Genomic DNA, 115,343 nt, shown 5'->3' on the forward strand with positions numbered 1-115,343 from the left:
CCAGGTGGGCGGTCAGGTGGACAGCACCTACTGGTGGCGGTCCGGGATGGAGACGAGCACCGAGTGGTCGGTGCAGTTCAAGACCGCACCGGATCGGCTCACCGCGTTGCTGGACCAGATCCGGGTCAGCCACCCGTACGAGGTGCCGGAGATCCTGGTGTCCAGGGTGGAGAGCGGCAACCCCGACTACGCGACCTGGGTGTACGAGCACACCCGATCCTGAGTACGCGCACTCTGGGTGGTGCCCGGGCCGGTTGTCGATGATGACCGGGTGGACGACACCCGTTACCCCTGCCCCGCCTGCGGTGCGCCGGCCGACCTGAGCGCCGGTTGCTCCGGCTGCCGGCGCGCGCCCGACCCGATCGCCGCCGAGGTGGTTCGGCTGAGCCGGGAGGCCGCCGAGCTTGAGCCGAAGGTGGAGCAGGCGCGCCGCGCGTACACCGAGCTGGCCGGACGTCTGTCGACCGTGTCGCGGCGGCGGGCCGAACTGGCGGCGGTCGTCCGGGCCGGGTTGGCCGCCTCGGTCGTGGCGCGCCCGGCGGCTCTCGTCGGCCCGGCGCCGTCCATCGGCCCGGGTCCCGGGGTGGCGGCGGATTCGCGACCGGGTGCGGCGGAGACCTCGACCCGGACGGTCCAAGGTCTGCTCTTCGTCCTCGGTGGACTCCTGCTGGGCACCGCGGCGGTGGTGTTCACCGCTGTCGCCTGGGCGGCGGTGGGGGTCGCCGGGCGGGCGTTGATCCTGGTGGCGTTCACCGCGCTCGCCCTGGGCGTGCCGCTGCTGGCGGTCCGCCGAGGTTTGCGGGGTACGGCGGAGACGTTCGCCGCGGTGGGGTTGCTGCTGGTGGTGCTGGACGGTTACGCGGCCTGGTCGGTGGACCTGGCCGGCGTGACCGGCTGGCCGGGCAGCCGGTACGCCGCGCTGGTCGGGGGGGCCAGCGCGGCGGTCGCCGTGGCGTACGGCCGGTGGAGCGGGTTGACAGGCCCCTGGTTCGCCGCCCTGGTGGCCGCCCAGCCGGCGTTGCCGCTGCTCGCCGCCGAGGCCGGGCTGGGTGCGGCCGGGTGGGCGTTGGTACTGCTCGGGGTGGCGGCGCTGAACCTGGCCGTGCTGTCCGCGCTGCGGGGCCGGGAAGGGGCGGCGCAGCTCGTCGGCCGGGTGCTGGCCGGCGTCGGTCACGTCGCCGCGCTGGTGGGTGCCGCGGCCTGCGCGATGGTGCCGCTGGTCAGTGGGCGGGCGGGGGGCTCGCCACTGCTGGCCGGGGTGCCGTTGGTGCTGGTCGCGCTGACCGGGTTCGGCGCGGCCCGGCTCGTCGGGGGGCGGGCGCTGCGGGCCGTGGCGGCAGGGCTGCTGGTGCCGGTGCTCGCAGCCGCCCTGCTGCGTCCGGTGGCGGAGCTGCGGCCGTCCCTGCTGCTGCTCGCGGCGGCGATGGTGGCGCTCGGGCTGGCTGTCGCCGTGCGGTTCGTGCCGGCGGGGGCGGCGGACGGTGGCGGCGGTTGGCGGACCGGCCCGCGGGCCGGTGCGCTGTTCGTCGCGGCGGGGACGGCGCAGGTGACAGTGCTGATCACCGTCGGGCTGGCGGTCGCCACCGTCGGCCGGTCGCTGCCGCCCTGGGGCGGGGCTGGGACGGGGCTGGACCTGCGCTGGGGCTGGCAGCTGGCACCGGCGGTGGCACTGGCGATCGGCGCCACGGTGCTGCTGCTGCCCCGGAGCGCGCGGGCGGTGCTCGCCACGGCCGGGGCGGTGGCGGTGCTGTTCGCCGTACCCGCCGGCTGGACGGCCTCCTGGTCGCAGGTGGTGGCCATCGACCTGGTCGGCGGGGTCGCGTTGCTGCTCGCCGTGCTGGCCCGCCCGACCACCCCGCCGGTCGCCCTGCGCACCCGTGCGCTTGGCGGTGCTGTGCTGCTCGGGCACGGGCTGCTGGTCGCCCTGGCCGCCCCGGCCGGTGCCCTGGTGGCGCTCGGCGTGCTCGCCGTGGTCGGGCTGGCCCTCGCCGTCCGACGGGGGGCTGGCGCGTACCGGGAGGTGGCCGGCGCGGGTCTGCTGGTCGGGCAGCTCGCGCTGCCCGGGATCGCGGCGGTGGCGATGTTCGCCGCGGGCGGGTCGCCGTGGTGGCAGGCCCGGCTCGCGCTGGCCGCCGCCGGGCTGTCGCTGGCCGCGGCGCTCGCGGCCCGTCGCCACCGGGTGGAGCTGATCGGGTACGCGCTGACCGGCGCCGTCGTCGCGGTGACCGTGCCGGGCCTCGCGCCACTGGTCGGGGCGGGTGACGAACCGCTCGCGCTGTACGCCGCGCTGGCGGCCCTGGGTGTCGCGTCCGTCGCCTACCTGCTGCCGTCGGCGAGCGCCTCCGGCCCGGCGGCCCTCGGGGACCGGCCGGCGGCCGACGGGCGCGAGCCGGGCCGGTCGGCGCTGTTGCTGGCGGCGGGCGGAACGTTGGCGGCCGTCGCCGTCCTGGCGGTCCTGCCGACGGTGCTGACAGCGCTCGTGTCGCCCTACGACGGTCGGGACAGGGTGTGGTCGGGGGTGCCCACTGTCGTCGCCGACCCGACGGTGCTCCCGGCCGGGTTCGCGCTGGTCGTGCTGGCAATAGCCGGCGCGCTGACCGGTCGACGGGTCGGCCTGCCGGTGCCGCCCGCTCTGCCGTTCGTCGCGGCGGCGCTGCCGGTGCTGCTCATCGCGATCGGCGCGCCGTGGCCGGTGCTGCCGGCCGCCGTTCTGCTCGCCGGCCTGGCCGCGCTGCTGTTCACCGCTTTGGCGGCGGCCCGCCTGGCGCTCGCACCGGTCGCCGTGCCGGTGGGCGTGGTGTTGGTGGCCTCCGGTGTGCTCGGTCTGCTGGCCACCCGGGCCGGGACGCTCGCAGCCGAGGGGGCGTTGCTGGTGGCGGCGGTGGCGGTCGCCGCCGGGGCGCGCCGGTTCGAGGTACGGGTCGCCGGTTGTCTCGCCGCCGTGGGCGCGGCGTCCGCGTTGGCGGTGACCGCCCCACTCGCCGGTGGGCTGCCGTTGCGGGCTGCCGCGTACCCACTGCTGGTGGTGGCCGCGTTGGTGCTGGCCGCCGCTGTGGTCACCCCGGCGGGGGCCCGGCTGGGACGGGTGCTGGACGCTGCCGCGCAGGCCGTCGCGCTGGTGGCGGCGGTGCTCGCCGTCGAGGTGGCGCGGCACCTCGCCACCGTCTGCGTGCTCTGGGGTGTCGCCGTCGCGCTGCGGCTGCTGCGCCGGGGTGAACCGGCCGGTCGACGGTGGGCGTTCGCCGGGATCGCCGCCGGCAGCGAACTGCTCGGGGCCTGGGTACTGCTGGCCGCCGGTGGGGTGACAGTGCTGGAGGCGTACACCCTGCCGGCCGCGGCGCTCGCCGTCGGCGCGGGTCTGCTGGCGCTGCGCACCCGGCCGGGGCTGACCAGTTGGCCGGCCCTCGGCCCGGGGCTGGTAGCGGCGTTGCTGCCCAGCCTCGTGTCGGTGCTGGCCGGGCCGGACCCGCAGCCGTGGCGGCGACTGCTCCTCGGCGCGGCGGCCACCGGCGCGGTGCTGGCCGGCGCGACCCGCCGGTGGCAGGCGCCGGTGCTGCTCGGCGGCGGGGTGCTGACGCTGTTGGCGCTGCACGAGGTGGCCCGGGGATGGGACCTGCTGCCCCGGTGGATCTACCTGGGCGTCGGCGGGCTGGCGCTGGTCGGGCTCGCCGCCACCTACGAGCGGCGTCGACGTGACCTGGCTCGACTGCGCGCCGCGGTGGGCCGACTGAGCTGAGTCGAACCAGTGGGGGTAGGGCCTGCCCTACCCCCCATTCGGGGGTTGTCGGGTTTACTCACCGCTACCGCGATCGGGAGACTTGACATTAAGCCCGAACCACCCTGGTACGGGCGCAAGCGGAACGGGAGCAGCGATGGCGCTCGGAGCGGTGGCGGAACCGCCGGTACGACGGCGAGGTAGTGACTACGCACAGTTGTCCCGACGGATCAGCCAGGCGGGCCTGCTGGAGCGGCGCCCCGGCTGGTATGTCACCCGCATCGTGTTCACCCTCGGCGCTTTCGTGGCCGGCTGGGTGGCCGTGTTCCTGCTCGGCGACTCCTGGTGGCAGCTTCCGCTCGCGGCCCTGATGGCGGTGGCCACCACCCAGGTCGCGTTCCTCGGTCACGACGCCGGGCACCGGCAGATGTTCCGTCGGCGTGGCCCCAGCGAGTTGGTGGGGCTGCTCGCCGGCAACGTGGCGGTGGGGATCAGCTACGGCTGGTGGGTCGACAAGCACAACCGGCACCACGCCAACCCGAACCACGAGGACGAGGACCCGGACGTCGGCGCGGGCGCACTGGTGTGGACGCCCGAGCAGGCGATGGAGACCCGGGGGTTCGGCCGTTGGATGGCTCAGCGGCAGGCGTACTTCTTCTTCCCGATGCTGCTGCTCGAGGGCCTGAGCCTGCACGTGGCGAGCATCCGGGCGATCGTCGGCCGGGAGGACGGCAAGTACACCGTCCCGATGCGGCGCCGGGCGGTCGAGGCGGCGTTGCTCGTCGTGCACACCGCCGCCTACGTGGCGCTGCTGTTGGCGGTCATGTCCCCGGTCAAGGCGCTGCTCTTCGCCGTCGTGCACCAGGCGCTGTGGGGCCTCTACATGGGCTGCGCGTTCGCGCCGAACCACAAGGGCATGCCGATGCCGACCGCCGAGGACGAGCTGGACTTCCTGCGTAAGCAGGTGCTGACCTCCCGCAACGTACGCGGCAGCCGACTGGTGGACACCACGCTCGGTGGCCTCAACTACCAGATCGAGCACCACCTCTTCCCGAACATGCCCCGCGCCAACCTGCGCCGGGCCCAGCCGATCGTGCACGCCTACTGCGTCGAGCAGGGCATCCCGTACGCCGAGACCGGTCTGGTCGAGTCGTACCGGCAGGCACTCGGTCACCTGCACGAGGTGGGGCGGCCGCTGCGCGGCTGAACACACCAGGGGGAAGGCGGGGGCGGTGCCAGACGGCACCGTCCCCGCCTGCGCGTATCGGACCGATCGACACCCCGCTACCGCTGGCCCATGCCGGCCGTCGTCCCCGGTAGGGTCGGCCCATGGCAGACCTGCTCACCGCGGAAGCGGTGCGAGAAGAGCTGGGCGGGCTGACGGGCTGGTCCCTGGCCCGGCGGATTGACGACATCGTCCGGAGTGCGGCATGAGATTCGAGATCAGCAAGGTTCTGGATGCCATCGAGGGTCGGGTCTGCACCGACCCGTCACTGGCCCGAGCCGTGGTCGACCTGGCCGAGGTGATCCGCTACCAGGACATCGACGGTGGTCGTCCGGCCAGCCTGCTCCGCCTCGGCATGGTCATCGACGCGCTCTCCCGCGAGCTGGAGGAAGACAGCGTCCAGGTCTACGCGGTGGTGCACCGGGCGTTGCTCTCCGACGCCGACCTCACCTCGAACGAGCGGATGGTCGTCCGCCGCTGGGCCGACGACGGGCTCGTCGAGGTGCTCGACAACCCGGGTGACCGGATGTTGGAGGTCGCCGACCTGCTCGGTCTGCCGGTGCTCAGCCGGGTCCGCTTCGACGGGCTGCGGGGTCGCTTCCCGTGGCTGGTCGAACAGCCCGGTCGGGTGGTCGCCCCGGTGCCCGGCGCCGGCGGGCCGGTGTTCATCGCACACGTCGGCGGTGGCCACTCGCCGGTGGCCGGCAAGCGGTCGCCGACCGGCGCCAAGCTGCTGGCCCGCCAGTGGCGCTGCCCGGAGTCGGGCTGCGCGCTGTTCGGCGGCGGTGGTGGGGGTGGCGCGTTCGCCGACCTGGCCGGGGGTGCCGACCGCAGCCCCGCAGCGCAGCCGCCGCCCGCGCTGCGCAACGGCGTGCCGACCTGCCCCCGACACGGCGTACGGCTCGGTGACGGCGGCCCGCGTCCGCGTACCGAGGTGCTCGCGGTGCGCGTCGGCGGCCTGGTGCGGCGGCGGTTCGTGCTCAGCGAGGAGCAGCCGATCGTGGCCGGTCGGGCTCCCGAGCAGGACGGCGGGATCATGCTCGGGCAGTGGCTCAACGACGAGGCCCGGCGCTGGATCAGCCGTGGTCACGTCCGCTTCGAGCTGCGGGTCGGCGAGGTCATCGTGACCGACGTCAGCACCAACGGCTCCGGTATCCGCCCGGCCGGTTCGATGACGGAGTCCGACCGGATCCCGCTGGCCCCCCAGCAGTCCCGGGTGCTGGGCGAGAACGACATGGTGGAGCTGTACCCGGGGGTCCAGATCGGTCGGGCCGAGGAGTTGCCCACCGGTGCCCCGTTCACCCCCACCTCGGTGATGGCCGAGGCCCCGACCATGGCCATGCGCCTGCCCCGGCCCTGACGCGAAAGGCGGGCGCCGGAACCCCGACGCCCGCCTTTCACCACGTTCCTGGATCAGCCGGCCAGCACCTCGGCCAGCTGGGCCACCGCCAGGTCGATCTCTTCCTCGGTGATCACCAGCGGCGGGGCGAGCCGGATGGTGGAGCCGTGGGTGTCCTTGGCGAGCACGCCGCGCGCGGCGAGCCGCTCACACGCCTCCCGACCGCTCATCAGCGCCGGGTCGATGTCCAGACCGGCCCACAGGCCACGGACGCGTACCCCGACGAGGCCCTTGCCGACCAACCCTTCCAGGCCGGCCCGCAGCCGCTCACCCAGCTCGGCCGAGCGGCGCTGGAACTCGCCGGTGGCCAGCAGCCGGACCACCTCGATCGCCACCGCGCAGGCGAGCGGGTTGCCGCCGAAGGTGGAGCCGTGCTGGCCGGGCTTGAGCACCCCGAGCACGTCGGCGTTCGCGGCCACCGCGGAGACCGGCACGATGCCGCCGCCGAGCGCCTTGCCGAGCAGGTACATGTCCGGCACGACGCCCTCGTGGTCACAGGCGAAGGTCGCGCCGGTACGCCCCAGACCCGACTGGATCTCGTCGGCGATGAACAGCACGTTGCGCTCGGTGCACACCTGGCGTACGCCCGGCAGGTAACCCTCCGGCGGCACCACCACACCCTGCTCGCCCTGGATCGGCTCCAGCAGCACGGCCACGGTGTTCTCGTCGATCGCGGCGGTCAGCGCGTCCAGGTCGCCGTACGGCACGACAGTGAACCCCGGGGTGTACGGCCCGAAGTCGGCGCGAGCGTCCTCGTCGGTGGAGAAGCTCACGATGGTGGTGGTCCGACCGTGGAAGTTGCCCTCGGCGACCACGATGTTGGCCTGCCCGGCGGCCACGCCCTTGACCTGGTAGCCCCACTTGCGGGCCACCTTGATCCCGGTCTCCACCGCCTCGGCGCCGGTGTTCATCGGCAGCACGAGGTCCTTGCCGCACAGCTCGGCCAGCTCACGGCAGAAGTCGGCGAACTGGTCGTGGATGAACGCCCGGCTGGTCAGCGTCAACCGGTCCAGTTGGGCGTGCGCGGCGGCGATCAACTGCGGGTGCCGGTGACCGAAGTTCAGCGCGGAGTAGCCGGCCAGGCAGTCCAGGTAGCGGCGCCCGTCCACGTCGGTGAGCCAGGCGCCCTCGGCGGACGAGATCACCACCGGCAGCGGGTGGTAGTTGTGCGCAGTCCAACGCTCGGCGTCCCGGACCGCTCCCGGCGTACGCAGCTTGTCATCCACTATCACTTGCTTGCCTTTCCCTGACGGAGTCGCAGCGTGCAGCACTTCGGTCCGCCGCCGGCCTTACGTAGCTCGGACAGGTCGACCCCGATGGTTTCGTAGCCCCGGTCGCGCAGCTTGGCGGCCAGGTCGGTGGCCTGCGCGGGCAGCACCACGTGCCGCCCGTCGCTGACCGCGTTCAGCCCCAGCACCTCGGCGTCGGCCATGGTGGCGTGCACCGCGTCGGGGAAGAGCCGGCGCAGCACGGCCCGGCTGCCCGGGGAGAACGCCTGCGGCAGGTAGGCCACGGTCCGCTCGTCGAGCACTGTCAACGCGGTGTCCAGGTGGTAGAAGCGCGGGTCGACCAGTTGCATGGTGATCACCGGGTAGCCGAAGACCTCCTGCAACTGGGCGTGTGCGGCGTGCGCCGTGCGGAAGCCGGTGCCGGCCAGCAGGTGGTCACCGGCCAGCAGGACGTCGCCCTCTCCCTCGTTGACGTGCTTCGGGTCGTACATCTCGAAGCCGGCGGCCTCGAACCAGGCCCGGTACGCCGGCGCCTCGTCGGCGCGCTGCGGGTCCCGGAACTGCACGGCCATCGCCTTGCCGTCGATCACGGTGCCGCCGTTGGCGGCGAAGACCATGTCGGGCAGGCCGGGCACCGGAGTGATCTCCTCGACGGTGTGGCCCAGGTCAAGGTACGTCTGGCGCAGCTGCTCCCACTGCCGGACGGCCAGCGCGGCGTCGACCGGCGCGCTCGGGTCCATCCATGGGTTGATCGCGTAATCGACGGCGAAGTACGTCGGCCGGCACATCAACAGGCGCTGGCTGGTGGCGTCCATCGTCATTGTCCTGCTCCCAGGGGTCGGGCGCGCCCGGCCACCGTGGCCCACGGGCTGGCGCCGTTGCTCAACGGTATGCGGCGTCAGCGGCAGGATCCACCACCGAGAGTTGCACAGACCGAAGATTCGTTGCGTCTGGGAGCTGTGCGAATGCGAATCGTTGCGTCGGAGGCTTCGTGGGCCGGGATTCGTGTTCCGGGCCACCTGCCGCAGGCGTCTCGCGTGGCCTTTGCTCTGCTTCATCGGACGCAACAGCCAACGCCCGGATACCGGACGTGAGATGTTGCGTCTAGTGAAGCAGAGCAAAGGGGGCGTGCCGGGCGAAGCCGGGCCGTCGCTGGCGCAGGGGTCTCGTTTCCGGGCCGGAGCCCATCCCACCGGGAAGCTGCCAGGCCCTGGAAACACTTCAGGGGCGGCGAACCGCCGCCCCTGAAAGGGTGTCGCCCGGCCGGTGAACCACCGGACTGATCGGGCTGCCGGCGAACCGCCGGCTGTTCGCCGGTGCATCACCGGCGAGCGGAACAGTGCCCGCTAGAAACGATCCACAAACTGTGAGTCAAGCCACTCCCGGAAGCGCTGCACCCAGTCGCCGTCAGTGGTCGGCCAGTCGAACTGGCCGGTCATCGCGAGCACCCCGATCACGACCGCGGCCAGCCCGATCATCACGCCGAAGAGCGCGTCGGTCTTGCCGGCGACGTGCCGACGGCGGGTGGCCATCAGGCCGAGCACCGCGAGCACCGCACCGAACGCGCCGAGCCCGATGCCGTACCCGGCCAGGGTCCCGGTCAGCACGAACATGGCGCCGACGACCGAGACGATCAGGCCGAGGGTGGCGAGCAGGCTGGCGCGCGGCTTCGGGCCACGTGTCACCGGCGGCTCGGGCGTGGTCACGTCCGGAGTCGGGTCGACCGGGCGGTCGGTGCTGACACGGTCGGTGGTGTCGGGCCGACGGGTGGTGCTGTCGAGGTCGGCGTCCCGCTCGGCGGTCCGTGCCGTCGTCGGGGCGACGGTGGGCCGGGACCCGGTCACCAGAGTGTTGGCGGTGCGGGGCTCGGGTGTGACCGGGCTGGTCGTACCGTTCACCGGCTCGGGTGCGACGGGGCGGGTCGTGCCGTTCAGAGGCTCGGGTGCGACAGGGCGGGCGGTGCCCCGCGGCTCGGTCTCCGCCGGTCGCGCGGTGGCGGCTCGGGCCACCGCCGCCCGCTCGTTGGCCCGCCGCTCGGCCTCGCTGGTCTGGTCGCCGGTCGCGCCGGCGCTGCGGTACGTCGTCTGGTCCTCGTCCCGGTCGGTGACCACCGGTCGGCCGACGCTGTCGTCGGACTGGCCGGTGTCGGTGACCGGGGTGTCACGGCCGTCCACGCGGCCGTCGAGGTTCTCGTCCCGCGTCGGTGCCGGCTCGGACCGGCGGGACAGCGAAGGAATCCTGACCACTACACACCTCCTGATGAATGCGTGGTGGCCGACGGAAAGGGTGGCACCCACGCGGTGTCGCCCCCCAAATACCCACCTGGGCGTTTCTTGACACCAATCCTGGGTACGGCCGCCAAGACCGGCCTCGACCGGAGTCGATCAGCGCGCGGTCCGGTCGGGTGGGGCTGGCTATCCTTGGCACCTGTGCCAGAGGGACACACGATCCACCGCCTGGCGGCCCGGCACGCCGAGCTGTTCGCCGGGGACAAGCTGCACGCCACGAGCCCGCAGGGCCGTTTCGCCGAGGGTGCCGCCCGGCTCACCGGGACCGTGCTGGAGGGCACCGAGGCGTACGGCAAGCACCTGCTGCACCACTACGCCGGCGAGCTGACTCTGCACGTACACCTCGGGTTGTACGGCAAGTTCACCGACGGGCCGGGGGAGCCGCCGGAGCCCGTGGGTCAGGTGCGGCTGCGGCTGGCCAGCGACCGGCACTGGCTCGACCTGCGCGGGCCCACGGCCTGTGAGCTGCTCACCCCACCCGAGGTGGCCGCGCTGCGGGACCGCCTCGGGCCGGATCCGTTGCGCGCCGACGCCGACCCGGAGCGGGCGTACATCCGGATCACCCGCAGCCCCACACCTCTCGCCGCGCTGCTGCTGGACCAGTCGGTGGTGGCCGGCACCGGCCTGATCTTCGTGACCGAGGCGCTGTTCCGGGCGGGGCTGCCTCCCACGATGCCGGGACGGCAATTGACCAGGACCGGCTGGGACGCGCTCTGGGTCGACCTGGTCGGGTTGATGCGGCTCGCGGTCGAGCACGGCCGGATCGACACGGTCCGCGACGCGCACCTGCCGGAGGCGATGGACCGACCGGCGCGGGTGGACCGGCACGGTGGCGAGGTGTACGTCTACCGCCGCCCGGGAGCACCCTGCCACGTCTGCGGCACCGAGGTCAGCCGGGGCGAGTTGGCCGGCCGCAACCTGTACTGGTGCCGTACCTGCCAGGCCGGCTGACCCGCCAGGTGCCGGACCTCAGGCGCCGTCGAGCAACCAACGGACCACCTCGATCTTCTCGGGGAAGATGCCGTCGTCGGCGACGCTCCAGGACAGCGTGTGGCCGATCGTCCAACCCCGGACCCGTTCCCGGTCCAGCCCCAGGTCGGTGCTGAGTCGGTCCAGCCGGTGCCGGACGACGGCCGGCGAGTGCCCCAACTCAGGGCCGCGCACCATCGGCACGACTGAGAATTCCCGTTCCCCGGTCAGCGGCTTCGGGTCGATCGCCAGCCACGGCCCTCGGTCGACGGGGAGCGCGCCGGCGGCGAGCACGTTGCCGGCGTGCAGGTCCTGGTTGACGAGTACCTGTTCGCCCTGGCTGGATGCCAGGCCGCCGAGCAGGTCGAGCGCCCCGTCGAGCAGCCGCCGCTCGTACGGCCGGCCGGCCTGTTCCCAGGCCCTGGGCATCCGGTCGATCCAACGGGCGGTCTCCTGCGCCAGCGGGGTGAACGGCGCGCCGGCCGGTCGCCAGAGCCGGGGGAGCAGCGCGATCACCGCGTCCAGCGCCCGGTCCAGCGGGAGGTCGTGCAGGGGAGTGCCGGGCTGGCAGCGTTCGAGCAGCAGGGCACGCCGCTCGGGGTCGTGGGCGAGCAGACGGATCGCCGCGTCACCGCCCCAGTGGGCCAACGCGTCGGCTTCGTGCCGGCTTTCCTCGTCGGGGTACTGAAGCTTCAGCACCACCGCAGTGCCGTCGGGCATCTCGGCGGGGAGCGCCAGTGAGGCGTACGCCTGTCGAAAGGGCGGCCCGACCCGCAGCGACCAGCGCTCGGCGCACTCGGCCAGCCACGTGGGAAGTGCGGCCAGCCAGGCGCGACCGGCCGGTGACCCGCGTACCCAGTCGAGTCCCTCGGGCAGGTCCATCTGGCCCTCCTGAGTCGTACGTCGGTTCGTGCCGGCTGCCTAGTGGTTCAGGCGGGCCACGGCGTTCCCACAACGGTCCACAGTGGCTAGCGTGGACGGGTGCAGATTGGTGTGAACGTACCGAACTTCGCCCCGGGAACCGACCCCGACGTGCTGCGTCGGTGGGCGCAGACGGTCGAGGGTCTCGGCTTCGACCTGTTGATGGTCTCCGACCACATCGTGGTGACCCCGGACGTGGCCGAGCAGTATCCGGCGCCGTTCTACGAGCCGTTCACCACGCTGTCCTGGCTGGCCGGGGTGACCAGCCGGGTCCGGCTGGGCACCACTGTGCTCATCGTTCCGTACCGGCATCCGCTGCTCACCGCCCGGATGGCGGCGAATCTCAACCGGCTCAGCGGCGGTCGGCTCGTCCTCGGCGTCGGTGTTGGCTGGGCCCGGCAGGAGTTCGAGGCGCTTGGCGTGCCGTTCCGGCAGCGCGGCGCGCTGACCGACGAGTACCTGCACACCATGCGGGCGGCCTGGCAGGACACCGAGGACTACGACACGGCGGCCATCCCGATCTGGGTCGGCGGCAACAGCGAAGCCGGCATGCGCCGCGCGGTGTTGCTCGGTGACGCCTGGCATCCGCTGCGGGTCACGCCGGGACGGCTGGCCGAGGCGGTCGGACGGCTGAAGGCCATCGCCGACGAACTGGGTCGCCCGGTGCCCGCGTTGGTGCCACGGATCGCCCTTCAAGAGACCAGTGCACCGATTAGCGACCCGGACCGGCTCACCGGTGTCGGCACCATCGATCAGATCGTCGCCGACCTCGACCAGCTTCGCGCGCTCGGCGCGGAGACGGTGGTGCTGGACCCGTTCAACGACGATCTGACCGAGATCCGCCAGCCCGAACGCGCCTGGCGGACCCTTGCGGCGGTGGCCGCACACCACAAGACCCAGGAGGATCGATGACCCCCGACGACGAGAAGTTTCTCCGCCACGCCGTGGAAATCGCCAGGCGGGCGGGGGCTTCCGGCGAACGGCCGTTCGGCTCGTTGCTTGTCGACGCGGCAGGAGTCGTCCTGATCGAGGACCACAACACAGTGGTCTCCGACGCGGACATCAGCGCACACCCCGAGTTGAAGCTGGCCTGCTGGGCGGCTCGGGAACTCTCTCCCGAGGTGGCCGCCGGCACCACCATGTTCACCAGTTGCCAGCCCTGCCCGATGTGCGCGACGGCGATCGACCGGTCCGGCCTCGGGCGGGTGGTGTACGCCCTGTCGACCGAGCAGTTCGAGGAGGTCAAGCCGGCCACCCCGCCGTTGCCCCCGGTCCGGTACGAGGGGCCGGCGCTGTTCGACGAGGCACGCCAGCCGATCGACGACTACTACTGACCGGAGCCCGTCGGAGCTGCTTGGCTCGGCTGAGCCGACGCCGAGGGCCGTCCCGCGTGCTCAGGCGGTGTGGCGGACCCGCGCGCGCCACAGGTCGTCCTGGGTGCCTGTCTTGTGCCAGAGGTGGGCGATGCCGTCCGGGCCGAGGTCGTCGAGGGGTACGAGGAAGTCAGTGGACAGCGTTCTGGCGAATTCGTCGACGTCGGCGATCGTGTGGGGGGTGCTGGCGTCGGCGCCAAGCCGGCGCAGCGTCCGGGACAGCAGGACCAGGGTGTGGTCGGCGCTCGGCCGAGCGGCCATGAGCGTGGTGACATACGCCGAGGCGGGGGACGTGGACATTTCCCGGGAGTGGGCGGCAAAGTCGCCGATCTCCCGTGGCCGCAAGCGAAAGTCGTAGGAGGCGATGGTGCCACCGGGGTGGTGGTGGAAGCGCCAGGTGTCCGGATCGAGCCGCTCAAGCCGGTAGGTCAGGCTTCCCTGAATGTGGGGCCCCTCCCGCATCGGCAGCGGCTGGACGAATCCATCACCGATACCGGCGTCCGCCAGCCAGCGTCGATCGTCGAGGTCGACCAGGAGCGCGTTGTGGTTGCCCCACATCGACTCGCCGCGGGTAGCACGCATGACTGCGGCCTCCACAATGGTCACCTGGAGGCCGGCCAGACGCAGCAGCATGGCCAGGCCGGCGTTCTGTTCGTAGCAGTAACCGCCGCGCCGCCGCCGTACGAGCTTGTCGAAGATCGCCTCCGCATCGAGGGCGATCGGCCGGCCGAGCTGGATGTCGAGGTTCTCGTACGGCACGGCGTGCCGCCAGGCCTGATGCAGTGCGAACAGCGTCTCCACGTCGGCTGCGACGCGCCCGTGGTGCCCAATTCTGTGCAACATCTGAGCCATCGCCACTTTTGTGCCCATCATCAGCCTCCCAAGTGAGGGAATGCCCTCCACTTGTAAAGTCTAAGTGAAAGACTTCCATCCGTATACTGGTCAGGTGAAGAACGAGAGCCCCAGGCTCCGGGCGGACGCCAGGCACAACCGCGAACAGATCATCGAGGCGGCCCGCGCACTCATCGCCGAACGCGGTGTCGAAGTGCCGATGGAGGAGGTGGCCCGCCGCGCCGGTGTCGGGGCCGCCACCCTCTATCGCCGGTTCCCCGACCGTGAGGCTCTGGTGCGCGGGGTTGCGCTGGACGGCTTCGACCGCGTAGTCGCCATCGCTCGCGATGCCGAAGACGAGGAGCCGGACGCGTGGCGTGCGCTCGCGCGCTTCGTCCGCCGGGCGGCCGCCGAGCTGAGGTTGGCCACCTGGCTGTCGATCTGGTTCACCAGCACCTGGGAGCAGCTGCACGCCGAGCCCGAGGAGCAGCGGCTCCGTCAAGCCCTGCTGAAGATCCTCGACCGGCTCGTCCGCCGCGCCCAGGCCGACGGCGACCTGCGTCCCGACGTGGACGCCGGCGACCTGACCCTCATGATGGCGCTGCTGCTGCGGCCGTTGCCCGGCCTGCGCGCCGAACTCACCCAGCGCAGCGTGGACCGCTACCTGAGCCTCATGCTCGAGGGCCTGCGTGCCGGCCCGGACATCCAGGACCTTCCCCCCGCCGAGGTCGGCCTGGTCGACCTCGGGGGCGCCTGATGGATGTCGGGGCGCGGACATCGCTACGGCCGGGCGACCGTCCCCGTTGCGGTGTGACGCAGCCGGAATTGACAGTCGGCCGGCTGTCGGAGCAGGGTTGAGCGGTGACAACGATGTCAACGGGCAAATGGGGGCAAAAGCCCCGGCTGCGGGTTGACCCTGGCCAGTCGATTCGTGGCGTACCGTTGGCGGTTTTGCGGCGCGGACCCGGTCCGTCCGCCGATCCTGGCCGTATGTCCCATTCCTACCCGACGGTGACCAGCTGAAATGACCGACGTGCCCCGATCCGACGCCGCAACGACACCCGCCCCGGCAGGGTCGCCAGACCTGCCCGATCTGGACGAGTTCCTCGCCGACCAGACCCGGACGCTGCTCGACACCGCCCGCCGCTCGGTCCGGCCCGAGGGCGGCTTCTGGTGGCTCACCGACGACCGCACCCCGGACCGCGGCGAACCGATCCACACCTGGATCACCTGCCGGATGACCCACGTGGCCGCCCTTGCCCACCGCAACGGCGACCCGGACGCCGCCGCCCTGGTCGACCACGGGATCGCCGCGCTCAGCACACTGCTGCGCGACGACCGGTACGGCGGCTGGTTCGGAGCGGTGGACCAGCAGGGGGTGCCCGTCAACGACCGCAAGGCCGGCTACGACCACGCGTTCGTCCTGCTCGCCGCCTCCAGCGCCGCACGCGCCGGCCGGCCCGGCGCGGACACGTTGCTCGCCGACGTGCTGACCGTCGTGCGGGACCGATTCTGGGACGACGACGCCGGCGCGGTCCGCGAGTCGTGGAACCGGGACTGGACGGTCACCGAGGACTACCGGGGCGCCAACAGCAGCATGCACATGGTCGAGGCGTACCTCGCCGCTGCCGCCGCCACCGGCGACGCGAGCTGGGCCGACCGGGCCCTGCGGATCGCCACCCACCTCGTGCACGGTGAGGCGGCCCGGCACGACTGGCGACTGCCCGAGCACTTCACCACCGACTGGACGCCGCTGCCCGACTACAACCGGGACCAGCCCGCCGACCCGTTCCGGCCGTACGGCTCCACCATCGGGCACTGGCTGGAGTGGGCCCGGCTGCTGCTGGAGTTGGAGGCGGTCCTGCCGCAGCCGCCCCGCTGGCTGCTCACCGACGCCCGTGCCCTGTTCGCCGCGGCCGTTCGTCGCGGTTGGGCGGTCGACGGCGCGGACGGCTTCATCTACACGATCGACTGGGACGACCGGCCGGTGGTGCGCTCCCGGATGCACTGGGTTCTCGCCGAGGCCATCGGGGCGGCGATCACAGTGCACCGCCGCACCGGGGACGCGGTCTACCTCGACTGGTACCGGGTCTTCTGGGCGTACGCCCGCCGCAGTCTCATCGACCAGACCGGATGGCGGCACGAGTTGGACGCGCAGAACCTGCCCGCCGACACGGTCTGGCACGGCCGACCAGACGTCTACCACGCGTACCAGGCGGTACTGCTGTCCCGCGCGGCCGACGGGCTCGGTGGCCCCGGCCCGCTCGCACCGGGGGAGGTGACCGCGTGATCGTCGTCGCGGGTGAGGCTCTGATCGACCTGGTCGTCACCGCCGAGGGGCAGCGGGCCGTGCCCGGCGGCTCCCCGGCGAACGTCGCTGTCACAGTGGCCCGGCTCGACCAGCCGGTACGGCTGCTGGCTCGGCTCGCCAGCGACGACTACGGTCGGCAACTCGTCGAGTATCTGAGCGCCAACCGGGTGGACCTGGAGTGGGCGGTGCACGCCGAGGAGCCCACGTCGGTGGCGGTGGCCACCCTGAACGCCGCCGGGCAGGCCAGCTACGAGTTCCGACTGGCCGGTGCCGCGGACTGGCAGTGGACTCCGCAGGAGCTGCCCGAGTTGGCCGGCTCACCCGCGATCGCGCTGCACACCGGCTCCCTGGCACTCGCGTTGGCGCCCGGCGCCGAGGCGTTGGAGGGCCTGCTCGCCCGAGAACGCCAGCGGGACGGGCTCACCATCTCCATCGACCTCAACCTGCGGCCGAGCATCGTCACCGACCGGGCGGCGGAGCAGGAGCGGGTACGCCGGCAGGTCCGTCTTGCGCACCTGGTCAAGGCCAGCGACGAGGACCTGGCCTGGCTCTACCCGGACCGTTCGGTGGCCGACGTGATGACCGAATGGCGTACGGCCGGCGTGTCCTGTGCCGTGGTGACCCGGGGCGGGGACGGCGTCTGGCTGCTCGCGCCCGACGGCTCGCTGCACGAGGAGCCGGCGGTCCGCACCACGGTGGTCGACACCGTTGGCGCCGGCGACTCGTTCACGGGTGGCCTGCTGGCCGCACTGGCCGACCTCGATGCGCTCGGCGACCGCCCAGCCGACCGGCTCGCTGCCGTCACTCCGCAGCAGTGGGGCACAGTGCTGCGCCAGGCCGCGACCGTGGCCGCACTGACCTGCGGCCGTCGGGGTGCCGACCCGCCCCGCCGCTCGGAGGTAGCGGCCCGCCTCACCCCCGCAAACTGACCCCTTTGCTCTGCACCCGCGGATGCGACGGCTACGAGCCGTGCCCGGTCGTGCCCGGTGCCCGGTCGTGACCGGTGCGCATCAGGGTGCAGAGCAAAGGAGGGGGCAGGGGTTGTCTGCCTTGCTCCTCCGGGGCGAGCACGTCCTGCTCAACGCTCGCGGTTCCGCCACCGGACGGGGTGGGCGGGGGTCAGGTCAGGCCGCGGGGTCGGAGCCGCGTGGGGAGCACTGTGGTTGTCGGTGGGGAGTCGTCGCCGGCTATGCGCTCGAACAGCCGTTCTGTGGCGACCCTCGCCAGCTCCCGGGTGTCGTAGGCGACGACGGTCAGCGGTCGGGGCATCAGGTGGGCCAGCTCGAAGTCGTCGAAGCCGACCAGCGCGGCGTCGCTGCCCCGCCGGTGCAGCTCCTGGAGCGCACCGACGGTGAGCCGGTTGTTGGCGCAGAAGAACGCGGTCGGCGGCTCCGGGAGGTCGAGCAGCGCGGCGACAGCCCGACCGGCCTCCTCGGGAGCGATGAGCCGTTCACGGATCAGTGACTCGTCCGGTTCGACAGCAGCGGCGTCCAGCGCCGCCCGTGCCCCGGCCAGCCGCTCACGCATGGTGGGCACGCTCGGCGCGCCGAGCAGCAGCCCCACCCGGCGGTGGCCCTCGTCGAGCAGCGCACTCACCCCGGCGTGGCTGCCACCCCGGTTGTCCAACAGCACCGCGTCGGCTTGCAGCCCCTGCGGCGGCCGGTCCAGGAACACCACAGGCATGCCCAACTCGACCTCGCGCCGCAGGAACGAATGGTCCAGGCCCGCCGGCACCACCAGCAGGCCGTCGACCCGGCGCTGGGTGAAGTCCTGGAGCAGGGCGCGTTCCCGCTCCGGGTCCTCCTCCGACGACGCGGTGATCAGCATGGTGCCGTGGGCGGCGGCGATCTCGGCGGCGACGCTGGCGATCGTCGCGTAGAACGGGTTGGCGATTTCCTCGATCAGCAGGCCGACGGTGGCGTTGAGCTGCCGGGAACGCAGGTTGCGAGCGATGTCGTTACGCCGGAAGCCCAGCTCGGCGATGGCGGCCAGCACCCGGCCGACCAACTCCTGCCCCACCGGCTCGTCGTTCACGACCCGGGAGACCGTCTTCAGGCTGACGTCGGCGCGCCGGGCCACGTCGACCATCGTGGGACGCCGACGTACGGTCGGCCGGGTCGGGGTCTGGGTCACGGGGTGTTCCTCCACGGCGGGCGCGGGTCAACGGTCGAGGGCGGCGAGCGCGTCGACAGCTTTACGGGCGGCGATGAGCACCGGATCCCACACCGGCGCGTACGGCGGAGCGTAGCCCAGGTCCAGCTGCGTCATATCGTCCACCGTCATGCCGTTCCACAGCGCCACGGCCAGCGAGTCGATCCGTTTGGCCGCCTCGGACCAACCGACGATCTGCGCGCCGAGCAACCGGCCGCTGGGGCGCTCGGCGATCAGCTTGACAGTCATCGGCCGGGCGCCCGGGTAGTAGCCGGCCCGGTTGGTCGACTCGGCGATCACCGAGACGAACTCGAAGCCGGCGGCCGTGGCGTCGCGCTCGCGCAGACCCGTCCGGCCCACCTCCAGGTCGCACACCTTCGTCACCGCCGTGCCGATCACGCCGGTGAAGGTGGCGTACCCGCCGCCGATGTTGATGCCGGCGACCCGTCCCTGCTTGTTGGCGTGCGTGCCGAGCGGCACGTGCACCGGCAGCCCGCTGACCCGGTGCAGGGTCTCCACGCAGTCGCCGGCCGCCCAGACCCGCGGGTGCCCGGGCACCCGCATCCGCCGGTCCACCCGGATCGCGCCGGTCGGCCCGAGGGGCAGCCCGGCCGCCTCCGCGAGCGCGGTGTTGGGGCGTACGCCGAGACCCATGACCACGACGTCGGTCGGGATCGGCCCCTCGGCGGTGACGACGGCGGACACCCGGCCGTCCCGTTCCTCAAGGCCGGTAACCGGCAGGCTGCCGCGGATCGTGATGCCGAGGCCGCGCATCGCGTCGGCGACCAGCTCGCCCATGTCGCTGTCCACCGTCGACATGGGCTGCTCGCCCGCTTCCACCAGGGTCACCGAGAGGCCGCGTTGGATCAGGGCCTCGGCGATCTCGACGCCGATGTAACCGCCGCCGACCACCACGGCCCGGCGCGGCTGCGGGTCGGCGTCCAGCCAGTCGCGCAGCGCCGCACCGTCGTCGAGGGTCTGCATGCCGAACACGCCGCCCGCGTCGGTGACCGCCCACGACGGCTTCACCGGCACCGCGCCGGTGGCGTACATCAGGTCGTCGAAGCGCTCGCGGACCTCGCCGCCGCCCACCAGGTTCCGGGCCACCACCTCGCGGCGTTCCAGGTCGATGGCAGTGACCTCGTGGCGCATCCGCACGTCCATCGCGTACTCGGTGCGGAACGTCTCCGGGGCCCGGGCGATCAACGCCTCGGGGCCGGGCACCAGGCCGCTGATCCAGTATGGGATGCCGCACGCCGAGTAGGAGGTGAAGTGGCCCCGCTCGAAGACCACGATCTCCAGGTCGCCACTGTCACGACGGCGTCGGGCCTGGGACGCCGCCGACATTCCGGCGGCGTCCCCGCCGATGACGATCAGCCGTTGCGCCACGGGTCCATCCTGTCACGCGGTGATCAGCCGCGGGTCTGCCGCGCGACGTCCTGCACCACGTCGGTGAGTTTGCCGGTGCGCTCGAACACCGCGCGTTGGCGTGCCGCGCCGCTGCCGTGCCGACGCAGGCCGCCCAGGAGGTCGGTCACCTCGGCCCAGTCGCCGTGCTGCTCCAGCGCCGGACGCATCCGCTCCACGAACCGGTCCAACAGCTCCCAGGTTGGGCGTAGTTCACCGTTCGTGACGTCGACGGCCTCGCCTTCCAGGCCGTCATGGGCGGCTCGCCAGTGCGCCCCGACCAGCAGGTGGTGGTCGGTCTGCAACGCTGGCCGGTCGGACTCCACATCCGCCATGGCGGTGGCCACCAGCGCCCGGACCAGCGCGGCGACCAGCACCGCGTCGTCCACCGACGGGCAGACGTCGCCGATCCGCAGCTCAACGGTCGGGTACTTCGCCGACAGCCGGGCGTACCAGTAGAGCATTCCCTCGTCGAGCATCACCCCGCTGGAGATCAACTGCCGGATCAGCCGCTGGTAGTGCTCGTGCGACTCCAGAAACGGCGTCGGCGCCACAGACGGCCAACGCTCCCACTCCACCGAGCGCCAACTCGCGTAGCCGGTGTCCTCGCCCCGGGAGAACGGCGAGTTGGTGGTGACGGCGTGCAGCATCGGCAGCCACGGCCGTACGTGGTTGAGCACCTGCACGCCGGTGTCCGGGTCGGGCACCCCCACGTGCACGTGCATGCCGTTGTTGCCGGGGCCGGGAACGAGCAGCCGGAACCGCTCGATCATCCGGTCGAAGCGGGGCTTGTCCACCACCGGTGGCACCGGGCCGTCCACCGGGCCGGTGCCGATGGCGAGCAGGCGTACGCCGGCCCGCTCGGCGGCGTCGGAGAGCGCCCGACGCAGGACGCCGAGGGAGTGCCGGATCGACGAGAGTTCCAGGCCGGGCGGGCTGCCGATCTCGATCTGACTGGTCTGGAACTCCCGCTCCACCTGTCCGCGAAGTTCGGCCGGCACCTGCTCCATGACCAGGTCCACGGCCGGAACCGCAGCCCCGGTGTGCGGGTCGACGAGCAGGAACTCCTCCTCGACACCCACGGTGAGCAACCCGGTCGCCGCAGCCATGTCGCTGGGCGCCTCTGCCACCTGACCCGTCATCACATCACCCGTCCGTTTCCACCGTTCGCGGTCCGTCCGCGTCGGTCCGCCGTTGGTTACCCAACGTGGCGATGCCGGGAAACGTGGCGGCGACACGTCGTACTCGGAGCGGGCCGCAGGATTCGGCTGGGCGACGTGACAGCGGGTCCTATGCTGAGCCCGTGCCGGTGCTGCTGGGCTTTTTCGGGGTCGCGTGGATGTCCGCGTTCGCCCAGCTCACAGTGCTCGCGGGCCGACCGGTCGACCTGCTCGCCGGCGCCGCGTTGACCGCCCTGGTGCTGCTCGCCGTGGTGCTGGCGGCCCGGGTGCATGACCGGGCGGGCCCACCCGGTGCCGGGCCCCGGTGGGCCGGCCTGCGGGCCCGCTCCCGAAGTCGCCGAATGCCCCGCCAGATCGACCCCGATGCCGCCGGTCGGCCTCGTCCCCGCGCTCCGGGACACCCCTCGGCCGCGTAGCGTCTCGCCGCCGCGCGGCCGATCCCGCCGTCACCGGCCCCCCTTGCTGAGCGGATGCCGCCCAGGGGAGGGCCTCACCGGAATCGGACCGAGGGGTTTCCCATGCTTGCCTTCGCACCACTGCACGACGCTGTCGCCGCTGCCGGCAGCGCGCTGTCCTGGCTCACCGAGCTGCTCGAACCACTGGCCGGCGGTGCGGCGACCGCCGCCGCGATCGTGCTCTTCACCATCGCCGTCCGCCTGCTGATCTCGCCGCTGACGGTCGCGCAGGTCCGCGGCGAGCGGCGCCGCGCGGCGCTCGCCCCACAGGTGCGTGACCTTCAGCAGCGGTACGCCGACGACCCGGCGACGCTTCAGCGCGAGGTGTTCACGTTGTACCGCGAGGCCGGCGCGAACCCGATCGCCGGCTGTCTGCCGTTGCTCATCCAGGCGCCGTTCCTGCTGGTGCTGTACCGGTTGTTCAGCACCAGTGAGGGCGGCACCGGGTTGCTGGACGAGCGGTTGGCCGGCGTGCCACTGGGTCACCATCTCACCGAGGGGCTGGCCGGTGCGGCCGGACCGCTGTTCGGCGTACTGCTGGTGGTGTTGTTGGCGGTGGCCTGGTGGTCGTCGCGGCGGGCCCGTCGGGCGTCGGCGGCGGTGGGCACGGTGGCCGGTACGCCGACCGAGGGGCCGGGGGCGGCCACGCTCGGCCGGCTGCTGCCCCTGCTGCCGTTCACGACAGTGCTGGTGGCGCTGGTGCTGCCGCTCGCCGCGGTGATCTACCTGGTGACCACTAGCGTGTGGTCGGCCCTCGAACAGGCGGTACTCCGGCGACCCCAGGCGGTTCCGTCGCCGGCTGACCGGTAACGCGATCAGCGACCGGCGGTCACCGACCGCCGGTCGTCGCGGTTCCGACGCTTACGAACCTTACGGATCACCCAGCTGGCGACCATCACGGCGAAGACCGCGACGATCGCGTAGTTGAACCAGTCGCTGTAGCGCTCGACGTCCTGCCAACGGCTCCCGAGCCCGTAGCCGGCTCCCACGATGAGACCGTTCCACACCCCGCTGCCGATGGTGGTGAGCAGGATGAACTCACCCAGCGGCATCCGGTTGGCTCCGGCCGGCACGGAGACCAGGCTGCGGACCACCGGCACCACCCGACCGATCAGCACCGCCCACCGACCGTGCCGCTCGAACCACTTGTCGGCCTTCTCCAGGTCGTCGCGGTCCACCAACGGGATGTGGTCCAACCAGCGCTTGAGCCGTTCCTCGCCCAGCGCCGCGCCCAGCCAGTAGAGCACCAACGCGCCGACCAGCGAGCCGACAGTCGCGGCCAGCACCACGAGGAAGACGTTGAACTTGCCCTCGTGCGCCAGGAAGCCTGCGAGCGCCAGCACGATCTCGCTGGGGATCGGCGGAACGATGCTCTCCAGCGCCACCAGCAGCGCCACGCCGACCGGGCCCATCACCTCGATCACCGAGGCCACCCAGCCGGTCAACCCGGTGAACCCGGACGGGTCGCCAGCCTGGGCGTACGCCATGGTCGTCCTTCCGGTCGGCTCTCGGGGATCGGATGGTCATACCCAGCCGGGCCCGAGCTACACCTGCGCTCAGTGCTCCGGGTGCAGCGCGGTGTCCGCCGGCCCCTGCCTCCAGCCGGTGAACACCACTGTCAGACCGGCGCGGGACGGCGCGCAGCAGAACGGGCCGGCCATGGCCTCGGCCGTCGGGTCCAGCGGGGCGAGGCGGACCAGTCGCCACGGCTCGTCGTCGACCCGGGCGCGGACGGTCAGCGCGTCGCCGGCCCGGCTGACCCGGACGGTCACCTCCCGGCCCGCCCACTCCGGCACCGGCCCCACCGACCAGTCGGAGAACTCCCGGGTCACCACCGCGCCGAGCTGCACCTCGCCGTCGCTGATCTCCACACCGGCCTTGGTCCAGGTCCGTTCGTCGACCCGGACGAACGCACCGGCCTGGTCGAACTGCGCCGAGAAGTCGAGCCGGAAGCTCACCTCCATGGCGGTGCCCACCGGCAGCGGTGCCAGCAGGGCCGGGCCGTTGTCGTGCACGAAGCCGTAGCTGGTCCGCCGCCAGAAGTCGCTGTCGGCGGCCGGCTCGACGACCAGCTCGCCGGCCGGGCCCTCCTCGACGCGTACCGGCGGGTGCAGCCAGCTACCCCGGGACCAGTCCAACAGTTCGCTCGGCGGTACGAGGTCGTTCTCCATGACCGGCACGGTAACCAACGCCGCCCGCCGCCCGCCCGCCCGCCGGACGGGTTTGCCGCGGCGGTCGATCGGAGATGTTCCTCCGGCATGGGTGACCGTTGGTATTCCGAAGCCGTCGTCTACTGCCTCGACATCGACACGTACGCCGACTCCGACGGCGACGGGGTCGGTGACATCCGTGGGTTGATCGGGAGGCTGGACTACCTGGCCCGACTCGGGGTGACCTGCCTGTGGCTGCACCCCATCCACCCGTCGCCCAACCGTGACGACGGCTACGACGCCACCGACTTCTACAACGTGGACCCGCGCTTCGGCACCCTGGGCGACTTCGCCGAGCTGCTGCACCAGGCGCAGAACCGGGGCATCCGCGTGATCATCGACCTGGTGGTCAACCACACCTCCGACGAACACCCGTGGTTCCAGTCCGCCCGCTCGTCGCCGGACTCGCCGTACCGGGACTGGTACGTCTGGTCCGACAGCGAGCCGGACGACCGGCACCAGGGCATGGTCTTCCCCGGCGAGCAGGACGAGACCTGGAGTTACGACCGGACCGCCAAGGCGTGGTTCTATCACCGGTTCTACAAGTTCCAGCCGGACCTCAACTTCGCCAATCCGCAGGTCCGCGACGAGATCAAGAAGATCATGTCGTTCTGGCTCCAGCTCGGCGTCTCCGGCTTCCGGATGGACGCGGTGCCGTTCATCATCGAGCTGACCGAGCCGGGCAACCCGAACTCCCCGAAGGACTTCGAGTTCCTCACCGAGATGCGCCAGCACGTCCAGTGGCGCCGCGGTGACGCCGTCCTGCTGGCCGAGGCGAACGTCGAGCCGGACCAGCTACCGACGTTCTTCGGCGACGCCAGCGGTTCCGGCAACCGCATCCACATGCTCTTCGACTTCATGCTCAACGGTCGACTCATGCTGTCCCTGGCCCGGCAGGACCCGGAATCGTTGATCGACGCGCTGCACGACACCCCGAAGCTGCCGGTCGGCGGGCAGTGGGCCACCTTCCTGCGCAACCACGACGAGATCGACCTGTCCCGGCTGACCACCGAACAGCGCAACCAGGTGTACGCGGAGTTCGGCCCGGACGAGAACATGCGCATCTACGACCGGGGCATCCGTCGCCGGCTCGCCCCGATGCTCGGCAACGACCGGCGGCGCATCGAGCTGGCGTACGCCCTCCAGTTCTCGATGCGCGGCACGCCGGTGCTGCGCTACGGCGAGGAGATCGGGATGGGCGAGGACCTGTCGCTGCGGGGTCGGGACGCGATCCGTACCCCGATGCAGTGGTCGTACCAGCCCAATGCCGGCTTCTCCACGGCGGACCCGGAGAAGCTGGTCCGCCCGGTGATCGAGAAGGGCGAGTTCGGCTACCAGAACGTCAACGTCACCGCCCAGCGGGGCGACCCGAAGTCCCTGCTCGCCTGGTTCGAGCGCATGATCCGTACGCTGCGGGAGGCACCGGAGATCGGCTCCGGCTCGACCAGCCACATCGACGTGCCGGTGCCGCCGGGCGTGCTGACGCACCGGGCGGACGGGCCGACCGGGACGATGGTCTTCGTGCACAACCTGGGCACCGACGACGTCGAGGTGGACCTGAGCAGCCTCGAACCGGAGGCCGACCTGCCGATCGACGTGCTCGCCGACCGCGGCTACGGAGAGCTGGGCAAGCTCGGCGCGGTGAAGGTCTCCGGCTACGGATACCGGTGGATTCGCCTATGCCGAGGGTCGGCCTGTTGACGTTAAGCTCCTCCGATCGACCCCACGTTACCGGGAGGTAATCATGTCGGAGGAGTCCCGCGTCGCCATCGTCACCGGAGCCGCACGCGGCATCGGCGCGGCCACCGCCCGACGGTTGGCCGCCGACGGAATGGCCGTCGCCGTGGTCGACATCGAGGAGGCGGCCACCAAGGAGACGGTGGACGCCATCGCCGCCGAGGGCGGCCGGGCGCTCGGGGTGGGCGCCGACGTGTCCGACCGGGACCAGGTCGAGGCGGCGGTGAGCCGGATCGCCGCCGAGCTGGGCGCGCCCACCGTGCTGGTCAACAATGCCGGTGTGCTCCGCGACAACCTGCTGTTCAAGATGACCAACGCCGACTGGGACACGGTGATGGGGGTGCACCTGCGCGGCGCGTTCCTGTTCAGCCAGGCGGCCCAGAAGCACATGGTGGACCGGAAGTGGGGGCGGATCGTCAACCTCTCCAGCACCTCCGCGCTGGGCAACCGGGGCCAGGCGAACTACGCCGCCGCCAAGGCCGGCCTACAGGGCTTCACCAAGACGCTCGCCATCGAGCTGGGGCCGTTCGGGGTGACAGTGAACGCCGTCGCACCCGGCTTCATCGTCACCGACATGACCGCGGCCACCGCCGCCCGGATGAAGGTCGACTTCGACGACTTCCAGAAGCACGCCGCCGCCGAGATCCCGGTCCGTCGCCCGGGCCGGCCGGAGGACGTCGCGCACACCATCTCGTTCCTGGCGAGCGAGGGCGCGGGCTTCGTCTCCGGTCAGGTCATCTACGTCGCGGGCGGCCCACGGGACTGACCCGTACTCCCGACGAGGGCGCTCCGGCAGGTAGGCCGGCGCCCTCGTCGCCGGGCGGGTCAGGCGGGCGCGCGGTGGTCAGGCCGGTGCGCGGCGGGTGCGCCAGAGCCAGATCAGGCCGAGCACCGGCAGCACCAGCGGGATGTAGCCGTACCCGCTGCCGAACTGCGACCAGACCGTCTCGTCCGGGAAGAGCTCCCTGTCGACCAGGCTCAGGATGCCGACCGCGACCACCCCGACCAGCTCCACGGAGCAGCACGCCAGCGCGACCCGTCGGCCGGTGTGCCCGGCGCGGGCCAGCCCCACCGCCGCCACGATGTAGATGAGCGCGGCCACCCCGGAGAGCAGATACGCCACCGGTGCCTCGTCGAACTTGGTGGCGAGTTGCAGACCCGCCCGACTCGTCGCCGCGATGGCGAAGAGCAGGTAGACCGCGATCAGCAGCCGACCCGGGCCGGAGTTCGTACGCCGGGGGGCCGGTCCTGTCTCAACCACCGAGCACCTCCCAGGTCTGCTGCAACCGGACCACCACCACCGGGGCCACCAGGCAGACCGCGCACACGATCGCCGAGCCCCAGCGGGTCGGTTCCATCCGGGCCAGCACCCAGGCCAGTGGTGGCAGGCACACCAGCGTGACCAGGTAGCCGAAGAAGGCGCCGGGCTCGCCGGGCCGATCCCCGCCGCCGACCGCGACGAGCGCCAGCACGCTCAACACCAGCAACGCCACTTCGAGTACGGCCAGACCGACGAACTGCACCCGGTCCGGCGGCCGGTGGCGTACCGCCGCCACCAGCGCCCACACCGCCACGAGCAGTGACAGCACGATCGGCACTGTCGCGACGATCCCATCCACCGGCGAGTCGGCGCCCACGCTGGTCACCGGAACCACCCGGTCGTTGCCTCGGTCACCGGCACAGCCTACTAACCGTCGTAGTAAAGGGATGCCCTGCCTCTCCGCGTGTGACGCGCGCCTGTCGCTGTGGCCGCAGCCCCCGGTCCCAACGCCGTTCGGGTGGGCGTCAGTCGTGCCCTTGCAGCCAGTAGACGGAGACGGCAAGGAGCGGATCCGGTCCGTCGTTCCGGATCTGGTGCGGCACAGTGCTGTCGAACGCCACGACGTCTCCGGCCCGCAGGACGCTGGCCTGGTCGGCGAAGGTCACGGTTCCGGTTCCGGCCACGATGATCCACACCTCACGAGACCGGTGGACGTCGAGATCGTTGGACGTGTTCGGGGCCACCGACCAGCGCGCAACCTCGAACGGAGCGGGCGCCGTTGACGGAAACGGCAGCAGCGCGCGGTGCACGGGGCCACCCTCGGTGAAGTCGTACCAGTGGTCGAAGGTCACGACACCGCTGGTCGTCGCTGGATTCGTGCTCGGCATGTCCTCGAGACTGCCTCGCCGTACCTGGGGTGTCTGGCGGCATTCGGACCTGACGTCACCGAGAGCGGAAACGGCGGTGGGCTGCTTCGATTGGTCGAACCCGCCGCCGTCATGACCGCCGGGGAGACTAGCGTGGATCACGTCCGTGGCGTTGCCATGGTGCGGGGAAAACAGCGGAGGTACACGTGCTGCGGTTCGGCTTGTTCGGCACCGGTCACTGGGCGATCGAGACGCACGGGAAGGCGCTGCACGCACATCCCGACGCCGAGTTGGTCGGGGTGTGGGGGCGCAACCCGGAGCGAGCGTCAGCGCTTGCCGAGCGGTACGGGGTGCCTGCCTACGCCGACGTCGACGCGCTGATCGAGCAGTGCGAGGCGATCGCCGTCGCCCTGCCGCCGGACATCCAGGCCGACATCGCGGTCCGGGCCGCCCGCGCCGGCCGGCACCTGCTGCTGGACAAGCCGCTGGCGCTCAGCGTGGCCGACGCCGACCGCGTCGTGGCCGCCGCCGACGAGTCCGGGGTCGCCTCGGTCGTCTTCTTCACCCAGCGGTTCCAGCCGAACGTGACAGCGTTCCTCGCCGCCACCGCCGCCGCCGGGGGCTGGCAGCACGGCCGGACCACCGCGTTCGCGTCGATCTTTCATGAGGGCAGCCCGTACGGCGGCTCGTTGTGGCGTCGCGAGCACGGGGCACTCTGGGACATCGCCCCGCACGCCCTCTCGATCCTCCTGCCGGTGCTGGGCCGGGTGACGCAGGTGGCGGCGATGGACGGCCCGAACGGGATGGTGCACCTGCTGCTCACCCACGAGGGGGGTGCCACGAGCAGCGCCTCACTCTCCCTGGATGCCCCGACCGAGTCGATGGCCCGGGAGTTCGTGTTCTACGGCGAAAACGGCGTCGAGAACGTCCCGTTCGGCGAGAACGACGCCGCCACCGCGTTCGGCGTCGCCATCGACCAGCTCGTCGAGCAGGTGCGGGCCGGCAGCCGGGACCACCGCTGCGACGTCCGCTTCGGCCGTGAGGTCGTCACCATCCTCGCCGCCGCCGAAACCGCCCGAACAGAAGCCCGCACAATCCCCCTCCCGTAACCCCACCCCCGGTGATCATGAAGTTAGCGGCGCGACACGCCGTGCGGGACGGCGATAACCTCATGATCACCGAGGTCAGGTGGGGGTGGTCAGGGCGGCGTTCAACTCGTCGGGGGAGTTGAACTGCTCGGGTGGTAGGGCCTGCAGCATCTGCAGCATCGCTGTGCTGGCCCCGTTCTCCTGACCCCAGCGGACCAGGTCCTCCCGGGAGACCGGGTAGTCGAGCCCGGCCAGGTACTCCTGCAACTGAACCCCGGTGACGGTCATGTCGGCCGGCTACCCGCTCGCGGTGGCCGTACACCGGTCGGGTTGGCACCCACGACGGCCCGGCGGCCGGCGTGTCGGCCCGCGACGCGCCCACGGTTTGCCGCAGCGGCGGCCGGGTAGCCGCTGGCATGCTGGTTCAGCGGCTCGGCGCGCCGAGCGATTTCGACCCGTTGCTGGAGCGCGTTCGGAACGCCCGGGTGGTGATGATCGGTGAGTCCACCCACGGCAGTTACGACTACTACCGGCTGCGGGAGCAGCTCACCCGCCGGCTGATCGCGGAGTGCGGCTTCTCCTTCGTCGCCGTGGAGGGTGACTGGCCCGACTGCGATCGGGTGCACCGCTCCGTGACGGCGGCACCGGGTGGCGCGCTCCAACCCCAGCTCGCGCTCGACCAGTTTGAGCGGTGGCCGACCTGGATGTGGGCCAATGCCGAGGTGGCCCGGTTCGCCAGCTGGCTGCGGGCCTGGAACGTGGAGCGGCCGGAGGAGCAACGGGCCGGGTTCCACGGTCTCGACGTGTACAGCCTCTGGGAGTCGATGCAGGCGATCTTCGACTACCTGGGGGAGGAGGACCCGAAGTCGCTGGAGGCGGCGCAGGACGCCTACCGGTGTTTCGAGCCGTACGGCAAGAGGGCCGAGGAGTACGGCGCGGCCAGCCGGTTCGTCTCCGCCCGCTGCGAGGAGGAGGTCGTCCGGTTGCTCGCCCGGACCCGCGAACACGCCCTCTCGGACGGCCCGGATCGCTTCTCCGCCTGGCAGAACGCGGAGGTGGTGGCCGGCGCTGAGCGGTACTACCGGGCGATGGTGGCCGGCGGGCCGGACTCGTGGAACATCCGCGACACCCACATGCAGGACACCCTGGACCGGCTGCTGGACCGCTACGGCCCGGAGGCCCGGGGCATCGTCTGGGCGCACAACACGCACGTCGGGGACGCGCGGGCCACCGACATGGCCGCCGACGGGATGGTCAACATCGGTCAGTTGGCCCGGGAGCGGCACGGCGAGGACGCGGTGGCCCTGGTCGGCTTCGGCAGCTACCGGGGCACGGTGATCGCCGCACCCCGCTGGGGTTCGCCGCCGGAGGCGATGGTGGTGCCGCCGGCTCGGGAGGGGTCGATCGAGCGGCGCCTGCACGAGCTGATGCCGGAGCGGGCGGTGCTGATCTTCGGCGGCGACGACCAGCCGGGCTGGGTCACCGACACCGTGGACCACCGGGCGATCGGGGTCGTCTACGACCCGTCGTTCGAGTCCTGGGGCAACTACGTGCCGACGCGGCTCGGCGACCGGTACGACGCCTTCATCTGGTGCGACGACACGACCGCTCTGCACCCGCTACCGGTGCCGGCCGCCTCCGGCGAGATGGAAACGTACCCGGCCGGGGTCTGACCCGGACCCGGTCGCGCCGATCATGGAGTTGTGGTGCCGGACCAACGCCCCGAAGTGGGGCACGGCAGACACCACAACTCCTTGATCGACCGGGTGGGCGTCAGACCCTCGTGGGGGTCCGCTCCTCCAGGTGTTCGCGCAGGCCCTCGCCCTCGATGTCCACGTTGGGCAGGGCGCGGTCGAGCCAGCGGGGGAGCCACCAGGCACGGTCGCCGAGCAGCGACATCACCGCCGGGACGATGGTCATCCGGACCACGAACGCGTCGATGGCCACGCCGATGGCGAGCGCGAAGCCCATCGACTTGATGATCGGGTCGTTGAGGAACACGAAGCCACCGAAGACGGACATCATGATCAGCGCGGCGGCGGTGACCACCCGGGCACCGTGGCCCATGCCGCTGATCGTGGCCTCACGCGCGGTGTCGCCGTGCACGAAGTCCTCCCGCATCCGTGAGACCAGGAACACCTCGTAGTCCATGGCCAGCCCGAACAGGATGCCGATCAGCAGGATGGGCAGGAAGCTGACCAGCGGGGCCGGGCTGTCCAGGCCGACCAGGTCGGCGAGGTGGCCCTGCTGGAAGATCGCCACCGTGATGCCGAACGTGGCGGCCACGGTGAGCAGGAAGCCCAGCGCCGCCTTGAGCGGCACCAGCAGCGAGCGGAACACCAGCATCAGCAGCAGCACCGAGAGCCCGACGACCAGCAGCAGGTAGATCGGCAGTGCGTCGGAGAGCTTCTCCGAGACGTCGATTCCGATCGCCGTGGCGCCGGTGAGCAGCACCTCGGCGCCCTTGACCCCACCGACCGCGTCGCGGACGTCGTGCACCAGGGTCTCGGTGGCCTCGTCGGTCGGGCCGGTCTTCGGCACCACGCCGAGCAGCGCGGTCCGACCGTCCGGACTCAGCTGCGGTGGCGCCACCGCGAGGACGTTCTCGGTGCGCTGGATCATCGCGGTCACCTGCGGCACCGCGGCGGCGGTCGCCTGCGCGTCGTCGCCCGCCACGACCACCGCGAGACGGCCGGTGAAGCCGGGGCCGAAGCCCTCGGTGGTGAGGTCGCTCGCCACCCGGGCCGGGGAGCCCACCGTCGCCGTGCTGGCGTCCGGCAGGGCCAGCCGCATGTCCGGCGTGGGCAGCGCGAGCAGGCCCAGGCCGAGCAACGAGACCAGGATGACCGGCACCCGGAAGCGGATGACGAACCGTGCCCAGCGGAAGCCGAACCCGGAGCGGTCCTCGACCGGCAGCGTCTCTTCGCCCACCGGCTCACCTGGGGCGGCGGAGCCGACCGTGGAGCGCAGCCGGCGCGGGAGCACCCGGTTGCCGGCGAAGCCGAGCAGTGCGGGCTGGAGGGTGATCGCCACGAGCACGGCGATGGTGACCGTACCGGCGGCGGCGAGACCCATCACGGTGAGGAACGGGATGTTCACCACGGCCAAACCGGCGAGGGCGATGACCACTGTGGCGCCCGCGAAGACGACTGCCGAGCCGGCGGTACCCACGGCCCGGCCGACCGCCTCCTCCGGGGGCAGGCCTTCGAGCAGGTTCTGTCGGTGCCGGGAGGTGATGAACAACGAGTAGTCGATGCCGACGGCGAGACCGAGCATCAGCGCCAGGATCGGCGCGGTGCTGGTCAACTCGATGACACCGCTCAGCGCGAACAGGCCGGCCATGCCGACGCCCACGCCGATCAGCGCGTTGAGCATCGTCATGCCGGCGGCGACAAGGGAACCGAACGTGATGATCAGGACGATCGCGGCGACCAGGACGCCGAGCGCCTCGGTGGAGCCGATCTCCGGCTCACCACCCAGAACCTCGCCCCCCGGGGCGACCTGCCAACCCTTCGCCTCGGCGGCGGTGCCGACCTCCTCGTACGCGGTGCGCTGCTCGTCGGTCACCTCGTCGCCGCCGGTGGCGAACTGCACCTGGACCAGTGCGTACCGGCCGTTGGGTGAGACCGCGCCGACCTGGAACGGGTTGACCGCGCCGACCACGCCGGGCAGTGTCGAGGCCTCCTGGACCAACTCCTGCACCACGGCCTGGCCCTCGGGCGTGGCCAGTTGGCCGTCGGCGGGCGCCTTGACAGCGATGGTGCCGGTGGCGCCGCTGGCTGAGGGGAACTGGTCGGCCAGCAGGTCGAGCGCGCGCTGGCTCTCGGTGCCGGGCATCGTGAAGTTGCTCGCCGTCGGGCCGCGCAGGGTCGCCGCGGCCAGGCCGGCGACGACGAGTACGACGAGCCAGAGCGCGACGACGAGCCGTCGCCGGCGCAACGCGCCCCGGCCGAGCCGGTAGAGCAGGGTGGCCATCAGGAGTCCTTGTCCTCGGTCGTGGGTGGATGGGGCAGGGGTGCGTCGACGGGTTCGACGGCCCGTCGGGCGAGGGTGAGCAGGGCGTGGCGCAGCTCGTCGTCGGGGATGTCGGCGAACTCGGCGCACGCCTCGGAGATGCCGGCGAGCAGCACCAGCGCGGCGATCCGGGCCGCCGGCCGGTCGGAGTGCCCGGCCAACGCGTCCCGCAGCCGGTCGGAGATCTCCTGAATGTGCGCGAAGGCCGGCTGGCACAGCAGCTCCGGGAACTCGCCGCGCAGTACGGCGATCTCCTGCCGGAACCGGACCGCGAGGTCGACGAAGCCCTGTGCGGCGACCTCCTGGGCGGCTGCGCCGGTCAGGCCGTTGAGCTGGTCGTCGAGGCTGCGGAGCACCTCGATCGCGGGGGCCATCAGCTCGGCGAGCAGGGCTTCCTTGTTGGCGAAGTGGTAGAGCACCGTGGCCTTGGAGCAGCCGACCTCCCGGGCGATGTCCTGCAGGGAGGTGCCCCGGTAGCCGGTCACCGTGAACTGCCGCGCCGCTGCGGCGAGGATCTCGCCGTGTGTGTCGGGTACCGCTCTGACCATGCCCGGTCCACCTCCCGCAGACCAGCATGCCTGACCGATCGGTCAGACCCTGACCGATCGGTCAGATGGAAGCGGTGGCGTTCACCACACCTGGGCCCGGTTCAGCCGGTGTGCTGGGCGTCGTACCTGGTCCGCGCCTCGGCGATGGCCCGGCGGTGCCGCTCGGCCCAGCTGGTCAGCGCGACCAGCGACTCGTACAGCTCCAGCGCCATCGGGGTGGCGGTGTATTCGACCTTGGGCGGGACGGTCGGATAGACGGTGCGGTGCAGCAGTCCGTCCCGTTCCAGGTTGCGGAGCGTCAGGGTGAGCATCCGGCGGCTGATCCCCTCGATGTGCCGCTCCAGTTCGGTGAAGCGCACCGGGCCGTGCGAGGCGGCCACCAGGATGCCGATGCTCCACTTGCCGCCGACCCGGTCGAGGACCTCCCGGACGGTGCACGCGCGGGCCTGCCCCGGGGTGAACGGCACGTTCTCGGCAGCGCAGGTCAGCTCGGCCTCGACCAGCCCGGACACATCGCTGTTCCTCTGGGACATCAAAGTGCCTCCTTCCGCTCCGGTTCATGGTCACAGACGATGACCTCGGTAACAAACCGTGCACCAAGGAGGGGTTCCATGGACCGTGTCGTCCCGTCCCGCTGGCCGGCGCTGCTGGTGCTCTGCGCCGGCAGCCTGATGATCATCCTGGATGGCACAGTCGTCGCTGTGGCGCTGCCCGCCGTGCAACGCGACCTGGGCTTCACCGCCGCCGGCCTGGCCTGGGTGGTCAACGCCTACCTGGTCGCCTTCGGCGGACTGCTGCTGCTCGCCGGCCGACTCGGCGACCTGCTGGGCCGGCGCGGGGTCTTCCTGGCCGGCGTCGCGCTGTTCACAGTGGCCTCGCTGGCCTGCGCGGTCGCCACCGGACCGGCAGTGCTGGTGGGCGCGCGGTTCGGGCAGGGTGTCGGCGGCGCTCTGGCCATGGCGGTCAGCCTCGGCATGATCGTCCGGCTCTATCCCGAAACGGCCGAACGGGCCCGCGCCATCGCCGTCTTCAGCTTCACCGGGGCGGCCGGCGCGTCGGTCGGCACGGTCGCCGGAGGGGTGCTCACCCAGGCCGCCGGGTGGCGGACGATCTTCCTGGTCAACGTGCCCATCGGTGCGGCCATCCTGATCGCGGCCCTCCGCCGGCTCCCGGCCGAACGGGGGATCGGCCTGCGCGCCGGCCTGGACCTGCCCGGTGCGCTGCTCGCCACCGCCGGCCTGATGGCCGCCGTGTTGGCCATCGTGGGAACTGGCGAACACGGCTGGACCAGCCCTCGGACGCTCGGTGCGATGGCACTCGCGGCGCTGCTGCTCGGCGGGTTCGCGCTGCGTCAACGGGTGGCGGCGACCCCGCTGGTGCCGTCCCGGGTGCTGCGCGTCCCGGGTCTGGTGGCGGCGAACGCCGTGCAGTTCCTCATGGTCTGCGCGTACTTCGGGTTCCAGTTCCTGCTCGCCGTGGAGTTGCAACTGGTGCTGGGGCTGGACGCCGCCGCGACCGGCTGGGCCTTCCTGCCCACCCCGGTCGTGATCGCCGTGGTCTCGCTCGGCCTGGCCGGTCGGCTGATCGCCCGCTTCGGTGCCCGGATGGTCCTGCTGCTCGGGCTCGCCCTGGCGACCGTCGGCTTCCTCCTGCTCGCCCGACTGCCCGCCGACGGCGCCTACCTCGCTGACGTACTCCCCGCGATGCTGATCTTCGGCGTGGCCGGCGGCCTGACCCTGCCGGCGGTCACCACAGTGGCCATGGCCGGCGCGACCGACACGGACACCGGGCTCGCCTCCGGCCTGGCCAACACCACCCAACAGGTGGGCGGCGCGGTCGGCCTGGCGGCGCTGGCCACCCTGGCCGCCGCGCGCAGCGACGGGCTGCGGACCGCCGGCTGGGCCGAGACCGCCGCGCTTGCCGGCGGCTACCGGACCGCGTTCGCGGTGGCCGCCGGTCTCGTTGTCGCCGCGTGGCTGGTGGCGCTGACAACGGTGCCCCGACGCGCGACCGGGCCGTCGTCGACCGCTGGTCCGTCGGCGCAGACCGCGGTGGGCGCCGGAACAGATCCGCACCGAAGCGCCGCGTCCGGTTGACCGACGGCACCGGGGCCGGGAGGGTGGTCGGGTGAGTGAGGCTGACGAGACCCGGGACGGCGTGGCCCTGACCAACCTGGACCAGCCGCTGTCCGACCGCGATGACGCGACGAAGCGTGACCTGGTCGACTACCTCGACGCGGTCCGGGACCGGATCCTGCCGCAACTGCGGGGCCGGCCGCTGTCGGTGATCCGGGTCCGCCCAGGCCAGCCGCCGTTCATGCAGAAGAACCTGCCCCGGTACACCCCGGACTGGGTCCGCCGGGCGTCGGTCTGGGCGGAGGCGTCGCACCGGGAGATCTCGTACGCCCTCTGCGACGACCGCCGCACCCTGCTCTGGTTCGCCAACCAGCGGGCGGTGGAGTACCACCCGACACTGGCCACCGTGGCGGACCTGCACCGCCCGACCCACCTGATCCTCGACCTGGACCCACCGGACGGCGACGGGTTCCGCGCGGCGGTCGACGCCGCCCTGCTGGTCCGCCAGGCGCTCGCCGACGCCGGCCTGGCTGGTGCGGTCAAGACCAGCGGCGCCAAGGGCGTGCACGTCTTCGTCCCGGTGACCGATGAGCCCACGGCCGAGGAGTTGGCCGCCGCCACCCGGGCGCTCGCCGTCCGCGCCGAGCGGCTCGACCCGGCGCTGGCCACCACTGCGTACATCAAGGAGGACCGGGGTGGCCGGGTCTTCGTGGACGCCACCCGGGCTGGCGGCGCGACGGTGGCCGCCGCGTACAGCCCCCGGCTGCGTCCCGGGATGCCGGTCTCGTTCCCGGTCGACTGGGCCGACCTGACCGAGGTGACCCCCGCCGACTTCACCATCCGGACCGCTCCCGCGCTGCTCGCCGACGATGACCCGTGGGCCGCTCTGATGCCGGCCCCGCAACCGCTCCCCGCCGACCTGGTGGCCGAGGGTCGGACCATCCCGGTGGCCCGGGTGCAGGCCATGCACGAGGGGAAGCGCCGGGCCCGCGCCCGCCGCGAGGCCGGCTGACCGGCGCGCCGGCCCCGGCTCGACCCGTGCTCGGCCCCGGCTCGACCCGTGCTCGGCCCCGGCTCGGCCCCGGCTCGACCCCGCTCGCGCCCGGCGGGCGGCCGATTGTCGGTGGGTTGTGGCACGATTTCGCAGGTGAGCAGCAAACCCGACGCGACCCAGCGACTGGGCGACCTGGCGCGGCTGCGTCGGGTCCGCGACCGGATCGACAGGGAGTACGCGCAACCGCTGGACGTCGAGGCGCTGGCGCGTGGCGCGCACATGTCGGCCGGGCACCTCAGCCGCGAGTTCCGCCTCGCCTACGGCGAATCTCCGTACAGCTACCTGATGACGCGACGGATCGAGCGCGCGATGGCCCTGCTGCGCCGTGGCGACCTGAGCGTCACCGATGTCTGTTTCGCTGTCGGTTGTTCGTCCCTGGGCACCTTCAGCACCCGCTTCACCGAGCTGGTCGGCGTGCCGCCCAGCGTCTACCGGCGGCAGGCGGCGCAGGCGACGGCGGGAATGCCGTCGTGCGTGGCGAAGCAGGTGACCAGACCGGTCAGGAATCGAGAAGCGCGGGCCACCGAGCCGCAACTAGCGTGACCAGCATGGACATCACCATTCACTCGAGTTTCCTGCCGCACACCGACCCGGAGGCCTCGCTGGTCTTCTACCGCGACATCCTCGGCTTCGAGGTCCGCCTCGACGTCGGGTACGAGGGGATGCGGTGGATCACGGTCGGGCCGGTCGGCCAGCCCAGCACCGCGATCGTCCTGCACCCGCCGGCCGCCAATCCCGGCATCACCGACGACGAGCGGCAGACCATCCTCGAGCTGATGGCCAAGGGCAGCTACTTCGGCGTCAACCTGGCCACCACCGATCTCGACGCCACCTTCGCCAAGCTCGAGGCCAGCGACGCCGAGGTGGTCCAGGAGCCGACCGAGCAACCGTACGGTGTGCGCGACTGTGCCTTCCGGGACCCGGCAGGCAACATGGTCCGCATCCAGGAAGTGCGCTGAGTCCTGCGCGCCCGACAGATGGAGACACGATGAGCACGGCCAGCCAGCCGTCCGCGCCGCACATCGCCGACAGCCACGACCTGATCCGGGTGCAGGGCGCGCGGGTGAACAACCTCAGAGACGTCAGCGTCGAGATCCCGAAGCGGCGGCTGACCGTGTTCACCGGTGTCTCCGGCTCCGGCAAGAGTTCGCTGGTGTTCGGCACCATCGCGGCCGAGTCGCAGCGGATGATCAACGAGACCTACAGCGCCTTCGTACAGGGCTTCATGCCGACGCTGGCACGGCCCGAGGTCGACCTGCTGGATGGCCTGACCACGGCGATCATCGTGGACCAGGAGCGGATGGGCGCCAACTCCCGCTCCACCGTCGGCACCGCCACCGACGCCAACGCGATGCTGCGCATCCTGTTCAGCCGGCTCGGGCAGCCACACATCGGCTCGCCCAACGCGTACTCCTTCAACGTCCCCTCGGTGAAGGCGACCGGGGCGATCACAGTCGATCGCGGCGCCGGCAAGACGAAGACCGAGAAGGCGACCTTCAACCGTCTCGGCGGCATGTGCCCGCGGTGTGAGGGCATGGGCGCGGTGACCGACATCGACCTGTCGGCGCTCTACGACGACAACCTCTCGCTCAACGAGGGCGCGATCACCATCCCGGGTTACAGCATGGAGGGCTGGTACGGCCGGATCTTCCGTGGCTGCGGCTACTTCGACCCGGACAAGCCGATCGCCAAGTTCAACAAGCGGGAGCTGCACGACCTGCTCCACCGGGAGCCGACCAAGATCAAAATCGATGGGATCAACCTGACGTACGCGGGCCTGATCCCGTCGATCCAGAAGTCCTTCCTCGCCAAGGACATCGACGCGTTGCAGCCGCACATCCGCGCCTTCGTGGAGCGCGCGGTGACCTTCACGACCTGCCCCGAGTGTGCCGGCACCCGGCTCAGCCAGGAGGCCAGGTCGTCGAAGATCAAGGGCAAGAACATCGCCGACGCGTGCGCGATGCAGATCAGCGACCTGGCCGCCTGGGTGCGCGGGATCGAAGAGCCGTCGGTGGCCCCGTTGCTGGCCGGCCTGCAACACCTCCTCGACTCGTTCGAGGAGATCGGGCTGGGCTACCTGTCACTCGATCGGCCGTCGGGCACCCTCTCCGGCGGTGAGGCGCAGCGCACCAAGATGATCCGCCACCTCGGCTCCTCGCTCACCGACGTCACCTACGTCTTCGACGAGCCGACGATCGGGCTGCACCCGCACGACATCCAACGGATGAACGAACTGCTGCTCCAACTGCGCGACAAGGGCAACACGGTGCTCGTCGTGGAGCACAAGCCGGAGGCCATCGCGATCGCCGACCACATCGTCGATCTCGGGCCCGGCGCCGGCACGGACGGCGGAACCGTCTGCTACGAGGGCACCCTGGAAGGTCTGCGGGCCAGCGGCACCATCACCGGCCGCCACCTCGACGACCGGGCGGCTCTCAAGGAGACGGTGCGGACGCCCACCGGCAAGCTGGAGATCCGGGACGCCACCGCCAACAACCTCCAGAACGTCGACGTCGACGTACCCCTCGGGGTGCTCGTCGTCGTGACCGGCGTCGCCGGCTCCGGCAAGAGTTCCCTCGTGCACTCCTCGATCCCGGCCGGCGCGGGTGTGGTGTCGATCGACCAGGGCGCGATCCGCGGCTCACGGCGCAGCAACCCGGCCACGTACACCGGGCTGCTCGACCCGATCCGCAAGGCGTTCGCGAAGGCCAACGGGGTGAAGCCGGCGCTGTTCAGCGCCAACTCCGAGGGTGCCTGCCCGAGCTGCAACGGCGCCGGCGTCATCTACACCGACCTGGGGATGATGGCGGGCGTCGCCGCCCCCTGCGAGGAGTGCGAGGGCAAGCGGTTCCAGGCGTCGGTGCTGGAATACCGCTTCGGCGGTCGCGACATCAGCGAGGTGCTCGCGATGTCGGTGACGGAGGCCGAGAAGTTCTTCGGCGCCGGCGATGCGCGTACGCCGGCAGCGCACGCCATCCTCGACCGGCTCGCCGACGTCGGGCTCGGCTACCTGAGCCTGGGGCAGCCGCTCACCACCCTCTCCGGCGGCGAGCGGCAACGGCTCAAGCTGGCCACCCACATGGCCGAGAAGGGCGGCGTCTACGTCCTCGACGAGCCGACCACCGGCCTACACCTGGCCGACGTCGAGCAACTGCTCGGCCTGCTCGACCGCCTGGTCGACGCCGGCAAGTCGGTGATCGTCATCGAGCATCACCAGGCGGTCATGGCGCACGCCGACTGGATCATCGACCTCGGCCCCGGCGCCGGCCACGACGGTGGCCGGATCGTCTTCGAAGGCACCCCCGCGGACCTCGTCGCCGCCCGCTCCACCCTCACCGGCGAGCACCTGGCGGCGTACGTCGGAGGCTGACGGCCGCCGTTCACGCCACCGGTGGTCGGACGCGGCGTGCCGTCGTGCTGGCGAGGACTCCGCAGGTGGCGGCGACCAGGCCGAGGCCGACCGTGCCCGGGGTGACGTACCCGGGCACGGACGAGGTGACGTAGGCGCCGCCACCGCTGAGACGGCACTCGAAGCGGAGTGGCAGGAAGCTGACGTCGTAATCGATGACCAGGCTCGCCACCTGTGGTCCGGCCTCGCGACAGGGTCCGACCGGGGCGGATCCGGTGCCACCGTCCTCGGCCCGCATCACGGCGTAGCCGAGGTTGAGCAGGCCCCACGCGTACAGGGCGACGGCGACCGCACCGACGAGCAGCGCCGCCGCACGCAGGCGACCCGACCGTTCGCTCTTCCTGAACATCGCGCGGAACCCGCGGACGGTGAGGACTGTGGCGATGACCGCCCCAGCCAGTGCGGCGAGGAGCAAACCGAGAAACAGCATGATCGACATTCTGGCGGGTGTTCCGCCAACACGATGAAGGCCCCTGACCGAATTTCTGGTCAGGAGCCTCTCGTGCTGGTGAATCTTGGTGCCCCCGGCAGGATTCGAACCTGCGCCCCCGCCTCCGGAGGGCGGTGCTCTATCCCCTGAGCTACGGGGGCTCAGCGACTGGAGAAGACTAGCAAACCTCCCCTCCGTACGCCGAATCGGTATCGGGTGAGCCGATCGTGTCGGACCGGCCCACCCGGTGCTCAGGCGGCTACCGCCCGCCCGCAACTGGGCAGCGGGTGCAGGACGATCCGCCGCGGGAGCCGGCGCGGCCACTCGTTGCGCGGCCAGGAGCCGTCCACGATCAGGTGCACGGTGCGCTGCTCCTCGCCGCTGAGCCGCAGCACGAAGTCGCGGGGGAGCGGCGGGTCCACGGTCGGCGTGGTGATCATGAAGCGCACCCGACCGCGAGACGAGACCGCAGAGATCACGTCGGCGGCCGGCATCGTGCCGCGCAGCCGGACCCGACCGATCCAGTAGACCTCCGCGAGGTGCTCCTGGGCGGCCCGGGTGATCCCCGGGTACTCGCTGCGGACCCACCGCTCGACCGCGCTGACGCAGAGCCCGCAGGCCCGCTCGCGCGGCTCCCGCGGACCCAACCCCCAGGCCCGCAGGTACGCCCCGACCGCGCCGACGTCCAACGGCAGCTCGAAGCGCCGCTGGATGAGCGTGGTGAGGCTCTGCCGCGTCCACAACTCCTCGTCCAGACCGAACTCGTCGGGGTGGACGCCCCGCAGCATGTCGATCAACTCGAGTTCCTGTTCGCGGCTGAGCATTCCCGGCTCGCCCTGCCGCTGTCCGCGACGGACGGCTGCCACCGCCCCGTCACCACCGATGGTGTGGCGTCGGCACCAGCTGGTGACCGAACGCCGTGCGTCTCTGAGTGCAACCCCCACGTCTTGGGCAACGAGCCCGAATCGCAACTGGTCACGATATGTGGGGAGAAAACTCTCTAAGCAACGTAATCGCCTGTGCCGCGCAAAACACCCACAAGGTGCGAGAGGGGCGTTCGGGTCATACACGACGGGTTCGGCCGCCTTGATCGACTCGGGTTCCTGAAAGTCGGGGCGTGCCGGTCGGGCGGTTTCAAGCGGCTGTTGCGACCAGGTGTTTGTGGAGTACCTCGGCTGGATTCTGCCAGTCGAGGGTTTGGCGTGGTCGTCCGTTGAGTTCGCGGGCGACGGCGTCGAGGTCGTCCTGGGTCCAGGTGCGGAAGTCGGTGCTGGAGCGGGGGAAGTACTGGCGCAGGAGGCCGTTGGTGTTCTCGTTGCTGCCGCGTTGCCACGGGCTGTGGGGGTCGCAGAAGTAGACCTTGCAGTCGGTGGCCAGGGTGAAGACGGGGTGCTGGATCATTTCGATGCCCTGGTCCCAGGTCAGTGTCTTGCGCAGCTCGGCCGGCAGGCGGCGCATGAGGCCGGTCAGGGTGTCGATGACCTGTTCACTGACCCGCGATTCGGGCAGCGCGCCGAGCATCACGTATCGGGTGGCGCGTTCGACCAGGGTGATGATCGCGCTGGAGCCTCGGGCGCCGATGACCAGGTCGCCTTCCCAGTGCCCGGGCACGGCCCGGTCTTCGACCTCTGCCGGGCGAGTCGAGATGTGAAAGTCACGCACCCACGGGCGGCTTCCCCGCCCCGCGCTGGCCTGACGCGACTGAGGCCGCCGTAACGCCCGCCCAGAGCGCAACGCGACCTGCCGGGCTAACTCCTGGCGCATCCCACCTCGGGCCTGGAAGTAGACCGCCTGATAGATCGTCTCGTGTGACACCCACATCTCCGGTCGCTCAGGAAACTCCCGCCGCAGCGACCGGGCGATCTGCCACGGCGAGTGCCGCTGCGCCAGACGATCCTTGACCGTCTGCCACAACGGCGGCCACGCCCGCCCCCGACCCGGACGCAACTTGCCCTCACGAGGACGCCGCGCCCGCGCGTCCGCCTTGCCCTGAGCATTGCGGTGAGAGTACTTCCACCGATACGCCCCACCCCACCCCTTCGGATAGCCCACCCCAGCCACATAACCAGGATCCGCACCATGCGGATGCCGCTGACCCACCGGCACCCGACCCCCCGTGCCGCAGTGATTACGCGACAACTCCCGCCACACCGTCGAGCGATGCCGCCCGATCACCTGCGCGATCTGCGGGAACGTCAACCCCTGACCGAACAACACCTCAATCTGCGCCCGCTCCGCGGACGACAACCTCTGCCCCGGCATGACCCCTCATCCTGACGAGAATCCACCCCGTTGCAACAACCACTTGAGCCCAAGTCGCGCGGACAGCCCACTTTCCTGCAACGCGAGTCGATCAAGGCCGTGCGGGCGTCGGTGTTGGCCGGGGCTGCGCCAGCGGTTGGCCGGGGCCGAGCCGCGGGGTGCGCTGGTGTCGACATGGTGCGGCCCGCGTCACCGCCACGATCGGCGGGGACGCGGGCCGGGTGCGCCGTCCGGGTTGGTCAGCCCTTGGCCTGCGTCTGGAGCTGCCGGAGGTTGTTCAACTCGGTCTGCTGGGTGGCCTTCATGGTGTTCGCCACCCGCACCACCTCGGCGTTGTCGGTCGCGTCGAGCGCCGCGTCGATCATGTGGATGCCGCCCAGGTGGTGGGCGTACATCAACGCCAGGAACTGCCGGTCCACCTCGATGCCCTGGGCGTCGCGCAGGGCGGTCATCTGTTGCGGCGTGGCCATGCCCGGCATCAGGCCGTCCTTGACGGTGGCACCGTCGGACATCCACGACATCGGCGGCTTCGATGCGGTCGGGCTGAGGCCCCACTCGCGCAGCCAGGTCTGCATGGCGCCGATCTCGCCCTGCTGCCCGGTGGCGATGTCCACGGCGATCTGCCGCACCTCGGGGAGGGTCGCCGACCGGTACGCGATCAGGCTCATCTCCACCGCCTGCGCGTGGTGGGTCGTCATGTCCCGGGCGAAGCCCGCCTCGACCGAGGCGTCACCGGGTCGGGTGAGCCGCGGGGTGAGCAGGCCGCCCGCGTAGCCGAGGAGGAGCCCCACCACCAGCATGATGGCCAGTGCCAGCACGCCGTAGCGCGACGCCGGGGCCCGGCCGCCCTCGTTCGGGGCGGCCGGGATCTCGTCGTACTCGCTGTCGGTGGTCGCCGGAGCGGTCATTGCCGTCCTTACTGGGTGGGCTGCTGCTGGAGTTCACGCGGCGTGGTGCCGGTGGCGGTGATGCCGGTGTTGCAGAGCGCCGTCGGGCCCTCGACGGAGGCGTTCACCCGCAGGTCCTTGATGAACTCGTCGATCCGCGAGTCGTCGGCGTTGTCGACTTTGAGCTGGTAGCCCCAGGCCTGCAGCGAGATCGGCTTGTCCAGGCCCTCGTACGGGCTCATCAGCATCTTCTCGACGCCGCGCACCTTGCCGGCGAGCTTGTCGACCTGGTCCTTGGGCAGGTCCGGGCGGTAGGTGATCCACACCGCGCCGTGCTCCAGGCTGTGCACCGCGTGCTCGCTGGCGATCGGGGCGTCGTAGACGTCGCCCATGCAGTTCTGCCAGGCGGCGTTGTGCACCCCACCCACCGGCGGCGAGTACTTGTAGGTCAGCGGGCCCGACTTGTGCGACTCGTACTTCAGGCTGTCCGGGTCGGACTTGCGAATGTTGGTGATGCCGTCGATGGCGTTGGCCCGCTTGTCCCACGGCTTGGAGCCCTGGAACGACGCCCAGGCGCCGTACCCGAGGATGCCGGCGGCGAGCACGCCCACCGCGACGAAGAGCGCGATCGGCCCCCACGCGCGGCCCTGGCTCACCTTGACCGGGGTGACCGGCTTGCGCGGGCCCTTGCCACCGGCCCGGGGGGAGCCCGTCGGCTTTCCGGAACCGGTCTTGGCGCCGGACGCCGGCCGGCCAGCGGCCGGCTTCTTGCCGGTGCTGACCACGGTCGGGCGGCGCTCAGGGCCACCCGGGGTGCTGATGCTCATCGTGCCTCGTCAAGTCGGTCGGTCAGGGGAGTGGCGGGCCGGATGACGCGCAGGGGAGCCGCCGAGTGCCCGAGTCTACCCCCGATAACATGGTTGGGTGACTCCTGCAGAACTAGCCTCGGTCGTCCTTGCCGCCGCCCACGCCGTCTTCGAGCAGCGTGGGCTGGACCGCGCCGCGCTGCCGGCGAGCACTGTGGTGGAGCGACCGCGCAACCCCGAGCACGGCGACTACGCCTCGACGCTCGCGCTGCAGTTGAGCAAGAAGGTGGGCGTTCCGCCCCGGGAGCTGGCTACCGCCCTGGCCGACGAGCTGGGCCGGGCACCGGGGGTCAAATCGGTGGAAATCGCCGGGCCGGGCTTCCTGAACATCCGGCTCGACGCCGCTGCGGCCGGTCAGCTCGCGCGGGTGATCGTCGAGACCGGCGCGGAGTACGGCCGCAGCGACCGCCTCGCCGGCGAGAAGATCAACCTGGAGTTCGTCTCGGCAAACCCGACCGGGCCGGTGCACATCGGCGGGGTCCGCTGGGCGGCCGTCGGTGACGCGCTGAGCCGGCTGCTGCGGGCCACCGGCGCCGACGTCGGCACGGAGTACTACTTCAACGACGCCGGTTCGCAGATCGACCGGTTCGCCCGGTCGCTGCTCGCCGCCGCCAAGGGTGAGCCGGCGCCGGAGGACGGCTACGGCGGGGCGTACATCGCCGAGATCGCCACCGAGGTGCAGGCCCGCCGGCCGGAGGTGCGCTCGCTCGACGACGACGCGGCCCAGGAGATCTTCCGGGTCGAGGGCGTCGCGCTGATGTTCGACGAGATCCGCTCCTCCCTGCGCGACTTCGGGGTGGAGTTCGACACCTACTTCAACGAGAAGGACCTGCACGACCGGGGTGAGCTGGACCTCGCCCTGGCCCGGCTGCGCCAGCAGGGGCACCTCTACGAGTCCGAGGGCGCCACCTGGCTGCGCACCACCGACTTCGGCGACGACAAGGACCGGGTGCTGCGCAAGTCCAACGGCGAGTGGACGTACTTCGCCGCGGACTGCGCCTACTACCTGGACAAGCGCGAGCGCGGCTTCGAGCGGGTCGTGATCATGCTGGGCGCCGACCACCACGGCTACATCGGTCGGATGAAGGCGATGTCCGCCTGCTTCGGCGACGACCCGGAGCGCAACCTGGAGATCCTCATCGGGCAGCTGGTCAACCTGCTGCGCGACGGCGCCCCGATGCGGATGAGCAAGCGGGCCGGCACGGTGATCACCCTGGAGGACCTGGTCGACGCGATCGGTGTGGACGCCTCCCGGTACGCGTTGGCCCGCTACTCCAGCGACTCCCCGATCGACATCGACATCGAGCTGTGGACCCGGGCGACCCGCGACAACCCGGTCTACTACGTGCAGTACGTCGCCGCCCGGACGGCGGGTGTGGCCCGCAACGCCGCCGAGGTGGGGCTGGTTCCGGGCGACGCCGACGCGTTCCGCCCCGAGCTGCTCGACCACGAGAAGGAGAACGAGCTGCTCAAGGCGCTCGCCCAGTTCCCCGCTGTGGTGGCGACGGCCGCCGAGCTGCGGGAGCCGCACCGGGTGGCCCGCTACCTGGAGGAGAGCGTGGCCGCCTCCTACCACCGGTTCTACGACAACTGCCGGGTGCTGCCGCTGGGCGACGAGGAGATCACCGACCTGCACCGCGCTCGGCTCTGGCTGAACAACGCCACCCGCACGGTGATCGCCAACGGTCTCTACCTGCTCGGCGTCTCCGCACCCGAGAGGATGTGACATGAGGGCTCACGAGGCTGGTGCGCTGCACGCGGACATCAGCAACCAGGGGCCGGCCTGGCTGCGTACCCCGGCCGACGTCAACGCCCTCGTGCCGGCGCTGTGGCCGCGGTCGGTGACGCGCGGCGCCGACGGCGCGGTCGCCGTCGCGGGCCTGAGCGTCCGCGACATCGCGGCCGAGTTCGGCACCCCGGTGTACGTCCTGGACGAGGCCGACCTGCGCTCGCGCTGCCGCGACTTCCGGGCGGCCTTCCCGACCGAGGACGTCTTCTACGCGGGCAAGGCGTTCCTCTGCCGGGCGGTGGTCCGGATGATCGCCGAGGAGGGCCTGCACCTGGACGTGTGCACCGGCGGCGAGCTGGCCACCGCGCTCTCGGCCGGAATGCCGCCGGAGCGCATCGGCTTCCACGGCAACAACAAGTCGGTCGCCGAGCTGGGCCGGGCGCTGGACGCCGGGGTGGGCCGGATCATCGTCGACTCGTTCACCGAGATCGACCGGCTCACCGCGCTGGCCCGCGAGCGCGGGGTCCGGCCCCGGGTGCTGGTCCGGGTCACTGTGGGCGTCGAGGCGCACACCCACGAGTTCATCGCCACCGCCCACGAGGACCAGAAGTTCGGCTTCTCGCTGGCCGGCGGTGCCGCCGCGAACGCCGCGTTCAAGATCCTCGACGAGGGTGTGCTGGAGCTACGCGGTCTGCACTCGCACATCGGCTCGCAGATCTTCGACGCCAGCGGCTTCGAGGTCTCGGCCCGTCGGGTGCTCGCCCTGCAGGCGCAGATCCGCGACGCGCGGGGGGTGGAGCTGCCCGAGCTGGACCTGGGCGGCGGCTTCGGCATCGCGTACACCACCCAGGACGACCCGGCGACCCCGCAGGATCTGGCCAAGCGGCTTCGCAAGATCGTCGATTCGGAGTGCGCCGCGGAGAACCTGGCCGTGCCGCACCTGTCCATCGAGCCGGGCCGGGCCATCGTCGGGCCGGCCGTGTTCACCCTCTACGAGGTCGGCACTGTCAAGGACCTCGACGGCCTCCGCACGTACGTCAGCGTCGACGGCGGGATGAGCGACAACATCCGTACCGCCCTCTACGACGCGTCCTACTCGGCCACGCTGGCCTCGCGGGCCTCCGACGCGCAGCCGTTGCTCGCCCGCGTGGTGGGAAAGCACTGTGAGTCCGGGGACATCGTGGTGAAGGATGAATTCCTGCCCGCCGACGTGCAGCCCGGAGATCTTGTCGCAGTGCCCGGCACCGGTGCGTACTGCCGAAGCATGGCCAGCAACTACAACCATGTGCCCCGGCCACCGGTGGTCGCGGTGCGCGACGGCCAGGCGCGCCTGATCGTCCGGCGGGAAACCGAAGACGACCTGCTGGCTTTGGATGTGGGATGACCTCACCTGTGCGCTTGGCGCTGCTCGGCTGTGGCACTGTCGGCCAGGAGGTGGTCCGGCTGCTGCACGAGCAGTCGGCCGACCTGGCCGCGCGGATCGGCGCTCCGCTGGAGATCGCCGGCATCGCCGTGCGGCGGCTCGGTCGCGACCGGGGTGACCTGCCGGTCGACGAGGACCTGTTCACCACCGACGCGCTCGGCCTGATCAAGCGCGATGACGTGGACGTGGTGATCGAGGTGGTCGGCGGCATCGAACCGGCCCGGAGTTGGCTGGTCGAGGCGCTGCGCGCCGGCAAGAGCGTGGTCACCGCCAACAAGGCGCTGCTCGCCGAGGACGGCGTGGCCCTGCACGAGGCGGCGGCCGAGGGCGGCGGCGACCTCTACTACGAGGCGTCGGTGGCTGGCGCGATCCCGCTGCTGCGCCCGCTGCGGGAGTCGCTGCACGGCGATCGGATCAACCGGGTCACCGGCATCGTCAACGGCACCACCAACTTCATCCTCTCCGCCATGGACGCGACCGGGGCCGGCTTCGCCGAGGCCCTCGAAGAGGCCACCGCCCTGGGGTACGCGGAGGCCGACCCGACCGCCGACGTGGAGGGCTTCGACGCGGCGGCGAAGGCGGCGATCCTCGCCTCGCTGGCGTTCCACACCCGGGTCGGCGCCGCCGACGTGCACCGCGAGGGCATCACCGAGGTGACCGCCGCGGACATGGCCAGCGCCCAGGCGATGGGCTGCACGATCAAACTGCTCTGCATCGCGGCCCGGGGTGTCGACCCCACCGGCCGTGAGACCGTCAGCGTCCGGGTGCACCCGGCGATGATCCCCCGCAGCCACCCGCTGGCCAGCGTCGGGGACGCGTTCAACGCGGTCTTCGTGGAGGCGGACGCGGCCGGGCAGTTGATGTTCTACGGTCGGGGCGCCGGTGGCGCGCCCACCGCCAGTGCGGTGCTCGGTGACGTGGTCGCGGTGTCCCGCAACCGGCTCGCCGGGGTGCGCGCGGCCAGCGAGAGCGCGTACGCGGACCTCGCGGTCCGGCCGATGGGTGAGGCGCTGACCCGCTACCACGTGAGCCTCGACGTGGCCGACCGCCCGGGTGTGCTGGCCTCGGTGGCGAGTGTGTTCGCCCGGCACGACGTGTCGATCGCGACAGTGCGGCAGGGCTCGGCGGGCGGGCCAGCGGGCCGTGACGGCGACGCCGAGCTGGTCATCGTCACCCATGTGGCACCGGATGCCGCGCTCGCCGCGACCGTCGGTGAGCTGCGCGGTCTGGACATCGTCCGGTCGGTGACCAGTGTGCTGCGGGTCGAGGGCGACGCCTGAGTCGTTGCATCATCGACGGGACGTCCCGCGTGTCCCGTCAGGTGGGTAAACCGGGGTGTGCCATCGACCACTCCGGCAGGCTGGTCCAAGGTGGCCCTGATGCTCGGCTGGGCGCGGCGGTAGAGACGAGGAGAACGACATGTGGCGGGGTCTGATCGAGGCGTACCGGGATCGGCTGCCGGTCACCGCTGCCACGCCGGTCGTCACCCTGCACGAGGGGAACACCCCGCTGTTGCCGGCGCCGGTGCTGTCCGCCCGGCTCGGTTGCGACGTGCACCTCAAGGTGGAGGGCGCCAACCCGACCGGCTCCTTCAAGGACCGGGGGATGACCCTCGCGGTGTCCAAGGCGGTCGAGGCCGGCAACAAGGCCATCATCTGCGCCTCCACCGGCAACACCAGCGCCTCCGCCGCGGCGTACGCGGCCCGGGCCGGGTTGACCTGTGCCGTGTTGGTGCCGCAGGGCAAGATCGCGTTGGGCAAGCTGGCCCAGGCGCTGGTGCACGGCGCGAAGCTGCTCCAGGTGAACGGCAACTTCGACGACTGCCTCGCGACGGCCGCCAAGCTCGCCCAGGACTACCCGGTCGCGTTGGTCAACTCGGTGAACATCGACCGGCTGCACGGCCAGAAGACGGCCGCCTTCGAGATCGTCGAGGCGCTGGGTGACGCGCCCGACATCCACTGCCTGCCGGTCGGCAACGCGGGCAACATCTCCGCGTACTGGATGGGATATTCGGAGGAGTTGGCCGCCGGCGCCACCACCCGCACCCCGAAGATGTACGGCTTCCAGGCCGCCGGGGCGGCCCCGATCGTGACCGGCCAGGTGGTGCCGGAGCCGTCGACCATCGCCACCGCGATCCGGATCGGCAACCCGGCGAGCTGGACCAAGGCGTTGGATGCCCGGGACGCCTCCGGTGGCCTGATCGCGTCGGTGACCGACCGGGAGATCCTCTCCGCGTACCGTCTGCTCGCCCGCGAGGTGGGGGTCTTCGTCGAGTTGGGCAGCGCGGCCAGCGTGGCCGGCCTGTTGCAGCAGGCCGCGGCGGGCGCGGTGCCGCCCGGTTCCACTGTGGTCTGCACGGTGACGGGCCACGGGCTGAAGGACCCGGAATGGGCGATCTCCACCGCGCCGGCGCCGGTCACCATCGCGAACGACCCGCTGGCCGCGGCCCGCGCCCTCGACCTGGCCTGAACGCGCCACCGTCCCGGTGGTGATCGACGGCGGGTAGTGCCGGGCGGCGGGACGGCCCGGGGGTGGCGGGGGTCGAGGTATGCGAGTCCGGCACACTTTCGGGTATCCCCGCCCGCATTCTCGTTCAGGAGTGAACCAGGCCGATGTCGCTGCTCGCCAGATTCAGCCTCGCCAACCGAGGGCTGATTGCCCTCATCGCGGTGGTGACCACGGTGTTCGGAGCGTTCGCCGTTCCGTCGCTGAAGCAGCAACTGCTGCCGTCGCTCGAGTTCCCGGCCGCGTTCATCGTGGCCCCCTTCCCCGGCGCCGGCCCCGAGATCGTCGAGTCGCAGGTGACCGAGCCGATCGAGAATGCCCTCCAGGGCATCCCGGGGCTGGACAAGGTCACCTCCACGTCGCGCGAGGGCGCGGCCACCGTGCAGGTGACCTACGAGTTCGGCACCGACCTCGACGACGTGGTCAACAAGATGCAGACCGCGCTGAGCCGGATCGACGCCCAACTGCCGGAGGGCGTCGACCCGCAGGTCATCGCGGGTAGCACCGACGACCTCCCGGCGGTGGTGCTGGCCGCGGCCGGCACGGCTGACGAGCGGGCCCTCGCCGAGAAGCTGCGCGCCACAGTGGTGCCGGAGCTGGAGGGCATCGAGGGGGTACGCACTGTCGAGGTGACCGGCACCCGCGACAACGTCGTGGTGGTCACCCCGGACCCGGCGAAGCTGGCCGCCGCGAAGATCCAGCCGACGGCGATCGGCGCGGCGCTGAAGACCAACGGCGTGGCGGTTCCGGCCGGCGTGGTGACCGACGGCGCGCTGGCCCTTCCGGTGCAGGTCGGCACGCCGATCGCCACGGTGGAGGAGCTGCGCGGCATCGTGGTCGCCCCGGCCGCGGCGCCGGTCCGCCTCGGTGACGTGGCGACGGTCGAGCAGCAGCTCGCTCCGGCCACGGCGATCACCCGGACCAACGGCAAGGACAGCCTCGGCATCGCGGTCACCGCGGCGCCGGACGGCAACGCCGTGCAGATCTCGCACGAGATCCGCGACCGGCTCGACGACCTGAAGGACGCCTCCGGCGCGGAGCTGACAGTGGTCTTCGACCAGGCGCCGTTCGTCGAGAAGTCGATCGAGTCGCTGACCACCGAGGGACTGCTGGGCCTCGTGATGGCGGTCATCGTCATCCTGGTCTTCCTGCTGTCGGTGCGCTCGACGGTGGTCACAGCGGTCTCCATCCCGCTCTCCGTGCTGGTGGCGCTGATCGCCCTGTGGATCGGTGACTACTCGCTCAACCTGCTCACCCTCGGCGCGTTGACCATCGCGGTGGGCCGGGTGGTGGACGACTCGATCGTGGTGTTGGAGAACATCAAACGACACCTGGAGTACGGCGAGGAGAAGCGGCACGCCATCATCACCGGCGTCCGGGAGGTGGCCGGTGCGGTGACCGCGTCCACCCTCACCACGGTGGCGGTGTTCGCGCCGATCGCGCTGGTCGGTGGGTTCGTGGGCCAGCTCTTCGCGCCGTTCGCGATCACCGTGACGGTGGCTCTGCTCGCCTCGCTGCTGGTGTCGCTGACCGTCATCCCGGTCCTCGCGTACTGGTTCCTCAAGCCGCGCGGCGGCACCGCGGACGACGAGGCGGTACGGCACGCCGCGGAGGAGAAGGAGCTGCGCAGCCCGTTGCAGCGGGCGTACCTGCCGGTGATCGGGTTCGCCACCCGCAAGCGGTCGACCCGTTGGATCACCGTCGGGCTCGGCCTGCTGGTGCTCTTCGGCACCTTCGGTCTGGCGCAGAAGTTGGAGACCAACTTCCTGGACGACTCCGGCCAGGACACCCTCAACATCAGCCAGGAGCTTCCGGCCGGCAGTGGCCTGGCGGCCACCGACGCGGCGGCCAAGCAGGTCGAGTCGGTGCTGTCCCGCACCGAGGGCGTCGAGACGTACCAGGTGACAGCGGGCGGTGGGGACAACCCGTGGGCGGGCGGCGGCGGCAACAACGTCGCCAGCTGGTCGCTGGCGCTCGGCGGTGACACCGACGCCAAGCAGATGCGCGAGGTGCTGCGCAAGGAGTTCGACAAGCTCGGCGCTGGTGTGGGTGAGATCAGCTTCGGTGGCGGGCAGGAGGCGTCCACCAGCCAGTTGGAGGTGATCGTCCAGGCCAGCGACCCAGAGGTGCTGACCCGGGCGGCCGAGGAGGCGCGGGCCGCGATGGCCGGCGTCCCGGACGTGGAGGACGTCTCCACCAGCCTGGCCGCGCGGGTGCCGCGGGTCGACGTGACTGTCGACCGGGTCGCCGCCGGTCGGGTCGGGCTCACCGAGGCCGCCGTGGGGCAGATCGTGTCGCAGGCGTTCCGGGGAGCGCCGCTGGGTCAGGTCGCGCTCGACGGCCAGCAGCAGAACGTGGTGCTGCGGTTGGGCACGCAGCCGCCGATGACAGTGGCGGAGCTGCGGGCACTGCCGGTGGGCCCGGTCAAGCTGGGGGACATCGCGCAGGTCACCCAAAGCGAGGGGCCGCAGCAGGTCACCCGCATCGACGGTGAGCGCAGCGTGTCGGTGACCGGCGCGGCTACCGGCTCGAACCTGGGCGCGACCAGCAAGGAGTTGCAGACGCGGCTGGACGGCATCAACGTGCCGGGCGCGAGTTTCACCATCGGTGGTGTCAGCGCGGATCAGGCGGACGCCTTCGCGGACCTGGGCCTGGCGGTGCTGGCCGCGATCGCCATCGTCTTCCTGATCATGGTGGCCACGTTCCGTAGCCTCACCCAGGCGCTGATCCTGCTGATCTCCATCCCGTTCGCGGCGACCGGCGCGATCGGCCTTCTGCTGGTCACTGGGACGCCGCTCGGTGTGCCGGCGCTGATCGGTGTGCTGATGCTGGTCGGCATCGTTGTGACAAACGCGATCGTGTTGCTCGACCTGATCAACCAGTATCGGGCGCAGGGCATGGGGGTCCGGGAGGCGGTGGTCGAAGGTGGCCGTCGCCGGCTGCGCCCGATCCTGATGACGGCCGTGGCGACCATCTTCGCGCTGCTGCCGATGGCGTTCGGCTTGACCGGCGAGGGTGGCTTCATCTCGCAGCCGCTGGCGGTCGTGGTGATCGGTGGTCTGCTCAGCTCGACGCTGCTCACGCTGATCCTGGTGCCGACGCTCTACACGATGGTGGAGCACACCAAGGAGTCGCTGCGGAGTCGGCGCGCACGGCGGCGCTCCGGCGGGTCGGCGGTGACCACGACGGAGACCGACGAGGTGCCGGCCCCGAACCAGGTCGCGGTGCCGAGCGACACGCCCGCCCCGGCTACGGCCGAGGCCACCCAGCCGGCCGGGCGACCCGCGCCGTCGGCCGCGCTGGTGGAGGGCACGGACCAGTTCGAGGTGCTGCGGCTGCCCCGTAGCCGTACCTCGCCACTGCCTCCGGCGGAGCCGACCGAGTAGGTCGAAGCGCGATTCGGAACGCCCCCGGCGGATTTTCGCCGGGGGCGTTCCCGGTCTATCCGACCGAAACACTCCGACTCGACCGACCCACACTTTGTGTAACTTCTTGCATACTCTTCGTGGATGGGTGGGGGTGTGGGTGGAGCGGGACGGGCGGACGGCCGAGAGGGCGCGCGGGTGGGGACGACGCGACCTGCTGCGCCGTGGCCTGCTGGTGGTCGGCGGTATGGCCATCGGTGCCGGGACGTCCGAGGCATGGTGGATCACCCATCGCCGGATGCCGATCGCCGGCGGCCCCGCCAGCGCCACCCTCGGCAACGGTCAGCAGGACGTCCGCTCCGGCGCGCTGGAGATCACCTGGTCGGGAAGGACCAACCAGCGCCTGGTGGCCCTCACCTTCGACGACGGCCCCGCACCACAGTGGACCCCGATGGTGCTCGACACCCTGGCCCAGCACCGGGTTCCGGCCACCTTCTTCATGGTCGGAGCGCAGGTCCGCCGGCACGCCGACGTCGTCCGCGACCGCCTCACCGGGCACGAGGTGGGCAACCACAGCTGGGAGCACCGGGACCTGGCCGAACTGGACGCCGCCGAGACGTACGACGACCTGCGCCGCAGCCACGACGTGATCACCGACCTGACCGGGACGCCGCCGGTGCTCCTCCGCCCGCCGTACGGCCACCTGGGCGGGGCGGTGCTGCACGCGGCGGCCCGGCTGGACTATCGGGTGGTGTTCTGGTCGTTGCAGATGGCGGAGCGTGAGTTCCCCGGCGATCCAGCCGGCCACGCCCAGCGGATCGTGGCCGGCGTCCGACCGGGAACGATCGTGCTCGGCCACGATGTGGGGGCGCGGCGGCGGCTGGTCGCACTGCGCGGCCTGACCGACATGATCAACGGGCTCCGGTCGCGCGGTTACACATTCGTCACGGTCTCGACGCTGCTGGGAGCGGGTGTGGGCCCGACACCGACCGGGTAGGGTCGCGCTCCGTGGCGTCCACCCTCTCGGTTCTGACCGGCAATCGGAGCTTCCGCAACCTGTTCCTCGCCGAGCTGGTGGTGTTCGGCGCCGACTGGTTCGTCATGGTGCCGCTGCTGGTGCTGCTGCCGCATCTGACCGGCAGCGGCGTCTGGGGCGCGCTGGTGTTGGCGGTGGACACCGGCATCGTGGCGTTGCTGCTGCCGTACACCGGCACGATCGCCGACCGCTTCGACCGCCGGAAGATCATGATCGCCGCGAACGTGGCCGCGCTGGCCGGCGTGCTGCTGCTGCTCGGCGTGCGGAACGCCGGAACGGCGTGGCTGGCGCTGGTTGCGATCGGCGTGGTGGCGGTCGCGAAGGCGTTCTACTCGCCGGCCGCCCAGGCCGCGCTGCCCAATGTGCTGGAGCCGCACGAACTCGCCGCCGGCAACGCCGTCGCCGGCTCGGCCTGGGGCACCATGACAGTGGTCGGTGCCTCGCTCGGCGGCGTGCTCAGCACCGCCGCCGGCCCGTACGCCTGCTTCTGGGTGGCGGCGGTGGGCCTGGTGATGGCCGCGGCCCTCGCCACCCGGATCCGCCGGCCGTTGCAGGCGCCCCGGGACGCCGACCAACCGGCCCAGCGCACCTGGCCGGCGGTCCGTGAGGCGCTCGGCTACATCGGTCACCGCCCCCGGGTGCTCGCGCTGGTCACTGTCAAGTCGGCGGTGGGCCTGGGCAACGGCGTGCTGACCGTGTTCCCGCTGCTGGCCGGTGTGTATGGTGTCGGCCCGCTCGGGGCCGGACTGCTCTTCGCGGTACGCGGCGCGGGAGCGTTGGTCGGGCCGATCCTGATGCGCCGGGTGCTGACCAACCGGGCCTGGCTGCTGCCCGGGCTCGCGCTGTCCATGTCGCTCTACGGCCTGTCCTACCTGGGCACCTCGGTGGTGCGCTGGTTTCCGCTGGTGCTGCTGCTGGTCTTCGTGGCGCACTTCGCGGGTGGCAGCAACTGGGTGATGTCGAACTTCGCCCTCCAGGGTGAGGTCCCCGACCGGTTGCGGGGCCGCGTCTTCGCCACCGACATGATGCTGGCGACGCTGGCGATCTCGGTGAGCCAACTGGCGGTGGCCCTGGTGGTGGACACGGTCGACGAGCGGGTGGTGCTCGCCGGCTGCGGTCTGATCACCCTCGTGTACGCGGTCGGCTGGCGGATCGCCACGCGCCGGCTCTCGCTCACCGATCCGGCCGCCGACCCGGTCCCGAACCCGGCCGGCTGAACTCGGCGGTCCCAGGCAGCGGGCGCGACGTCGGTTCGTCGGTGCCGAGCGCGAGGGCGTGTGTCAAAGCCCCTGACCGGCCTGCGGCGGCTCGACCGAGGACTTTGACACACGCCCTAGCATGAGCGCGTGCCGACGAACTTCGCCGCCGGGCCGGTCCGGGTCCGGGTTCCCGCGACCAGCGCCAACCTGGGCCCGGGCTTCGACGCGCTGGGTCTCGCCCTCGGGCTCTACGACGACGTGGCCGCCGAGGTCGCGTCCTCCGGCGTCCGGGTGACAGTGACCGGTCAGGGCGCCGGTGAGTTGCCCGACGACGACCGGCACCTGGTGGTGCGGGCCATGCGCGCCGCGTTCGACGTGCTCGGGGCCCACCCCGCAGGGCTGAGCGTGGAGTGCGTCAACCGGATCCCCCAGGCACGTGGGCTGGGCTCCTCGTCCGCCGCGATCGTCGCCGGGGTGCTGCTGGCCCGGGCCCTCGTCGTCGATGGGGAGCACCGCCTCGACGACGACGGCGCGCTCCGGCTGGCCGCCGAGATCGAGGGCCACCCCGACAACGTGGCGCCGTGCCTGCTCGGCGGCTTCACAGTGGCCTGGTCCGAGCCGGGCGGCGCCCGGGCGGTGTCCCTGCCGGTGGCCGAAGCGGTGCGACCCACCGTTTTCGTCCCGGCGGAACGCGGATTGACCGCGACCGCGCGGGCGGCTCTGCCGGCCACCGTGCCGCACGGCGACGCCGCGTTGACCGCGGGGCGGGCCGCGCTGCTGGTGCACGCGCTCACCACGGCCCCGACCCTGCTGCTGCCGGCCACCGTCGACCGGCTCCACCAGGATTACCGGGCAGCCGGAATGCCCGGCACGTTTGCCCTGGTCAGCGCGTTGCGCGAGGCCGGTGTGGCGGCTGTGGTCAGTGGGGCGGGGCCGACTGTGCTGGCGCTCAGCGAGCCTCCAGCGGGCTTCCCGGTGGGAACAGACTGGGAGATCTGGCAGTTACCGATAGACGTCAGCGGCGCACGGGTCGCACGGGGTAGACTTGGACACGCCGAGCGGGACCCTGTTGCCGCAGGTCGGAAGAGTTGATTACGCTCTAGACCTAGCACAGCCGCGAAGCACGCGATCTCCTGCGGGGCGGCGCACCCCCGAAGCTCTCGGCGGTCAGCCCGTCTACCCCTGCCAAAGGCCCACGCCGCACCGCAGTTTCCACAGGTCGCCGCAGACGGCGAGACCTGCTCACCGATGTTGGTGAGTCGGGATACCGACCGGCTGCTGTGTCACAGACTCCCGCGACGCGTCCTTGCGAGGCGGGTGCACCGAGGCCGCCCGGCCACCTGAGTTCCGACTCCGGGCAGTCCCGGCCTTATCGAGGGAAGGAATCCATTGAGCGACACCACCGACGTGACGTCGGATGTTTCCAACGTCGCTGGCGATGCCACCGCCGCCGCTCCCGCCCGTCGTCGGCGTAGCGGCACCGGTCTGTCGGCGATGCTGCTGCCAGAGCTGCAGAGCCTGGCTGCGTCGCTCGGCATCTCCGGCACGGCTCGCATGCGCAAGGGCGAGCTGATCGCCGCGATTTCCGAGCGGCAGGGCGGCAACGCCGCCGGGACCCCTCGACCCCGGGCCGAGGTCGCGGCCGCGGCCGCCCCGACCCGTGAGGGGGTGCGCGCCGAGGTGCGGGAGACCGCCGACCGGCCGGCCGCCGAAGGTCGCGGTGCCGAGCAGGCGCCGGCCGAGCCGGCCGCCGAGACCGAGGGCCGCACCCGCACCCGGCGGAGCCGGACCGCGACGGCGGAGGCCCGTGCCACCGAGGCGCGCCCCGTTGAGGCGCGTGCGACCGAGACGCGTGTGAACGAGACGCGTGCGACCGAGACGCGTACCGACGAGGCGGAAGCCGGCGAGCGGGCCGACCGTGGCGAGAACCGCCGCGAGCGGGCCGAGCGCCCGGAGCGTGGCGAGCGGACCGAGCGTGCCGACCGTGGCGAGCGGACCGAGCGTGGCGAGCGGACCGACCGTGGCGAGCGTGCCGAGCGGACCGAGCGTGGCGAGCGTGGCGAGCGGGCCGAGCGTGCCGACCGTGGCGAGCGCAACGACCGGAGCGAGCGTGCCGACCGGAGCGAGCGTGCCGACCGGGGCGAGCGCAACGACCGGGGCGAGCGTTCCGACCGGGGTGAGCGGGCCGAGCGCAACGACCGACCCGACCGCGGTGACCGCAACGACCGCAACGACCGCAACGACCGTGGTCAGCGCGCCGAGCGGGACAACGATGACGACGACGGCGAGGGTGGCGGCCGGCGCGGCCGACGCAGCCGTTTCCGGGACCGTCGCCGCGGGCGCGGCGAGCGCACCGAGACCGGTGCCGACACCGGCGGGCGTGAGCCGCAGGTCAACGAGGACGACGTGCTCGTCCCGGTGGCCGGCATCATCGACGTGCTCGACAACTACGCCTTCGTGCGGACGACCGGCTACCTGGCCGGCCCGAACGACGTGTACGTCTCGATGTCCCAGATCAAGAAGTACGGCCTGCGCCGCGGTGACGCGATCACCGGTGCGGTGCGGGCGGCCCGCGAGGGCGGCAACAGCGGTGACCAGCGGCGCGACAAGTACAACCCGCTGATGCGGCTGGACACGATCAACGGGATGGAGCCCGAGGAGGCCCGGCGTCGTCCGGAGTTCTACAAGCTCACCCCGCTCTACCCGCAGGAGCGCCTGCGGCTGGAGACCGAGCCGCACATCCTGACCACCCGGGTCATCGACCTGGTCATGCCGATCGGCAAGGGCCAGCGGGCACTCATCCAGTCTCCGCCGAAGGCGGGTAAGACCATGGTGCTGCAGGCGATCGCGAACGCGATCACCCGCAACAACCCGGAGTGCCACCTGATGGTGGTGCTGGTGGACGAGCGGCCTGAAGAGGTCACCGACATGCAGCGGTCGATCAAGGGCGAGGTCATCGCGGCCACGTTCGACCGTCCGCCGCAGGACCACACCACGGTGGCGGAGCTGGCCATCGAGCGGGCCAAGCGCCTCGTCGAGCTCGGGCACGACGTCGTCGTGCTGCTCGACTCGGTGACCCGGCTCGGTCGGTCGTACAACCTGGCGGCGCCGGCCAGCGGCCGGATCATGTCGGGTGGTATCGACTCCACCGCGCTCTACCCGCCGAAGCGCTTCCTCGGCGCGGCCCGCAACATCGAGAACGGCGGGTCGCTGACCATCATCGCCACGGCGCTGGTGGAGACCGGGTCCATGGCGGACACGGTCATCTTCGAGGAGTTCAAGGGCACCGGCAACGCCGAGTTGAAGCTGGACCGGAAGATCGCCGACAAGCGGACCTTCCCGGCCATCGACATCAACCCGTCCGGTACGCGTAAGGAAGAGGTCCTGCTCGCACCGGAAGAGCTGGCCATCATCCACAAGCTCCGGAAGGTGCTGCACTCGCTGGACTCGCAGGCCGCGATGGATCTCCTGCTGGACCGGCTCAAGCAGTCCCGCACGAACATCGAGTTCCTGATGCAGATCGCGAAGTCGACGCCGGGGGAGTAACCATCCCCGGGTAACGACAAGGGGCACGGCCGTCGCGGCCGTGCCCCTTCGTCATGTCTCCGGGCCCGACACCGCGCCGTGAGTTGATGGAATTTTCCTTCGGTTCAGTCGACAGGTATTGAAACTTCTATTCATGGCCGGGTTGACTGTCGTCCATGCGTACCCGCAGACGATCCGCCCGCCGCACCGGCGTCCTGCTGCTGACGCCGCTGCTCGCCCTGGCCCTGTCGCCGCCGGCCACTGCCGCACCCACCACCGCCCCGCCCACCGTGGCCTCGACCGCCGTGGCCTCACCCACCATCGCGGAGGACGCGCCGCCCGCGTCTTCCGGCCCGGCGGGCTCGGTCAGCCTGGCCGCCGCCCCGACGGTCGCGACCGCCCCGACCGCCGGCGCCGGTGGCCTGGAGCCGGCCGGCGGGCTGGAGACCACGAAGGCCACCCGGCCGGTAGCGCCGGGCGTGCAGCTGACGTCCTTCGACAGGTACGACGCCGAGGGCTGGCTGCGCGCCGACGCGCTCACCACCGACCTGGCCGGCGGCGCCACCGTCGACTACGTCAACTCCGGGGCGGTCAGCCGGGCCGAGCCGCTGCGGAAGGCGGTGGACCAGTCGCACGCCGTCGCCGCTGTCAACGGCGACTTCTTCGACATCAACAACTCCGGTGCCGCCCAGGGCGTCGGCGTCCGGAACGGCGAGCTGATCCAGTCGGGGGTCAGCGGTCACCGCAACGCGGTGGCGGTCACCACGAACGGGCTCGGACGGGTGATCGAGGTGAACTTCGACGGCAGCGCCACCCTGCCCACCGGGCCGGTCCCGCTGACGCAGTTCAACAACATGGTGCAGGCCGACGGCATCGGCGCCTTCACCGAGCTGTGGGGGACGTACTCCCGGCAGCGTGCCGTGGAGGGCGCGGCCCGGGTGGTCGAGGTCACAGTGACCGACGGTCGGGTGGCCGCTGTGGGAAGTGTGGCCGGTGGCGGCCCGATCGTCGCCGGCAGCACCGTGCTGCTCGGCCGCGACCTCGGCGCGGACGCGCTGGCCGGCCTGCGCCCCGGTGACCCGGTGGCGGTGGCCTGGCGGCCGAAGCCCTCCGACGGCAGCACCCTGCACGCGGCTGTCGGGGGCGGCAACGTCCTGGTCCGCGACGGCGTCGCGCAGAGCATCGCCGATCCGACCCTCGCCCCCCGAACCGCCGTCGGGTTCAGTGCCGACGGCCGAAAGATGATCATGCTGACGGTGGACGGCCGGCAGGTCGACAGCCGCGGCGTGACGCAGACCGAGATGGGCCGGATGATGGCCGAGCTGGGCGCCCACCACGCGCTCAACCTGGATGGCGGCGGATCGTCCACGCTGCTGGCCCGGGAGCCGGGAGCGCCTGCCGTGCAGCTGGAGAACGGTCCCTCCGACGGCAGCGAGCGGGCCGTGCCCAACGGCCTGGCCATCTATGCGCCGAAGGGCAGCGGGCGACTCACCGGCTACTGGGTCGAGACGGCCAGCGACCCCACGGCCGCCCCCGGCGTCTCACCGGTGCGAGGCGGGCGGCCGGACCGGGTCTTCCCGGGGCTGACCCGCACCCTCACCGCATCCGGGTACGACGAGACGTACGGCCCGGCGGCCGGTGCCCCCACCTGGCGGGCGACCCCGGCGGTCCGCGGCCGGGTCGACAGTGGTGGCGTGTTCCACGCGGGCGCACCGGGGGCCAGCACGGTCACCGCCGCACGGGGGCCTGTCACCGGCTCACTGAACCTCACTGTGCTCGGCCCGCTGGCCCGGATCGGCACCACCGAGCCGCGGGTCGGACTGACCGGCCGGGACGGTGACGCAGTGGTCGGCGTGGTCGGTTACGACGCCGAAGGCAACACCGCGCCGATCGAGCCGGCCGACCTCACAGTCGACTACGACCGGGACCTGCTGCGGATCACTCCCACCGGGGACGGCAACCTGTCCGTCGTCGCGCTGCGCGACACCGGCTCGGGCCTGGTGACTGTTCACGTCGGACGCACGAGCGCCGTCCTGCCGGTCACCGTCGGGCTGACCGACGTGCCGGTCGCCGGTTTCGACGACGCCGCGTCCTGGCGGTTCAGCCAGGCCCGCGCCAGCGGTTCGGTAGCGCCGGCGCCGGGGCGCACCGGCACCGGCCTGCGAATGTCGTACGACTTCAGCCAGTCCACCGGCACACGGGCCGCGTACGCCGACCCGCCCGCCTGGATCGAGGTGCCCGGTCAGCCGCAGGCCTTCGGGATGTGGATCCACGGCAACGGCACCGGGGAGTGGCCCAGCCTGCACCTGCACGACGCCCAGGACACCCAGCACGTGCTGCGTGGCCCACTGATCACCTGGACCGGCTGGCGGTACGTGGAGTTCGCGGTGCCGGCCGGGGTGCAGTACCCGGTGCGGGTACGCCGCTTCTACGTGGCCGAGACGAACGCCGCGGCGCAGTACACCAGCGAGGTGATCATCGACGACCTGGTGGCGAAGGTGCCCCCGACTGTCGACGCGCCGGAGGTGGCCCCGCGTACCGATCGGGTGGTGATCCGCGACGGCACCGTTGACGGCGCGCCGTGGCGTTTCGCGGTGCTCTCCGACGCCCAGTTCGTCGCCGCCGACCCGGACAGCGACCTGGTCGCCCAGGCCCGGCGGACGTTGCGCGAGGTGCGGGCGGCCCGGCCGGACTTCCTCCTGATCAACGGCGACTTCGTGGACACCGCCTACCCGGCCGACTTCGCGCTGGCCCGGCGGATCCTCGACGAGGAGTTGGGCGACGCGCTGCCCTGGTACTACGTGCCCGGCAACCACGAGATCATGGGTGCCCCGATCAGCAACTTCGCCTCCGTGTTCGGTGCCACCTCCCGGGTGTTCGACCACAACGGCACCCGGTTCGTCACGCTGAACTCGTCCACCGGGACGCTGCGCGGCGGCGGCTTCGACCAGGTACGGATGCTTCGCGAGACGCTGGACGCGGCGGCCACCGACCGGCGCGTGGGTTCGGTCGTCGTCCTGCACCACCACCCGCCGCGCGACCCCAGCCCGGCGCAGGCCAGCCAGCTCGGCGACCGCAAGGAGGCGGCGCTGCTGGAGCAGTGGCTGGCCGACTTCCAGCACCGCACCGGCAAGGGCGCGCTGTTCGTGGGCGGGCACGTCGGCACCTTCCACGCCGACCGGGTGGACGGGGTGCCATACGTGATCAACGGCAATGCGGGCAAGACGCCGTCCACCCCCGCCGACCAGGGCGGCTTCACCGGCTGGACGGAGTTCGGCGTGGACCCGGTGACCCCGGCCGAAGCCGACCGGGCCCGCCGTAACCCGCTCGCCGAGGGCCCACGCTGGGTGGACGCGGAGTTCCACGCGCACGCCGACCGGCTCACGGTGGCCGCCCCGGCCAGCGTCGCGGTCGGCACCCCCGCGGCGATCACCGCCACGCTGACCCAGCCCGGCGGGCGTACGGTCCCGGTGGCCGCACCGGTCAGCGCCGACTGGTCGGCCTCGCCGGGAGTGCACATCGGCGCGGCGGCCGGGGTGCGCCAGTGGCACACCGCCCGATTCGACCCGGCCACCGGCACCCTGACGGCACTGCGACCCGGCGCGCCGATACGCCTGACTGTCGAGGTCAACGGCGCCCGTGCCGAGGCCACCATCACCGTCACCGGGTGAACTGTCCGGACGGGCCCCCACTCGTGGGGGTCCGTCCGAACACCTCAGAAGTCGCCGTCGGCCACCTGGAAGACGGTGAGGCCGAGGGATCGCCACATCTGGACCACCTGGACGCGGTCGTCGAAGACGCCGGCCACCCGGTAACGGTCCCGGATCTCCCGGTCGTAGATCTCCCGTTTGACGATCGAGTCCTTCCGGGAGTCGCCGACGGCCCGTAGGTGCAGGCCCAGGTAGGGCACCCGCACGTGCCGCGCCAGCCACGCCTCGGTGGCCGCACGGGCGGAGGCGTCCCGCCCCGAGCAGAAGACCACCCCGTACCCGGCGGCGTGCATCGCCCGGACCGCCGCGATCACCGCCGTGTTCGGCTGGTCCTGGCCCACCCGGGTCATGTCGTACGGGCTGCGGGAGACGGCCAGCGCGACGGTGCCGTCGATGTCCACCAGGACGATCTCCGGTGGCTCGGTCGACGGCGGGTGCACCACCGCGGGGCGTCCGGTGCGGGCCTGCGGCACCGGCAACGGCAACTCCCGCCCCTGAAGGTACCGCTCGTGCAGCCGGCGGATCGCGTCCGCGCCGACCTGGTCGGCGGCCGGGCGAGCGGCGTCGCGGCGCAGGCACTCGTCCAGCGGCACGTCGGTGAAGTCGTGCACCTCGAAATCCGCGCCGTGGCGGGCGGCCAGCTCGGCCCAGCCCCGCAGGGTCCGCGCGCGCAGGTTGGTGTCGTCCACGCAGACGTCCGCCCGGGCCCGCAGCAGCGCCTCGACCTGAGCCTGCTGTACGGCTGTCACCTGCGCCTCGGCCCACTGGGTGAACAGCCGTTCGCCGTGCAGCATCCGGCGCAGGTCGTCACGGTTGACCCGCGACACGGACGGCTGGAGCGTGCGGGCGAACGTCGTCTTGCCCGAGGCGGGCAGTCCCCGGGTGGCGATCAGGCGGGTCATCGGCGCACCTCCGGCTCGGCGGACGTACCCCGGGCGGGGTACCTGGCGCCGGACCGCCGGGTGCGCGAATGCCCCGCCGGGCGGCGGGAATGCGGACGGGTAGGCACGTGTTGACGATGCCGGACGAGGTGTGCGGCCCGATTACCGGGTCGGCTCAGGCCCATGGCACACTGGTCAATCGGCCACCGGTTCCGGTTCACGCCCGAGCCCGTCGCGTACGGCGCGACGAGCGATGACGGCGACCCGGCGACCACCAACGAGAGGACCGAGGCGAGATGAAGGCAAACATCCACCCGGAGTACGTGACCACCGAGGTCAGCTGCTCCTGTGGCAACACGTTCACGACCCGCAGCACCGCCAAGGGCGGGGCGATCCACGCCGAGACCTGCAGCGCCTGCCACCCGTTCTACACCGGTAAGCAGCGCGTTCTCGACACCGCCGGCCGGGTCGCGAAGTTCCAGCAGAAGTACGCCAAGGTTCAGGCCAAGAAGGCCAAGTAACTCCCCGTTCGGCGCCCGCGTCCGGTTTTCCACCGGACGCGGGCGCCGTCCGCTTTTACCTCCGTTTCCGCCCGGCCGCTGGCCTCCCGGCCCGGCCCGGTCGTCGCGCACCGTCGAAGGAGCATCCGCAGCATGAGCAGCGAGCGTCTGGCCGGCCTTCTCGACGAGTACGCGGAGCTGGAGAAGCGGTTGGCCGATCCGGCCATCCACGCCGACCAGGCCACCGCGCGCAGGGTCGGCCGCCGGTACGCCGAGCTGGTGCCGCTGCACAAGGCCGCCGACGAGTTGGAGCAGGCCCGCGCCGATCTGGCCGCGGCCCGCGAGCTGGCCGCCGAGGACCCGTCCTTCGCGGCGGAGGCGGACGCGATCGCCGGGTCCCTGCCGGTGCTGGAGGAGCGCCTCGCCGAGCTGCTCATTCCGCGCGACCCGCACGACGCCAAGGACGTGATCGTCGAGATCAAGGCCGGTGAGGGTGGCGAGGAGTCGGCGCTGTTCGCCGGTGACCTGCTGCGGATGTACACCCGGTACGCCGAGCGGCACGGCTGGGTCACCGAGGTGATCGACGCACAGGATTCGGACCTCGGCGGGGTCAAGGACGTCTCCCTGGCAATCAAGACCAAGGGTGTACCGGACGGCGGCAACGGCGTCTGGTCGCGGCTCAAGTGGGAGGGCGGCGTGCACCGGGTGCAACGTGTCCCGGTGACCGAGTCGCAGGGCCGCATCCACACCAGCGCCGCCGGGGTGCTGGTGCTGCCGGAGGCCGAGGACGTCGACGTCACGATCGACCAGAACGACCTGCGCATCGACGTGTTCCGCTCGTCCGGCCCGGGCGGCCAGTCGGTGAACACCACCGACTCGGCGGTGCGGATCACCCACCTGCCGACCGGCATCGTCGTCTCCTGCCAGAACGAGAAGTCCCAGTTGCAGAACCGGGAGCAGGCGATGCGGATCCTGCGGGCCCGGCTGCTCGCCGCGGCGCAGGAGCAGGCCGACGCCGCCGCCTCGGACGCGCGCAAGGCCCAGGTGCGCACCGTGGACCGCTCGGAGCGGATCCGCACCTACAACTTCCCGCAGAACCGGATCACCGATCACCGGATCGGCTACACCGCGTACAACCTGGATCTGGCGCTCGGCGGCGAGCTGGACGGGGTGCTGGACGCCCTCACCGAGGCCGACCGGGCCGCCCGACTCGCCGGCGACACCGAGCTGACCCGCCGCTGACCGCGGCACGCCCGGACTGCCTCGCCGCGCCCGTCGATCATGGAGTTGCGGTGGGCGAATTGTTAGGCCGTGGGGCTTTCGTGGGGCACCACAACTCCTTGATCGACGCCAGCGCCAGCGCCAGCGTTGGCCGGAGGGTCAGCTCGCGCGGGGGCGGGTCTTGGCGCGGAGCATCTCGCGGTCGGCCTGCTCGAACGCGACGCTGAGCGCGTCGCGCAGCCCGCTGCCACCGGAGACCTCGGCGAAGCCGATGCTCACCCCGACCGGGGTGCCCGGCACCAACGACTCCCAGTCCTCCAGTCGAACCGCGGCCTCGATCCGGCGGGCCACCTCTGCGGCCTCGGCCATGCCGGTGTCCGGCAGCACCACTACGAACTCGTCACCGCCGTAGCGGGCCACGAAGTCGCCCCGGCGCATCACCCGGTTGATCACACCGGCGATGCGTTGCAGCACCAGGTCGCCGGAGTGGTGCCCGTGGCGGGTGTTGACCGCCTTGAAGCCGTCCAGGTCGCACACGCCGATCACCACCTGCTCGCCGCGGGTGACAACGGCGGTGATGTACCGCTCCAGCCGGCGGCGGTTGGGCAGCCCGGTGAGCGGGTCGGTCAACGCCTCGCCCTCGAAGCGCGCCGCCTCGCGGCGCATCTCCTCGTGGTCGATGCGGGCGGCGATGCCGTCGATGTAGACGTCGCGCAGCCGGTCGTTGCGCTGCGCGGCCAGCCGGAACGCCAGCCGGTCGGCCCGGTGCGCGGAGAGGTGGTCCCCGGCGCGGGTCAGCGCGATGCTGCGTAGCCGGGCCGGCTCGGCCGCCCCGAGGGTCTCGTTGGACACCTGGACGGTGTCCAGTCGGGCGACCGCCTCGATCGGCCGACCGTCGGCGACGGCGAGGCACACCTGCCCGAGCTGACGCAGGTCGCGGGCGCGGGCGCTGTCCCCACCGTGGCTGATCAACCGGGCCGGCTCGGGGCCTTCGGTCGCCACCTGGTCGCCGAGCGCGGCCTGTCGGGCCGCCGCGTAGCCGTAGGCGGCGAGACTGCTCGGGCGGAGCTGGTCGGCCCGTCCGGCGCGGACGAAGCGGGCCAGGTCGGCGGCCACGTCCCGGAGCACCCGCAGACAACCGTCGCTGTCGCCGTTGTGGTCCAGGGCCACGGCGTTGCGCAGCCGGATGCCCGGCGCGGCGAACGTCTCCTCCGGGATGCCGGCGGTCAGCCCGAGCTGCCGGGCCCGCTCGATGGCGCCCAGGGCGTACCCGTGGAAGCTGAGGTAGCTGTAGGCCATGGCCAGGTCGTGCCAGCCCCAGGCGGTGTCCCGGTCCGGGTCGGCGACGGCGCCCAGCGCGCGGGCCGCCCGGACGAGGTGCATGACGCAGCGGTCCAGTGCGCCCTGGTGGTGCGCGGCGAGCGCGGCCAGCGCGTTGAGGTGGCCGTGCAGGTAGGGCTCCGCGAGGTCGCGGACCGCCGCCGACGCCTCTTCGATGGCCCGGGTGAACTCCGCGGTGCGACCGAGATTGATCAGCGCGGAGAGGCGCTGCACCATCGCGTCCGCTCGCGCCGCCGGGTCGGTGGTGGTGCGGATCACACGCTCCAGCAGGACGTACGACTCCGCGGAGCGGCTGGCCTCCTGCAACGCCCGGGCGTGCGTGAGGGCGTCAACCTGGTCATCGACCCGGTCGAGCCAGCCCACCCGCCAACCTCCTGTCGTGCGCGCCTGGGCGCACCTGTTCGTCGCGCCGCCCGCGACGCTTCATGATTATGTCGTGAGTACTTTGCCGCAACACCCCCCCGAAGGGACAGGCCCCATCCGGCCGTCCGCCGCGGTGGCCCGAGCGGCCCGCGCGCTCGCCGCCGCCGGGGTCGGCTCCGCCCGGGTGGAGGCCGAGGTGCTGGCGGCGTACGTGCTGGGAGTTCCCCGGGGTCGGCTGGCTCTCGCCGACGACCTCGGCGACGACCAGTTGGCGCGGCTCGACGAGCTGACCCGCCGCCGCGCCGCGCGTGAGCCGTTGCAGCACCTGACCGGCCGGGCCGGGTTCCGGCACCTGGAACTGTCGGTCGGCCCGGGTGTCTTCGTGCCCCGGCCGGAGACCGAGCTGTTGGCCGGCTGGGGCGTCGAGCAGGCCCAGGGCCGGCCCGACCCGGTGGTGGTGGACCTGTGCAGCGGCTCGGGCGCGATCGCGCTGGCGGTTGCCCAGGAGGTGCCGGGGGCGCGGGTGATCGCTGTGGAGCGGTCCCCGGCGGCGCTGGCCTGGCTGCGGCGCAACGCGGCGGAGCGCGCCGCGGCGGGGGACCGGCCGATCGAGGTGGTCGAGGCCGACGTGACAGCGCCGGACCTGCTGGCGGAGCTGGTGGGCCGGGTGGACGTGCTGCTCTGCAACCCGCCGTACGTGCCGGACGACGTGGTGGTCCCGCCGGAGGTGGCGGGGCACGACCCGGCGGAGGCGGTCTTCGGCGGCGCGGACGGTCTGGTGGTGATCCGGCCGGTGGTCGCCCGGGCGGCGCTGCTGTTGCGCCCGGGGGGCGTGTTCGGCGTTGAGCACGACGACACCCACGGCGCGGCGGTGCCCGGGCTGCTCGTCGAGGACGGCGGCTTCACCGCTGTCGCGGAGCATCTGGACCTCACCGGGCGTCCCCGCTACGCGACGGCGTCCCGACGGGCGGACGGCCAGCACGCCCCGATCGGGGCGGCGTGGCAGACTGACTCCTCGTGATGCTCTACGACTGCCGGTCGCCCGCCGATCGGGACCGCGGCATCGCTGCGGCGATCGAGGCGGTCAAGAACGGCGAGCTGGTCGTTCTCCCGACGGACACCGTGTACGGGATCGGCGCGGACGCGTTCACCCCGTACGCGGTGAAGGCGCTGCTGGATGCCAAGGGCCGGGGTCGGCAGATGCCGCCGCCGGTGCTGATCGGCTCGCGGCACACCCTGGACGGGTTGGTCTTCTCGCTGCCCACCGCCGCTCGCGACCTCGTGGAGGCGTTCTGGCCGGGTGCCCTGACGATCGTTGTCGAGCACTCGCCGAGCCTCCAGTGGGATCTGGGCGACAAGACCGGCACGGTGGCGGTGCGGATGCCGCTGCACCCGGTGGCGTTGGAGGTGCTGCGCGAGACCGGCCCGATGGCGGTCTCGTCGGCCAACAAGACCGGCCAGCCGGCCGCGGTCACCGCCGACGAGGCGCGTGACCAGCTCAGCTACTCGGTGCGGGCCTACCTGGAGGCCGGGCCCTGCCCGGACCCGGTGCCCAGCACGATCGTGGATCTGACCGGTGAGGTGCCGCAGCTGTTGCGGGCCGGGGCGATTCCGCTGGAGAAGCTGCGCGACGTGGTTCCGGATCTCGTCGACGGTCGGGCGGTCTGAGTGCCCCCGTTCACCGTTCTGCACGTCTGCATGGGCAACATCTGCCGCTCGCCGATGGCGGAGCGGCTGCTCGCCCTGGCGGTGCGGGAGCGGCTGACCCGGCGTGCGCAGGACCCGGCTCAGGCCGAGGAGCTGGTGCACAGCCACAGCGCCGGCACGGGTGGCTGGCACGCGGGTGAGGAGATGAACCCGCCGGCGGCCCGGCAGGTCACCGGCCGTGGTGGGGACGTGGCGGGGTTCGCCGCGCGCAAGCTGCGCTCGGACCACATCGACGCCGCCGACCTGGTCCTGACCGCGACCGCCGACCAGCAGGAGTACGTGGTGGCGCTTCGTCCGGACGCGGCGGCCCGCACGTTCGTGCTGGGTGAGTTCGGCCGGCTGCTGGCCGCTGTGGACGCTGCCGCGCTGCCGCCGGGCGACGCCACCCCGGAGGCCGTGTACGCCCGGGGGGTGGCCCTGGTGGCGGCGGCTCACGACGCGCGGCTGGGCGCCTCGGCCCTGACCACCGATGATCTGGACGACCCGTGGGGTCGTGGCGACCAGTGCTTCAGCCGGGTCGCCGACGAGATCGAGGAGACGGTCCACCCGCTGGCCGGCGCGCTGCTGCCCTGAGCGTGGTGCGAGTTTCCTCCGGGTTTGTGGAAAACCCAGGGCTAAAGGGGCGTTCCGGGTCATTCTGAACGGGTCCTAGCGTGACCGGCTCCTGCGGGGAGAGCTGATGATCCGGGCCCAACTCGACAAACTGCTGACCGTGGTGATCGCCGGAGTGCTGGCCGGACTGGTGCTGGCCGCCGCCGCCCTGCCCGTGGCCCTGGTCTTCGGGATCGGCTTCAGCGCCCTGTCGACGCCGTACTCGGAGCTGCCGAACACACTCCGGACGCCGCCCACCGCGCAGCGCTCCAACCTCTACGCCAATGACGGCACCACAGTGATCACCTCCTTCTACCAGGAGGACCGGGTGGACGTGCCGCTGCACGAGGTGGCTCCGGTGATGCGACAGGCGATCGTCGCCGCCGAGGACGTCCGGTTCTACCAGCACAGCGGGGTCGACCTGCGGGGCGTGGTGCGCGCGTTCACAGTCAACAAGCGTGACGGCCAGACCCGGCAGGGCGCCTCCACGCTGACCATGCAGTACGTCCGCAACGTGCTCAGCAACGACCCCCGGCTGACCGAGGCGCAGCGGGACGCCGCCACCGAACTCACCACCGTCCGCAAGCTCCAGGAGATGCGGTACGCGCTCGCGTTGGAGCGGGAACTCGACAAGGACGAGATTCTGACCCGCTACCTGAACATCGCCTACTTCGGCGCCGGGGCGTACGGCATCGCGGCGGCCAGTAAGCGGTACTTCTCCCGCTCCCCGGCCGAGTTGACCCTGGCCCAGGCGGCACTGCTCGCCGGTCTGGTGCGTTCGCCGGACAGCGACGATCCGATCAACGGCGACGCCGACAGCGCTGTGGCCCGGCGGTCGTACGTGTTGGAGCGGCTGGTGGAGTCGGGGCAGGTGCCGGCGGACGCGGCGGCGGCGGCGCGCGCCGAGCCGTTGCAACTGCGGCCCAGCGAGACCCCGAACGACTGCACGGGCGTGCCCGACGCGCACAACGACTGGGGCTTCTTCTGCGACTGGTTCACCCGCTGGTGGAGCAGCCAGTCGGCGTTCGGGGCGACCGCCGACGAGCGGCAGCGCGCGCTGCGCCGGGGCGGTTTCTCGATCGTGTCGTCGCTGGATCCGGGAGTGCAGCGGGCCACCACCGAGCAGGTACTGAAGATCTATCCGACGACCAGGGCCGAGGCGGTGCCCACCGCCGTGGTGCAACCGGGCACCGGGCGGGTGCTGGCGATGTCGGTGAACCGGGCCTACAGCGTGGCGGACAACCCGGTCGGGCAGAAGAACCGCCCGAACACCGTCAACCAGTTGATCGCCGGCGGCGGCGCGATCGAGGGGTACCAGGGCGGTTCGACGTTCAAGCTCTTCACCCTGCTGGCCGCGCTGGAGTCCGGCCTGCCGCTGTCGACCGACTTCGTGGCGCCCACCCAGTTGCTCACCCGCTTCCCGGTGACCGGGCAGGCGAGCTGCGACGGACGGTGGTGCCCGGCGAACGCCAGCCCGTCGTCGATGGACGGCCCCCGCACCATGTGGAGCGCGTTCGGCCGCTCGGTGAACACCTACTTCGCCTGGCTCACCGAGAAGGTCGGCGCCGACCGGGTGGTGGAGATGGCCGAGCGGCTCGGCATCGTGCTGCGGGCCGAGTCCGACGCCAAGCTGGCCCGCTACGGGGCGAAGGACTGGGGTCCGTTCACCCTGGGCGTGGCCGCGACCACCCCGTTGGACCTGGCTGGCGCGTACGCCACCGTGGCGGCCGAGGGGACCTGGTGCGCGCCGCTTCCGGTGGTCTCGATCACCGACTCGGCCGGCCGGCCGGTCGACGCCGCCAAGCCGGACTGCCGACAGGTGCTCGACCCCGACGTGGCGCGGGCGGCCACCGACGCGGCCCGCTGCCCGGTCGGCGACCAGTCGATGTACGGGCGCTGTGACGGCGCCACCGCACCCGGGTTGCGGGCGAAGCTCGGCCGCCCGGTGGCGGGCAAGACCGGCAGCTCGGAGCGGTACGAGACGGAGACGGTGGTGGCGTTCACGCCGCAGCTCGCGGTCGCCTCGATGGCCGCGAACCCGGACGATCCCCGGGACGCGGTCGGTCAGGCGGTGCAGGCCCAGATGGTGAACGCGGTCGGTGAGGTGCTCGCCTTCGCCCTGCGCGACCAACCGGTCCGCGACTTCGTCCCGCCGAGCGAACGAGCAGCCTTCCAGGCCCGACCCCAAGCCGGCAACTGACCCCTGCGGTCAGCGGGTCTGTTCGGCGTTGCGAGCTATGTTGCGGGCCATTCCGCCGAAGACCACCGCGTGGAACGGTGCCACCGACTTCCAGTAGGCGTGCCCCGGCAGACCGCGCGGCAGGAAGACGGCGCGTTGCTGGTAGCGGCTGCGGCCGTCGTCGGCCGGCAGCACCCGCATCTCCAGCCAGGCCCGGCCGGGCAGCCGCATCTCGGCGCGCAGTCGCAGCAGCTCGCCCGGGACGATCTCCTCGACCCGCCAGAAGTCCAGCGCCTCGCCGACCTGGAGGCGGTGTGGGTCTCGTCGACCCCGCCGCAGGCCGACGCCGCCGACCAGCCGGTCCAGCCAGCCGCGGATCGACCAGGCGAGGGGGAACGAGTACCAGCCGTGTTCGCCGCCGACGCCCTCGACGACCCGCCAGAGCGCCGCTGGTGGTGCGTCCACCGTCCGCTCCCGGACGTCGGTGTAGGCGGTGCCACCGGACCACACCGGGTCGGTGGGCAGTGGTTCGGCGGGGGCGTCCGGGCCGCTTGCGGTGGACCAGCGGGTCTCCACCTGGGCGTCGCGCACCTTGGTCAGCGCCAACGCCACCGCGTCGTCGAAGCCGGTCAGCCCGCCCGGCGGGTCGGGGACGTAGCGGGCGATGTCGTGTTCGTCCGCTACCGCCTCCTGGATCAGGCTCTCCACCAGCGGGCGGGCGATCTTGTTCGGCACCGGGGTGATCAGGCCGACCCAGTGCGAGGAGAGCGACGGGGTGAGCGCCCGGACCGGCACGATGATCCGCCGGCGCAGCCCGGCCACCCGGGCGTAGCGCTGCATCATCTCGCGGAAGGTGAGCACGTCCGGCCCGCCGATGTCGAAGCCCCGGTTGACCTCCGCCGGCAGGGTGGTGCAGCCGACCAGGTAGCTCAGCACGTCGCGGACGGCGATCGGCTGGATCCGGTTGCGCACCCAGCGTGGCGTGATCATGGCGGGCAGCCGCTCGGTCAGATACCGCAGCATCTCGAACGACGCCGAACCGGAGCCGATGATCACCGCGGCGCGGAGCACCGCCGTGGGCACCCCGCTGGCCAGCAGGATCCGGCCCACCTCGGCCCGGGAGCGCAGGTGCGGCGAGGGGACCGCGTCGGTCGCCGGCAGTGGACCGCCCAGGTAGACGATCCGCCGTACGCCGGCCGCGCTGGCCGCCGCCGCGAAGTTGGTCGCCGCCGTCCGGTCGGCGGCCTCGAAGTCGGGCCGACCCAGTGAGTGCACCAGGAAGTACGCGACGTCCACGTCGGCGAACGCGGCGGCCAGCGTCTCCGGCCGGCTCAGGTCTCCCTCGACGATCTCGGCCGCCGAGGCCCAGGGCACGTCGCGCAGCCGCACCGCCTTGCGGGCGAGGCAGCGCACTGTGTGCCCGTCGGCGAGCAGCAAAGGCGTCAGCCGCCCGCCGATGTAGCCGGTCGCTCCGGTGACGAGGCATCTCACAGGTCCCAGTCTGCGGCCCCCTAGACTCGTTTGCTGTGGAGACCGAGACGAGCACCTTCTGGGGGCCGGATTTCGCGCAGCTCAGGGCCACTGATCCGGAGATCGCCGGGGTGGTCCTCGGCGAGCTGGACCGGTTGCGCGGCGGCCTGCAGCTGATCGCCAGCGAGAACCTGACCTCGCCGGCGGTGCTGGCGGCGCTCGGCTCGACGCTCACCAACAAGTACGCCGAGGGGTACCCGGGCCGGCGCTACTACGGCGGCTGCGCCGAGGTCGACCGGGCTGAGGAGATCGGCATCGCCCGGGCCAAGGAGCTCTTCGGGGCCGAGCACGCCAACCTCCAGCCGCACTCGGGGGCGAGCGCGAACCTGGCCGCGTACGCCGCGTTGGTGCAGCCGGGGGACACGGTGTTGGCGATGGACCTGCCGCACGGCGGGCACCTCACCCACGGCAGCCGGGTGAACTTCTCCGGCAAGTGGTTCCACCCGGTCGGCTACCCGGTCCGGCCGGACACCGAGCAGATCGACTACGACGAGGTACGGGACCTGGCGCGGGCGCACCGACCCAAGCTGATCATCTGTGGGGCCACCGCGTACCCGCGCCTGATCGACTTCGCGCGGTTCCGGGAGATCGCCGACGAGGTCGGCGCGTACCTGATGGTGGACGCGGCGCACTTCATCGGCCTGGTCGCCGGTCGGGCGATCCCGTCCCCGGTGCCGTACGCCGACGTCGTCTGCGCCACCACCCACAAGGTGCTGCGCGGGCCGCGCGGCGGCATGATCCTGTGCCGTGAGTCGCTGGCCCAGCGGATCGACAAGGCGGTCTTCCCGTTCACCCAGGGCGGCCCGCTGATGCACGCGGTAGCGGCCAAGGCGGTCGCGTTGCGCGAGGCCGCCCAGCCGGAGTTCCAGACGTACGCCCGGCAGGTGGTCAGCAACGCCCAGGCGCTCGCCGCCGGGCTGGCCGACGAGGGGATGCGCCCGGTCTCCGGTGGCACCGACACCCACCTCGCCCTGATCGACCTGCGGGAGCTGGGGGTGACCGGCGCCGAGGCCGAGCGCCGCTGCGACGCCGCGTCGATCACCCTGAACAAGAACGCCATCCCGTACGACCCGCAGCCGCCGATGGTGGCCTCCGGCATCCGGGTGGGCACCCCGAGCGTCACCACCCAGGGGATGCGCGAGGGCGAGCTGCGCCAGGTGGCGACGCTGATCGCCCGTGCGGTGCGCACCGATCCCGGCGCTCCCGGCGGGGCCGACGAGCTGACCCGGCTGGGTGCCGAGGTGTCCGAGCTGGTCGCGGCGTTCCCGGCGTACCCCCGTGGCTGAGCCCGGGGTGGTCGCGCCGGACACCGACCGGTGGCGGCTGCGGCACCTGCCGGTGCTGTTGGGCGCGTCGGCGGCGCTCGCCGTGGTCGCCGCCGTGGTGGGTGGGGTGACCGGCGGCGTGACGGCCGCGCTCGGCGCGGCGGCCGGTGTGGGCGTCACGGTGCTCAGCTACACCCTCACCACTGTGGTGCTGGCCCGGGCCGACCAGGTCAACCCGCAGCTGCTGCTGCCGCTTGGCCTGGGCCTGTACGTGCTGAAGTTCAGCCTGCTGGGTGCGGTGCTGGTGGCGGTGGCGTCGACTGGCTGGCCCGGGTTGATCCCTCTTTGCCTCGGCATCGTCGCCGGGGTGGCAGTGTGGACAGCGGTGCACCTCTGGTGGCTGACCACGGTGCACGCTCGCCGGCCGCGCGGCTGACCTGGCGGTCGTCCCAACCAGCGGACGCGCCGCAATGTGTCGGCCTCCGGTCATTTTCCGACGGGCGGAAGGGGAGTAGCGTGCCCACAGACGACGGCGCCCACGAGAAGCCCACACAACGACGGTTGTGCGGGGGGTGAGGCACAGCCTCGTCTTCCCGGCTGATATCGTTCGCCCCGTCATGGCTGGTGACCAAACCCCCCGTCCCGCCGGTGAACCGGACGATTATCCGTCCGGCGCCGGTCAGGGTTGGACCGCGCTCAGCTACCTCATCGGAGGAATGCTTGTGTGGGGTTTCATCGGCTGGCTGGTCGACCAGTGGCTCGATACCGGTGGCGTCGCCACCGGGATCGGCGTCGTGCTCGGCGTGACCGGGGGCATCATCCTCGTCGTCCGTCGGCTCGGCACGCCTACTTAGGAAGGGACACGGTGTTCGGACAGGCGAACGTTCTGGCAGCGGGCCAGGCGGCATTCCCACCCAGTGTGGACGACTTCTACCTGCCCGCGATCGCGCCCTGGGGTGTGGAGAACGCTCCGTGGTTCACCAAGTTCACGCTGATGATCTGGATCGCGGTCGGCGTTCTGATCATCTTCTTCCTGGCGACCTATCGGAACCCGAAGCTGGTGCCGACCAAGAAGCAGTGGTTCGCCGAGTCGATCTACGGCTTCGTCCGGAACAACATCTCGGTCGACATGATCGGTCACCAGGGCGTGCGGTTCGCTCCGTACTTCACGACGCTGTTCTGCTTCGTGCTGCTGACGAACGCGTTCGCGATCATTCCGCTCTTCCAGATCTCGCCGAACTCGCACATCGCCTTCCCGGCGATCCTCGCGGTGATCAGCTACGTGCTGTTCAACTACATCGGCATCCGGCACCACGGCTTCGGCAAATACTTCAAGCACGCCCTGATCCCGCCGGCACCGTGGTACATCCTGCCGCTGCTGATCCCGATCGAGGCGTTCTCGACCTTCATCATCCGGCCGTTCTCGCTGGCCGTCCGTCTCTTCGCGAACATGTTCGCCGGCCACATGCTCCTGCTGGTCTTCACGCTCGGCGGCTTCGCGATGCTCAACGCCAACGCCTGGTTGGCGCCGATCTCGGTGGTCTCCTGGGTGATGACGGTGGCGCTGACGCTCCTCGAGGCGCTGGTCATCGTCCTGCAGGCCTACGTCTTCACCGTGCTGAGCGCCAGCTACATCCAGGGTGCGCTCGCCGAAGAGCACTGATCCACGCACCAACCGTTGTCGTCCCGCGTGAGAGTCACGCGTGATAACCAGGAGGAACCACACCAATGGACGCTAGCGTTCTCGCCGAGGTCACCGGTAGCACCGCTGCCATCGGCTACGGTCTCGCCGCCATCGGCCCGGGCATCGGCGTTGGCCTGGTCTTCGCCGCCTACATCCAGTCGACCGCCCGGCAGCCCGAGTCGTCGCGCATGACCCTGCCGTACGTCTGGATCGGCTTCGCCGTCATCGAGGCGCTCGCGCTGTTCGGCATCGCCTTCGGCTTCATCTGGGCCGGCTGATTCCGCCCCTTCCGACCGGGAGGTCACCCATGTTGTTCCTCCTCGCCGCCGAGGGTGGTGAGTCAGACCACAACCCGATCATTCCGATCTGGCAGGAGATCGTGGTCGGCACGGTCGCCTTCGCCGTGCTCTGCTTCGTCCTGATGAAGTTCGTCTTCCCGCGCATGGAGCAGACGTTCCAGGCTCGGGTCGACGCGATCGAGGGCGGCATCAAGCGCGCCGAGGCCGCTCAGGCCGAGGCGAACCAGCTGCTCGAGCAGTACCGTGCCCAGCTCGCTGAGGCCCGGACCGACGCCGCCAAGATCCGTGACGACGCGCGGGCCGACGCCGAGGGCATCCGGCAGGACATCCTCGCCAAGGCGCGGGAAGAGTCCGACCGGGTCATCCAGGCGGGCAAGGACGCGCTCGCCGCCGAGCGGGCCACCATCGTGCGCGAGCTGCGCACGGAGGTCGGCACGATCGCGGTGGACCTGGCCAGCAAGATCGTTGGCGAGTCGCTGGCCGACGAGGCGCGGCGTAAGGGCACCGTCGACCGGTTCCTGAGCGGTCTCGAGAGCACGGGGGCCCGCTGATGCAGGCCGCCAGCCGGGAGTCGTACAAGGTCGCGGCCGAGCGCCTCGACGCGTACGTCCGCGGCGCGGAGCCGTCGGCGGTGGCCTCCACCGCCGACGCCATCCTCTCCGTGGCGACCCTGCTGCGGCGTGAGCCGCGGCTGCGCCGGGCACTCTCCGAGCCGTCCCGGTCCGGCGAGGACCGCGGCGCTCTGCTCGGCGACATGCTGGGCGGGCGGATCGGCGCGGACGCGCTCGACCTGCTCGTGTCGCTCGTCTCCGGCCGGTGGTCGGCACCGTCGGAGCTGCTCGACGGCGCCGAGCGGCTGGGCGTGGAGGCGCTGCTCGCCAGTGCCGACAAGGCCGGCGAGCTGGGCGAGGTCGAGGACGAGCTGTTCCGCTTCGGTCAGGTCGTGGCCGGTCAGTCGGCGCTGAGCAACACGCTCGCCGACCCGGTCGCCCCGGTCGAGCAGCGGGCCACCCTGGCCCGCGAGCTGCTCGCCGACAAGGCCCGTCCGGTCACCGTCCGCCTCGTCGAGGTCGCACTCGGCGGGTACGGGGGGCGCTCCTTCACCGGCGCGCTCACCCGGCTGGTGGAACTCGCCGCCGAGCGACGTGACCGGCAGGTGGCGTACGTGACCGTCGCGGCCCCGTTGAGTGACGAGGACGAGCGCCGGCTGGGTGCGAGCCTCAGCGCGATATACGGTCGGGAGGTCTCCGTCAAGCAGACGGTGGACCCCCACGTCCTGGGTGGCGTGAGCGTGCGGGTCGGTTCCGACCTGTACGACGGCACCATCCTGCGCCGCCTCAACGAGACCCGCAACGCGCTCGCGAAGCGCTGATCGGCTTCGCCGCCCCGCGGCTGAGCGGCTCCGCCGCCCAGCGTCAGGGTGGCTGGACCGCCAGCGCCCGGAATGACAGACGCCATTCGGACCGGTCGGTACTAGGTATCCCGGGCCCCTGAATTTTAAGGAAGCAGAGGATGGCCGAGCTGACCATCTCGACGGAGGAGATCCGCGGCGCCCTGGAGCGCTACGTCTCTTCCTACTCGTCCGACGTCTCCCGCGAGGAGGTCGGCACCGTCGCTGACACCGGTGACGGTATCGCCCACGTCGAGGGCCTGCCTTCGACCATGACCAACGAACTCCTGGAGTTCGAGGACGGCACGCTCGGCGTGGCGTTGAACCTCGACGTCCGGGAGATCGGTGTCGTCGTTCTCGGTGACTCCGCCAAGCTGGAGGAGGGGCAGCGCGTCAAGCGCACCGAGCGGGTTCTCTCCGTTCCGGTCGGCGACGCCTTCCTCGGCCGCGTGGTCGACGCGCTCGGCAAGCCGATCGACGGGCTCGGTGACATCGCCAACGAGGGTTTCCGCGAGTTGGAGCTGCAGGCTCCGAACGTGATGTCCCGGCAGTCGGTGTTCGAGCCGCTGCAGACCGGCATCAAGGCGATCGACGCGATGACCCCGATCGGTCGGGGCCAGCGACAGCTGATCATCGGTGACCGGAAGACCGGTAAGACCACTGTCGCCCTGGACGCGATCCTCAACCAGCGGGACAACTGGCGCACCGGCGACCCGAAGAAGCAGGTCCGCTGCATCTACGTCGCCATCGGCCAGAAGGCCTCCACGATCGCCTCGATCAAGGGGCAGCTCGAGGAGGCGGGCGCGATGGAATACACCACCATCGTCGCCTCGCCGGCGTCCGACCCGGCCGGCTTCAAGTACCTCGCCCCGTACACCGGCTCGTCCATCGGGCAGCACTGGATGTACGGCGGCAAGCACGTTCTGATCGTCTTCGACGACCTGAGCAAGCAGGCTGAGGCGTACCGGGCCGTGTCGCTGCTGCTGCGTCGCCCGCCGGGCCGTGAGGCGTACCCGGGTGACGTCTTCTACCTGCACTCCCGCCTGCTGGAGCGCTGCGCGAAGCTCTCCGACGAGCTGGGTGGCGGCTCGATGACCGGTCTGCCGATCATCGAGACGAAGGCCAACGACATCTCGGCCTTCATCCCGACCAACGTCATCTCGATCACCGACGGTCAGATCTTCCTGGAGACCGACCTGTTCAACCAGGGCGTCCGTCCGGCGATCAACGTCGGCACCTCGGTCTCCCGGGTCGGTGGCGCCGCGCAGGTGAAGCCGATGCGCAAGGTCGCCGGTTCGCTGCGGCTCAACCTCGCGCAGTACCGCGAGCTGGAGGCGTTCGCCGCCTTCGCCTCCGACCTGGACCGGGCCTCTCGCGCCCAGCTCGACCGCGGCGTCCGCCTCGTCGAGCTGCTCAAGCAGCCGAACTACTCGCCGTTCCCGGTCGAGCAGGAGGTCGTCTCGGTCTGGGCCGGCGTCGAGGGCAAGCTGGACGACATCCCGGTGGGCGACGTTCGGCGCTTCGAGGCGGAGTTCCTCCAGTACCTGCGGCACAAGCACCAGGGTGTGCTGGCCGGTATCGCCGACAACCAGTGGGGCGACGACATCGTCGGTTCGCTGGACGGGGCGATCGCCGAGTTCAAGCAGGTCTTCCTCAACAAGGACGACGAGCGCAAGGTCAACGACGCGCCGGCCGCGCCGCTGGAGGGCGACGAGAACCGCGAGACGGTGACCCGCTTCCGCGACAGCGCGACCGACCGCCCGGCCGAGAGCTGATCCCGTGGCGGCCCAGGTACGCGTTCTTCGTCAACGGATCCGCTCGGCGAAGTCGATGAAGAAGATCACCAAGGCGATGGAGCTCGTGGCGACGAGCCGGATCGCCAAGGCTCAGGCCCGGGTGCAGGCGTCCCTGCCGTACGCCCAGGCCATCACCGGCGTGCTCACGGCGCTGGCGTCCAACGCGCGGATCGACCACCCGTTGCTCACCCCGCGCGAGCGGGTGCGGCGGGCGGGCGTCCTGTTGGTCACCAGTGACCGTGGTCTGGCCGGCGGCTACAGCTCCAACGCGATCAGGATGGCGGAGTCGCTGATCGCGCGGCTCAAGGCGGACGGCAAGGAGCCGGTGCTCTACGTCATCGGACGTAAGGGCGTCGGGTTCTACCGGTTCCGCAACCGGCCGATCGAGGCGAACTGGACCGGCTTCAGCGAGCAGCCGTCGTTCGAGGACGCACGTACCGTTGGTGAGACGCTGATCAAGGCGTTCACGGCCGGTGCGGACGACGTCGACGGCGGCGCCGGAGCGGACGGGGTGCTCGGCGTCGACGAGTTGCACATCGTCTACACCGAGTTCCACTCGCTCATGACGCAGAACCCGGTTACCAAGGTCATCGGTCCGATGCAGGTGGAGGACCGGCCGCGCTCCGAGGGGTTGCTGCCGGCGTACGAGTTCGAGCCGGAGGCGGAGGCGCTGCTCGACGCGCTCCTGCCGAGGTACATCAACACGCGGATCTACGCGGCGTTGATCGAGTCGGCGGCGAGTGAGTCGGCGGCACGGCGGCGGGCGATGAAGAGCGCCACCGACAACGCCGAAGAGATGATCGAGAAGTACACGCGCGAGATGAACTCGGCTCGCCAGGCCGGGATCACCCAGGAGATCAGCGAGATCGTCGGCGGCGCCAACGCGCTGGCCGCGTCGGGAAGTGAAGTGTGATGACTGCACCAGTAGAGACCAAGACGGCCACGGGTCGCGTGGTCCGGGTCATCGGCCCGGTCGTCGACGCCGAGTTCCCGCGCGACGCCATGCCGGCCCTGTTCAACGCCCTCAACGTCAAGGTGAACCTGTCCGGCGGTGAGAAGACGCTGACCCTGGAGGTTGCCCAGCACCTGGGTGACAACCTGGTCCGTGCCATCTCGATGCAGCCGACCGACGGCCTGGTTCGCGGCGCGGAGGTGCGTGACCTCGGCGAGCCGATCAGTGTGCCGGTGGGCGACGCGGTCAAGGGCCACGTGTTCAACGCGATCGGCGAGGTGCTCAACCTCAAAGAGGGCGAGACGTTCGAGGCCGACGACCGGTGGGGTATCCACCGCAAGGCTCCGGCCTTCGCCGACCTGGAGCCGAAGACCGAGATGCTGGAGACCGGCATCAAGGTGATCGACCTGCTCGCCCCGTACGTCAAGGGCGGCAAGATCGGCCTGTTCGGCGGCGCGGGCGTGGGCAAGACGGTGCTCATCCAGGAGATGATCACCCGTGTTGCCCGCAACTTCGGTGGTACCTCGGTGTTCGCCGGCGTGGGTGAGCGCACCCGTGAGGGCAACGACCTCATCGCCGAGATGACCGAGTCCGGCGTCATCGACAAGACCGCGCTGGTCTACGGCCAGATGGACGAGCCGCCGGGCACCCGGCTGCGGGTGGCGCTCTCCGCGCTGACCATGGCCGAGTACTTCCGGGACGTGAAGAAGCAGGAGGTGCTGCTCTTCATCGACAACATCTTCCGCTTCACGCAGGCCGGTTCTGAGGTGTCCACCCTGCTCGGCCGTATGCCGAGCGCCGTGGGTTACCAGCCGACCCTGGCCGACGAGATGGGCGAGCTCCAGGAGCGGATCACCTCCGTCCGGGGCCAGGCCATCACCTCGATGCAGGCGATCTACGTGCCGGCGGACGACTACACCGACCCCGCCCCGGCCACCACGTTCGCCCACCTGGACGCGACCACCAACCTGGAGCGGTCGATCTCCGACAAGGGCATCTACCCGGCGGTTGACCCGCTGGCGTCCTCGTCCCGGATCCTCGCGCCGGAGTTCGTCGGCCAGGAGCACTTCCAGGTCGCGACCGAGGTGAAGCGGATTCTGCAGCGCTACCGCGACCTGCAGGACATCATCGCCATCCTCGGTATCGAGGAGCTCTCCGAGGAAGACAAGATCACCGTGGCTCGCGCCCGGCGGATCGAGCGTTTCCTCTCGCAGAACACCTACGCTGCGGAGCAGTTCACCGGCGTGCCGGGCTCGACGGTCCCGATCAAGGAGACCATTGAGGCGTTCCGCAAGATCAGCGAGGGTGAGTACGATCACTTCCCCGAGCAGGCGTTCTTCATGTGCGGCGGTCTCGAGGACCTGGAGCGCAAGGCTGAGGAGCTGATGAAGGACTGACAAGTCCCCATCCAATCCGTAGCAAAAAGACTGCCCCGGCAATGCCGGGGCAGTCTTTTGTTCATGTTCGCGTCTTACCATCGTCGCGGTCCGTTACTCGTGGTCGTCGCTCCCAAGGCTCCCGAGATACGGTTCGTTCCGCGCGCTCACCTGAACGAGCGTTGATCTTTGCAACCTTTCGACGACGTGCGCCCGTCTTCCTCGTCGTGGGCGTAACGAACGGAGATGCTCGTGGGTAAGGCCGGCAAGAGGGGCCGCAAGCCGTCCATCTGGCGAGGCGTGCCGCGGTGGGCCAGGATCTGCACGGTGTTCGGCACCGTGCTGGCCGTGCTCAGCGGCGCGGTGCTGGTCGGCACCGAGGTGCTGATGGCCCGCTACGAGGGGTCCGTCGGCAAGGCCGACCTCTTCGGGGACCAGGCCGCGGGCGCCCAGGCGAAGAAGAGCGACATCAAGGGCCCGCTCAACATCCTGCTCGTCGGTATCGACCCGCGTACGCCGACGGCCGCGCCACTGGCCGACTCGATCATGGTGCTGCACGTGCCGGCCTCGATGGACCGGGCCTACCTGTTCTCGCTGCCACGTGACCTCTACGTGCACATCCCGGAGTTCAAGAAGGCCAACTTCCCGGGCGAGACCACGAAGATCAACGCCGCGATGTCGTTCGGCAGCAAGGTGCCGGGGGCCAACCCCGACGCGGCCCGGGGCTTCGAACTGCTGGCCACCACGGTGCAGAAGGTGACAGGCATCAAGCGCTTCGACGCTGGTGCGATCATCAACTTCACCGGCTTCCAGAAGATCGTCGACGCCATGGGTGGTGTCGACATGTACATCGAGCGCGACGTGAAGTCCGAGCACAAGCAGCCCGACGGCAAGCCGCGCCCGGGCAACACCCGTGGTGAGGGCTACGTCGGCCCGCAGGCGCTCTACAAGAAGGGCAACCGGCACCTGAGTGGGTGGCAGGCGTTGGACTACGTCCGCCAGCGCTACCCGAAGAACGGTGTCCCGGATTCCGACTACGGCCGGCAGCGGCACCAGCAGCAGTTCGTCAAGGCGATGGTCGGCCAGGCGTTCAGCGCCGACGTGGTGTCCAACCCGATCAAGCTGGACAAGGTGCTCCGTGCCGCCGGCCAGTCACTGATCTTCAACGGCCGGGGCAACAGCGTGGTCGACTTCGGGCTCGCCCTGAAGGACATCCGGCCGAACACGATCGAGATGATCAAGCTCCCCGGTGGTGGAGTCTTCGACGGTAAGAAGTACCTGGGCGAGCAGTTCCAGGAGGGGGTCCCGGACTTCTTCACCGCCCTGCACAACGAGCAACTCGACCCGTTCCTGCTCGAGCACCCGGAATTCGTGAACAAGACCAAGTAGCCAGGGCGCCGTTGTCCCGACCCGCGTTGGGCGGGCCGCGTCGTCAGGCTAGACTTTCGGCAATCCGTAGCCGCAGCAAGGAGACAGCGTGGCACAGCAGCTTCACGTCGAGCTCGTCGCCGTCGAGGAGAAGGTCTGGTCCGGTGACGCCGAAATGGTCGTCGCCCGGACGACCGAAGGCGAGCTCGGTGTCCTGCCGGGGCACGCGCCGCTGCTCGGCCAGCTCGCCGAGCCCGGCCAGGTACGCATCAAGCTTGCCGGCGGCGAGCAGGTCGCATACGAGGTGGCCGGCGGCTTCCTCTCGGTGAGCGCCGACGGTGTCACCGTGCTGGCCGAGAGCGCAACCCCGGTCTCCGCGCCGAGCCGCTGAGCCACACCGGGGATGGAGATCGTCGAAGGATTCGGAATCGGCGTCGTCGTCATCCTCGGCGCGCTTCTGATCCTCTTCGTCCGGCGAGCTCTGGTCACCCGCAGCGGTGGCATCATCCGGCTCAGCGTACGGGTCTCCACCATGCTCGACGGCCGCGGCTGGTCGCCCGGCTTCGGCCGGTTCGCCGGTGACGAGCTGCGCTGGTACCGGATGTTCAGCTTCGCGATCCGGCCCAAGCGGGTGCTCTCCCGCAAGGGGCTGGCCGTGGAGCGCCGCCGGTTGCCCGAAGGTCAGGAACGGTTCTCCATGCCGGCCGACTGGGTGATCCTCCGCTGTACCAGTAACCACGCACCGGTGGAGATCGCCATGGCGCGATCGACAGTGACCGGTTTCCTCTCCTGGCTTGAGGCCGCCCCTCCGGGGGCGGTCTCGCCGCGTATGGCCTCCCAGGACTGGCCGGCTGCCTGATCTTCGTCTGTGGTTGCTCTTCTGGGTTTCCGGGGGAGCCCGCCCGGCTCCGGGCGGTCAGGCTTGATCCCTGCGCCGGGCGGGCTCCCCCGGAAACCCTTCGTTGGGCACTGTCTGCCGGTTCGGCGCGGGCTTTGATCACCTGCCGTTGCCGGTGCAGCGGGGTTTCGCCTTTTCGAGTTGATCGACTCGGGTTTCTTGAATTCGGGGTGTCCTGCTGGTGGGGATGCCCCGGTTTTCATGAGCCCGAGTCGATCACGGGGGCGGCGAGAGCTGGCGCGGCGTTGGTCAGCCTGACTCGGCCGAGTGGATCACGGCTTGGCTACGCGTGGTGGCGGGCAGAGTGGGAACGCATACCTCGACGTGGTGCGGAGCGCCGACGTTCAGCGCTTGCCGCCCGGCACCCATAGCACATCTCCTGCCGGATTTGCCGTTCTTGACAGGATAAAGAGCAGATCGGAGAGCCGGTTGAGATACTTTGCCGGGAGCGTGCTGGTTCGTTCCGGATCGTGGCTGACCAGCGCCCACGCTGCCCGTTCGGCACGCCGGGCGACGGTCCGCGCCACGTGCAGCAGCGCCGCGCCTGCGGTGCCGCCGGGGAGGATGAAGGAGTCGAGCTTGCTCAGGCGTGCGTTGTACTCGTCGCACCAGCCCTCCAGGCGCTCGACGTACTCCTCGGTGACCCGCAGCGGCGGGTACTTCGGCTCCGGCTCGACAGGGGTGGACAGGTCGGCGCCGACGTCGAACAGGTCGTTCTGCACCGACGCCAGCACGCCGCGAAGCTCCTCGTCGAGGTTCCCCAGCGCGAGCGCGACGCCGATCGCCGCGTTGCACTCGTCGACATCCGCGTACGCGGCGATCCGTGGATCGGTCTTCGGCACCTGCTCGTTGTTGCTCAGCCTGGTCATGCCGGCGTCGCCGGCCTTGGTGTAGATGCGCGTGAGGTGGACGGCCATGACGCACAGCCTACGGATTCCCGACCTGACGATCCCGGCGCGGCCGGACAGCACCGCCGGCTGGCCGGTGGTGGTGGGCCCCGGCGATGCCGGCGATCCTGCGGTAAACGATGTCGACGTCATCCGGGTCCGCGGTGACGCCCGGTTGGCTGGCACCGTGCACGTGGTCGGTGCCAAGAACTCGGCGTTGAAGCTGATGGCCGCCGCGCTGCTCGCGCCGGGCCGCAGCGTGATCACCAACGTCCCCCGGATCACCGACATCGCGATCATGGGGGAGGTGCTGCGTCGGCTGGGCTGCGACGTCCAGTTCGACGCGGACGACCCGGTGGACCCGATGGTCGCCCGGGGCGGTGTGGCCCGGTCCCGGTCGGTGACGATCGACGTACCCGAGCAGCCGGGCGCGGAGGCCGACTACGACCTGGTCCGACGGCTGCGCGCGTCGATCTGCGTGCTCGGCCCACTGCTGGCCCGTCGGGGGTACGTGCGGGTGGCCCATCCCGGTGGTGACGCGATCGGGTCGCGGGGGTTGGACATGCACATCTCCGGTCTGACCCGGATGGGCGCGGAGATCTCCGGTGAGCACGGGTTCGTGATCGCCTCCGCCCCGCACGGGCTGCGGGGCGCGGACATCGTGCTGGACTTCCCCAGCGTCGGCGCGACCGAGAACCTGGTGATGGCGGCGGTGCTGGCCCAGGGCACCACGATGATCGACAACGCGGCCCGGGAGCCGGAGATCGTCGACATCTGCACGATGCTCAACCAGATGGGCGCGCGCATCGTCGGCGCGGGCACGTCCACGTTGCGGATCACCGGTGTGCCCGGTCTGCGTCCGGTGCGCCACGCCACTGTGGGGGACCGGATCGTCGCCGGCACCTGGGCGTTCGGCGCGGCGATGACCCGGGGCGACGTGACAGTGACCGGGCTGGACCCGGCCTTCCTGGAGGTCGCCCTGGACAAGGTGGTGGCCGCCGGCGGGCTGGTGGAGACCCGGGGGGACGGCTTCCGGGTACGGATGGACGACCGACCCCGGGCGGTGGACGTGGTGACGCTGCCGTACCCCGGCTTCGCCACCGACCTGCTGCCGATGGCGATCGGGCTGGCGGCCGTCAGCGACGGCGCCTCCCTGATCACCGAGAACATCTTCGACGGTCGCTTCATGTTCGCCAACGAGATGATGCGGCTCGGCGCGGACATCAAGACCGATGGGCATCACGCTGTGGTCCGGGGACGGGGCCGGCTCTCCGGTGCCCCGGTGCGGGCCACCGACATCCGGGCCGGAGCAGGGTTGATCATCGCCGGGCTCTGCGCGGAGGGGGTCACCGAGGTCTCCCACGTGCACCACGTCGACCGGGGCTACCCGGACTTCGTGGCCGACCTGCGTGCGCTCGGGGTGGCGGTCGAGCGGGGCACCACGCCGGAGGAGCCGGCACTGGAGATCTGAGGCCGGTCCCCGCGACCCCGGCCCGACCGCCACTTAGCCATCGTTCAGGCTCGCCGACTAGGGTGCAGGCAGGCACTCAATCGCAGCGAGGGAGAAGCAGATGGCGGGTCGACTCGCGGTCGTCGGGGCCGGGTTGATGGGTTCCGGCATCGCCCAGGTGGCGGCGCAGGCGGGCTGGCAGGTGACGCTGCGCGACCTGGACGACGCGGCCACCACCCGGGGTCTCGGCGGCATTCGGAAGTCACTGGAGAAGTTCGCCGAGAAGGGCAAGATCGAGGCGTCCGAGGTCGAGGCGACGCTGGCTCGGATCACCCCGACCACCGACCTGGAGGCGGCGGCGGACGCGGACATCGTGGTCGAGGCGGTCTTCGAGCGGCTGGAGATCAAGCACGAGGTGTTCCGCGCCCTGGACAAGATCTGCAAGTCGGACGCGGTGCTCGCCACGAACACCTCGGCCATCCCGGTCACCCAGATCGCCGCGGTGACCGAGCGGCCCGAGGCGGTCGTCGGAACCCACTTCTTCTCCCCGGTGCCGATGATGCAGCTCTGCGAACTGGTGCGCGGTTACAAGACCAGCGACGCCACGCTGGACACCGCGCGGGTCTTCGCCGAGGAGATCGGCAAGACGGTCGTGGTGGTCAACCGGGACATCGCCGGCTTCGTCACGACCCGGCTGATCTCCGCCCTGGTGATGGAGGCGGTCAAGCTGGTCGAGTCCGGGGTGGTGTCCGCCGAGGACCTGGACACCGCCTGCCGGCTGGGCTTCGGGCATGCGATGGGCCCGCTGGCCACCACCGACCTGACCGGCGTGGACGTGCTGCTGCACGCCTCGAAGAACATCTACACCGACACCGCCGACGAGAAGTTCTTCCCGCCGGAGCTGCTCCAGCGGATGGTCACCGCCGGTGACCTGGGCCGCAAGACCGGCAAGGGCTTCTACACCTACTGAGTTGTGGCGACCGGGGCGGGAACCCGCCCCGGTCGGCCGCTCAGCCGTCGCGCTTGGTGGTCCAGCGGAAGGTGGTCAGGCAGAGCACCACGCCGATCACGCACCACAGGGCCAGCACCACCGCCACCCGGCCCAACTCGAACGAGCCGCCCGGCTCCTGGGCACCGAAGCTCTCCGGCAGGAACACCGACCGCAGCCCCTGGCACATCCACTTGAGCGGGAACACCGCCGCCACCTGCTGCATCCAGGTGGGGAGGTCGGTGAAGACGAAGAACACCCCGGAGATGAACTGGAGTACCAGGGCGACCGGGGTGACCACAGCCGAGCCGCTGCGGGCGGTGCGGGCCAGCGACGAGATCGCGATGCCGCACAGAGTGCAGGCGGTCACTCCGAGCACGGCGACCCAGCCGAAGGTGAACCACTTCGCCGCGGTGCCCGGCAGGTCGAGGTCGAACAGCGCCACCGCGACGGCCAGCAGCAGTGCCGTCTCGGCGATGCCGATCGCCACCACCATGATCACTTTGCCGGCGAACCAGACCCACTTCGGCATCGGCGTGCCCCGGTAGCGCTTGAGCACCCCCCGATCCCGCTCGATCGGGATCCAGATGCCGAGGTTCTGGAAGCTCACTGTCATCAGGCCGGTCGCGATCATGCCGGTGATGAAGTACTGGGTGAACTTGACCCCGCCGCCGATCGTGCCGTCGAAGATCGACGCGAAGATCAGGATCATGATGATGGGGAAGCCCATCGTGAAGACCACGGACTCCCGGCTGCGGAGGAACTGGGTGATCTCCAGTCGACCCTGGCGCAGGGCGAGCGTGCCGGCACCCGGCCGCCGGCCGCGGGTCGCGGTGACCGGCGTCGCCGGCTTCGTCGTGGTCGTCATCGCGCGTGTCCGATCATGGTGAGGTAGACGTCCTCCAGGGTCGGCCGGGTCACCGTGAGCCCGGGGACCTCGCCGCCGTAACGCGCGGCGAGGTCGGCCACGAAGGCCGTCGGCGTCGCGCTCTGCGCGCTTTCCAGCGTCCCTTCCGGGGTACGCCAGGAGACCGTCGCGAGGGCCTCCTGCCGATTGCCCAGCCGGTTGGGAGCGGCCACCTCGACCAGCCGACCGCCGGCGATCACGCCGACCCGGTCGGCGAGGGACTCGGCCTCGTCCAGGTAGTGGGTGGTGAGCACGATTGTGGTGCCGGCCGCGGCGAGGTCGCGGATCAGCTCCCAGAACTCGCGGCGGGCCTCCGGGTCGAAGCCGGTGGTCGGCTCGTCGAGGAAGAGCAGTTCGGGGCGGCCGATGATGCCCAGGGCCACGTCCAGGCGGCGTTTCTGCCCGCCGGAGAGGGTGTGCGTCCGGGCCTTCGCCTTGTCGGCCAGCCCGACCCGCGCGATCACCTTGTCCGGGTCGTCCGCGCCGGGGTAGAAGCCGGAGAAGTGCCTGATCACCTCGGCCACGGTCAGTTCGTCGAACTCGCCGGTGCCCTGGAGCACGATGCCGACCCGGGACCGCCAGTCGGCGTCGGGTTGGGCCGGGTCGACGCCGAGGACGGTGACCTCGCCGGCATCCCGGTGGCGGTAACCCTCCAGGATCTCCACCGTGGTGGTCTTGCCGGCGCCGTTCGGGCCGAGCAACGCGAACACCTCACCGCGGTGGACGTCGAGATCTACGCCCGCCACCGCCACGTTGTCGCCGTACGCCTTGCGCAGCCCTCGGACGGAGATGGCCAGCTCGTCATCCATGCCGTCCAGTGTGCGTCCTGGCCCGGGCCGGGTGGTGCCCGGGGTGTGGCGGTCCGCGCCACTGCGGGCGCTTGGCACCCGGACGTCCCCGACATGGACCTGTGTGGTTTTCCACAGCCTCTTTTACTGAACGGTAACTTAGACTCCGGCCATGGATGAGACGGCTTTCCCCGGGCGGCTGCCCGAGCGGGACCGCCCGTGGGTGATGCGCACCTACGCCGGCCACTCGTCGGCCGCGGCGACCAACGCCCTCTTCCGCCGCAACCTGGCGAAGGGGCAGACCGGCCTGTCGGTCGCCTTCGACCTGCCCACCCAGACCGGGTACGACCCGGACCACGAACTCGCCTCTGGCGAGGTCGGACGGGTCGGCGTGCCGGTGGCCCACCTCGGCGACATGCGGGCGCTCTTCGACGGTCTCCCGCTCGCCGACACGAACACCTCGATGACCATCAACGCGCCGGCGATGTGGCTGCTCGCCCTGTACGGCACCGTCGGGCTGGAGCAGGGCGCCGACCTGACCCGCTGCGCCGGCACCACCCAGAACGACATCATCAAGGAGTACCTGTCCCGGGGGACCTACATCTTCCCGCCGGCGGCGTCGCTGCGGCTGACCGCCGACGTGGTGGCGTACACGCTGCGGGAGATGCCCCGGTGGAACCCGGTGAACATCTGCTCGTACCACCTCCAGGAGGCCGGCGCGACGCCCGTGCAGGAGGTCGGCTTCGCGCTGGCCACCGCTGTCGCCGTGCTCGACGCGGTCCGTGACTCCGGTCAGGTGCCGGCCGAGCGGATGGGCGACGTGGTCCAGCGGATCTCGTTCTTCGTCAACGCCGGGGTGCGCTTCGTCGAGGAGATCGCGAAGATGCGCGCGTTCGGCGTGCTCTGGGACGAGATCACCCGGGACCGGTACGGGGTCACCGACGCCCGGCAACGGCGGTTCCGCTACGGCGTGCAGGTCAACTCGCTCGGCCTCACCGAGGCGCAGCCGGAGAACAACATCCAGCGCATCGTGCTGGAGATGCTCGGCGTGACGATGTCCCGCGACGCCCGGGCCCGCGCGGTCCAACTGCCGGCCTGGAACGAGGCGCTCGGCCTGCCCCGCCCGTGGGACCAGCAGTGGTCGCTGCGGATGCAGCAGGTCCTGGCGTACGAGTCGGATCTGCTCGAGTATCCCGACCTCTTCGCCGGCTCGCACGTGATGACCGCGCTGGTCGACGAGGTCGTCACCGGGGCGCGGGTCGAGCTGGACAAGGTGCTGGAGCTGGGCGGCGTCGTCGCCGCCGTGGAGACCGGCTACCTCAAGAGCGCGCTGGTCGCGTCGCTGGCCGAGCGCCGCCGCCGGATGGAGTCCGGTGCCGACGTGGTGGTCGGGGTCAACCGGTACACCGAGACCGAATCCTCCCCGTTGACCGCCGCCGGCGCCGGAGCGGTCGAGCAGGTCGATCCCGCGGTCGAGGCGGCCGCCACGGACGGCGTACGCCGGTGGCGGGCCGACCGGGACACGGCCGTCGTCGACGCGGCGCTGGCCCGGCTCCGCGCGGACGCCGCGACCACCACCAACCTGATGCCGGCCACCCTGGAGTGCGTGCGGGCCGGGGTGACCACCGGCGAGTGGGCCGGCGCGCTGCGCCAGGTCTTCGGCGAGTACCGGGCGCCGACCGGCCTGGCCGGCGCCACCGGTGGCGGCGGTGAGCCGGGGCTTGTGGCGGTCCGCGAGCGGGTCACCGCCACGGCGCGGGAGTTGGGCAGCGGCCGGCTGCGGCTGCTGGTCGGCAAGCCCGGCCTGGATGGGCACTCCAACGGCGCCGAGCAGATCGCGGTACGCGCCCGCGACGCCGGCTTCGAGGTCGTCTACCAGGGCATCCGGTTGACGGCGGGGCAGATCGTCGCCGCCGCCGTGGAGGAGGACGTCGACCTGGTCGGGCTCTCCGTGCTCTCCGGGTCGCACCTGGCCGCCGTGCCAGCGGTGCTCGACGGGCTGCGCGCCGCCGGCCGGCCGGACCTGCCGGTGGTGGTGGGCGGCATCATCCCGGTCGGTGACGCGGACACCCTCCGGGCGGCCGGGGTCGCCCGGGTCTTCACCCCGAAGGACTTCGCTCTCACCGGCATCATCGACGAGCTGGTGACTGTCATCCGTCGCGCCAACGACCTGCCCTGATCGAACGCTGCCCCCGGCCCCGGCCGGCGGCCGGGGCTCAGTGGCGTGGGTCAGCGGCCGGCGTAGGTCATGCAGTCGGCCATGTCGTTGTCCGGGCCGACCCTGATCGACGCCGCGTGGCACTCCAGCTGCTCGTTGTGCCGGCAGTCGGAGCGCTGGCAGGCGCCCACCTGCGCGATCAGGCTCTCCACACCGCCCCGGACGGGCGACTCGACGAAGGTGTGGCAGTGGGCGTGATCCATGCTGCCGATGGTGATCGCGAAGGCGTGGCAGTCACCCGACTGGTTGTACGCGCACGCGGCGACCACACATTCCTGGACTCGGGGCATCTCCAACGCTGCGGTCATGCCGACCTCCTCTAGGCTCTTGCCCCGATACTAGGCTTTTGTCGACACGTGGAGCCCTGGTATGGCGGGCCGCCGATCCGCCGCTCAAGCGTCAGACGCGGAAGCCGGCGGCGCGGGCCGCCTCGCGTTCGCGGCGTCGTTCGGAACGACGGCGGACGAACCAGAAGGTGAAGAACACCAGGCCGACCAGGAAGACGAGCACCAGCACCGGCAGGATGATCGCCACCAGGGAGACCACCACGCTGGTGGCGTCCTCGGCGGTGCTGGCGACCGGGGCGCCGATCCCGGCGGTCGTCGCGTTGATCACCGGGCGGGCTGCGGATTTCAGCAGGTGCACGCCCAACGCCAGCAGTACGCCGGTGACGACCGGCACCCACTGGTGGGACGAGAAGAAGCTCCCCGGGTCGCTGACCGTCACCGTCTCCGACGAGGAGCCGGCACCGAAGGCCAGGCCACCGGCAGTGGGCCTGACCACTGTCTGCACCACGTCGTTGATGTGGTCGACCACTGGCACCTTGTCCGCCACCATCTCCACGGCGAGCAGCACGGCCATGATGGCGATGACCCAGCCGTTGCCGAGCCAGGTCCAGCTGCTGGGCAGGTCGATCAGGTCGGTGTAACGGCCGAGTAGACCGAGGATGAGCAGGGGTATGTAGGCGTTCAGCCCCGCCGAGGCGGCGAGACCGGTGCCGGTGAGGACTTCGAACACGGTCTCAGCATCGCATCGACGCGCCAGTGCCGCTCGCTGGCGACCGGTGGGTGCTCGGCTACCCTCGTCGGGTGCGGTTGGTCATTGCGAAGTGCTCGGTGGACTATGTCGGACGGCTCTCGGCTCACCTGCCGCCGGCCACCCGGTTGCTGATGGTGAAGGCGGACGGGTCGGTGTCCATCCATGCCGACGACCGTGCGTACAAGCCGTTGAACTGGATGAGCCCGCCATGCCGGTTGGAGGAGGCCCCCGGGGTGTGGCGGGTCGTCAACAAGGCTGGCGAGGAGCTGCGGATCACCCTGGAGGAGATCTTCCAGGACACCTCGTACGAGTTGGGTGTGGATCCGGGCCTGCGCAAGGACGGGGTGGAGGCGCACCTGCAGGAGTTGCTGGCCGCCAACCCGAGTGTGCTGGGTGAGGGGTTCACGCTGGTCCGCCGCGAGTACATGACGGCGATCGGCCCGGTCGACCTGCTGTGCCGGGACGCCAACTCGGGCTCGGTCGCCATCGAGGTCAAGCGGCGTGGCGACATCGACGGGGTGGAGCAGTTGACCCGCTACCTCGAGTTGATGAACCGTGACCCGCTGCTCAGCCCGGTCGTCGGGGTCTTCGCCGCCCAGGAGATCAAGCCGCAGGCCCGGGTGCTCGCCACCGACCGGGGCATCCGGTGTGTGGTCGTGGACTACGACAAGCTGCGCGGCATCGTGAAGGACGAGCTGACCCTCTTCTGACCGGAGCCCTAGCCGTTGCGCACCGCGATCAGCGACTTCGGCAGGCCGAACACCCGCTCCACCAGCATCGTGGAGTCGGGGAAGTAGTGGCGCATCTGCGAGCGGTCCAGCAGTTCGGTCCAGAGCACCTGGTGGATGGCGGCGTCGTGGCTGCGGGTCGGCTTGTGCCCCAACGGCCAGCGTTGCGCGAGCGCGGTGCGCAGTCGTACCGGCAGGAACTGCATGCCCGGCGCGATCCAGTGTGGCTCGATGGGAAAGTAGCGGTAGGGCGTCTGCACCCAGTGTCGGTCGGCCAGTGAGCGGACGGCGGCGGCGAAGCGGATCCGGCGTTCGTGCCCGCCCACGTGCTCCAGCACCGAGTTCGAGAAGACCATGTCGAAGCTGCCGTTGGTGAGGTGCGGGGGCAGGTCGCAGGCGTCGGCCTGCTCGACGTGGGCCCATTCCGGAACGACAGCGGGCGGCTGCTCCAGGTTGACGACTGTCACCCGGGCCGGTCGGACGGTGGCGCGGTGCCAGGTGCCGAGCCGACCGCCGAGGTCGACCACGTGCATGTCACCGATGTCGGGGAAGGTGCGCGCCAGCCAGTCCGAGCGGTGCCGACGACGTCGGGCGCTCCACGACTGGTCACTGTCGACAAGGCGGTAGCGCAATCGATTGGGGCCCATTTAACGCAATGTACCGCCGTGGACACAACGTATAAACATGTGGATACGCCGATCCTTGGTGATGATCGGTTATCCGACACTCACCTTCCGTACATCGCCTTGATCGCCTTGACGAGCCGGGCCACGTCGGTGGGCGTGCGGTCGAAGGTCATCGACGGCAGCAGCGACCGGGCGCGGCGTCGGGTGATCGCCTTGGACCGGCCGAACTCACGCAGGCCGTCCTCCCCGTGGATCCGACCGAAGCCGGAGTCGCCGACACCACCGAACGGCAGGGTGGACATGCCGGCGAAGGTCAACGTGGAGTTGATCGAGGCCATCCCGGAGCGCAGCCGCCGTGCGATGGCCACCGCGCGTCGCCGGCCGAAGACCGAACCCCCGAGGCCGTACGACAGGGCGTTGGCGCGGGTGACGGCCTCGTCGGCGTCACGGACCCGGCTGATGGTCAGCGTGGGGCCGAAGGTCTCCTCGCGGACGGCGGCCGACTCCTCCGGCACGTCCACCAGCACTGTGGGGTGGACGTACGGCGGCTGTACGGCGCTCGGGCCGCCGAGCACCGCGCGCCCGCCGGACGTGATCGCGGCGTCGATGTGCCGGCGGATCACGTCGATCTGCCTGGGCATGGTGATCGGCCCGATGTCGGTGCCCTCCGGCCCGACGGTCAGCCGGCCGGCGCGCGCCACCACCTTGTCGACGAAGGCGTCGAAGACGGCGTCCACGGCGTACACCCGCTCGATGCCGATGCAGGTCTGGCCCGCGTTGGTCATGCCGCCCCAGACGCACGCCTCGGCGGCCGCGTCCAGGTCGGCGTCGCTGTCGACGATCATGGCGTCCTTGCCGCCACCCTCGATGAGCACCGGGGTCAGCGTCTCGGCGCAGGCGGCCATCACCTTCCGGGCGGTGGCGGTGGAGCCGGTGAAGGCCAGTTTGTTGACGCCGGAGCGGCACAGCGCCGCGCCCACGTCGCCCAACCCGTGCACGGCGGTGAAGACCGGTTGCTCGGGCACCACCTCGGCGAAGCTGTCCACCAGCCACTGGCCGACGGCGGGGGTGTATTCGCTCGGCTTGAGCACCGCGGCGTTCCCGGCGGCGAGGGCGTACGCGGCGGAGCCGATCGGCGTGAAGACCGGATAGTTCCACGGCCCGATGACGCCCACGACCCCGTACGGCTGGTATTCGAGGTGGGCGGAGAACTCGGCGAGGATGAGCCGGGACCGCACCCGGCGTGGGCCGAGCACGCGGCCGGCGTTGCGGGCGGCCCAGTCGATGTGTTCGATAGCGGTGACGATCTCGACGATGGCGTCGGCGACCGGCTTCCCGCCCTCGACGTGCACCACCTCGGCCAACTGCTCGATCCGCTTGGCGAGCAGGGCGCGCCAGCGCAGCAACCGCTCGCGACGGCCGGTGAAGCCGAGACCGGCCCACCACTCGCCGGCGGCGCGGGCGCGGTCGACGGCTTCCCGCACGTCGGCATCGGTGGCGACCGGGAGGCGACCGGCCTCGGCGCCGGTCGCCGGGCTGGTGGAAACCAAGTGGCCCGCGTCGATGACCGGAACGCCCGGGATATGCACTGCCGTCATGGCGGAAGTCTAGACCCGAGGATTACTCACCGGTAGGGTCCGCGATTCGGGGCCGGGGGACCGGCGTCGCACCAACCCGACCGATCGTTGATCAGTGCAGGTCAGGGCGTTGGTGACGGATGCGGCCCGCCCGAATCGTCGAACGGCAGATGGCCGGGAGGTGACGAGAGGCTGACCGGCCGGTCGGTATTGACGACTACCGTCTGATGGCAAGCTGACGCGCGGAGTGACGGTGTGGGGTGGAGGGCTGACTGTCCATGGAGGAACATCCGGAACTGATGCCGCTGTTGACGGTCGCGGGTGGACCGATGCGCGGAGCGAGCTTTCGCATGCGAGCCGAGGTTCAGGTGATCGGCCGCGCGCCGACCGGTCAGGTGGTCATCAACGATCCGCACCTGAGCCGTCGCCACGCCGAGGTGTGGCTGGCGCCGGAAGGCCCGTCCCTGCGGGACCTGGGCTCCACCAACGGCACCTGGCTCAACGACCGGCGGATCACCGATGTGGAACGACTCTCCGACGGTGACGTGATCCGGCTGGGCCGTACCGAACTGCGCCTGTTCGACCCCGGGGTGGCGCTCACCGATCCGGTGGGGCTCAGCTTCGGCCCGTCCCGGCGCGACGTCCGACCGACGCTGCCGCTACCGCTGGCCGCGCCACCGGGCACGCGTCGCTGACCGCCCGGCGGTCGGCCACATCGGGCAGCTGACCGCCCGGCTCTCGGCCACATCGGGCAGCTGATCGCCTGGCGGTCGGCCACACCGGGCAGCTCCGTTGGGTGGCGGTCCGACACCTGGACCGGCGGAGGCACCCGTGGCAGCATGCCGCGGATGGAAACCGAGCAGCGGACCGTGACGGCGAACGGCATCACCCAGGCGGTACGGGTGGCCGGCCCGCCGGACGGCACACCGGTGCTGCTGATCCACGGCAACTGCTCGTCCGCGCTGTTCTGGGAGCCGCTGGTCCGCCGGCTGCCACCGACGCTGCGGGTGGTCGCCCCCGACCTGCGGGGGTACGGCGACTCCGCGACCGCCCCGGTGGACGCCACCCGGGGCCTGCGGGACTTCGCCGACGACGTGGCCGCCCTGCTGGACGACCCGACGCTCTTCGCCGCCGACGCGCGCCCGGTGGTGGTGGGGCACTCCCTCGGCGGCGGGGTGGCGATGCGGCTGCTGGTCGACCATCCGCACCGGGTGGGGGCTTTGCTGCTGGCGGCGCCGGTCTCCCCGTACGGCTTCGGTGGCACCCGCGACCTGACCGGCACGCCGACCACCCCCGACTTCGCCGGCACCGGCGCCGGCACGGCCAACCCGGACTTCGTCGCCCGCCTCGCGGCCGGCGACCGGAGCGCGGACGCACCGGCCAGCCCGCGGGCCGTGCTGCGAGCCACCTACGTGGCCGATTCTGCCGCCTTGGGCGAGGACGAGGATCTGCTGCTGGACACCGTGCTGTCCACCGCCACCGGGGACGACAACTACCCGGGCACGGCGGTGCCGTCGGAGAACTGGCCGGGCACCGCGCCGGGGGAGCGCGGGGTGCTCAACGCGCTCGCGCCGACCTGGTTCCGGCTCGCCGACGAGCTGGTGGCCGTCGCCGAGAAGCCACCCGTCACCTGGGTACGCGGAGACGTCGACGTCATCGTCTCGGACACCTCACTCTTCGACCTGGCGTACCTGGGTTCGCTGGATCTCGTGCCCGGCTGGCCCGGCGCGGACGCCTGCCCACCGCAGCCGATGGTCGGCCAGACCCGGGCCGTGCTCGACCGGTACGCGGCGGCCGGCGGCGCGTACCACGAGGTGGTGCTGCCCGGCTGCGGTCACAGCCCGCACCTGGAGCGCCCGTCGGAGTTCGTCGCGGAGTTGCTGGCCCTGACCAGCGTGGCGACCGCATAGCGGTCCGGCTGCGCCGTGGGTGAAATATGCCACGGCGTCTCGACAACTCACCGTCACGTGGCAGACTCGCGCGCATAACCTTAGCGGCCGTTCAGTGGCCGTGCGGAGTCTCTGGGGAGGCCGGTCGTGGCGCGCGAGTTCAGCACCGTAGGCGTGGTGGGGCTGGGCACCATGGGTGCCGGCATCGTCGAGGTCTTCGCCCGCAACGGCATCGACGTGGTGGCCGTGGAGATCTCCGAGCCGGCGCTGGAGCGCGGCCGGGCCACCCTGAAGGGTTCCACCGACCGGGCGGTCGCCAAGGGCAAGCTCGCCGAGGCGGACCGCGACGCCCTGCACGAGCGGGTGCACTTCGCGGTCGGGCTGGACGCGTTGCACTCCGTCGACCTGGTCATCGAGGCGGTGCCCGAACACCTCGACCTCAAGCAGCGGATCTTCGCCGAGCTGGACCGGGTCTGCCGACCGGAGACCATCCTCGCCACCAACACCTCCTCGTTGAGCGTCACCGAGATCTCGGTGGCCACCAGCCGACCCAACCAGGTGATCGGCATCCACTTCTTCAACCCGGCCCCGGTGATGAAGCTTGTCGAGGTGGTCCGCACTGTCGTCACCGCACCCGAGGTGGTCGCCGACGTCGAGGCGCTCTGCGCCCGGCTCGGCAAGGTCGACGTCACCATCAACGACCGGGCCGGTTTCATCGCCAACGCGCTGCTCTTCGGCTACCTCAACCACGCGGTCAGCATGTTCGAGTCGCACTACGCGACCCGCGAGGACATCGACGCCGCCATGAAGCTCGGCTGCGGCCTGCCGATGGGCCCACTGGCGCTGATGGACCTGATCGGCCTGGACACCGCGTACGAGATCCTCGACACCATGTACCGGCGCGGCGGGCGGGACCGCCGGCACGCCCCGGTGCCACTGCTCAAGCAGATGGTGACGGCGGGGCTGCTCGGCCGGAAGTCCGGCCGGGGCTTCTACACCTACGAACGGCCCGGCTCCCCGGTGGTCGTACCGGACGAGGCGACGCCGCTCGCCACGGAGTCGGCGCTGGCCGACGGTGCGCGCGCCATCGCGAAGGTCGGCGTGGTCGGCTCCGGAACGATGGCCACCGGGATCATCGAGGTCTTCGCGAAGGCCGGCTACGAGGTCGTCTCGGTGACCCGCGGCATGGAGAAGTCCGCGAAGGTCTGCGAGGCGGTGAAGACCTCACTGAACAAGGGCGTCGTGCGCGGCAAGCTCGCCGAGGCCGACCGGGACGCCGCCCTGGGCCGGATCAGCTGGTCCGCCACGCTCGACCATCTCGCCGACGTCGACCTGGTGGTCGAGGCGGTCGTCGAGGAGCTGAGCGTCAAGAAGGCCCTCTTCGCGAGCCTCGACGAGATCTGCAAGCCGGGCGTGGTGCTGGCCACCACCACCTCGTCGCTGCCGGTGATCGACGTGGCGATGGCCACCCAGCGGCCGGCCGACGTGGTGGGTCTGCACTTCTTCAACCCGGCGCCGGTCATGCCGCTGGTCGAGGTCGTCCGCACCATCCGCACCTCCCCGGAGGCCACCGCCACCGCCCGCGCCGTCTGCGCCGCACTCGGCAAGACGGGTGTGGTCTGCGGCGACCGATCCGGCTTCATCGTCAACGCGCTGCTCTTCCCCTACCTGAACGACGCGGTGAAGATGCTGGAGGCCAGCTACTCGACGGCCGACGACATCGACCACGCCATGAAGCTGGGCTGCGGCTACCCGATGGGCCCGTTCGAGCTGCTCGACGTCGTCGGGCTGGACGTCTCCCTGGCCATCCAGCGCGAGCTGTACCTGGAACTGCGCGAGCCGGGCTTCGCACCCGCGCCGCTGCTGGAACACCTGGTCACCGCCGGCTACCTGGGCCGCAAGACCCGCCGCGGCTTCCGCGACCACTCGCACCGCTGACCGGGTCAACGCTGACGGCCACCGGCGGCGTCTGAGTGGTGTGACCTTCGAGGAGTACGTCGGCAGTCGAGGTCCAGCCCTGTTTCGGCTGGCCCGGCTGCTGACCGGTGACGAGCACCGGGCCGAGGACCTCACCCAGGAGGTGCTGTCCCGGGCGTACGTGCACTGGCGCAAGATCTCGCGGGCGGACCGGCCCGACGTGTACGTGCGCCGCATGCTGGTCAACGCCAACATCTCCTGGTGGCGTCGCCGGTCCAACCGCGAACTGGCCGTCGACACCTTCGCCGAGCGGGCACACCGAGGCGACCTCGGCGGCGAAGCGGCCGACCGGGACGAGATGTGGCGGCTGATCCTCGGCCTGCCCGACCGTCAGCGGGCGGTCCTGGTGCTGCGCTACTACGAGGACCTCGACGACGCGACCATCGCCCAGATCCTGGACTGCTCGCCGGTCACCGTCCGCACCCACGCGATGCGGGCGCTCGCCAACCTCCGGGAGCGCTGCGGTGCCCCGGCCACGAACGGGAGCCGACCGTGACGGACCTCGACGAGCGGATCGTCCGAACCCTGCGGGACCGTGCCGAGGGCACCGTGGACGCCGACCGGCTGCTGCGGGCTTCCCACGCTCGAGGCCGCCGCCGCCAACTCCACCGCCGGGTCGCCGCAGGGACCGCGTTGTCCCTGATCGGGGCGCTCGGCGTCGTCGGAATGACCGGGACGGGCCTCGACGGGTTGACCGGCCGCCTGCCCTGGACCGCCACGACGTCCACCGGGGCCACGCCGGTGCCGCCCCGCATCGACGGGGTGCCCGGGGCCGCCGCCGACCCGGCGCTGGTCGGCAGCGATCCGAACGTGCTGCACTTCGGCCTCGACCCGACCCAGGCCCGCTATCTGGGCTGGGAGGTTATCCGGGGCCGCACCGAATCGGTCCGGCTCAGCGTCCGGGATGACCAACCGGTGCATGTCGAGGTGAGCAGTACGCCGGAGTTGTCGATTAGCGTCTCGTTCGGCGGCGTCGAGGTTGAGGCGGCCGCACCGGGGCCCCAGACCTTCGACGGCACGATCCACCAAGCGAGCGGCAGCGTGCGTGCAATGGTCAAGTCGTGGCACCCCGCGCCAGGTCTGTACGCCCGTGCCGTCATCTTGCGGGGGGACCGTGCCGGGCTGGAGCAGGCGGTCAAGGCACTGCGCTGGAACGAGGCACACTCGTGTGCCGTGCCGCTGCGGCTCGATGCCCTGCCCGAAGGCGCGCCGATCACTTCCTGCTCGGTGGACGTCAGCTCCTACCCGAGACTGGTCTCCTCGGAGATCACCCTTGCGCGGGCGGCGACCGAGGCCATGTTCGTGAAATACCGCTATGCGAGCGGGGCTGGCACCCGCACCGCGGGGAATCGGACTGTCGCTGGCCGGCCCGCGTTCTTCTCTGGGACGACCCTGGATCTGCTCGGCATCCCCAAGACGGTGGTGAGTGCCACCTTCGGCTTGCAGCGGGAGGACAGGCGACCGGTCGGCGTCCAGCCGGGCGCGCCACGCGGCTTCACCGAGGCGGACGCGACGACAGTCCTGGCGGGGGCGCGGGTCGTCGAAGACCCGACGCGGTCGGAGAGTTGGGAGTGATCTCAACCGTTGGGCGGGCTGGCCGCGAGCTCGTCCCGTCCGGCGGAACGTACGCTTGGTGACTGTGAGCCCCCGTCGCAATCGCCCTCGCCGGGACGAGAACGCCAACCTGGACGCCGACCGGGTCCGGCAGGGTGTCGCCTCGGTGCAGCAGTGGACCGACGGCGCCTGGCAGGTACGCGGCATCGGCGCGGGAGCGTCGGTCAAGACGTACCGCTGCCCGGGTTGTGACCAGGAGATCCGACCCGGGGTGGCCCACCTGGTGGCCTGGCCGGCGGACGGCCTGGGTGACCTGACCGACCGGCGGCACTGGCACAGCGGCTGCTGGCGCGCCCGGGAGCGACGCGGCCCCGCGGTGCAGCGCGGCCGGGGTACCCCGCGCTATTGAACGACCCCGCCCGTTAGCGACCTGGGTCACGCTGTTCGTGCCTGGGCGGGCGGCGGCGGCGACTTCGCGACAGACTTGGGCGGTGAGCACAACGATCCGCGCGTCGTCGATCCTGCCCGGCCGCCGGGAGGACATCGAGCTGCACACCGCCGACGGTCTGCGGCTGGTCGGTGAGCTGGCCCTGCCGGCCGACCGGCCGCCGGTGGCCACCCTGGTCTGCCTGCACCCGCTGCCCACCCACGGCGGAATGATGGACAGCCACGTGTTCCGCAAGGCGGCCTGGCGGCTGCCCGCCCTGGCCGACCTGGCGGTGCTGCGGTTCAACACCCGGGGCACCAGCAGTGTGCGCGGCACCAGCGAGGGGGCCTTCGACGGCGCGGTGGGCGAGCGGTACGACGTGGCTGCCGCCATCGAGTACGCGGAGTTCGCCGAGCTGCCCAACATCTGGCTCGTCGGCTGGTCGTTCGGCACCGACCTGGCGCTGAAGTACGGCTGCGACCCGACGATCGCCGGGGCGATCCTGCTCTCCCCGCCGCTGCGCTTCTCCGCCCCCGAGGACCTGGCCACCTGGGCCGACTCGGGTCGGCCGCTGGTGGCGCTGGTGCCGGAGTTCGACGACTACCTGCGCCCCACCGAGGCGCGGGAACGGTTCGCCGCCGTGCCGCAGGCCGAGGTGGTCGGGGTGCCGGGCGCCAAGCACCTCTGGGTGGGCGACGCGGAGACGGTGCTCGACGAGATCGTCCGTCGGGTCAACCCGGCCGTCGAGGTGCCGCTCCCGACGACCTGGGACGGCCCGATGGAGGCCGGCGACGTCAGCGCGTACGCCGACCGGACGGTGGCCGCCTTTGCCGACACCCCGGTCCCCGGCCCGGCCGCCGGTCAGGCCAGCTGACGCTCAGCGGCGCTCCTGGCGGGGCAGTACCACCTCGCGCAGGATCAGTTGCAGCGCGGCCACAGTGGGGATGGCGATCAGCGCGCCCACCACGCCCAGCAGCGACACCCCGAGCAGGGCGGCCAGCAGGGCGGCCACCTCGTTGACCTCCACCGAACGCCGCATCACCTTCGGGTAGATCAGGTAGTTCTCCACCTGCTGGTAGATGAGGAAGAACACCGCGCAGGCGATGCCGGTGGGCAGGTCGGCGGCGAAGCCGACCAGGCTCACGATCACCGCGCCCAGGGTCGCGCCGATCTGCGGGATCAGGTCGGTCACCGCGACCACCACGGCCAGCGCGAACGGGTACGGCAGGTCGACGATCAGCGCGAACACGAAGGTGGTCGCGCCGGCCAGCACCGCGATGCTCAACGCGCCGACCATGTACGAGCCCACCTTGGCCAGGATCTCGTCGCCGATCAGCTGCACCCTCTGCCGCCGCGACCGGGGCACCACCGAGTAGCCCAGCGAACGCAGCTTGTCGAAGTAGGCCAGGAAGTAGATCGTCAACACCAGCACGGTCAGCGTCCGGAACACCGTGCCGAAGATCAGTTGTGCGCCGCCGAGCACCCCGCCGAGCGCCCGCCCCACCGTCTCCGCGTTGGCCGCGCCCTGCACCCGCTCCACCACGTCGTACCGCTCCACCAGGTCATTGACCGTCGGGTTGCGGCGCAACTCGTCGAGCAGGCTCGGGATCTGGTCGATGAACTGCCCGGACTGGGTGACGATCGGCGGGACCAGCGCCACCACGCCGCCGCAGAGCAGCAGCACCACCGTCAGGGCGACCGCCGCCACCGCCAGGCCGTGCGGCACACCCCAGCGCCCCAGCCGGACCACCGCCGGGTTGAGGCCGACCGCGAGGAAGAGCGCGATCACCACCAGCACGAGGATGCCGCCGGCATTGCGAATCCCCAGATAGAGGGTGTACGCCAGCAGCACGCCCAGCGCACCGGTGAAGCCGAGCAGGAAGCTGCTACGGCGCAGTGGCCGCCCCGGTGTGCCGAACTTTCCGGACGGGACCGCCGGTGGCTCCTCCGGGTCGACCCCCGGCGCGGGGACCGGCACCGGCGGTGGCGTCTCGGCCGCCGGTGGTGTCTCGGCTGACGGTGGCGTCTTCGCCGGTTGTGGGTTTTCCGCTGGCGGAGGACCGGGGGTCACGTTCGGTTCGTCGCCGGACGGGTCGTGCTGTGGCACCAGGGACCTCCCGGCTCAGGCGGTGGGACGACGGGCGACGGCCACGAACGCCCGCCACGCGGCAGGCGCGAACACCAGCACCGGACCAGCGGGGTCCTTGCTGTCCCGCACCCCCACGACCCCGGGCAGGTTGTCCGCCACCTCGACGCACTCACTGTTGCCGCTGCGAGTGGAGGTGCGCCAAACTGCGCCGCTCAGGTGCATGAATCCACTGCTTCCTTCATCAGGTCAATCGAGTGCCGATGAGAGAGCGCTTCGTTGCGAACCGTCTCCCATCGTGAGAGCAGCGTAGCCACGTCGCCATCTCGGTCAACCACGACGCCGGCAAGCTGGTTTTCGAGGTTGCCGACCCATCCACCGTCCGCGCCGCGCGCAAGCGTGAAGGGTCCGGACATCCCGACGTGCACTCCAACCTCGGCGGGAATGACGTGCACGCTGACCGGCGGACGCTGGGCGTAGGTGATCAGCTGGGTGAGCTGCTCGACCATGATCCCGCGCATGTGCTCAGCGGTGTGCCGCAGCGCGTGTTCGTCGACGACGGCGATGAGCTGCGGTGGGTCAGGCTGCGTGAGGATGGACTGGCGGTCCAGGCGGGCATGGACTCGGCGTTCCACTTCGTCGTCGCTGAGCAGGTCGTCGCAGCGGATCACCGCGCGGGCGTAGTTCTCGGTCTGAAGCAGCCCGGGGATCAGCGACGGCTGGAAGCACCGCAGTTGGCGGGCGGTGCGCTCGGCGTCCAGCCAGGGTCGGAACCAGCTCGGCTGGCCGTCCCGCTCGGCGAGCTTGAGCAGGTAGACGAGCAGACCGCCGGTGGTCAGCACCTCGTCGGCGCGGGCCAGGAAGAGCCGGTCCAGCGGGCGTTGGCCCAGCTCCAGCGCGGACACCATCGAGCCGGAGTAGTGCACCAGCCGGCCGAAGTCCTCCTGGCTCATCCCGGCGGCGATCCGCAGCCGGCGCAGCTGCGCGCGGATCATGTCGGCCGTCGGCGCGGCGTCGCCTTCCACAGTGCCTCCGCAGGTCGAGGGTCGTCTCCACCAACTGTCCCGGCGGACCATGCCGTCGATGCAGTCCCGCCGCCGAGCACGGTGACGCCTTCCGACCGTAACGGTGTTCTCAGCAGACTGTCACGTACCGGATGGGTATGGCTCCGCGTCACCTGCGGCCACCCCGCTTCCGGGCCCACCGCGCGGGCCTGCCGTTGCACGGCGGCGCGTCCGCGCCCCAGTCGAGGAGGTCACCCATGCCCACGTCTCGCCCCGTCGGCCGGTCGCTGCCTGTCACCGTCACCTCGGCGCCGCGGTCGTCCGCCGGCTGCAGCCCGCCGGGCTCCAGCTCAGGCGGGAGGCCACGTACCCCGATGTCGGGGCTGCCGCAGCCGCGGCTCGGGCCGTACCCCGTGTTTCCCCGACCCTGCGGCGCACGGACGCCGCACACCCCGCTGCGACCCATGTGGTGCTGCCGGGCCGACGGCCGGCCGTGGCCCTGCGCGGACGCCAGGCTGCTGCTCAAGGCGGAGTTCGACGAGGACCCGGCCGCGCTGACCATCTACCTCGCCGGTCTGTACCACGAGGCGGCGCACGACCTGTACCAGCTCAATCCCTACGACGGGCCGGCGCCCAGGGAACTGTTCGAACGCTTCGTGGCGTGGGGTCCGTTCCGCCGCCCGATCATCGACCCACCCCCGGACCATCGGTCCTGATCCACTCGCCATTCAGGAAGTCGGGGTGTCCGCGCTGGCGGGACACCCCGACTTTGCTGATGTCGTGTCGATCATGAGTGCGCGTGGCTCAGCGCCCGCCGTCAGTCCTTCTCGATGGTGACCTTGCTGGGCTTGGCGCTGCGCTCGTCGGTGGTCGGCTTGCTGGGTCGCTTGCCGTTCTCACCGGTGCTAGTGATTTTGGTGGGCTTGGCGCCCCGGCCACCCTCGCCCGGAACGGCGGCCACCGTCGGCTCCCCGTCCACCCCGGCGCTCGCCATGCCACCGTCCACCGTGGTCACCGGCTCGGCCACCGGTCGCGTCGTGGACTGCCCGGACTCCTCAGCACCCGCGTTCACCGGCTGCCTGGTGTCGGCGGGTTCGGCCTTCAACCCGGTGCCCGTACCCGAACCCCCGGTGCCCGTACCCGAACCCGCAGCCGCGCCGGCGGAAACGCTCACGCCGTCGTCCCCACCGTCGGGCCCAGCCGCGCTCGCGCCGTCTGCTGCGGCCGGCGCAGTCGGGCCGTCGATCGGGCCGGCGACGCTCTGCAACCGCAGCTCGGACATTTGACGCTGGAGTTCGTCGGACTCCTGCCGGGCCTTCCAGGTCTCCTGCCGCAGATCCGCCAGCTGCTGCTGGGCCTGGGCGATCTCCAGCATCACCTGGGCCAACTGCTGGCGGCCCGCCGCCGACTCCTGCTGGGTCGCCGCCAGGTGCTGCTGGGTGGTGGCCAGGTGCTGCTGCGTGGTGGCCGCGTACTCCTCGAACTGCCGCCGGGACGCCGCGACATGCTCGTCGGCCTTGCGGCGCTTGTCGCTGGCCTCGGTCTCGGCCCGGCTCAGCAGCTCGGCGGCCTCCGCCTCGGACCGCTGGCGCAGCGCCGCCGCGTCCTGCTCGGCTGCCTGACGGATGCCGGCCGCGCCCTGCTCGATCTCGTTCTTGCGAGTGGTGTACTCGGTCTCCAGCTCGTCCTTGCGACTGGAGTATTCGATCTCCAGCTCGTCCCGACGGGTGGTGAACCCGCTCTCCAGCTCCTGCTGCCGGCTGGTGAACCCGGCCTCCAGCTCCTGCTGGCGCGCCGCGTGCTGCTTGTCCAACTCGTCGCGGCGCTTGGCGAACTCCTGTTCGGCCGCGGACCGTCGCTGCGCCAACTCCCGGTCGGCCGTCTCCCGACGGGAGTTGACCTCCTGCTCCACCCCGGCCCGCCAGGCGCCCAGCTCCTGCTGGGTCTGCGCCCGGGTGTGCTGCACGTACGCCTCGGTCTCGGTGCGCATCCGCTGCACGTACGCCTCGGTCTCGGCACGGCTGCGCTTCGCCGACTCGGTGGCCTGCGTCGTCAGCCGCTCGGCCTCCTGCTGCGCCTTGGCGCGGGTGGCCCGTCCGGCCATCGACGCATCGTCGATGATCTGCTTGGCCTCCTGCTGCGCCTTCGCGTGGGTGGCCCGCCCCGCCTCGGTCGCCGTGTCGGTGAGCCGCTTGGCCTCCTGAAGCGCCTTGGCATGCACCTCCTTGGCGGCATCGCGCAGGTCGCTGGCCTCCTGCTGGGCCCTGGCCAGCGTCTCGCGGGCCGTCTCGCGCAGCTTGGTGGCCTCCTGCTGGGCCCGAGTGTGGATCTCCTTGGCAGCATCCCGCAGTTGGGTGGCCTCCTGCTGGGCCTTCGCCAGCGCGTCCTGCGCCGCCTTGCGCAACTGCGCCGACTCGTCCTTGGCCGACCGCAGGGTCGCGTCCGCCTCGGCCCGCTGGGCGGCGCTGTGCCGCTCCTCTTCCGCGCGTCGGGCGGCGAGGGCGATCTCGAAGTCCTTCAGTGCCCGCGCGGCCTGCTCGCGGGCCTCCTCGATGATGTGCTCGGCCGCGGCACGACGGGCCTCGATCTCCCCGTTCGCGTCGATGAGGATCTGCTCGGCCTGCTCCTCAGCCAGCGTGAGGATCGACTCGACCCGCGGGCCGAGATGCCGGAACGACGCCCGGTCGACCACGTTCATCTGCTTGCGCACCTGGGTCAGGTCGCGCTGGAGAACCTCGACCTGGCCGGCGAGCTTGTGTATCTGTGTGTACGCCTGTTCCCGTTCCCCAGCGAGGGTCGCGATCTCGTGCTCAGCACGCGCGACATAGCGGTCGACCTGTTTCTTCTCGTACCCCCGCAGAGCGGACTCGAAGCTGGGCTCCGTCGTCACGTCCCCGCCGAGAGCGAACAGTTCCTCGCCGTGCGACATGCCCCCATCCTCACACGCAACGGGCCCTGCTGGGGCGATACGGACGGGCCTTGTGGGAGCTACTTCACTCCGTTGCGGTCAGCGAATACCAGGGGTTAGGAAACGCATACGGCGCGAGGTGGCGCCGGTTACCCGGTGTCACCTCGCGCCGTCGATGCCCCGACCTGACGCCTCGCGTCAGCCAGCGGTCTCCGCGGGCACCCGCTCCTGACCGCCATCGGTCTTCTTGGCTTCCGGCTTGGCAGCCGGAGCGGCCTGCGCCGGCATTCCCGGAACGATGCCGGCGAGCCCGGAGAGCATCTGACCCAGCTGCGAGGTGACCGCGTCCTTCTGCCGGGTGAGGTCCTCGACCTCGCGGCGGGCGGCCTGCGTGGTCAGCTCCGCCTCGGTGCGCGCCTCGGTGAGCAGACGCTGCGACTCGGCCTTCGCCTCGTTGAGGGTCTTCTCCGAGTGCGCCTTGGCCTTGTCGACCGTCTCGGCGGCGTTGCGCTCCGACTCGACACGCCGCGCCTCGGCGCGCTGCTCGATCTCCTTGGCCCGCTCCTGCGCGGCCCGGGCACGCTGCTCGGCCTCGCTGACCATCTTCTGGGTCTGTGCGACCTGGGCGGCGTGGCGCTCGGACTCCTCGCGCTCGGCCTTCTCCCGCCGCTCGGCCAACTGGAGCTCCAGGGCCTGCAGGTCCTTGTCGCGCTTGTCCCGCGCGTCGGTGAGAAGCTTGGTCGCCTCGGCGCGCTTCTCCTCAGCCTCGCGGGCGGCCTTCGCCCGCTGCTGGGTGATCTCACGCTCGGCGGTGGCCCGGAGGGTGGCGACCTCCCGCTCGACTGTCGACTTCAGCTCGGCCACCTCGTGCGCGGTGACCGTACGCAGCTGCTTGGTCTCCCGGTCGGCGTCGGCGCGCAGCGTGTCAGCCTCGCGGCGGGCCTGCACCCGGACCTCGGCGGCCTCGCGCTCGGCGGCCGTGCGCAGGTTGCCCGCCTCGCGCTCGGCGCTCGCCTTCATGGCAGCGGCCTCGGCGCGGGCCTTGTCGGTGATCTCACGGGCCTCGAGGCGGGCGGCGGAGAGGATGCCCTCCGACTCGCGCTTGGCCTCGTTGCGGTGGTCGTTGGCCTGCTCCTCGGCGAGCCGGAGGATCTGCTCGACGCGGGTGCCGAGCCCGGAGAGGGTGGGCCGGCTGTTCTCTTCGAGCTGCTTGTTCGTGTCGGTGAGCTTCTGCTCCAGCGCACTCATGCGCTGCTCGGCCTGGCGGAGCCGACGCTGGGCGTCGTTCATCCGCTGCTCAGCCTCGGCACGGGCCTGCTCGGACTGGGTCAGCGCGGCGGTCATCCGGCCGAGGAAGTCGTCGACCTGATGGGTGTTGTATCCGCGCAGGCCAACGGTGAAATCTGGCTGCGAGTTCGCGTTATCGAAGAACGCGAGAGGGGAGGACTGCTGCTGGGGCATTGGGACATACTGGCAGACGCCCCAGGGTGCTTCGCAAGAGCGGTGCGAAGCTTTCGTGCCCTCTTTACATGGTCAACTCCCGGGATCGGTGCGGTTGGACCAATCGGCGATCTTGGCAGGTCCCGGCCGGTCGAACGCCACGCAGCGTGACGCGGAAAAGGGCCCCGGGGTTACCCCGAGGCCCTTTGTTCGATCCGGGTGGGTTATCCGCTAATGAGGGCGGAAGAACAATGAGCGATCAGCGCAATGGCCAGCCGGCGTTCCACCATCCGGACGGGGTGCCGCAACCCGGCGGTGCCGGTGAGTGGCCGGGACCGGCGGTGCCGGTCAGTGGCCGGGGACCGGCGGTGCCGGTCAGTGACCCCGGAACCGGTTGATCGCGTCCTCGTGCCGGGCCCGCAACTCCCCGTCGCGGACGCCCAGCCCGTCGGTGGGTGCGAGGCAGCGCACGCCGACCTTGCCCTGGTGGGCGTTGCGGTGCACCTCGTACGCGGCCTGGCCGGTCTGCTCCAACGGATAGGTGCGGGACACCGTCGGGTGCACCTTGCCGAGCGCGACCAGGCGGTTGGCCTGCCACGCCTCGTGGTAGTTGGCGAAGTGGCTGCCCACGATCCGCTTGAGGTGCATCCACAGGTAGCGGTTGTCGTACTGGTGCTGGAAGCCGCTGGTGGAGGCGCAGGTGACGATGGTCCCGCCGCGCCGGGCCACGTAGACGCTGGCGCCGAACGTCTCCCGACCCGGGTGCTCGAACACGATGTCCGGGTCCTCGCCGCTGGTCAGCTCGCGGATCCGCTCGCCGAAGCGTCGCCACTCGTCCGGGTCCTGGGTCTCCTCGTCCTTCCAGAAGCGGAAGCCCTCGGCGGCCCGGTCGATGACCAGTTCCGCGCCCATCCTGCGGCACAGCTCCGCCTTCTCCGGTGAGGACACCACGCAGACCGGGATCGCGCCGCCGTTGAGGGCCATCTGGGTGGCATACCCGCCGAGGCCACCGGAGGCCCCCCAGATCAGCACCACGTCACCCTGCTTCATGTTGGCGCCGTGATGCGAGACGAGCTGCCGGTACGCGGTGGAGTTGACCAGCCCGGGGCTGGCCGCCTCCTCCCAGCTCAGGTGCCGCGGCTTGGGCATCAGCTGGTTGGCCTTGACCACGGCCAGTTCGGCCAGGCCGCCGAAGTTGGTCTCGAAGCCCCAGATCCGCTGCTGCGGGTCGAGCATGGTGTCGTCGTGACCGGCCGCGTCCTCCAACTCGACGGAGAGGCAGTGCGCGACCACCTCGTCGCCGGGCGCCCAGCGGGTCACCCCGGGGCCGACGCGCAGCACCACGCCCGCCGCGTCCGAGCCGACCACGTGGTATGGCAGGTCGTGCCGGCGTGTCAGCTCGGAGACCCGGCCGTAGCGCTGGAGGAACTTGAAGGTGGAAACCGGCTCGAAGATGCTGGTCCACACCGTGTTGTAGTTGATCGCGCTGGCCATCACCGCGACCAGCGCCTCGCCCGGCGCCAGCTCTGGCGTCGGCACCTCCTGCACGTGCAGCGCCTTGCGCGGGTCCTTGTCCCGGCTGGCCATGCCGTCGAACATCCGGGACTCCTCGGCGCGGACCACCACGCCCCGGTAGCTCTCCGGTACGGGTAGTCCGGCGACGCCGGCGAGTTCGCGGTCCGGGTCGTTCGATTCCTCCGCCGCCATGATCGCTTCGAGGATGTCCTGCACGGTGACCTCCGGTTCGTCCGCACCCGCACGGGCCCGGGTGCTGCCATCGTCGGCGCCGGTGGGCACGACCGCCATGTCGGCATTCGACACATCCGGCACCGGTCGCGCTCCTGTGGGGCCGGACGTTACTGAACGGTAGCTAGGCCGGGAAGTCCTCTGTGAAAAACTGCATCCGCCGATGCGTGAAGGTGTCCAACCACCCCGCCAACCGCGCACTGACGTGCGTGTGCCCCGGCCTCCAACGGCCGCCACCCCTGTTGATCAAGAGCTTTCGGTCATCTGCGCGGCGCGGGATGACGCAAACCTCTTGATCAACAGGGGTGAGGGTGGAGCCGGGGCGTCAGTGCGGGGTGGGGGCGGGTTGGACCAGTTCGACGAGGACGCCACCGGCGTCCTTGGGGTGGACGAAGTTGATCCGGCTGTCCGCAGTGCCACGCCTCGGTGCGTCGTAGAGCAGGCGCATGCCACGCTCCCGTAGCGCCGCGCAGGCCACGTCGATGTCCACGACTGTGTACGCGACCTGCTGCACGCCCGGCCCGTTGCGGTCGAGGAACTTCGCGATCGTCGACTCCGGGGTGAGCGGGGCGAGCAACTGCACGCAGCCGCCCTCGGTGGTCGGTCCGACGGCCAGCATCGCTTCCCGAACACCCTGCTCGGTGTTTGTCTCCACGTGGACGCAGCGCATCCCGAACGTCCGCTGGTAGAAGTCGATAGCGGCGTCCAGGTCGGCAACGGCGATCCCGACGTGGTCAATCTTGCGAAGCCCGATGTCTGTGACGTAGTCCGCACCGGGCTCGACGGGGGAGTTCTCTGCCATGGCGCTAGTCTGGCCGAACAATCGTTAAGGCGTACAGCTCGGCACCCCTCGGAGGCAGGCATGGCTTCGGTGATCGTCAGTGGCGCGCGGACCCCGATGGGCCGGCTGCTGGGCAACCTCAAGGACCTCCCGGCCACGAAGCTCGGCGGGATCGCCATCAAGGCGGCGCTGGAGCGTGCCGGCGTCAGCCCGGACCAGGTCCAGTACGTGATCATGGGGCAGGTGTTGCAGGCCGGCACCGGTCAGATCCCGGCTCGGCAGGCGGCGGTCGAGGCCGGCGTGCCGATGTCCGTGCCGGCGCTGACCATCAACAAGGTCTGCCTCTCCGGCCTGGACGCGATCGCCCTGGCCGACCAGCTGATCCGGGCCGGCGAGTTCGACATCGTGGTGGCCGGCGGCATGGAGTCGATGACCAACGCCCCGCACCTGCTGATGGGCCAGCGCACCGGCTACAAGTACGGCGACGTGGTGGTCAAGGACCACATGGCACACGACGGGCTCAGCGACGCCTGGGACTGCTGCTCCATGGGTGAGTCGACCGAGCGGCTCGGCGCCAGGCACGGCATCTCCCGCGAGGAGCAGGACGCCTTCGCCGCCGCCAGCCACCAGCGGGCCGCCGCCGCGCAGAAGAACGGCCACTTCGCCGACGAGATCGCCCCGGTGGTCATCCCGCAGCGCAAGGGTGACCCGCTGGTGATCAGCGAAGACGAGGGCATCCGCCCGGACACCACAGCCGAGTCGCTGGCCAAGCTGCGCCCCGCCTTCGCCAAGGACGGCACCATCACCGCCGGCAGCTCCTCGCCGATCTCCGACGGCGCCGCCGCAGTGCTCGTGATGAGCAAGGCCAAGGCGAAGGAGCTGGGGCTGACCTGGCTGGCCGAGATCGGTGCGCACGGCAACGTGGCGGGCCCGGACAACTCCCTGCACTCGCAGCCGTCCAACGCCATCAACCACGCCCTGAAGAAGGGTGGCCTGAGCGTTGCGGACCTGGACCTCATCGAGATCAACGAGGCGTTCGCGCAGGTCGGCGTCCAGTCCACCCGGGACCTCGGGGTCAGCCCGGACAAGGTGAACGTCAACGGCGGCGCGATCGCGCTGGGGCACCCGATCGGCATGTCCGGCGCGCGCCTCGTACTCACCCTCGCCCTGGAGCTGAAGCGCCGCGGTGGTGGCACCGGCGCGGCGGCGCTCTGTGGCGGCGGTGGTCAGGGCGACGCGCTGATCATCCACGTGCCGGAAAATGCCGCGGCCAGCCAGTGAGCACGAGGAGTGCCCCGCGGTCGCGAACGGGGATGACGCAGTGAGCGAGGCTGAGCACGTCCCGGCAGCGGGCACCACGTCGGTGCGCCGCAGCCGGGACGTACCGCTGCTGGTCGAGCGGGCCCGCGCGGGCGACCCGCGCGCGGTGGCCCGCCTGATCACGTTGGTGGAGAACGGTGACGCGTTGTTGCCGGCGATCGCCGCGGCGCTGGCGCCGTACGCCGGGCAGGCCCAGGTGGTCGGGCTGACCGGCTCACCCGGGGTGGGCAAGTCGACCACCACCAACGAGCTGGTCCGCGCGCTGCGGGCGCGTGGGCACCGGGTGGGCGTGCTCGCTGTCGACCCGTCCAGCCCGTTCACCGGGGGAGCGATCCTCGGCGACCGGGTGCGGATGCAGGACCACGCCACCGACCCGGGCGTCTACATCCGGTCGATGTCCAGCCGGGGGCACCTCGGCGGGCTGGCCGCGGCGACGCCGCAGGCGGTCCGGGTGCTGGAGGGCGCCGGCTGCGACGTGGTGCTGGTGGAGACCGTCGGCGTCGGGCAGGCCGAGGTGGAGGTCGCCTCGCTGGCCGACACGACGCTGGTGCTGCTCGCGCCCGGGATGGGCGACGCCATCCAGGCGGTCAAGGCCGGCATCCTGGAGATCGCCGACGTGTTCGTGGTCAACAAGGCGGACCGGGACGGCGTCGACGCCACAGTCCGCGACATCCAGGGCATGATCGCTCTCGGTGAGCGCGGGCCGGGGCAGTGGCGGCCGCAGGTCGTCCGGTCGGTAGCCGCGCGCGGCGAGGGCATCGACGACATCGCCGCCGCCATCGACAAGCACCGGGGCTGGCTGGTCGAGCACGGCGAGCTGCGCCGCCGCCAGGAGGCGCGGGCCGCCGCCGAGGTCGAGGCGATCGCGCTCGGCATCCTCCGCGCCCGGATCGGCTCACTGCGCGACGGTACGGAGTTGGCGACGCTCGCCACCAAGGTCGCCGAGGGTGCGACCGACCCGTACACGGCGGCGGACGAACTGCTCGCCCAGCTCTCCCGCTGACCCGACGCCCCGCTGGCCGGCGCGTCCACCCTGGACGTGCCGGATCGGCGCGCCCCGACGTCTTTCGTGCGGCCGGTCGGAGCGCGCCTCCAGCCCACAAGCGAAGGTCGCTCTGGTTTTAGTAGGCTCGCGGCGCGTGGCCGGCAGCCAGCTGCCGCGAAACGGGCTGACGAGCCGGTCGGTCCACAGTGCACCGGGACCAGGGGAGATGTGATCATGACGGACGCGGTGGAGAACGCCGGCGCAGCGCAGCCCGCGACGGGTGCGGCCCGGGGTGTCACGTCGGTTTCCGACGAGGTCGTGGAGAAGATCGCCGGAGCGGCCGCTCGCGCGGTGCCCGGCGTCGCCGATCTCGGCGGTGACGTGTCCCGCTTCTTCAACAGCGTCCTGGACAAGATCGGCCTGGACGAGGTGGGCGACGCCCGCCGGGGAGTCTCTGCCGACGTGAAGGGCAGCTCGGCCGTCATCAACGTGGTCCTGGTGATCGACGCCGGGCACGTCGTGGCGGACGTGACCGAGGCGGTGCGGGCCGCGGTGATCGAGGCGGTGGAGAAGTACGGCCTGACTGTCACCCAGGTCAACGTGACGGTGGACGACATCGAGCTGAACCAGCCGGGGGCGGCAGCCGGAGCCTGAGGCGCAGCTGCCCAACAACCCGACGGCTTACTCGACGGTGCGAGGAGCAGGGAGCGACTGTGGACCTGGAAGCAACACAGAGGCTGACCAGGGCGTCGGTGCCGGCTGGTGGGACGACGCAGGTCGCCGACGAGGTGATCGAGAAGATTGCTGTCGCGGCGGCCCGCGCGGTGCCCGGCGTGGCCGACCTGGGCGGGGACGTCGCCCGGTTCTTCAACGCGGTTCTCGACCGAGTTGGGCTGGACCAGGTGGGTGACGCCCGGCGGGGTTGCTCGGCCCACGTCACCGAGGACGCCGCAGTGGTCAACCTGGTGTTGGTGATCCAGGCCGGTCGGCAGGTGTCAGAGGTCACCGGTCAGGTGCGCGCTCGAGTGAGCGAGGCGGTCGAGGCGTTCGGGCTGCGGGTCGATGAAGTCAACATCCGGGTCGACGACATGGCGTTCGGCGAAACCCCCGCCACGCCTCCCGCCTGAGAGGTACGCGGCGCGCTCTGCGCCACCTCCCGCGACGCCGTGCCTGCTGTTACTCATGGGTAGGGCGTGACTTAGCGATCGTTCAGGTGAGGGCCTTACACTCGACGTGCAGTCGAGGACCCGAGGAGGAGCCCTGCTCATGGACGCCGACGAGATCGACGCCGGACGGGCGCGCTGGCAGGCCCGGTACGACGCCGCGCGCAAGCGGGACGCGGACTTCACCACGCTTTCCGGAATGCCGGTGGAGCCCGTCTACGGGCCGCCGGAGGGCGCCACCTATCCGGGCTTCGAACGGATCGGCTGGCCGGGCGAGTATCCGTACACCCGGGGTTTGTATCCGACCGGCTACCGCGGGCGGACCTGGACGATCCGGCAGTTCGCCGGCTTCGGCAACGCCCAGCAGACCAACGAGCGTTACAAGATGATCCTCGGCGCCGGCGGCGGCGGGCTCTCGGTGGCGTTCGACATGCCGACGCTGATGGGCCGCGACTCGGACGACCCGCAGGCGCTCGGCGAGGTCGGCCACTGCGGCGTGGCCATCGACACCGCCACCGACATGCAGGCGCTCTTCGACGGCATCGACCTGGCCGGCGTGACCACCTCGATGACCATCTCCGGCCCGGCCGTGCCGGTGTTCTGCATGTACCTGGTCGCCGCCGAGCGGCAGGGCGCCGACCTGTCCAAGCTGGACGGAACCCTGCAGACCGACATCTTCAAGGAGTACATCGCGCAGAAGGAGTGGCTCTTCGACCCGGAGCCGCACCTGCGCCTGATCGGCGACCTGATGGAGTACTGCGCCCGGGAGATCCCGCGATACAAGCCGCTGTCGGTCTCCGGCTACCACATCCGGGAGGCCGGCTCGACCGCTGCGCAGGAGCTGGCGTACACCCTGGCGGA

106 protein-coding genes and 1 tRNA gene (2 of these 107 only partly in view) are annotated in these 115,343 nt (G+C 71.3%); 67 read left to right on the forward strand and 40 right to left on the reverse strand.

Going from position 1 to position 115,343, the window contains the following annotated elements; genetic code table 11:
• The 4 genes from cutA to OH804_RS33425 all read left to right on the forward strand — a co-directional run.
• Positions 1-223, forward strand: partial view of a divalent-cation tolerance protein CutA gene (gene cutA, locus OH804_RS33410; RefSeq protein WP_091406014.1) — the 3' portion only. The gene continues 98 nt to the left of window position 1, outside the view; only the last 223 of its 321 coding nucleotides appear in the window; the start codon falls outside the window, past its left edge; its stop codon occupies positions 221-223.
• A 48-nt stretch (positions 224-271) separates the two neighbouring features.
• Positions 272-3,736, forward strand: a complete 3,465-nt coding sequence (locus OH804_RS33415) for an SCO7613 C-terminal domain-containing membrane protein (RefSeq protein ID WP_406061638.1) — start codon at positions 272-274, stop codon at positions 3,734-3,736.
• Between the two features lie 136 nt (positions 3,737-3,872).
• Positions 3,873-4,922 (forward strand): fatty acid desaturase family protein, encoded by a 1,050-nt coding sequence (locus tag OH804_RS33420; protein ID WP_406061640.1) that lies wholly within the window; start codon positions 3,873-3,875, stop codon positions 4,920-4,922.
• A gap of 223 nt (positions 4,923-5,145) precedes the next feature.
• The gene (locus tag OH804_RS33425; protein ID WP_196919560.1) at positions 5,146-6,300 is read left to right on the forward strand and encodes an FHA domain-containing protein; all 1,155 of its coding nucleotides are present in this window, start codon (positions 5,146-5,148) and stop codon (positions 6,298-6,300) included.
• 53 nt (positions 6,301-6,353) lie between these two features.
• On the opposite strand, the gene rocD is transcribed toward OH804_RS33425, so the two are convergent.
• The 3 genes from rocD to OH804_RS33440 all read right to left on the reverse strand — a co-directional run bounded on the left by rocD (position 6,354) and on the right by OH804_RS33440 (position 9,814).
• Entirely contained in the window at positions 6,354-7,568 is a 1,215-nt protein-coding gene (gene rocD, locus OH804_RS33430; RefSeq protein WP_238662032.1) for an ornithine--oxo-acid transaminase, read from the reverse strand.
• Positions 7,568-8,383 carry a dimethylargininase gene (ddaH, locus tag OH804_RS33435; RefSeq protein ID WP_406066766.1) on the reverse strand — a complete coding sequence of 272 codons (816 nt, stop codon included), beginning with the start codon at positions 8,381-8,383 and terminating at the stop codon, positions 7,568-7,570. Before ddaH ends, rocD begins: the two co-directional genes overlap by 1 nt.
• A 531-nt stretch (positions 8,384-8,914) precedes the next feature.
• Positions 8,915-9,814, reverse strand: a complete 900-nt coding sequence (locus OH804_RS33440) for a thrombospondin (protein WP_406061642.1) — start codon at positions 9,812-9,814, stop codon at positions 8,915-8,917.
• A 183-nt stretch (positions 9,815-9,997) separates the two neighbouring features.
• Here OH804_RS33440 and OH804_RS33445 point away from each other — a divergent pair, with 183 nt between their 5' ends.
• Positions 9,998-10,807 carry an Fpg/Nei family DNA glycosylase gene (locus OH804_RS33445; protein ID WP_406061644.1) on the forward strand — a complete coding sequence of 270 codons (810 nt, stop codon included), beginning with the start codon at positions 9,998-10,000 and terminating at the stop codon, positions 10,805-10,807.
• A gap of 18 nt (positions 10,808-10,825) precedes the next feature.
• Here OH804_RS33445 and OH804_RS33450 read toward each other — a convergent pair whose 3' ends face one another.
• Complete coding sequence (locus OH804_RS33450) at positions 10,826-11,707, reverse strand: aminoglycoside phosphotransferase family protein (protein WP_406061646.1); 882 nt, start codon at positions 11,705-11,707, stop codon at positions 10,826-10,828.
• A gap of 99 nt (positions 11,708-11,806) precedes the next feature.
• Here OH804_RS33450 and OH804_RS33455 point away from each other — a divergent pair, with 99 nt between their 5' ends.
• Both OH804_RS33455 and OH804_RS33460 read left to right on the forward strand, forming a co-directional pair.
• Positions 11,807-12,658 carry a TIGR03619 family F420-dependent LLM class oxidoreductase gene (locus OH804_RS33455; protein ID WP_406061648.1) on the forward strand — a complete coding sequence of 284 codons (852 nt, stop codon included), beginning with the start codon at positions 11,807-11,809 and terminating at the stop codon, positions 12,656-12,658.
• Positions 12,655-13,080, forward strand: a complete 426-nt coding sequence (locus OH804_RS33460; RefSeq protein WP_406061650.1) for a nucleoside deaminase — start codon at positions 12,655-12,657, stop codon at positions 13,078-13,080. The genes OH804_RS33455 and OH804_RS33460 overlap by 4 nt, the downstream gene beginning before the upstream one ends.
• Positions 13,081-13,140: 60 nt before the next feature.
• Here the strand turns inward: OH804_RS33460 and OH804_RS33465 are convergent, their stop codons facing one another.
• The gene (locus tag OH804_RS33465) at positions 13,141-14,022 is read right to left on the reverse strand and encodes an arylamine N-acetyltransferase (protein ID WP_406061652.1); all 882 of its coding nucleotides are present in this window, start codon (positions 14,020-14,022) and stop codon (positions 13,141-13,143) included.
• A 43-nt stretch (positions 14,023-14,065) separates the two neighbouring features.
• Between OH804_RS33465 and OH804_RS33470 the strand changes: the two genes are divergently transcribed.
• The 3 genes from OH804_RS33470 to OH804_RS33480 all read left to right on the forward strand — a co-directional run bounded on the left by OH804_RS33470 (position 14,066) and on the right by OH804_RS33480 (position 17,190).
• Entirely contained in the window at positions 14,066-14,707 is a 642-nt protein-coding gene (locus OH804_RS33470) for a TetR/AcrR family transcriptional regulator (RefSeq protein ID WP_406061654.1), read from the forward strand.
• A gap of 267 nt (positions 14,708-14,974) precedes the next feature.
• Positions 14,975-16,240, forward strand: a complete 1,266-nt coding sequence (locus OH804_RS33475; protein ID WP_406061656.1) for an AGE family epimerase/isomerase — start codon at positions 14,975-14,977, stop codon at positions 16,238-16,240.
• A complete protein-coding gene (locus tag OH804_RS33480) occupies positions 16,237-17,190 on the forward strand; it encodes a carbohydrate kinase (RefSeq protein WP_196919543.1) in 954 nt (317 codons plus the stop codon). Before OH804_RS33475 ends, OH804_RS33480 begins: the two co-directional genes overlap by 4 nt.
• A 190-nt stretch (positions 17,191-17,380) precedes the next feature.
• On the opposite strand, the gene OH804_RS33485 is transcribed toward OH804_RS33480, so the two are convergent.
• From OH804_RS33485 to OH804_RS33495, 3 genes are read right to left on the reverse strand one after another with little or no spacing between them, the layout of a single operon-like run.
• Positions 17,381-18,394 carry a LacI family DNA-binding transcriptional regulator gene (locus OH804_RS33485; protein ID WP_406061659.1) on the reverse strand — a complete coding sequence of 338 codons (1,014 nt, stop codon included), beginning with the start codon at positions 18,392-18,394 and terminating at the stop codon, positions 17,381-17,383.
• Between the two features lie 27 nt (positions 18,395-18,421).
• Positions 18,422-19,801, reverse strand: coding sequence for an FAD-dependent oxidoreductase (locus OH804_RS33490; RefSeq protein WP_406061661.1), 1,380 nt, complete (start codon positions 19,799-19,801; stop codon positions 18,422-18,424).
• Positions 19,802-19,824: 23 nt separating this feature from the next.
• Positions 19,825-20,961 (reverse strand): glutamate--cysteine ligase, encoded by a 1,137-nt coding sequence (locus OH804_RS33495; RefSeq protein ID WP_196919540.1) that lies wholly within the window; start codon positions 20,959-20,961, stop codon positions 19,825-19,827.
• Between the two features lie 161 nt (positions 20,962-21,122).
• Here OH804_RS33495 and OH804_RS33500 point away from each other — a divergent pair, with 161 nt between their 5' ends.
• On the forward strand, positions 21,123-21,416 hold the full coding sequence (locus OH804_RS33500) for a DUF6412 domain-containing protein (RefSeq protein WP_307788508.1): 294 nt from the start codon (positions 21,123-21,125) through the stop codon (positions 21,414-21,416).
• Between the two features lie 102 nt (positions 21,417-21,518).
• Positions 21,519-22,265: a YidC/Oxa1 family membrane protein insertase gene (locus tag OH804_RS33505; RefSeq protein ID WP_406061663.1), complete on the forward strand. Its 747-nt coding sequence runs from the start codon at positions 21,519-21,521 to the stop codon at positions 22,263-22,265.
• Between the two features lie 5 nt (positions 22,266-22,270).
• On the opposite strand, the gene OH804_RS33510 is transcribed toward OH804_RS33505, so the two are convergent.
• Entirely contained in the window at positions 22,271-22,942 is a 672-nt protein-coding gene (locus tag OH804_RS33510; protein WP_406061665.1) for a DedA family protein, read from the reverse strand.
• Positions 22,943-23,011: 69 nt separating this feature from the next.
• Entirely contained in the window at positions 23,012-23,626 is a 615-nt protein-coding gene (locus OH804_RS33515; protein WP_406061667.1) for a DUF1349 domain-containing protein, read from the reverse strand.
• 87 nt (positions 23,627-23,713) lie between these two features.
• Here OH804_RS33515 and OH804_RS33520 point away from each other — a divergent pair, with 87 nt between their 5' ends.
• Entirely contained in the window at positions 23,714-25,366 is a 1,653-nt protein-coding gene (locus OH804_RS33520) for an alpha-amylase family protein (protein ID WP_406061669.1), read from the forward strand.
• A gap of 43 nt (positions 25,367-25,409) precedes the next feature.
• Positions 25,410-26,168, forward strand: coding sequence for a 3-oxoacyl-ACP reductase FabG (gene fabG / locus OH804_RS33525; protein WP_196919533.1), 759 nt, complete (start codon positions 25,410-25,412; stop codon positions 26,166-26,168).
• A 78-nt stretch (positions 26,169-26,246) separates the two neighbouring features.
• On the opposite strand, the gene OH804_RS33530 is transcribed toward fabG, so the two are convergent.
• From OH804_RS33530 to OH804_RS33540, 3 genes are all read right to left on the reverse strand, one after another.
• Complete coding sequence (locus OH804_RS33530) at positions 26,247-26,663, reverse strand: hypothetical protein (protein ID WP_196919532.1); 417 nt, start codon at positions 26,661-26,663, stop codon at positions 26,247-26,249.
• The gene (locus tag OH804_RS33535; RefSeq protein WP_181518429.1) at positions 26,656-27,048 is read right to left on the reverse strand and encodes a hypothetical protein; all 393 of its coding nucleotides are present in this window, start codon (positions 27,046-27,048) and stop codon (positions 26,656-26,658) included. Before OH804_RS33535 ends, OH804_RS33530 begins: the two co-directional genes overlap by 8 nt.
• Before the next feature lie 139 nt (positions 27,049-27,187).
• Entirely contained in the window at positions 27,188-27,550 is a 363-nt protein-coding gene (locus tag OH804_RS33540) for a cupin domain-containing protein (RefSeq protein WP_406061672.1), read from the reverse strand.
• A 185-nt stretch (positions 27,551-27,735) separates the two neighbouring features.
• Between OH804_RS33540 and OH804_RS33545 the strand changes: the two genes are divergently transcribed.
• Positions 27,736-28,638 carry a Gfo/Idh/MocA family protein gene (locus OH804_RS33545; protein ID WP_406061674.1) on the forward strand — a complete coding sequence of 301 codons (903 nt, stop codon included), beginning with the start codon at positions 27,736-27,738 and terminating at the stop codon, positions 28,636-28,638.
• A 75-nt stretch (positions 28,639-28,713) separates the two neighbouring features.
• Here OH804_RS33545 and OH804_RS33550 read toward each other — a convergent pair whose 3' ends face one another.
• Positions 28,714-28,905: a DUF2795 domain-containing protein gene (locus OH804_RS33550; protein WP_196919526.1), complete on the reverse strand. Its 192-nt coding sequence runs from the start codon at positions 28,903-28,905 to the stop codon at positions 28,714-28,716.
• Between the two features lie 128 nt (positions 28,906-29,033).
• On the opposite strand from OH804_RS33550, the gene OH804_RS33555 reads away from it, so the two are divergent.
• A complete protein-coding gene (locus OH804_RS33555; RefSeq protein ID WP_406061677.1) occupies positions 29,034-30,290 on the forward strand; it encodes an erythromycin esterase family protein in 1,257 nt (418 codons plus the stop codon).
• Between the two features lie 100 nt (positions 30,291-30,390).
• Here the strand turns inward: OH804_RS33555 and OH804_RS33560 are convergent, their stop codons facing one another.
• The 3 genes from OH804_RS33560 to OH804_RS33570 form a co-directional block, all read right to left on the reverse strand.
• On the reverse strand, positions 30,391-32,592 hold the full coding sequence (locus OH804_RS33560) for an MMPL family transporter (RefSeq protein ID WP_406061679.1): 2,202 nt from the start codon (positions 32,590-32,592) through the stop codon (positions 30,391-30,393).
• Entirely contained in the window at positions 32,592-33,179 is a 588-nt protein-coding gene (locus OH804_RS33565; protein WP_406061681.1) for a TetR/AcrR family transcriptional regulator, read from the reverse strand. The genes OH804_RS33560 and OH804_RS33565 overlap by 1 nt, the downstream gene beginning before the upstream one ends.
• A gap of 101 nt (positions 33,180-33,280) precedes the next feature.
• A complete protein-coding gene (locus OH804_RS33570; protein ID WP_231392398.1) occupies positions 33,281-33,715 on the reverse strand; it encodes a helix-turn-helix domain-containing protein in 435 nt (144 codons plus the stop codon).
• 75 nt (positions 33,716-33,790) lie between these two features.
• Here OH804_RS33570 and OH804_RS33575 point away from each other — a divergent pair, with 75 nt between their 5' ends.
• The 5 genes from OH804_RS33575 to OH804_RS33595 all read left to right on the forward strand — a co-directional run bounded on the left by OH804_RS33575 (position 33,791) and on the right by OH804_RS33595 (position 39,678).
• Positions 33,791-35,275, forward strand: a complete 1,485-nt coding sequence (locus tag OH804_RS33575) for an MFS transporter (RefSeq protein ID WP_406061683.1) — start codon at positions 33,791-33,793, stop codon at positions 35,273-35,275.
• Positions 35,276-35,306: 31 nt separating this feature from the next.
• Complete coding sequence (locus OH804_RS33580; protein ID WP_196919519.1) at positions 35,307-36,266, forward strand: DNA polymerase domain-containing protein; 960 nt, start codon at positions 35,307-35,309, stop codon at positions 36,264-36,266.
• A gap of 135 nt (positions 36,267-36,401) precedes the next feature.
• Complete coding sequence (locus tag OH804_RS33585) at positions 36,402-36,851, forward strand: helix-turn-helix transcriptional regulator (protein WP_406061685.1); 450 nt, start codon at positions 36,402-36,404, stop codon at positions 36,849-36,851.
• 5 nt (positions 36,852-36,856) lie between these two features.
• Positions 36,857-37,267: a VOC family protein gene (locus OH804_RS33590; protein ID WP_238657381.1), complete on the forward strand. Its 411-nt coding sequence runs from the start codon at positions 36,857-36,859 to the stop codon at positions 37,265-37,267.
• Positions 37,268-37,296: 29 nt separating this feature from the next.
• Complete coding sequence (locus tag OH804_RS33595) at positions 37,297-39,678, forward strand: ATP-binding cassette domain-containing protein (RefSeq protein WP_406061688.1); 2,382 nt, start codon at positions 37,297-37,299, stop codon at positions 39,676-39,678.
• Positions 39,679-39,688: 10 nt separating this feature from the next.
• On the opposite strand, the gene OH804_RS33600 is transcribed toward OH804_RS33595, so the two are convergent.
• From OH804_RS33600 to OH804_RS33625, 6 genes are all read right to left on the reverse strand, one after another.
• Positions 39,689-40,147, reverse strand: coding sequence for a hypothetical protein (locus OH804_RS33600; protein WP_406061690.1), 459 nt, complete (start codon positions 40,145-40,147; stop codon positions 39,689-39,691).
• An 86-nt stretch (positions 40,148-40,233) separates the two neighbouring features.
• Positions 40,234-40,308, reverse strand: a tRNA-Arg gene (locus OH804_RS33605).
• Between the two features lie 90 nt (positions 40,309-40,398).
• The gene (locus OH804_RS33610) at positions 40,399-41,091 is read right to left on the reverse strand and encodes a winged helix-turn-helix domain-containing protein (protein WP_196919514.1); all 693 of its coding nucleotides are present in this window, start codon (positions 41,089-41,091) and stop codon (positions 40,399-40,401) included.
• A 190-nt stretch (positions 41,092-41,281) separates the two neighbouring features.
• Positions 41,282-42,409: an IS30 family transposase gene (locus tag OH804_RS33615; RefSeq protein ID WP_406060139.1), complete on the reverse strand. Its 1,128-nt coding sequence runs from the start codon at positions 42,407-42,409 to the stop codon at positions 41,282-41,284.
• A gap of 239 nt (positions 42,410-42,648) precedes the next feature.
• Entirely contained in the window at positions 42,649-43,317 is a 669-nt protein-coding gene (locus OH804_RS33620; RefSeq protein WP_406061692.1) for a DUF305 domain-containing protein, read from the reverse strand.
• An 8-nt stretch (positions 43,318-43,325) separates the two neighbouring features.
• Positions 43,326-44,123, reverse strand: coding sequence for a DUF3105 domain-containing protein (locus OH804_RS33625; RefSeq protein WP_196919512.1), 798 nt, complete (start codon positions 44,121-44,123; stop codon positions 43,326-43,328).
• 97 nt (positions 44,124-44,220) lie between these two features.
• Here OH804_RS33625 and argS point away from each other — a divergent pair, with 97 nt between their 5' ends.
• From argS to OH804_RS33675, 10 genes are all read left to right on the forward strand, one after another.
• On the forward strand, positions 44,221-45,888 hold the full coding sequence (gene argS / locus OH804_RS33630; RefSeq protein ID WP_196919511.1) for an arginine--tRNA ligase: 1,668 nt from the start codon (positions 44,221-44,223) through the stop codon (positions 45,886-45,888).
• Between the two features lies 1 nt (position 45,889).
• Complete coding sequence (gene lysA, locus OH804_RS33635) at positions 45,890-47,275, forward strand: diaminopimelate decarboxylase (RefSeq protein WP_196919510.1); 1,386 nt, start codon at positions 45,890-45,892, stop codon at positions 47,273-47,275.
• Between the two features lie 8 nt (positions 47,276-47,283).
• Positions 47,284-48,594, forward strand: a complete 1,311-nt coding sequence (locus OH804_RS33640; RefSeq protein WP_196924619.1) for a homoserine dehydrogenase — start codon at positions 47,284-47,286, stop codon at positions 48,592-48,594.
• A gap of 139 nt (positions 48,595-48,733) precedes the next feature.
• Complete coding sequence (thrC, locus tag OH804_RS33645; protein ID WP_406061695.1) at positions 48,734-49,783, forward strand: threonine synthase; 1,050 nt, start codon at positions 48,734-48,736, stop codon at positions 49,781-49,783.
• A gap of 143 nt (positions 49,784-49,926) precedes the next feature.
• A complete protein-coding gene (locus tag OH804_RS33650) occupies positions 49,927-53,205 on the forward strand; it encodes an efflux RND transporter permease subunit (RefSeq protein ID WP_196919508.1) in 3,279 nt (1,092 codons plus the stop codon).
• Between the two features lie 127 nt (positions 53,206-53,332).
• Positions 53,333-54,181, forward strand: coding sequence for a polysaccharide deacetylase family protein (locus OH804_RS33655; protein WP_406061697.1), 849 nt, complete (start codon positions 53,333-53,335; stop codon positions 54,179-54,181).
• Between the two features lie 11 nt (positions 54,182-54,192).
• Positions 54,193-55,437, forward strand: a complete 1,245-nt coding sequence (locus OH804_RS33660; protein WP_406061699.1) for an MFS transporter — start codon at positions 54,193-54,195, stop codon at positions 55,435-55,437.
• 129 nt (positions 55,438-55,566) lie between these two features.
• Positions 55,567-56,511, forward strand: a complete 945-nt coding sequence (gene thrB, locus OH804_RS33665) for a homoserine kinase (protein ID WP_196919506.1) — start codon at positions 55,567-55,569, stop codon at positions 56,509-56,511.
• A 297-nt stretch (positions 56,512-56,808) separates the two neighbouring features.
• Positions 56,809-58,965 carry a transcription termination factor Rho gene (gene rho / locus OH804_RS33670; RefSeq protein WP_406061702.1) on the forward strand — a complete coding sequence of 719 codons (2,157 nt, stop codon included), beginning with the start codon at positions 56,809-56,811 and terminating at the stop codon, positions 58,963-58,965.
• A gap of 155 nt (positions 58,966-59,120) precedes the next feature.
• Positions 59,121-62,615, forward strand: a complete 3,495-nt coding sequence (locus OH804_RS33675) for a phosphodiester glycosidase family protein (protein WP_406061704.1) — start codon at positions 59,121-59,123, stop codon at positions 62,613-62,615.
• Positions 62,616-62,659: 44 nt separating this feature from the next.
• On the opposite strand, the gene OH804_RS33680 is transcribed toward OH804_RS33675, so the two are convergent.
• Positions 62,660-63,556 carry an AAA family ATPase gene (locus tag OH804_RS33680; RefSeq protein WP_196919503.1) on the reverse strand — a complete coding sequence of 299 codons (897 nt, stop codon included), beginning with the start codon at positions 63,554-63,556 and terminating at the stop codon, positions 62,660-62,662.
• A 275-nt stretch (positions 63,557-63,831) separates the two neighbouring features.
• On the opposite strand from OH804_RS33680, the gene rpmE reads away from it, so the two are divergent.
• Together rpmE and prfA are read left to right on the forward strand one after the other, a co-directional pair.
• Complete coding sequence (gene rpmE, locus OH804_RS33685) at positions 63,832-64,056, forward strand: 50S ribosomal protein L31 (RefSeq protein WP_030333150.1); 225 nt, start codon at positions 63,832-63,834, stop codon at positions 64,054-64,056.
• 132 nt (positions 64,057-64,188) lie between these two features.
• The gene (prfA, locus tag OH804_RS33690; RefSeq protein WP_196919502.1) at positions 64,189-65,277 is read left to right on the forward strand and encodes a peptide chain release factor 1; all 1,089 of its coding nucleotides are present in this window, start codon (positions 64,189-64,191) and stop codon (positions 65,275-65,277) included.
• 138 nt (positions 65,278-65,415) lie between these two features.
• Here the strand turns inward: prfA and OH804_RS33695 are convergent, their stop codons facing one another.
• Entirely contained in the window at positions 65,416-66,960 is a 1,545-nt protein-coding gene (locus tag OH804_RS33695; protein ID WP_196919501.1) for a diguanylate cyclase, read from the reverse strand.
• Positions 66,961-67,033: 73 nt separating this feature from the next.
• Between OH804_RS33695 and prmC the strand changes: the two genes are divergently transcribed.
• The 4 genes from prmC to OH804_RS33715 all read left to right on the forward strand — a co-directional run bounded on the left by prmC (position 67,034) and on the right by OH804_RS33715 (position 71,458).
• Entirely contained in the window at positions 67,034-67,981 is a 948-nt protein-coding gene (prmC, locus tag OH804_RS33700; RefSeq protein ID WP_406061708.1) for a peptide chain release factor N(5)-glutamine methyltransferase, read from the forward strand.
• Complete coding sequence (locus tag OH804_RS33705) at positions 67,981-68,628, forward strand: L-threonylcarbamoyladenylate synthase (RefSeq protein ID WP_091406475.1); 648 nt, start codon at positions 67,981-67,983, stop codon at positions 68,626-68,628. The genes prmC and OH804_RS33705 overlap by 1 nt, the downstream gene beginning before the upstream one ends.
• Positions 68,629-69,240, forward strand: coding sequence for a phosphotyrosine protein phosphatase (locus OH804_RS33710; RefSeq protein ID WP_196919499.1), 612 nt, complete (start codon positions 68,629-68,631; stop codon positions 69,238-69,240). It abuts the gene before it with no gap.
• A 106-nt stretch (positions 69,241-69,346) separates the two neighbouring features.
• Positions 69,347-71,458 carry a transglycosylase domain-containing protein gene (locus OH804_RS33715; RefSeq protein WP_196919498.1) on the forward strand — a complete coding sequence of 704 codons (2,112 nt, stop codon included), beginning with the start codon at positions 69,347-69,349 and terminating at the stop codon, positions 71,456-71,458.
• 9 nt (positions 71,459-71,467) lie between these two features.
• Here OH804_RS33715 and OH804_RS33720 read toward each other — a convergent pair whose 3' ends face one another.
• Positions 71,468-72,928: an SDR family oxidoreductase gene (locus tag OH804_RS33720; protein WP_196919497.1), complete on the reverse strand. Its 1,461-nt coding sequence runs from the start codon at positions 72,926-72,928 to the stop codon at positions 71,468-71,470.
• Between the two features lie 35 nt (positions 72,929-72,963).
• Between OH804_RS33720 and glyA the strand changes: the two genes are divergently transcribed.
• From glyA to OH804_RS33785, 13 genes are all read left to right on the forward strand, one after another.
• Entirely contained in the window at positions 72,964-74,253 is a 1,290-nt protein-coding gene (glyA, locus tag OH804_RS33725; RefSeq protein ID WP_196919496.1) for a serine hydroxymethyltransferase, read from the forward strand.
• Positions 74,246-74,668, forward strand: a complete 423-nt coding sequence (locus tag OH804_RS33730) for a hypothetical protein (protein WP_196919495.1) — start codon at positions 74,246-74,248, stop codon at positions 74,666-74,668. Before glyA ends, OH804_RS33730 begins: the two co-directional genes overlap by 8 nt.
• Positions 74,669-74,849: 181 nt before the next feature.
• Positions 74,850-75,086, forward strand: coding sequence for an AtpZ/AtpI family protein (locus tag OH804_RS33735; RefSeq protein WP_091405894.1), 237 nt, complete (start codon positions 74,850-74,852; stop codon positions 75,084-75,086).
• Positions 75,087-75,097: 11 nt separating this feature from the next.
• Positions 75,098-75,895, forward strand: a complete 798-nt coding sequence (gene atpB, locus OH804_RS33740; protein ID WP_091405892.1) for a F0F1 ATP synthase subunit A — start codon at positions 75,098-75,100, stop codon at positions 75,893-75,895.
• A 65-nt stretch (positions 75,896-75,960) separates the two neighbouring features.
• Positions 75,961-76,194, forward strand: coding sequence for an ATP synthase F0 subunit C (locus tag OH804_RS33745; protein WP_091405890.1), 234 nt, complete (start codon positions 75,961-75,963; stop codon positions 76,192-76,194).
• 32 nt (positions 76,195-76,226) lie between these two features.
• Positions 76,227-76,766 (forward strand): F0F1 ATP synthase subunit B, encoded by a 540-nt coding sequence (locus OH804_RS33750; protein ID WP_196924617.1) that lies wholly within the window; start codon positions 76,227-76,229, stop codon positions 76,764-76,766.
• Positions 76,766-77,587, forward strand: coding sequence for a F0F1 ATP synthase subunit delta (locus OH804_RS33755; RefSeq protein ID WP_196919494.1), 822 nt, complete (start codon positions 76,766-76,768; stop codon positions 77,585-77,587). The genes OH804_RS33750 and OH804_RS33755 overlap by 1 nt, the downstream gene beginning before the upstream one ends.
• Positions 77,588-77,727: 140 nt before the next feature.
• Complete coding sequence (gene atpA / locus OH804_RS33760; RefSeq protein WP_196919493.1) at positions 77,728-79,380, forward strand: F0F1 ATP synthase subunit alpha; 1,653 nt, start codon at positions 77,728-77,730, stop codon at positions 79,378-79,380.
• A 4-nt stretch (positions 79,381-79,384) separates the two neighbouring features.
• A complete protein-coding gene (locus OH804_RS33765; RefSeq protein WP_196919492.1) occupies positions 79,385-80,314 on the forward strand; it encodes a F0F1 ATP synthase subunit gamma in 930 nt (309 codons plus the stop codon).
• Positions 80,314-81,750: a F0F1 ATP synthase subunit beta gene (atpD, locus tag OH804_RS33770; protein ID WP_196919491.1), complete on the forward strand. Its 1,437-nt coding sequence runs from the start codon at positions 80,314-80,316 to the stop codon at positions 81,748-81,750. Before OH804_RS33765 ends, atpD begins: the two co-directional genes overlap by 1 nt.
• Positions 81,751-81,975: 225 nt before the next feature.
• Complete coding sequence (locus OH804_RS33775) at positions 81,976-83,118, forward strand: LCP family protein (RefSeq protein ID WP_196919490.1); 1,143 nt, start codon at positions 81,976-81,978, stop codon at positions 83,116-83,118.
• 88 nt (positions 83,119-83,206) lie between these two features.
• On the forward strand, positions 83,207-83,488 hold the full coding sequence (locus OH804_RS33780; protein ID WP_151491389.1) for a F0F1 ATP synthase subunit epsilon: 282 nt from the start codon (positions 83,207-83,209) through the stop codon (positions 83,486-83,488).
• 12 nt (positions 83,489-83,500) lie between these two features.
• Positions 83,501-83,956, forward strand: a complete 456-nt coding sequence (locus OH804_RS33785; protein ID WP_091405874.1) for a DUF2550 domain-containing protein — start codon at positions 83,501-83,503, stop codon at positions 83,954-83,956.
• Positions 83,957-84,339: 383 nt separating this feature from the next.
• On the opposite strand, the gene OH804_RS33790 is transcribed toward OH804_RS33785, so the two are convergent.
• A complete protein-coding gene (locus OH804_RS33790) occupies positions 84,340-84,912 on the reverse strand; it encodes a cob(I)yrinic acid a,c-diamide adenosyltransferase (protein WP_406061715.1) in 573 nt (190 codons plus the stop codon).
• Between OH804_RS33790 and murA the strand changes: the two genes are divergently transcribed.
• Together murA and OH804_RS33800 are read left to right on the forward strand one after the other, a co-directional pair.
• A complete protein-coding gene (gene murA / locus OH804_RS33795; protein WP_196919488.1) occupies positions 84,911-86,353 on the forward strand; it encodes a UDP-N-acetylglucosamine 1-carboxyvinyltransferase in 1,443 nt (480 codons plus the stop codon). The two genes, OH804_RS33790 and murA, sit on opposite strands and share 2 nt — an antisense overlap.
• 100 nt (positions 86,354-86,453) lie before the next feature.
• A complete protein-coding gene (locus OH804_RS33800) occupies positions 86,454-87,302 on the forward strand; it encodes a 3-hydroxyacyl-CoA dehydrogenase family protein (RefSeq protein WP_124773549.1) in 849 nt (282 codons plus the stop codon).
• Positions 87,303-87,342: 40 nt separating this feature from the next.
• Here OH804_RS33800 and OH804_RS33805 read toward each other — a convergent pair whose 3' ends face one another.
• Positions 87,343-88,188, reverse strand: a complete 846-nt coding sequence (locus tag OH804_RS33805) for an ABC transporter permease (RefSeq protein ID WP_406061718.1) — start codon at positions 88,186-88,188, stop codon at positions 87,343-87,345.
• Complete coding sequence (locus OH804_RS33810; protein ID WP_406061720.1) at positions 88,185-89,036, reverse strand: ABC transporter ATP-binding protein; 852 nt, start codon at positions 89,034-89,036, stop codon at positions 88,185-88,187. The genes OH804_RS33805 and OH804_RS33810 overlap by 4 nt, the downstream gene beginning before the upstream one ends.
• Before the next feature lie 151 nt (positions 89,037-89,187).
• Here OH804_RS33810 and OH804_RS33815 point away from each other — a divergent pair, with 151 nt between their 5' ends.
• Entirely contained in the window at positions 89,188-91,194 is a 2,007-nt protein-coding gene (locus tag OH804_RS33815; RefSeq protein WP_406061722.1) for a protein meaA, read from the forward strand.
• Positions 91,195-91,244: 50 nt separating this feature from the next.
• Here OH804_RS33815 and OH804_RS33820 read toward each other — a convergent pair whose 3' ends face one another.
• The gene (locus tag OH804_RS33820) at positions 91,245-91,541 is read right to left on the reverse strand and encodes a DUF1540 domain-containing protein (protein WP_196919484.1); all 297 of its coding nucleotides are present in this window, start codon (positions 91,539-91,541) and stop codon (positions 91,245-91,247) included.
• A gap of 91 nt (positions 91,542-91,632) precedes the next feature.
• The gene (locus OH804_RS33825; RefSeq protein ID WP_406061724.1) at positions 91,633-92,250 is read right to left on the reverse strand and encodes a DUF4126 domain-containing protein; all 618 of its coding nucleotides are present in this window, start codon (positions 92,248-92,250) and stop codon (positions 91,633-91,635) included.
• A gap of 71 nt (positions 92,251-92,321) precedes the next feature.
• Here OH804_RS33825 and nucS point away from each other — a divergent pair, with 71 nt between their 5' ends.
• Positions 92,322-92,981, forward strand: a complete 660-nt coding sequence (gene nucS / locus OH804_RS33830; RefSeq protein WP_196919482.1) for an endonuclease NucS — start codon at positions 92,322-92,324, stop codon at positions 92,979-92,981.
• An 8-nt stretch (positions 92,982-92,989) separates the two neighbouring features.
• Here the strand turns inward: nucS and OH804_RS33835 are convergent, their stop codons facing one another.
• Together OH804_RS33835 and OH804_RS33840 are read right to left on the reverse strand one after the other, a co-directional pair.
• Entirely contained in the window at positions 92,990-93,646 is a 657-nt protein-coding gene (locus OH804_RS33835) for a trans-aconitate 2-methyltransferase (protein WP_196919481.1), read from the reverse strand.
• A gap of 80 nt (positions 93,647-93,726) precedes the next feature.
• On the reverse strand, positions 93,727-95,223 hold the full coding sequence (locus OH804_RS33840) for an aldehyde dehydrogenase family protein (RefSeq protein WP_406061726.1): 1,497 nt from the start codon (positions 95,221-95,223) through the stop codon (positions 93,727-93,729).
• Between the two features lie 308 nt (positions 95,224-95,531).
• Here OH804_RS33840 and OH804_RS33845 point away from each other — a divergent pair, with 308 nt between their 5' ends.
• The 7 genes from OH804_RS33845 (at position 95,532) to OH804_RS33875 (ending at position 101,923) form a co-directional block, all read left to right on the forward strand.
• The gene (locus tag OH804_RS33845; RefSeq protein WP_406061728.1) at positions 95,532-95,897 is read left to right on the forward strand and encodes an FHA domain-containing protein; all 366 of its coding nucleotides are present in this window, start codon (positions 95,532-95,534) and stop codon (positions 95,895-95,897) included.
• A gap of 144 nt (positions 95,898-96,041) precedes the next feature.
• Positions 96,042-97,112 carry an alpha/beta fold hydrolase gene (locus tag OH804_RS33850; protein WP_406061730.1) on the forward strand — a complete coding sequence of 357 codons (1,071 nt, stop codon included), beginning with the start codon at positions 96,042-96,044 and terminating at the stop codon, positions 97,110-97,112.
• 126 nt (positions 97,113-97,238) lie between these two features.
• Positions 97,239-99,029 carry a 3-hydroxyacyl-CoA dehydrogenase family protein gene (locus OH804_RS33855; RefSeq protein WP_196919477.1) on the forward strand — a complete coding sequence of 597 codons (1,791 nt, stop codon included), beginning with the start codon at positions 97,239-97,241 and terminating at the stop codon, positions 99,027-99,029.
• A 40-nt stretch (positions 99,030-99,069) separates the two neighbouring features.
• Positions 99,070-99,564 carry a SigE family RNA polymerase sigma factor gene (locus OH804_RS33860; RefSeq protein ID WP_406061733.1) on the forward strand — a complete coding sequence of 165 codons (495 nt, stop codon included), beginning with the start codon at positions 99,070-99,072 and terminating at the stop codon, positions 99,562-99,564.
• A complete protein-coding gene (locus OH804_RS33865) occupies positions 99,561-100,643 on the forward strand; it encodes a hypothetical protein (RefSeq protein WP_196919475.1) in 1,083 nt (360 codons plus the stop codon). Before OH804_RS33860 ends, OH804_RS33865 begins: the two co-directional genes overlap by 4 nt.
• A 64-nt stretch (positions 100,644-100,707) precedes the next feature.
• The gene (locus OH804_RS33870) at positions 100,708-101,031 is read left to right on the forward strand and encodes a hypothetical protein (protein ID WP_231640156.1); all 324 of its coding nucleotides are present in this window, start codon (positions 100,708-100,710) and stop codon (positions 101,029-101,031) included.
• Between the two features lie 82 nt (positions 101,032-101,113).
• Positions 101,114-101,923 (forward strand): alpha/beta hydrolase, encoded by an 810-nt coding sequence (locus tag OH804_RS33875; RefSeq protein WP_406061735.1) that lies wholly within the window; start codon positions 101,114-101,116, stop codon positions 101,921-101,923.
• A gap of 3 nt (positions 101,924-101,926) precedes the next feature.
• On the opposite strand, the gene OH804_RS33880 is transcribed toward OH804_RS33875, so the two are convergent.
• From OH804_RS33880 to OH804_RS33890, 3 genes are read right to left on the reverse strand one after another with little or no spacing between them, the layout of a single operon-like run.
• Positions 101,927-103,156 carry an AI-2E family transporter gene (locus OH804_RS33880; protein ID WP_406061737.1) on the reverse strand — a complete coding sequence of 410 codons (1,230 nt, stop codon included), beginning with the start codon at positions 103,154-103,156 and terminating at the stop codon, positions 101,927-101,929.
• 15 nt (positions 103,157-103,171) lie between these two features.
• Positions 103,172-103,360, reverse strand: coding sequence for a DUF397 domain-containing protein (locus OH804_RS33885; RefSeq protein ID WP_196919473.1), 189 nt, complete (start codon positions 103,358-103,360; stop codon positions 103,172-103,174).
• Positions 103,351-104,130, reverse strand: coding sequence for a helix-turn-helix transcriptional regulator (locus tag OH804_RS33890; protein WP_231392953.1), 780 nt, complete (start codon positions 104,128-104,130; stop codon positions 103,351-103,353). The genes OH804_RS33885 and OH804_RS33890 overlap by 10 nt, the downstream gene beginning before the upstream one ends.
• A 383-nt stretch (positions 104,131-104,513) precedes the next feature.
• Here OH804_RS33890 and OH804_RS33895 point away from each other — a divergent pair, with 383 nt between their 5' ends.
• Positions 104,514-104,855, forward strand: coding sequence for a hypothetical protein (locus OH804_RS33895; protein WP_196919471.1), 342 nt, complete (start codon positions 104,514-104,516; stop codon positions 104,853-104,855).
• A gap of 101 nt (positions 104,856-104,956) precedes the next feature.
• Here the strand turns inward: OH804_RS33895 and OH804_RS33900 are convergent, their stop codons facing one another.
• The 4 genes from OH804_RS33900 to mce form a co-directional block, all read right to left on the reverse strand.
• Complete coding sequence (locus OH804_RS33900) at positions 104,957-107,068, reverse strand: hypothetical protein (protein WP_196919470.1); 2,112 nt, start codon at positions 107,066-107,068, stop codon at positions 104,957-104,959.
• A gap of 177 nt (positions 107,069-107,245) precedes the next feature.
• Positions 107,246-108,508, reverse strand: a complete 1,263-nt coding sequence (locus OH804_RS33905; RefSeq protein WP_196919469.1) for a DivIVA domain-containing protein — start codon at positions 108,506-108,508, stop codon at positions 107,246-107,248.
• A gap of 354 nt (positions 108,509-108,862) precedes the next feature.
• Positions 108,863-110,218 carry a crotonyl-CoA carboxylase/reductase gene (ccrA, locus tag OH804_RS33910; protein WP_196924615.1) on the reverse strand — a complete coding sequence of 452 codons (1,356 nt, stop codon included), beginning with the start codon at positions 110,216-110,218 and terminating at the stop codon, positions 108,863-108,865.
• Positions 110,219-110,558: 340 nt separating this feature from the next.
• On the reverse strand, positions 110,559-111,035 hold the full coding sequence (gene mce, locus OH804_RS33915) for a methylmalonyl-CoA epimerase (RefSeq protein ID WP_091405814.1): 477 nt from the start codon (positions 111,033-111,035) through the stop codon (positions 110,559-110,561).
• Between the two features lie 60 nt (positions 111,036-111,095).
• On the opposite strand from mce, the gene OH804_RS33920 reads away from it, so the two are divergent.
• The 5 genes from OH804_RS33920 to OH804_RS33940 form a co-directional block, all read left to right on the forward strand.
• Positions 111,096-112,295: an acetyl-CoA C-acetyltransferase gene (locus OH804_RS33920; protein ID WP_406061741.1), complete on the forward strand. Its 1,200-nt coding sequence runs from the start codon at positions 111,096-111,098 to the stop codon at positions 112,293-112,295.
• A gap of 40 nt (positions 112,296-112,335) precedes the next feature.
• Positions 112,336-113,337, forward strand: a complete 1,002-nt coding sequence (gene meaB, locus OH804_RS33925; protein WP_196919467.1) for a methylmalonyl Co-A mutase-associated GTPase MeaB — start codon at positions 112,336-112,338, stop codon at positions 113,335-113,337.
• 216 nt (positions 113,338-113,553) lie between these two features.
• Entirely contained in the window at positions 113,554-113,973 is a 420-nt protein-coding gene (locus tag OH804_RS33930; RefSeq protein WP_406061743.1) for an Asp23/Gls24 family envelope stress response protein, read from the forward strand.
• Positions 113,974-114,032: 59 nt separating this feature from the next.
• Entirely contained in the window at positions 114,033-114,446 is a 414-nt protein-coding gene (locus OH804_RS33935) for an Asp23/Gls24 family envelope stress response protein (RefSeq protein WP_196919465.1), read from the forward strand.
• Between the two features lie 139 nt (positions 114,447-114,585).
• Positions 114,586-115,343, forward strand: the beginning of a protein-coding gene (locus tag OH804_RS33940) for a methylmalonyl-CoA mutase (RefSeq protein WP_196919464.1). It continues 931 nt past the right edge of the window; the window shows 758 of its 1,689 coding nt (coding positions 1-758); the start codon lies at positions 114,586-114,588; the stop codon falls past the right edge of the window.

The sequence above is a fragment of the Micromonospora sp. NBC_00860 genome, from assembly GCF_045207375.1.
Lineage (GTDB): Bacteria > Actinomycetota > Actinomycetes > Mycobacteriales > Micromonosporaceae > Micromonospora > Micromonospora vinacea.

Excerpts from the sequence above, each read along its gene's own strand:
- OH804_RS33550 (WP_196919526.1), bottom strand. The coding sequence starts at position 28,905 with ATGACCGTCACCGGGGTTCAGTTGCAGGAGTACCTGGCCGGGCTCGAC.
- prfA (WP_196919502.1), top strand. The coding sequence starts at position 64,189 with ATGAGCAGCGAGCGTCTGGCCGGCCTTCTCGACGAGTACGCGGAGCTG.
- OH804_RS33920 (WP_406061741.1), top strand. The coding sequence starts at position 111,096 with ATGGCTTCGGTGATCGTCAGTGGCGCGCGGACCCCGATGGGCCGGCTG.
- thrC (WP_406061695.1), top strand. The coding sequence starts at position 48,734 with ATGTGGCGGGGTCTGATCGAGGCGTACCGGGATCGGCTGCCGGTCACC.
- OH804_RS33515 (WP_406061667.1), bottom strand. The coding sequence starts at position 23,626 with ATGGAGAACGACCTCGTACCGCCGAGCGAACTGTTGGACTGGTCCCGG.
- OH804_RS33680 (WP_196919503.1), bottom strand. The coding sequence starts at position 63,556 with ATGACCCGCCTGATCGCCACCCGGGGACTGCCCGCCTCGGGCAAGACG.
- OH804_RS33775 (WP_196919490.1), top strand. The coding sequence starts at position 81,976 with ATGCTCGTGGGTAAGGCCGGCAAGAGGGGCCGCAAGCCGTCCATCTGG.
- OH804_RS33555 (WP_406061677.1), top strand. The coding sequence starts at position 29,034 with ATGCTGGTTCAGCGGCTCGGCGCGCCGAGCGATTTCGACCCGTTGCTG.
- OH804_RS33495 (WP_196919540.1), bottom strand. The coding sequence starts at position 20,961 with ATGACGGGTCAGGTGGCAGAGGCGCCCAGCGACATGGCTGCGGCGACC.
- fabG (WP_196919533.1), top strand. The coding sequence starts at position 25,410 with ATGTCGGAGGAGTCCCGCGTCGCCATCGTCACCGGAGCCGCACGCGGC.
- OH804_RS33565 (WP_406061681.1), bottom strand. The coding sequence starts at position 33,179 with ATGGTCAGAGCGGTACCCGACACACACGGCGAGATCCTCGCCGCAGCG.
- OH804_RS33905 (WP_196919469.1), bottom strand. The coding sequence starts at position 108,508 with ATGCCCCAGCAGCAGTCCTCCCCTCTCGCGTTCTTCGATAACGCGAAC.
- OH804_RS33460 (WP_406061650.1), top strand. The coding sequence starts at position 12,655 with ATGACCCCCGACGACGAGAAGTTTCTCCGCCACGCCGTGGAAATCGCC.
- OH804_RS33590 (WP_238657381.1), top strand. The coding sequence starts at position 36,857 with ATGGACATCACCATTCACTCGAGTTTCCTGCCGCACACCGACCCGGAG.
- OH804_RS33615 (WP_406060139.1), bottom strand. The coding sequence starts at position 42,409 with ATGCCGGGGCAGAGGTTGTCGTCCGCGGAGCGGGCGCAGATTGAGGTG.
- OH804_RS33840 (WP_406061726.1), bottom strand. The coding sequence starts at position 95,223 with ATGACGGCAGTGCATATCCCGGGCGTTCCGGTCATCGACGCGGGCCAC.
- OH804_RS33475 (WP_406061656.1), top strand. The coding sequence starts at position 14,975 with ATGACCGACGTGCCCCGATCCGACGCCGCAACGACACCCGCCCCGGCA.
- atpA (WP_196919493.1), top strand. The coding sequence starts at position 77,728 with ATGGCCGAGCTGACCATCTCGACGGAGGAGATCCGCGGCGCCCTGGAG.
- OH804_RS33835 (WP_196919481.1), bottom strand. The coding sequence starts at position 93,646 with ATGGGCCCCAATCGATTGCGCTACCGCCTTGTCGACAGTGACCAGTCG.
- OH804_RS33845 (WP_406061728.1), top strand. The coding sequence starts at position 95,532 with ATGCGCGGAGCGAGCTTTCGCATGCGAGCCGAGGTTCAGGTGATCGGC.
- ddaH (WP_406066766.1), bottom strand. The coding sequence starts at position 8,383 with ATGGACGCCACCAGCCAGCGCCTGTTGATGTGCCGGCCGACGTACTTC.
- OH804_RS33930 (WP_406061743.1), top strand. The coding sequence starts at position 113,554 with ATGACGGACGCGGTGGAGAACGCCGGCGCAGCGCAGCCCGCGACGGGT.
- OH804_RS33625 (WP_196919512.1), bottom strand. The coding sequence starts at position 44,123 with ATGAGCATCAGCACCCCGGGTGGCCCTGAGCGCCGCCCGACCGTGGTC.
- OH804_RS33575 (WP_406061683.1), top strand. The coding sequence starts at position 33,791 with ATGGACCGTGTCGTCCCGTCCCGCTGGCCGGCGCTGCTGGTGCTCTGC.
- OH804_RS33800 (WP_124773549.1), top strand. The coding sequence starts at position 86,454 with ATGGCGGGTCGACTCGCGGTCGTCGGGGCCGGGTTGATGGGTTCCGGC.
- OH804_RS33425 (WP_196919560.1), top strand. The coding sequence starts at position 5,146 with ATGAGATTCGAGATCAGCAAGGTTCTGGATGCCATCGAGGGTCGGGTC.
- OH804_RS33895 (WP_196919471.1), top strand. The coding sequence starts at position 104,514 with ATGTCGGGGCTGCCGCAGCCGCGGCTCGGGCCGTACCCCGTGTTTCCC.
- OH804_RS33820 (WP_196919484.1), bottom strand. The coding sequence starts at position 91,541 with ATGACCGCAGCGTTGGAGATGCCCCGAGTCCAGGAATGTGTGGTCGCC.
- OH804_RS33900 (WP_196919470.1), bottom strand. The coding sequence starts at position 107,068 with ATGTCGCACGGCGAGGAACTGTTCGCTCTCGGCGGGGACGTGACGACG.
- OH804_RS33540 (WP_406061672.1), bottom strand. The coding sequence starts at position 27,550 with ATGCCGAGCACGAATCCAGCGACGACCAGCGGTGTCGTGACCTTCGAC.
- OH804_RS33790 (WP_406061715.1), bottom strand. The coding sequence starts at position 84,912 with ATGGCCGTCCACCTCACGCGCATCTACACCAAGGCCGGCGACGCCGGC.
- OH804_RS33600 (WP_406061690.1), bottom strand. The coding sequence starts at position 40,147 with ATGCTGTTTCTCGGTTTGCTCCTCGCCGCACTGGCTGGGGCGGTCATC.
- OH804_RS33675 (WP_406061704.1), top strand. The coding sequence starts at position 59,121 with ATGCGTACCCGCAGACGATCCGCCCGCCGCACCGGCGTCCTGCTGCTG.
- OH804_RS33805 (WP_406061718.1), bottom strand. The coding sequence starts at position 88,188 with ATGACGACCACGACGAAGCCGGCGACGCCGGTCACCGCGACCCGCGGC.
- OH804_RS33890 (WP_231392953.1), bottom strand. The coding sequence starts at position 104,130 with ATGATCCGCGCGCAGCTGCGCCGGCTGCGGATCGCCGCCGGGATGAGC.
- OH804_RS33745 (WP_091405890.1), top strand. The coding sequence starts at position 75,961 with ATGGACGCTAGCGTTCTCGCCGAGGTCACCGGTAGCACCGCTGCCATC.
- OH804_RS33420 (WP_406061640.1), top strand. The coding sequence starts at position 3,873 with ATGGCGCTCGGAGCGGTGGCGGAACCGCCGGTACGACGGCGAGGTAGT.
- murA (WP_196919488.1), top strand. The coding sequence starts at position 84,911 with ATGACGCACAGCCTACGGATTCCCGACCTGACGATCCCGGCGCGGCCG.
- rpmE (WP_030333150.1), top strand. The coding sequence starts at position 63,832 with ATGAAGGCAAACATCCACCCGGAGTACGTGACCACCGAGGTCAGCTGC.
- OH804_RS33815 (WP_406061722.1), top strand. The coding sequence starts at position 89,188 with ATGGATGAGACGGCTTTCCCCGGGCGGCTGCCCGAGCGGGACCGCCCG.
- OH804_RS33510 (WP_406061665.1), bottom strand. The coding sequence starts at position 22,942 with ATGGCGTACGCCCAGGCTGGCGACCCGTCCGGGTTCACCGGGTTGACC.
- OH804_RS33620 (WP_406061692.1), bottom strand. The coding sequence starts at position 43,317 with ATGACCGCTCCGGCGACCACCGACAGCGAGTACGACGAGATCCCGGCC.
- OH804_RS33560 (WP_406061679.1), bottom strand. The coding sequence starts at position 32,592 with ATGGCCACCCTGCTCTACCGGCTCGGCCGGGGCGCGTTGCGCCGGCGA.
- OH804_RS33520 (WP_406061669.1), top strand. The coding sequence starts at position 23,714 with ATGGGTGACCGTTGGTATTCCGAAGCCGTCGTCTACTGCCTCGACATC.
- OH804_RS33705 (WP_091406475.1), top strand. The coding sequence starts at position 67,981 with ATGCTCTACGACTGCCGGTCGCCCGCCGATCGGGACCGCGGCATCGCT.
- lysA (WP_196919510.1), top strand. The coding sequence starts at position 45,890 with ATGAGGGCTCACGAGGCTGGTGCGCTGCACGCGGACATCAGCAACCAG.
- OH804_RS33450 (WP_406061646.1), bottom strand. The coding sequence starts at position 11,707 with ATGGACCTGCCCGAGGGACTCGACTGGGTACGCGGGTCACCGGCCGGT.
- OH804_RS33650 (WP_196919508.1), top strand. The coding sequence starts at position 49,927 with ATGTCGCTGCTCGCCAGATTCAGCCTCGCCAACCGAGGGCTGATTGCC.
- OH804_RS33850 (WP_406061730.1), top strand. The coding sequence starts at position 96,042 with ATGCCGCGGATGGAAACCGAGCAGCGGACCGTGACGGCGAACGGCATC.
- OH804_RS33885 (WP_196919473.1), bottom strand. The coding sequence starts at position 103,360 with ATGCACCTGAGCGGCGCAGTTTGGCGCACCTCCACTCGCAGCGGCAAC.
- OH804_RS33810 (WP_406061720.1), bottom strand. The coding sequence starts at position 89,036 with ATGGATGACGAGCTGGCCATCTCCGTCCGAGGGCTGCGCAAGGCGTAC.
- OH804_RS33735 (WP_091405894.1), top strand. The coding sequence starts at position 74,850 with ATGGCTGGTGACCAAACCCCCCGTCCCGCCGGTGAACCGGACGATTAT.
- atpD (WP_196919491.1), top strand. The coding sequence starts at position 80,314 with ATGACTGCACCAGTAGAGACCAAGACGGCCACGGGTCGCGTGGTCCGG.
- OH804_RS33755 (WP_196919494.1), top strand. The coding sequence starts at position 76,766 with ATGCAGGCCGCCAGCCGGGAGTCGTACAAGGTCGCGGCCGAGCGCCTC.
- mce (WP_091405814.1), bottom strand. The coding sequence starts at position 111,035 with ATGGCAGAGAACTCCCCCGTCGAGCCCGGTGCGGACTACGTCACAGAC.
- OH804_RS33505 (WP_406061663.1), top strand. The coding sequence starts at position 21,519 with ATGCTTGCCTTCGCACCACTGCACGACGCTGTCGCCGCTGCCGGCAGC.
- OH804_RS33785 (WP_091405874.1), top strand. The coding sequence starts at position 83,501 with ATGGAGATCGTCGAAGGATTCGGAATCGGCGTCGTCGTCATCCTCGGC.
- OH804_RS33595 (WP_406061688.1), top strand. The coding sequence starts at position 37,297 with ATGAGCACGGCCAGCCAGCCGTCCGCGCCGCACATCGCCGACAGCCAC.
- OH804_RS33715 (WP_196919498.1), top strand. The coding sequence starts at position 69,347 with ATGATCCGGGCCCAACTCGACAAACTGCTGACCGTGGTGATCGCCGGA.